Genomic DNA, 112,031 nt, shown 5'->3' with positions numbered 1-112,031 from the left:
AAGCCCGGAGGTTTTCGCCGGCGAGGACGAAGCGATCGGCTCTATCTTCGGCCTGGCGATCGACCGCCGCCACGGTCTTTTGTACGCCGCCGAAGGCCGCGTCCCGCAAACGCCGGTGGTCGAGGGCGCGGAGGTCGGCACGGCGCTGCTGGCGCTGGATCTGGATTCTGGGCGCGTGGTCGCCCGCCACACCATCGACGGTGCGCGGCGCATGGGCGATGTGGTGGTGCGCGACGGGATCGTCTACGCCAGCGACGCCGATATCGGGCGCATCTATCGCCTGGACGGGCCGCGCTCCGGGCTGGAGGTGTGGGCGGAGGATCCCCGCTTCGCCTCGCTTCAGGGGCTCGCGCCCACGCGCGGCTCGGTCTATGTCGCCGATTACGCCCTGGGCGTCTGGCGCATCGATGCCGCGAGCCGCATCGCCCGGCTTCTGGCCGCACCGCCGGGCGCCAGCTTGATCGGTCTGGACGGTCTGGCCACCGACCGAACGGGCCGGATCTTCGTCATTCGAAATTCCGTGGCGCCGGCCGGCCTGTTCGAGCTGGAGCTGGACCGTGACGGGAATCCTTCCGCCCTCACCCCGGTGCTCACCGGCGATGAGCGCCTGGGCGAGCCGGTGACGGTGCGCATCATGGACGGGCGCGCCTTTGTGCTGGCCGATGCGCAATGGGATCTGTTTCCAGACGATGGAAGCGCGCCGAGCGAGGCGCGCAGCGATCCGCAGATCCTGTCGCTTCCCCTGCCCTGATTAAATGTCAGAGCCTGGCTTAGGCGTCTGATCCGCCACGGGGGCGGAAGAAAACCAGCGTCTCGCCCTCGCCGAACGGCGCGGTGATCCGGCCGCCATAGCCCAGCTTCTGCGCCACATTGATCGAGGCGGCGTTGTTCGGGTGGATGAGGCAGCAGCTTTTCTCTGCGTCCAGCGCAGCGTCCGCCCAGCACAGCGCGGCGCGCATGGCCTCGGTGGCGTAGCCCTTGCCGTGAAACTCAGGACTGAACACCCAGCCGGCTTCAGGCAGGCCGGCGATATCGGCGCCGATCTCGCGCTTGAAATCCGCAAGCCCGGCCATGCCGGTCAGGCGCCCGGTCGCGCGCTCCTCCACCGCCCAGTAGCCGTAGCCCAGAAGCGGCCAGCTGCCGGCGAGGCGCAGCAGGCGCGACCAGGAGTCCGAGCGGCTGGACGGCGTGCCGGAAATGTGGCGCACCACCGACGCATCTCCCCAGATCGCGGCGAAGGCGTCAAAGTCAGCCGCCGTGAAGGCGCGCAGGATCAGACGCTTGGTCTTCAGGACCGGGACGGCCTCACTCACCGCTCGCCTGCTGCGGGATGGCGGGGACGAGGACGACATTGAAATCGCCCCATTCATTGTCGATCCTGAGATCGGCCAGGGCGCGGTAATCGGGATCATTCCAGAAGGCGCGCGCGCTCTCCTTGTCCGGCCAGCGGCTCATCACGACGCTTTCAAACGGCGTGCCGCCTTCCAGCGTCTCCACATCGCCGGTCACCGCCACATAGGACCCGCCATGGCGCGCATAGAGCGGGGCGAGCTGGCTGGCGTAGCGGCTCATGAAGGCCTCGCGGTCATACACCGTGCCCATGACGATCATGTAGGCGCCGGTCTGAGGCTGCGCCGCGGCCTGCTCGGCCTGCGCGGCCGTGTCGGCGCGCGCCTGCCCTGCGGAAACGCCGCCGGCCATGATCAGCCCCAGGGCGACGCCGGCGATGCCGGCGCCCACCGCGATGGTGAGCGAGTGAGAGAGGGTCATTCCGCAGTCTCCAGAGTAGCGGCGCGCGTGGGCGCTTTGGCCTGGCGCAGAGTGAACAGCAAAATCAGCGGCGCGATCCATGGCACGATCCGCTCGAACGGATCGCCGGGAATGGCCGCCAGCGAGGCGAGCGACGCAGACAGCCCTTCAAGGGCGCCCGCATCCATCTGGCCGAAGATGTAGAAGACAACCGTGGTCGCAAACCCCAGCACGATTGAGGCCAGGATGGCGGCGCCTTTCGGCTCCACCCCGGCCACGCGCGCCACGATCACCGGCCCGAAGGCCGCGCCCAGCGCCGACCAGGAAAACAGCACCCGGTCAAAGATCGTCGCGGGAAGGCTTAAGGTCAGCACCACTGCGAGCACGCAGATCGCCGCCATGGCGCCGCGAGAGACCAGCACCTCGCGGCCCTTGAACACCTTGACGAGTTTCATGTCGTGGGCGGCCGCCGCGGCGGCGGCGATGAGCAGGGAGTCCACCGTGCTCATGACCGCTGAAAGAATGGCGGCGATGACGATGCCGGCCAGGACCGCCGGCAGAAGCGCGGCGGCGAGCTCGTAGAACAGCGCCTCGCCGTCGGCGATGTCGGGCAGCAGCGCGCGCCCGGCCAGCGCCATGGACGCCATGCCGATATAGACGATGACGCCCCAGCCCATGGCGACGATGAAGCCGCGCCGGCGGCTGCGTTCATCCTTCACCGCCATGAGGCGCGAGAGCAGGTGCGGCTGGCCGTAGGTGCCAAGCCCGATGGAAGCGATCCCTACTGCAAACCCCAGGAACGCAAAGCCCGCCCGGCCGCCGAACGCATCGGTGTAAGCGGGCGCCTGCGTCGCGCTCAGCGTCTCGGCGATGCCCGCGGGTCCGCCCGCGGCGATAACGGCGAGCACAGGCAGGATCACCGCGATGACCGCCATGATCGCGCCCTGCAGCGTGTCGGTGAGCGACACCGCCCAGAACCCGCCCAGAAGCGCGTAGATCAGGATCACCACCGCGCCGATGACCACGCTTTCCCAGCGCGCCAGGGCGAACTGACTTTCAAACGCGATCGCCGCCGCGCCGAACTGGGCGGCGATGTAAAAAACGAAGGTGAACAGCACAAGAAAGCCGGCGAGCGCGCTAATGACGGGAGCAAGGGCGCCGGCCTTCGCGGCCATGAAATCGCTGGGGGTGACATGGCCCTCGCGCGCGGTTTCAGCGCGCAGGCGCGGCCCGAACCAGAGCCAGACCACCACATAGCCAAGCCAGATGCCGGGCACCATCCAGAGCGCCGAAACCCCGACCGCATAGACAAAGCCGGAAAAGCCCAGAAGCACCCAGGCCGAGCTGGTGGACGCCGCATAGGACAGCCCCGCCACCCACGCGCCGAGGCCGCGCCCGCCCAGGAAAAAATCGGATTCGTTCTTGTTCAGGCGCGAGGCCCACACGCCGATGCCGATGAGCACGAGCTTGTAGACGATGAGCGTCGCAAGAACGACGCCCGCAGCCGGTTCGCCGGAGTCCATAACCGGAGTTTTCCCCTCTTAGTCCCCGTCGTCAGCCCATCATATTCAGCCACGAAAACGCCATCGAAGGAAGGGCCGCGCACAAAAGATATATCTTTTCGGTTCCACCTCGTGTGCGCCTTGCTATGGTCAGCGCGCCGGGATGACATTCCGACGATGCCGCATACCCAGGGACACCCCATGACCGACACGCCGAAACTCGAACCCACCATGGTCCGCTCCGACAAGACGGCGCGGGAGATCTTCGAAGAGGTGCGCGCCAATCCCAACCGGGCCCGCTTCGGGTTCGGCGAGAAGCTCGCCATCATCAATGTGGACCCGCAGAAAGCCTATACCCGGCCTGATCTGTTTCCCAAGACCGGCTATGTCACCGATCCTGATCAGCTCCACCATATCAACGAGATTTCCAAAGCCGCGCGCTTAAAGAAGCTGCCCGTCGTGTGGACCCATGTGGCCTATATGGAGAACGCCGCCGACGCCGGAATCTGGGGCACGCGCACCGATACGCCGGATTCCCTGCAGAACATCAAGTACGGGTCGGACCGTCACGCTTTCGACGACCGGGTGGAGATCGACGAGCGCGTGGACGCGGTCTACACCAAGCGCATGCCGTCGGCGTTTTTCGAAACCCCGCTGGCGAGCTTTCTCACCTGGCACAAAGTTGACACGCTGGTGATCACCGGCGGCTCCACATCCGGCTGCATCCGCGCCACGGCGGTGGACAGCCTGTCCCACGGCTACCGCACGATCATTCCCATGGAGTGCGTCGCAGACAAGCATGAGAGCTATCACTTCGCCAACCTCACCGATCTGCAGCTGAAATACGCCGACGTGGTGGAGGTCGCCGAGGTCTATGACTGGCTGGAGCGATATCAGGCAGAGGCGTAAGTTTGTCCTTCGAGGCTTTTCGCTGACGCGAAAAGACTCCTCAGGACGAGGAAGTTAATGAGCTTGATATCATCCTCATCCTGAGGTGCGAGCCGATGGCGAGCCTCGAAGGACCCTCAGGATGACGCGAAGAGGGCGAAATGACCCACCCAAACCTCTACGATTACAACCCGTACCAGGCGCGTCCCAAGATCGAGTGGCCCGGCGGCAAGAAGCTCGCCTTCTGGGTGGCGCCCAATATCGAGTTTTACGAGTTCGATCCGCCGAAGAATCCCAAACGTCCAGGGTGGCCGCGTCCGGCGCCGGACGTGGCGGGGTACTCCCAGCGCGATTACGGCAATCGGGTGGGTCACTGGCGGCTCATGGAGCTGATGGACACATATTCCATCAAGGGATCGGTGAGCCTGAACGTGGCCATGTGCGACCACTGCCCGGAGATCATCGAGGCGTGCAACGCACGCGGCTGGGAGTTCTTCAGCCACGGGATCTACAATACGCGCTTCTCCTACGAGATGGATGAAGCGCAGGAGCGCGCGGTGATCGCGGACTCCATCGAGACGGTGGAGCGCGCCACCGGCCAGCGCATTCGCGGCTATCTGGCCCCGGCCCTGACCCACACGACGCGGACGCTGGACCTCATCGCCGAGCATGATTTCTGGTACACCTGCGACCTGTTCCAGGACGATCAGCCCCAAAGGGTGAAGACCAGATCCGGCAGGCTGTGCTCCATGCCCTACTCGCTGGAGGTCAATGACGTCATCACTTACGGCGCGCTGGCCATGGATCCCTGGCGCTACGCCGACATGCTGAAACGCCAGTTCGACCAGCTTCTCAAGGAGGGCGAGGAGAGCGGCACGGTGATGTGCATTCCGCTGCACGCCTATCTGGTGGCCCAGCCCCATCGCATGCGCGCCTTTGAAGAGGCGTTCAAACATATTGAAGCCCACGGCGACGATGTCTGGTTCACCCGCGCGGTGGACATCGCCGAGCACTGGCGCACGAATTACTGGGACGCGGTGCAGGAGGATCTGGACGACAAGGGCCTCAAGACCGGCGGAACCGCGTTCGACGGGGCGAGCTCATGACCCTTGATCCGAGCTATCTCAATTACCCCAAGCGCCGGTACGGCCAGGACATGGACCGCCATGACTGGCGGCTCGCAACGGACCGCCCGCGCGTGGAGCTGCCGGGCGGCGAGCACGTCGCCGCCATGGCGGTGGTGGTGTGCGAGCATCATCCCATCGACCCGAAGAAAAGCCCGTTCGGCCATCCCCACGGCATGGTTACGCCCTTCCCCGATCTGCGCCATTACACCAGCCGTGATTACGGCAACCGTGTCGGCGTGTTCCGCATCCTCAAGGCGCTCCGCGAGCGGGAGATGACGGCGACGTTTGCGCTCTCGGCGGACCTGCTGGACCTCGCCCCGCCGCTCATCGAGGCGATCCTAAATGACGGCCACGAGATCGCGGCGGCGGGCCTCAACGGCGACGCCATCCACCATTCGGGCTTAAGCGAAGCCGAGGAGCGCGAAAGGATCGAGGCGGTGCGCGAGCGCTTTTCCGCCGCCGGGCTCACGCCAACCGTCTGGCTCTCGCCGGCGCGTCAGGAGAGCTTCAACACGCCCGACCTCCTCACCGCGGCCGGGTTTACGGCCGTACTGGACTGGGAGACCGATCAAGTCCCTGTCTTCATGCGCACGAAGACCGGCCTGCTCGCCGCCCTGCCCGTCCTGAACGAGCTGGATGATTACAAGCTCATGGTGGAGCGAAAGCAGGCTGAAGACCTCTGGGTGAGGCAGCTGATCGAGGCGAAGGATTACCTGAAGTCCGAGCATGAGCGCCACGGCGCGCAGGTGCTGGGCTTCACCCTCACGCCCTTCGTGGCCGGTCAGCCCTTCCGTATCAGGGCGCTGGAGGCGCTGCTGGACGGGCTCGGCGGCGACGCGCAGGTCTGGTGCGCGCGCGCCGGCGAGATCGCAAAGGCGTTCGAGGCGCTGCAGGGGTGACGCAAGGTTCTGGCCGAAGGCGAACCTAGCTGATAGCCGGCCAGATGATGAAGAGGATCACCGCCCCGAAGATACCGAGTCCAAGGATAAGCTTGAACGCGCCGAAACAGCCGCTGAAAAACCGGCTTATATGGGCGCTGAATGTAAGCGAATTATTCAGCTGATATTCGAAGGTGACGTCCTGGATGCCTTCGCCGTCGAAGCGGTCGATGTGAGCACGGTGAAGATAAAACTTGCCGTAGTCCGCCCGGATCGTGACCGCTGATATTTCGCCCGGCCCGATATCCGCGAAGGTCTCGTGGAGATAGCCGATGACGACGTTCTTATGGCTGTTTTTGATCCAGATCTGCGCTCTCACGGTGCTGTCGGTTTTGTTGTGAAGCTCGAAATCGAGCATTTTCTGACGGCGCTTCCCCGAACGGAACGAGCGCCGAGAGTAAAATAGCTTAAGCCCTGTCGCTTCGCGAAATTCCTGGATTTCAACCTTCATGCCGCCCCCCCCGCTTGCGGTTTTCTCGTCTGGCGCCGTCGGGCCTTCACGTTTGCGCTGGCGTCCCCCCTTCGGTCCACCGCTTGAAGTTAACGCATTTCTTACCTTCGAAACAGGTTACGAAACGCTGCTCGCTTTCGGCGCCCGTCTCAGGCGAATGCGCGCCCCGTCCCCCTACGGCTCCACCACCGCCGGCGCGCTTGCAAACGGACGAATTCCGAACTCGGGATAGACGTCTTCGGGGAAGTAGATCACGCCGTTTGCGGCCACCATGGCGATGGTTTTCACCGCCTTGAAGTCGGCCGTCGGGTCGCCGGGGACCAGGAAGAAGTCGGCGTACTTGCCGGCTTCGATGGAGCCCAGCTCGTCGCCGACGCCCAGATAGTCGGCCATGGCCTGACCGCCCCAGGCGAGAATTTCCGCAGGCGTCATGCCGATGGACTGGTAAAGCTCCAGCTCGCGGTGCTGCACCAGGCCGCCGCCCATATCGGTGCCGGGCACCATGGTGATCCCGCGCTCGCGCAGGCGCCGCAGGGTCTCGGTGATCTGTTCAAAGGCGCCGCGATAGGCCGCGTCGTCTTCCGGGCTCTCGATCGCCGCCCAGGCGCTGCGCAGGGAGCGCTGGCTGGAGGCGGGCATGTGGTCGATATAGTCGGCGGCGCCGGGGCTCACGTCGCCGTTGCGCGACAGAAGCAGCGCCTCGTGAATGGCGAAGGTGGGATCGATGGCGATCCCGCGCGCCTCCATCTCGTCCAGAGTCGAGGTCACCGCCTCGCCGTCCAGATCAAGCTCCGGCAGGCGCTTCAGCGCGGTGAGGCGCAGCAGCGTGCGGGTGTCTTCACCCTCTTCCAGCACCCAGCCCAGCATCAGCTGATTGATGTGGGTGAGCTCGTCATAGCCCGCCGCGATCATGGCGTCGGCGTCAGTGAAGGCGGGGATGTGGCCGGAGACGCGCAGGCCCAGACGGTGAGCCTCCTCGATCAGGGCCGGCGCCCAGGCGGGATCGGTGGAGTTGTAGATCTTGATCTGGTGCATGTCGCCGCGCGCCGCGTAGGTTCGCACCGCCTCGACGGCCTCCGCCTCGGTGCTCACCAGGATGCCGTTATTGGAATTGTAAGGGCTGCGCCCTTCGATGAAGCCGGAGCGGAAAACGCGGGGGCCGGCGACGCGGCCCGCCTGAATGTCGGCGACAAGGCCGTCCAGGACCTCGTTGTTATTGCCCATGTCGCGCACGCTGGTGATGCCGGCGGCGATGTTCAGCGCGGCGGACGCCTCGCCCAGATGGGCGTGCATGTCGAACAGGCCGGGGATCAGCGAGCCGCCGGCGCCGTTGATCACGACCTCGCCGTCATTGCTCATGTCCGGCGCGTCCACAGACGCGATGCGCTCGCCTTCGATCAGCACCGAGACCGGCTCGGTGAGCGCCAGGGTCCCGGGATCAAAGACCCGCACATTGGCGATGCGCACCGGCGAGTCATAGCGATGGGCCGTGCGCGCCTGAATGTCAGCAAAGCGCGCCGCGCCGTATTCGGCGGCCTTGGCGCGCAGGACTTCATCATACTGGCCCAGATCTTCGGCGAGCGCGGAGAAGCCGGGGCTCATCACGCCGGCGAAGGCCGTGCCGTCCATGACGAAATAGGTCGGGTTCTGGCTGGTGCCCGACAGAGCATAGCTGGTGAGCGAGACAGCCGCATCGCCTTCGCCCAGGTTCAGGGTCTCCAGCTCGGTCAGGCGCACCTCGCCGCCGGGCAGCGCAGGCAGGACCCCGTCATCGTCGGCCATGAGCGCGCGCGCCGTGATCGCCAGCTGATAGGGCGAGGCGTTCTGCGGCACGTAGAGCGCGGGGCTGTCCCAGGCGGCTTCGCCGGACCCGGTGGAATCTGTCCAGCGCGCCATGACGCCGGTCACTTCAAAGCGCTCGTCCACGGCGTTGCCGAAGGTCTCCGCGCCCTGAACGGTCCAGGCCACAGGATAGCCGGCCTCGTTCAGCGTGATCTGTTCGGCGTAGGTGGGGCCGCGCCCGTTATTGCGGTACTCGTAATCGATGGCGAAGCCGGTCTCCAGCCGGGTCAGCTCCGCGGCGCCGATTTCATTGCCGCCCACGCGCACCACGAAGCGGTCGGCCTCGTGGGCCGGCGCGGCGATGGCCAGACTGTCGCTCCGGGCGTCGCCCGTGGCGGAGGCGTCTCCGCCGGCCGAGGTCTCAGCAGCCGGCGCACACGCCGCGAGGGACGACAGGATGAAAGACGCGGCCAGAAGCCGAACCGGATACGCCATGAAACTCTCCCCTTGAAGTCACGGGCGCATCTTGGATCAGCGCCCTTGATCAGCGGCGTAGCACGGGCGCTAATAAAGCGCGAGCGAGCGTGCAGCCTTTGAGCGGTGTGCAACAAATCTTTCACCGCCGGGAGGTATCTCTGGGACATGACGCACAGACCGGTTCAGCCGACGGACCTGCTGATTGCGCCCGACGATCCGTTCGAGGCGCTTGAGGGCTATGATCCGTCCTGGCCCTACCGTTCGGTCAGCCTCACCGATCCGCGCATCTATGTGGTGCGCCTTCTTCGCACCCAGGCGCGCGACACCGCGGAGAACGCCGCGCTGGGTCTAGGTCAGCGCCTGGCCGACGGTTACTACAAGGGGCTGATCCTGGATTATCGCCAGGCGGAGATCGATCACGGCCCCGACAATTTCGCCGCCATCGCCGACGCGTTCGCCGGCGCCTTTCCCGCCGGTATGCCCATGGTCTATCTGCACGATGGCGCGACGTTCGTCTTCGCGCGGCTGATGGTTCAGCTTCTTCGCGACCGCGGCGTGCGCGCCGCTCGGGCGAGCGCCTTCGCTCCGGCCTGGGAAGCCATCATCAGGACCGCCTGAAGCGGCTTCACTGACCTGCCGCTTCCGCCAGCGCTTAAGGAATTCTTAGCCATGTGCGCCCATCAAATAGGCGATGGTTTGCGAGACGATACAACCTGAAGACCTCACGGTTCAGTGTGCCGATCCGTTCGCCGAGCTTGCGCCGGTGTGCGCCGGCTCGCCCTGGCGCAGCTTCAGCCTGCCCGAGCCGCGCATCTTCTGTTCCAAACTGTTCAGGACGCTTGGCCCGGCCGGAAACGAGGCCGCCGCCCTGCGCCTGGGTCAGTGGCTGACCGAAGGCGATTACGCCGCTCTGGTGATGGATTATCGCGGCGCCGTTATCGCGGGCGATCCCGCCGCCTCGGAAACCCTGGCCGACGCCTCGGCGGCTGCGTTTCCGCGCGGAATTCTGGTGGGGTATCTGGGCGAAGGCGACAGCGCGCCCTTCACCCGGCTGATGACGACGTTGCTGCGCGATCGCGGCGTGAGGGCGGCGCGGGCGAGCGATTTCAAGACGCTTCACGACGCCCTTCTGAAACGGCTCACGCCGCTCAACATCCCGTTCTAACCGCCCGGTTCAGTAACCTGGCGGAATGAACGGCCCGCCGGTGAGAATCTCAAACTGGGCGGCGGCCTTCATCGCCTGATAGTCCTTGCCCGCCTGGGCCATGAACTGCAGCGACACCGGCAAGCCGTTGCGCGCCCGTCCCATGGGCACGGCGGTGGCCGCACAGCCGGCCATGTCGGCGAAAGCTGTCAGATCGGCCTGGCCCGCGGGCGTCTCCTCGCCGAAACTGAAGGCGGATTCCAGGGCGGTGGGCGCCACCACCAGATCGCAGGTGGAGAACCATGCGTCGGCGTCGGTCTCCACGGCGCGAATCTCGGCGTAGGCGGCTTCGGCCTTCTGGGCCGGCTGACCGGCGCCCCAGTCCAGAAGCCGCCGGAACGAGTCGGAGAAGCCCTTGGGATTTTCCCTCAGCATGGCGGCGTGGGCCTGGTGGCCCTCAAGCTCGCTGATCAACAGGCCGCGCCGGCGCGTCAGTCCGTACTGATACGCCTTCACACCCACATCGACGATGTTTGCCCCGGCATTGTCCAAACGCGCCAGTGACGCGTCATAGGCGCTTTGCACATCCGGGTGCGGCTTCAGCGAATCCTCGAAGCGCCAGCGCCCGATGGTGAGGCCGGTCAGCCCCTTTTGCGGACGCTGGGCGACGCCGGACAGCGCCGCCACGAAGGCGGGCAGATCGCGGGCCGAGCGGGTGAGCGGACCCACATGGTCCAGCGTATGGGACAGCGCCACGACCCCGTCGGTGGAGATCAGGCCGCGGCCAGGCTTGTGACCGGCGACGCCGCAATAGGCGGCCGGAATGCGCACGCTGCCCATGGTGTCGGTGCCCAGCGCCATGACGCACAGACCCGCCGCCACCGCGGCGCCGGACCCGCCCGAGCTGCCGCCGGGCGTGATCGCCTCACCGTCCGCGCCCCAGGGATTGAGGGTGCGCCCGAACCAGGGATTGTCGGTGACGGCGCCCAGCGCCCCCTCCTCCATGTTCACCGTGCCGGCGATGATCGCGCCGGCGCGTTTCAAAGCCGCGACGCAGGCCGCGTCCTCGCGGGCGATGCGACGCTCATAGGCCTTGATCCCGGCGTGCCAGGGCAGGCCCGCCACCGCGATATTGGCCTTCACCAGAACAACCGCGCCGTCGATCTCCGACAGGGGCGCGCCGCGCGCCCAGCGATCGGCGCTGTCGGCGGCCTCGGCGCGCGCGGCTTCAAATCGGGTGTCCAGCACCGCGTTCAGGGTGGTGTTGAGGCGTGCGATCCGCCGCGCGTAAGCGTCAAAGACCTCCAGCGGGCTCCATTTTCCAAGCGCGAACGCGGCCGACTGGGCCTGCCAGGTGCGCTGGCTGGCGTTCAGGGGAAGGTCGGCGGCGCTTGCACTCATTTGAACCGTTCATCGATGAGCCGGACCGGCTTCTGGCGGACTTCAGTCTGGGTAAGATCGGCCAGTTCGCCGGGCTTCACCAGCGCCACGCCCACTTCGATGCCAAGGGCCGATTTGAGCTGCGCGGCGAACGCCTCGCGCACCGCCTCGCTCTGCTCATGGCTTTCAGCCAGCACGGTGAAGTCGTCGCGTCCGCTGGCGTCGCGCGCCGCCTTGCAGATGAAATCGCCGGCGAAGGCCGGGTGCGCTTCAAGCAGCGGCCCCATGGCCTGGGGGAAGATATTGATGCCGCGGATCTTCACCATGTTGTCGGAGCGTCCCAGAAAGCCCTCGATGCGCTTGAACTGCAGGCCCAGCGGGCTCTTGTCGGTCTTCACCTTGGTGACGTCATGGGTGTTGAAGCGGATGATCGGATAGACGTCGTCCTTGTAAAGACAGGTGCAGATCATGTCGCCCTGCTCGCCGTCGGCTAGCGGCTTTCCGGTCTCGATATCGGCGACCTCCAGATACTGGGCGTCCTCCTGCACGTAGAGGCCGGAGCGGTCGGGGCCTTCCCCGGCGATGATCCCGGTGTCGCCCACCCCGTACCAGTCATAGCACTCAGCTCCGCCCCAGGCCTTTGACAGGGACTCCCGGTCCTCACGCCCCAGATGGCCGGAGATCATGCGGATCTTGAGGTCCTGCACCGGATCGATGCCCTGCTCCTCGGCCACCCGCGCGAGCTTCTTGATGTAGTCGGCGAAGCCTACGATCACCGTCGCGCCGAAGTCGCGCATCAGCTCCACCTGACGCGCAGAGCGGGTCTCCACGCCGGTGCCGGCGCTCATGAAGATGGCGCTGGTCCAGTGGATCACCGCCTCGCGCACATAGTGGCCGCCATTGATCATGCCGTGGCCGTAAACCGAGTGGACCACGTCGTCGGGTTTGAGCCCCTGGAAGCGGTACAGGCGCGCCAGCATCAGATTCTGGATCTCGCGGCTCTTGGCGCCGAACAGGAGAACCTGCGGCGTGCCGGTGGTGCCCGACGTGGTGTGCATGACCACGTTAGGCTTGCCTTCGGGGTGGGAGTCGCGCCCGTCAAAATCGCCGAAGGGCGGATTGCGAGCGATGGAGTCCATGATGTCCTGCTTATCAAAGCTCGGCAGCTCGCTGATCATATCAAGCCCGGTGATGTCGCCGGGCTCCACCCCCGCCTCACCCCAGAGCTTTTGATAGAAGGGCGTCTTCCAGGCCCGGTCGACGCATTTGAGGAAGAGCCGGTTCTGGCGTGCGAACAGCGCGTCGCGGCTGATCGATGTGGCGAAGTCCACAAAGGCCGGCCCGATGGGGTGATCCTTCTGGACCGCGCTCCAGTCAGCTGCGTCGAAATAGCTGCGATGTCCGTCGTTTGAAGCGCTCAAGTCCCGCCCTCCCCTTGATTGTCGTGCGGCGCCGGTCAGGCGTCAGTTCGCCCGGCTTCGTTTTGATCGGTGTCGTCTTCGTCGGTGAAGGCCATCAGCGCGTCGGCGTCGCCGGCGGCCAGGCGGGCGATCACGCCGGCGTCTTCAAGGCCGGGCGCCAGCCACACCGCCCGGGACAGCGCACGGTCCAGATCCGGGCGGGCCTGGCCGAAGCCGAACGCGAGGCATTCGGCGCGCTTGGCAGCCACGTCTTCGGGCGTCATGGGGTCGGCGGGCGAGCCGTAAAGCGCGTCGATGCGCGCGGTGACGGTCTTGCCGCTGGTGAGCTCGGCCTTGAGAGTCTGCGGTCCAAAGCGGGCGGGATCGGTGACGTCCTCGTCGATCTCGACGCTGATCGACCCGGCCAGGCGCAGGATATCAAGATCCTCCAGCGCCTCCTCGGTGAAGTCGGACAGACCTACCGCGCCGCGCGAGAGCGCCACTGCGCCGATATAGGCAAAGCACAGCCGCGCGTAATTGATCTGCATGTCACCCGTCACCGGCCGGCCCACCAAGCGGTGGATCAGCGGCGGAGCCGTGAGCGTGACACGCTCCACATCGCCGGCCGTCACGCCCTGCTCGCGCAGCTGTTTCATCAGGACGATCCCGCCCTGCGCCGCGCGTCCGGTGGGAAAGGGCTTGTAGCTCACCTCCTCGATGCGGAAGGTCTCGCCCAGCGCGGCGAGCACGGGCTCGATCTCCCAGCGCTCTTCAAACAAGGAGAGATAGCCGTAGGGCCCCTCGAACACGTCATGGGGGCCGGGAATCCCGGCGAAGGCCAGATCATTGGCCACGATCGCCGCGCGCGCCGCGCCGGCGATCTGTACCGGAAGCGCGGGCTTGCCCTCCACATGGGCCTGCATGGTGCCGGCGGCCTGGGACAGCGCATGGCCCAGCGCGTCCAGCGCCTGGGCTTTCGTGGCGCCGCGCAGGCGCGCGACCCCGAGCGTCGCGCCGAACAGGCCCGCCGTCGCCGGGCGGAAAAAGCGGATCGGGCTCTGCACCGCAGCGCCGAGCCCCGCCGCCACATCCACCGCGCCCACCATGGCCGTAAGATAATCCGCGCCGCTGGCGCCGGACGCCTCAGCCTCGGCGGTGAGCGCCGCGCAGATCACCGCCATGGGGTGAACCACGGCCGGCTCATGGACGCAGTCATATTCCTGGCAGTGGATCTGGAAGCCGTTCACATAGGCCGCCGCCGACACCGGCAGGCGCTCGCCCTCACCGCCGGACCCGGCGCTGGCGAACACATGGGCGGCCTGATCCTCCTCGCCCGCCTTGCCCCAGCCCTTGGCCACGTAGAGCAGATGATCAGCCAGCCAGGCCTTGCGCCCGGCGATCCCCACCGCCAGCGTATCCAGCAGGAAATGCTTCATGTCCGCCTGGGCCGAGGCGGAAACATCGCTCCATTGAAGGCCGAGCACGTGCTCGGTGAAGCGCTCGGCGGCGTGGGCTTTTTCGGCCATCAGCGGACTCCCACCCTGACTGCAAGGCTCGCGGCGAACCGGTCCAGGGGCTCATCGTCGGCCAGCGCCAGGGCGCTTTGCACCAGGGCGCGCGCCTGATCCGCGTCCAGCCCGGCATGGGCGGCGAGGCCGCGCGCCTTGGCGGTGAGCTGATCAAGGGTCAGCGGATTTTCCGGATCACCCAGCGCGTCCGGCGCATCAAAGCTGCGCGTCTCGCCAGAGCTAAGGGTGAGCGCGAGCCCGGCGCCATAGCGCGCCGGATAGCGCTCGGCGTAAGGCCGGCCGGCGGCGACATGGACCTTCGCAGCCAGCGCGCGCACATCCTCGCGCTCGAAGATCGCGGGCTCGAAATGGGAGAGCTCCGGCTTGCCCAAGATCAGCGCGGCGGCCACGCAATGCTGCAGCGAGAATTTCGCCTCGATCACGCTTTGCGGCCGCGCCCGGTCGCAGAATTTCAGCGCGTCGTCAAAGGTGGTCAGCGTGATGGACGCTACGGCGTCAGCGCTCACCCCCGCCTGGCGCGCGTCGAGCGCGGCGTCGATGGCGGCGTGGGCGTGGCGGCAGGCGGGCCAGGGTTTGAAGCTGACATCCTCCATGTGCCAGCCAGGCCCGCTGGCGGCCAGCACCGCTTCGGGGTCCGCGCCCGGACAGGTGGCGGCGAAGAAGCCCTGCGGTCCTTCCAGGATTTCAAGAGGTCCGGTCATTCCCGCGCTGGCGAGCATGGCGGCGGACAGCCCGGCGTGGGCGGCGCGGGCGGTGTGCAGCTGCTTGGCCATGGAGGCCGGTTCGTGGCGGGTCTGCCAGAAGCCGGACGCCTGCGTGCCCGCCAACCCCAGCGCATGGGCGGCGGTCTCAGGGTCAAGGCGGAAGGCGCTCGCCGCAGCCGCAGCCGCGCCGAAGGGACCGCATGTGCCGGTATTGTGCCAGAAGGCGTAATGGCCCGGTCCCACCGCACGGCCGAGCGCGATCACCGCCTCATATCCGCGCACCACCGCGCTCAGGAAGGCCTGGGAGGAGAGCTGGACGGTCTGCGCGGCGGCAAGCGCTGCGGGGATGACCGTGGGACCGGGGTGCAGGATCGCCCGCTTATCCACATCATCCATCTCCAGAACATTGCCCATGGCGCCGTTCACCATGGCCGCGGTGAGCGGGCTGGCGCCGCGTTCTGATCCCGCCACCGCGCAGCGCCCCGGCCCTTCGGCCAGTAAGCCCGCGGTCATAGCGCGCCCGGCCGGGCTGTCTGCGCCGGCCAGCGCACACCCCGCCCAGTCAAGCACATGGAGCGCCGCACGCGCCTGCAGGGCCGGCGAAACCGGCCGGGCGAGGCGGGCGGCGAGGGCCTGTGTGATGGAAAGACTTTGTCCGGACATAAGACTCTCGTAGCATGAGGGCGGCGCGGGCGAAAAGCCCGCAAAAACCGTTTGACGAGAATAGGAACGCGCCGCCATGGCGACTGTCCCGGTTTCGCTTTCTCCCGATGCGCTGGTCGCGCGCCTGCGCGCCGCCCTGCCGGAGCGCGCTCGCGTCTATGTCCCGGGCGTGGCCGCGGAGCCCTACGCTCTCGCCAACGCCTTCGCCGCCGCGCCAGGGCTCGCCGACGGGCTGACATTCTTCGGCGTCTGGATTCCCGGCGTGAACCGCACCGACTGGAGCGCGCTGGGCGGGTCTTCGCGGTTTGAGACGCTGTTCCTGGCGCCGGAGCTGCGCGCCGGGTTTGAAGCCGGGCGCGTCGCGTTTCTCCCTCTCACCTACACAAAGGCCTGGCGCTGGCTTGAAACGACCCCGGTGGACGCTGCGATCCTGCAGGTCGGCCCGCCGGATAGCGAAGGCCAATGCTCGCTGTCGCTTGCCAGTGATTTCACGCCTGCAATCTGGGAGCGCGCAAGGCTTCGCGTGGCGCAGATCAATCCAGCGCTCATCGCCATGCCGGGCGCCCCGACGATTCCCGTCTCCGCCTTCGATGCGGTCACCGAGCTCAAGACCACACCGCGCGGCTATGAGTCCGGCGCCCTGCCAGCCGCGTTTGAACGAATCGCCGAAAACATCGCCGCCCTGGTGGAGGACGCCGCCGCGGTGCAATTCGGGCTCGGCAAGGTGCAGCTGGCCGTGCTTCCGGCGCTCAAGCACCACCGCAATCTGACGATCCATTCGGGCATGGTCTCCGATCCGCTGCTGGAGATCCTCGCTGGCGACACGGTGGCGGCGATCCGCACCGGCGCGGTGCTGGGCTCGCCGGCGCTGGCCGCGGCGTTGAAAGACGATCCGCGCCTTATGATGACGCCGGTGAACCGCACCCACGCCCTGTCGGTCCTGTCGGGGCTCGCTAAATTCACCGCCGTCAATTCGGTGATTGAGGTGGATCTGTTTGGCCAGGCCAACGCCGAGTTTCTGGGCGGGCGCCAGATCTCCGGCGGCGGCGGGCTGGTGGATTTCGCCCGCGGTGCGCAGGGCAGCCCCGGCGGCAAGGCGATCTTCGCCCTCGCCTCCACAGCCAGCGGCGGGACGATCTCGCGCATCGTTCCGCGCCTGGCGCCCGACGCCACCACGCTGACGCGCGCCGATGTGGAGATCGTGGTGACCGAGCACGGCGCGGCGGACCTGCGGGGGCTTTCGCTCGACGCGCGCGCGCAAGCTCTGATAGACATTGCTGATCCCGAGCACCGCACCGTGCTGGACCGGGCGTGGGCGGAGATGCGGAGAAGCCTTTGAACGATAGAGCGCCCCAGGGTGAGTCCACCGCGCCGCGCTATATGGCGCTCGCTGAAGCCCTGCGCGCGCGCATTGGCGAAGGCGACCCCGATATCGGCCAGCTCCTGCCCACCGAGCACGCACTGTGCGAGACCTATCATGTCTCCCGCCACACCGTGCGCGAGGCGCTGCGCCTGCTCGCGGAATCCGGGCTGATCGCGCGCCGGCGCGGCGCCGGCACGGTGGTCATCGCGCGCGAAAGCACCCAGCGCTTCGCCCAGCGCCTGGGGGGCGTGGATGATCTGATGCAGTATGCGCGCGATGCGCGCCTCACCCCGACGCGCACCGCCACCGGCGCCATCGAACCAGCCGTGGCGCGCACGCTCGGCGTCAATCCGGGCGGCGAGTTTCTCCATGTTCACGGCCTGCGCGGTGAGCCGGGCAAGCCGTCCATCGCCCTCACTGATGTATGGATCCGCTCCGATCTCGCCCCGCCGGTGGAGACCTATGTGGAGCTGGGCGGTGCGGTCACGGAATGGATCGCCCGCGAGCGCCAGGTGCCCACCGCGCGCATCGAACAATCGATCTCCGCCGGCGCCCTCACCGAGCGCGAGGCCGAGGCGCTGGACGCCAGCGCCGGCGACGCCGCGCTGCGCACCCGCCGGCGCTATTACGACAAGGGCGGGCGCATCATCGCCCTGTCGGATTCAGTTCACCCGGCCGGGCGCTTCACCTACGAAATGGTGCTCCAGCGCGAAGCCGAGGCATAATCCCACGCCTCGAAGACTTCGGCCCCCGGCCCGCCGCCCGGCACGGCTCACGTGGGAGCCTTGCAGCCTTGGCGCGTTCAGTAAATCTTGACCCGAAACAGGCAGGCTTAAGCGAGGTTCTCGCAGCCAGGACAACCCCGTGCCGTTTTCGCCCCGCCTGCTCGTCATCACCGCGTTGAGCGCGTGTCTCGGACTCATCGCCGCATGGGTGGCGTTTCCGTTCCTGGCCGACGATGCTGACCAGCGCCAGTCGCGGCGCATGCTGGCCGACGTGACCGAGCGCGCTGCGGCGCGCCATGAATTGTTCGACGCCCTGATCTCGAAGCACCGCAGCGCGACCGACCGGTTCCGCCGGCGCTTCCAGGCCCTGGAGCAGGCCGAGGCGGACGCCTTGTTCGACGCCTACTTCCCCGAGCATGAAAGCGGCGCCCGCCGCAGCCGGCCGGAGGATTTCGACGGCGTGGTTCGCGAGGACGGTCAGCGCACCTTCGGCATGGGCGCCTTCATCGGCGAGACGTCGCCCGATGCGCGCACCCGCCGGGTCATGGTGGCGGCCTACCAGACCGTTCGCGACACCGGACCGGCGTTTCTGGACCGCTTCAAGACGCTCTATTTCAATGATGGGCGCAATCTGGTGATCTTCGCGCCGGAGCGTGAGGACCGGCTGATGTTCTATCGCGAACTGGCGCCGGCCGATTTTCGCTGGGACCAGCATGAGATGGTGACCATCGTCCTGCCGGAAAACAATCCCATGGGGCGAACGGTCTGCACCGGCCTCACCGATCTCGTGTATACCGAGGACGCCCGGGTGCAGACCATCGGCTGCCATACCCCGGTGCGCCTGAACGGCGCGCATCTGGGTGCGTTCGGCGACACGCTGGACGTCAACTCTATCCTGCGCGACGCAGTCTCGGACACGCCGGAGTCCATGACGGCCATCATGATCACGCGCAGCGGCGACGTGGTCGCCCACCCGGCCCTGTTCAGCGAGACCATCATCACTGACGCCGATGTGCGCCGCATCGCCCAGGAGCGCGGGCTTACTGCAGTGGGCCGCCTGGTGACCGATCAGGGACAGCGCACCGGCGTGATCGACTCACAGGAGCGTGGCTCCCTCATCGCCTATTCAAGGCTGGACGCACCGGGCTGGGTGCTTGTGATGGAGAGCCCTGCGCCGGGGGACAGCCTCTGGACATGGATGAAAGCGCTGGCGATCGGCGCGGTGATCGCCGCCGCCGTCTTCGCGCAATTCGTCATGGTCTGGGGCGGGCGAAGAGCGCGCCGGGCGGATGAACGGCCTGTGTGAGCCGGACAGGCGCCAGCCGGTCCAAAACGGATTTCAGACGAAGAGAAACACCACCGCCAGAACCACCACCCCATCAAGGGCGCGGGCGGCAAGGGGCGCGAGGCGCCGGCTCACGCCCGCTTCTCCAGGCGCGGACCGGTGCGGGCGGGCGCCATGGCGGTTTCATAGGCGCGGCGATAGCGGCCCTGCTCGGCGGCGTCGGCGCGAAGCCCGCGGCGCGGCGCGGGCGCGTCGGTTTGAAGCGAAAGGCCGGAGCGGGCGCAGGCGCGGCCGGCGTCGCCCGAACGGGCCTCGGCGCGGCGGCGCGGCTCGCAGGTGTCGCGGCGCGGACCTGCGGGCACGAGCGCACGGCGGCCCGGATCGCCAGATGCGCCGGCGCCCGCCCCCGGCGACACACGCACCTCGCCGCGCCGTGAACCGGTTCGGCTTGGGGCGGCCAGGGCGGCGCGCGGAGCGTATGGGTCGAAACCGATCATGACCGGTATAACGCAAGTGCCGCGCCAGAGTTTAACCGATCATTTACCCGATTTAACGCGGATTAACCGTAACCAACCGCCCCGATGAGGCCCAATGGAGCCCGGGGCGGGCCGGTTTGCCACACAAGCGGCGGCGAACCGGCCCATTTCGGCACAGCCCGCCCCTTGCTCCCCTCTTCGTCAGAAGGGTGCGCGGCGTCAGCGCTCGCTGGAGAGCTTGTCGAGGCGCGCGCGCATGGCTTCAAGCTCGTCGCGCAATTCCTTCACCTCGGGGTCGCCGCCACCCCCCTGGCCGCGCTTGGCGTCAGAGGCCGGCGCGGCGGCGCCGGGCTGGGGAAAGCCGGGCGTAAACATTTTCATGGCCTGCTGGAACATCGCCATATTGCGCTTGGCGGCTTCCTCCATCATCGCCATGGAGGCGGCCGGATCGGCGATGGCGCCGGTCATCTTCTCGCGCAGCTCCGATTGCTGGCGGGTGAAGCTTTCCATGGTCATGTTCAGATAACCTGGCACCATGGACTGCATGGAGTCCCCGTAGAACCCGATCAGCTGGCGCAGGAACTCCACCGGCAGAAGCGTCTCGCCCTTGCTCTCTTCTTCAAAAATGATCTGGGCGAGCACACCGCGGGTGAGATCGTCGCCGGACTTGGCGTCGAGCACCTGAAATTCCTTGTCCAGCCGCACCAGCTCACGCAGGTGGTCCAGGGTCACATAGCGGCTGGCCGACGTGTCGTAGAGGCGCCGGTTCGCATATTTCTTGATGATGATCGGAGTCTTCTGGCTGTCGGTCATATCTCACATCTCCCCTGGGCCCGTCTGATGCAGGCGATTTTCATGCGTCCTAGACCGTTCCCCGCTCGACACGGCAAGGCGGCGCTTGCGATAGTGTCTTGGTGATGCGGTTCATTGTCAGGTCGCGCCGTCCGGCGCAAGCTTGATGCTGCACATGCGACGCCGACGTCATGCTGCGCAGCATAGACATACTTGGCGTCGGGGGACAGGGAGGAAAAACAATGGCGAGAACAGCGCTCGTAACCGGTGGAACCCGTGGTATCGGAAGGGCGATCGCGATCGCCCTGAAGGGGGCCGGCTACACCGTGGCCGTCAATTACGCAGGCAATGACGCAGCCGCAAAAGCTTTTGAGGACGAGACCGGTATCCGGGCCTTCAAATGGTCGGTGGCCGACTATGACGCCTGCAAGGCCGGAATCGAGGCGGTCACCGCCGAGCTCGGCCCGGTGGACGTGCTGGTCAACAACGCCGGCATCACCCGCGACGCGCCGTTTCACAAGATGACGGTGGAGCAGTGGCGGGAGGTGATCGACTGCAATCTCTCCGGCGTGTTCAACATGACCCACCCGCTGTGGAATTCCATGCGCGACCGCAGCTTCGGCCGGATCGTGAACATCTCCTCCATCAACGGCCAGAAGGGCCAGTTCGCACAGGCCAACTATTCCGCCTCCAAGGCCGGCGATCTGGGCTTCACCAAGGCGCTGGCCCAGGAAGGCGCGCGCAAGAACATCACGGTGAACGCCATCTGCCCCGGCTATATCGCCACCGAGATGGTGATGGCGGTGCCGGAAAACATCCGCGAGAAAATCATCGAGACCATCCCGGCCGGCCGCCTCGGGACCGCAGAGGAAATCGCGCGCTGCGTGGTCTTCCTGGCGTCCGACGAGGCCGGCTTCATCACCGGCGCCACCCTGACGGCCAATGGCGGTCAATACATGGCGTGACTCGTGGGGCCGGACGGGCCGGGGTGTGAGCGGTCTGACGCTCCGGACCTGACATCCCGGGCCTTGCGGCGCTTACGCAGGCGCGACGGCGCCTTCGCCGCGATTAGTGAAGTCGCGTTCATGTCGGCGCCGAAATTGAGGCGGGATGGCGCCGTATAATCGCCGTGATGCGGAATGATTTTACCGGTCATGTTCAGGGGAATCACAGCTCTGTTCGTGCTGGCGGCCGGGGTCTGGGCGCTGTTGAGCACGGACGGGTTCACGCAACCAAATCCGTTCCAGCAGATGCTGGGTCGCGACTCGCAATCCGAGGCGCCGCAATCGGTATGGTTTGACCGCGCCGACGGGCGCGGCCGCTTCATCCTGGACCGCACCAGCCAGCCGAACCTTTTGTGGACCGAAGGCTCCATGGAGGTTCACGCCGCCTATCGCGGCCGGGCCTCCGGCGGCGGCGACGTGTGGCGCACCGATACCGACCGCATCATCCTGCGCACCTCCAATCTGGGCGGCTGGACCTATTTCCCGGCGGACCGGCCTGACGGCGTGATTGTCGATCCGGTGGGCGCGGCGCGCACGCTGGTCGCTGCGCCGGCAGGGCCGGACGATCTGCAGGACGCGGCGCGCGACATGGTGGACACGCTGGCGCGCCTGTCGCGCAGCGAGGTGAGCGCTGAACTCACCAGCCTCACCCCGGACCAGAACCCCTATATCATCGACGCCATGGTGATGATCGGCTACGGCGCCGAGGCGGCCTCGCGCCGCAATCTGCGCAATCTGGAGATTGTTCGCGTCGGCGTCGGCGAGGCGCCCCGCGCCAGCTTCGACGGGCGCACGCTGGACGTCTCGGTGGCGCCTCGCATGGGCTATGCCGGGCGGCCGAGTTCAGAGGCCATCCGGCTGACCCTAGAGCGCGGAGCGCGTTAGCTGACGCTTGAGCGCCGCGCACGCGAGGCGAACGCCCCGAACTGATCCGCCCGCCCGCCGGCTAGACCGGATCAAAGCCGCCCGCCGGCCGGCGCGCCACGCGGAACACTCCCCTTAAAACGTCCTCGGTCAGCGCCTCGCCCGCAGGTGCGTCAGTGACAATACGCCCCTCGTCCATCACCACGATGCGGTCGGCGAATCGTTCGGCCAGCGCCAGATCATGCAGCGCCGCCATCACCGCCGCGCCGCGATCCGCCTCGCCCTTCAGCACCATCATGGCGTCCAGCTGATGGCGCGGATCCAGCGCGGCCCCCGGCTCGTCGGCGAGCAGAAGCGGCGCCTGCGCGGCCAGCGCCCGCGCCAGATGCAGACGTGACTGCTCGCCGCCCGACAATGTATCGATGGGGCGATCTTTAAGGTGCGCCGCGTCGGCGCGCGCCAGCGCCCGGTCCACCGCATCACGATCAGCAACGCTGAGCCGGTCATAGGCCCGCCCCCCGAACGCAAAGCGCCCCAGCGCCGCCAGATCGGCGCCGGTGATCGACCAGGCCGCCTGGCGCTCCTGGGGCAGATAGGCGGACAAGCGCGCGCGCCGGGCCGAGGATAAATCTCTAAGCGCCTCGCCCGACAGCCGCACTGACCCGGCCGCGGGAACAAGGCCGAGCACGGCCTTTAGAAGGCTCGATTTTCCCGCCCCGTTGGGCCCCACCAGCGCCACATGCTCGCCCGGCTCCACTGTCAGGCTTACGCCGGACACGACCACGCGGCCCGAAAGGGTGATGTGCAGGTTATTGATCGACAGCGCGCTCATCGGCCCAGCCTCGCACTGGTGGCGGCGATCCAGACGAAGGCCGGCGCGCCGATCAGGGCCGCCGCGACGCCCAGGCGCAGCTCCTGATCCAGCGGGGCCAGGCGCAGCAGCAGATCGGCGGCCGCCAGAATCAATCCGGCGAGCAAAGCGCTGGGCAGGATCAGGCGCGCCGGGTCGTGGCGCACGAAAGGGCGCATCAGATGGGGCGCGACAATGCCCACAAAGCCGATGACGCCGGCCACCGCCACCGCCGCGCCGGTCATCAGCGCCGCGCCCGCCACCACCAGCACCCGCAGGCGCGGTACGTCCAGGCCCAGGCTCGCCGCCGTATCCTCGCCCAGAGTCAGCGCGCGAAGGCCCGGCGCCGCGAAGGCGCAGCACATCGCGCCGGCGATCCAGAACGGAGCGGCGAAGCCGAGATCGGCGAATGAGCGATTGGCCACAGATCCCAGCATCCAGGTCACCATGTCCGACAGGGCGAACGGGTTGGGCGACAGATTGATGGCCAGCGCCGTGAGCGCCCCGGCGAAGCTTGAAAGGCCCACACCGGCGAGGATCAGCTGCACCGCGGTGACCCGCCCCGCGCCGATGATCGCGAGCGCCGCCGTGGCCAGCAGCGCAAACGCGATCGCCAGCGCCGGAACCGCGATGGCGCTCACGGCGGCGAAGCCGAAATAAATCGCGATCACCGCGCCCAGAGACGCGCTGGCCGACACGCCCAGCACGCCGGGATCAGCCAGTGGATTGCGCAGCAAGCCCTGCAGCAAAGCGCCGGACGCGCCCAGCGCCGCGCCGGTGAACAGGGCGGCCAAAGCGCGCGGAATTCTTATCTCCCAGACGATGGCGGAAAAGGCCGGATCGCCGCGCAAGGTGAGCCCGCCAAGGGTTTCCCCGGCGCTTAATGGCGCGCTCCCAAAAAGCGCCGAGCCCAGCAGCACAAGAAGGCATGCGGCGGCGAGCCCGGCGTTGAGGCGCGCGCTCACAGCCGCGCCCTCATTGGCCGGCGCCTCCAGCCTGAACCAGATGCGCCTGAAGGGTCTCGGCGTGGTGCGCATTGGCCTGCCGGCGCGCGGCCAGCGCCGCATCGGCCATGAACCAGGCGCCGCAGGCGGTCAGCGCCCCGTCCAGCGCCACTTGCGAGGTGCGGCCGGCCAGGCGCTGGAACACCGGATGGTCAGAGACCGCCCAGCTGTCTTTGGGGGCCGAGCCGTCATCAAAGAAGGCGGTGACCACCAACTCAGGGCGTTCCAGCGCCAATTGCTCCAGCGGCAAGGCCCGCCAGCCCACCGCACCGCCCTGCGCGGCGGCGTTGGCCAGATTGGCGGCGCTCAGGATTTCGTGGACCATGGTCCCCGCCCCGCTGGTGACGCCCGACGGTGTGAGATAGAGCGCGTTCAGCCGCGGTCCGCGCGCGGCCGCCTCCAGCTTGGCGTCCATTTCGGCGATCAGCGCCTCGCCGCGCGCCGGATGGCCCAACGCCTGGGCGGTGCGGCGGATGGTGGCTCGGATCGCGTCGAAATCATCGGCATAGCCCAGATCGAAGACCGGCACGCCGAGGCGGGCGTAGAACGCCTGCGCCCTCGCCCCGCCGCCATAGCTGCGCAGCACAAGGTCCGGGTCCAGCGCCAGGACGTCCTCGGCGGCGTCGCGCACCTGACGATATCCGGCGGCGCGATCACGCAGCGCTGAATGGGCGTCGTCGGCCTGTACCGACACGGCGAGGATCTGCTGAGGATCGGCCAGGGCGAGCACGTACTGATCGGCGCAATAATCCAGCGACACCACGCGCGGCGCCGGCGCCCCGGCGGGCTGGGCCGAAGCTGCGCCCGCCAGGGTCAGGCCCAGAAGGCCGCTTATGATCAGGGGTTTGATCACGGCGTGAAGCGCACCCCGATGGTGACCGCGCGCGGCGCGCCGGCGAAGGCGGCGGGCTGCTCATAGGTCTCGTCAAACAGGTTGCGCGCCGTCAGGAACAGCTTTGCGCGGGTCCCAAGATCGAGAACGCCGGAGACGTCCACCGTCTGATAGGCGTCGGCGGTCCCGCGCGAGGACACGAAGAACCCGTCATCGTCGTAGGTCACGTCCACACGCTCGCCCACATGGCGGCCGGTGAGCGTGAGCGCGGCGATCTCGATCGGGCGCCAGGTGGCGCTCAAAGAAGCTGCGTGCTCTGGCCGGCGCAGGAGACGCTGGCCAGTGTCGGCGTTCAGCGCGTCGGTATAGGTGTAGGACCCTGACACCGTGACCGTGTCGGCCGGCGACCAGGCGGCGTAGGCCTCCCAGCCGGAGAGCTCCGCCGCGCCGATATTACGGTTGGTCCCGGTGAAGGTGGTGAAGTCGAAAACGTTTTCGATCAGGTTTTCGATCTCGCCGTCATAGTAGGCGGCGCCAAAGCTCAGCGCGTCCTCACGCCCGGAGAGGGCCAGCGCGGTGTCGAACCCCACCTCGAAGGTTTCCCCTGTTTCCGGCGACAGGTCCGGATTGGGCGTGACGAAGGCCGAGCTTGCAAAGCGTTCAGACAGTGTCGGCGCCTTGAAACTGGTCCCGAAACTGGCGCGCAGGCGCGTGTTCAGGGGCGCAATCGCGTAAACCGCGCCGATATTGGCCGTGGTCTCGTCGTCAAATCCCTCATGGGCGTCATGGCGCGCCGAGACGGTGAGACTGAACGCAGCCGTTAGATCGGCCTGCGCCGCGGCATAGGCCGAGGCGACGGTCTCGGATACGGCGAGAGGCGCGTTGAAGGCGGTGTCGGTCTCAACGCGCTCCTCGCGCCAGTCCGCTCCGAAGCTGAACACCACGCCTTTAAACAGGTCGGCGCGATAGCTGTTGGAGAGCATCACGAAATCGCGCTCGGCCTCATAGGTGTCGGTGAGAGCGCGATTGTTGAAGCTTTCCAGATCATAGGTTAGCCGCCCGGCGCGCAGGCGGCTTTCCCCGGCGCCGGCGAGCCATCCGGCGGTGAGACCGGCGGCCACAAGCGCCTGATCGTCATGGCTTTCAAGATCGCGGTCATCGGCGCGCTGAGACCCTCCGGGACCGCCGGAGAAGGTGTCGAACTCCACCTCGGCCTCGCGCAGGCGGGCGAGCAAATCCACCGAAATCGTCTGCGTCAGGTCCAGCGAGCCGTTGGCGGACAGGGTGACAAAGCGCGCCCCGTCGGGATCGCCGGTGGCGGTGGAGATGCGCGCCGGCGTCACGTCAAAGCCGTCCGTTTCGTAGATTTCCGCGCTTACCGCGCCGCGCATGCGCGCAGCCCCGGCGCCCACGCCGGCCAGGACGCGCGTGGTGTTGAACTGCCCGAAAGAAGCCGCCGCAAAAGGTTCAAACCCCTGATCCGGCCCGGTGCGCGGCAGGATGTTGATCACGCCGCCCACCGCGTCCGATCCGTAGAGCGAGGAGAGCGGTCCACGCACCACTTCGATGCGGCTGGCGTCGCCCAGAAGCTCGGACCCGAAATTGAACACGCCGGTGGCGGTGGAGGGATCGTTCAGGCGAATGCCGTCATAGAGCGCAAGCGTGTGCTTGGCGTTGGCGCCGCGAATGAAGACGCTGGTGAGTGATCCGGCCGGTCCCGACTGGACCACCTCGACGCCGGGCGCAGCCGCAAGGGCGTCGGCGAGGGTAGCCAGGCCCTGAAGCTCGATATCGTCGCGGCCGATGACCGTGACGCTGGCGGGCGAGGTTTCAGCCGGCGTCGCAGTGCGCAGGCCGGTGACGAGCACCGTCTCGTCGTTTCGGCTCCGGGCCTCGGTTTGCGCGTGAGACGGAGCGGCGAGCCCGGCCAGGCTCATCGCCAGGACCGGCAGAAATTGAATACGAGTCATCATTGGATCGGGTCTTTTCCGTCCAGCCCGGCGCGGAAGCGGCGCAAGGCGTTCAAGCGAGACAGTGCGCTTCGCCGGCCACGGGGCCGGCGATTCTTCACGCGCCATGACTGTCGCTTCAAACGGAAAAGTTCCGCGTCCGGCCGGCGTGCTCCCGCACCGCGAACGAGCGACCGCAACGGCAGGTCTCCTGGCTTGCAGATCAATGCGTTCGCGCCGCCTTCCCGGATCTCTCCAGTGGCGTAGTGGCGCTAACGCTCCCTGCTCACAGTAGCGGGCACTGCCCCGGACTTGGAAAGGTGACCCTTTCCTCACCGGTGTTCCCTCTTCACTTCCTCGCGGAAGAACCGTTGCGTGAATTTGCATAATCCGAGCGGCCTGCTGGGTCAAGCGCGCGCGGCCTAAGCATTTTTGTTTAAAGGCGTCGCAGCGCCTACTCGACGAGCCTGGCCCGCAACTGATCCACCAGCAGGCCCTGATAAAAATCGCCCGCCCGGGTCTCGGCCTCGTCCAGAAAACCGAGCATTTCAGCGGTGTCCACCGCCGGAACGGCGCCGCAGCCGTCAAACGCGCCCATGAGGGCGTAATGGGGAAAGCCCACAAGGCCGGCGTATCGCCCGGCATGGGCCGAGCGCCGGATCAGCTCGCCGCCATAGCACGGGTCAGCGCCGCGCCCGTCCCAGTTCTCCACCCGGATATAGCCCACCACGAACAGCGACTGGGGATAGCCCGCGCGCAGCGCCGCATCGCGATAGGACTGGCCCTCCTCATGAAGGCCGGAATAGCCGTAGGCGCGCGCCAGCTGATAATTCAGACGCGGATTGCCCGGATCAGCCGCGACCGCCTCGGTGCAGGCGAGTATCGCCGCTGGCAGGTCGGCGTCGGCCTGGCTGACGCCCTCGCCCACGCGCTCAGGATCGCTGGGATGGGCGATGAGCGCATCGCACTGCGTGGGCGTGCGATCAAAATCGCCGCGTGCATAAGTCTCTATGGCGTCAAGGGAAACGGTCTGCACCAGCAGGACGGCGGCGAGAATCATGGCGGGCTCCCGGTATGATTTGTCCGGACAGATTAGCGCAGGCGTGGTCTGGCCGCCAGATCGCGCTCGAGCGATCTCGAAAGCGCTCCGGGACGCGCTTCAGGATTCGCTCCAGATGCGCAGGCTCCGCCATCTCACCGCTTTTTTCATTTGAAGGCGCCGACCGGGGCGCCCATTTTGCCGGTGTGACGGCTCTGAACCCCTCTTCGCCCCCCCTGCCGTATTGGCGCGCTCTTGCGAACGACCGCGCCCTTCCGGGCCGGGCGGGCGCCTACGCCGCCGCCGCCGCGCTTCACGCCGGCGTTCTGGCGCTCTTGCTCATGGCGCCGCCGGTGGTTCTGGATCCGGTGCGCGGGGCGGTGAATGCGGTGGAGGTGCGCCTTTACACGGTGGCCGGCGGCGAGGATGCGCAAAGCGATGCGCCGCTCTTTGAACCGCCCATCGCTGACGCACCGCAGGACGGCCAGGGCGATCTGGGCGCTCCGCCCGCGCCGGTGGTGATCGCGCCGGACATCGCAGAGGACACCGCCGCGCAGGCGCCGACCGAGGCCGACGAGCCCTCCGAGCCCGAGATCGCCGATACCGAGACTGAGCCGGCGCAAACACCAGGCGAACCCACCCTGGCCGCCGATGCCGGCGCGCGGGCGCCGGCCGGAACGCCGGGCGTGGCTGTCGAAACGGGAGCCGGTCAGGCCACCGAAGCGGCGGCGGCCCCGGCGCCTGGAGAGCCGCTGGCCACCACCCAGCTTGCGCCGGGCGAGCGGCGCGCACGCAGAGCCGGCCCGCCCACCTTCGCCGAGATTCTCGCCCGCGCCGAGACCCGGCTCGATCCGGCCGATTTTCAGGTGGCCCGGCTTCTGGGCGGCGTCAGGGGCGCGACGCAGGAAAGCTTCTGCCTGTCCTCGGCGTCGGGAAATCGCGACGCCATGGACTGCCCCGACGAGCCCAACGCCGCCAGCGCCGAGCTCGCCCGCTACGGCCTCATGGGGCTGGGCGAAGAGGCGCCGGACTTCATGGAGGACATGAGCCGGGTGGAGTTTCAGCTGCGTACGCTGGGCGCCGACGACAACACCGTGACGCGAATCCTCACCGGCCTGCGCGAGGCGCGCCGCGAGGCCATCAACACCCCGCCGCTCTCTCGCCAGCTGAACCGTGACGCCAGCGAGCGCGAGATCGACAATCTGGGCAATCCGCGCATGGGAATACCCATGCCGGACAATCCGGGCGGGTGAAGGCGCTCGCTCACGGGGCGCAAGCTTCAAGCAGGGCCGAGCGGGCGGGGCGCCGCCGCCCCGCCCGGCCAGGCGAACCACGCCTCTGATTTCAGACGCAGAGTTTCGGGGCGGCTAGTCCCGGGGCGGCTGCGGCGTTTCGGGCTCGCGGGGCGGCGCAGGCGCGCGCGGCGCGCCGGAAAGACGCGCTTCATCCTCCGCCAGCAGGCGATCAAGCTGCGACCCCGTGGCCTCCTCACCGTCGACCCAGGCACGCACCTCGCCGTCACGGCGCTCAATGCGGACCTCGCGATGAACGCCGTGCGACGCGGCGCCGGACCGCTCCCGCACTTCGGCCAGGCGTGCGCGCAGCTCTTCAAGCTCAACGGCCAGATCGGCGCGGGCCTCCTCCAGCTCCTCGCGTTCTTGATCCGTGAGCGTTCGGCGATCGCCATCCTCATAGGCCCAGCCGCGCTCCAGCGACCGGTCGAGCCCGGCCAGCCCGACGCGTATGCCGGCAAGGCCGGCTTCCAGCCCGAAGAGCTCCATGCCGCGGCCATGGGCTTGAGCGCGGCGGGCCATGCGCTCGGCGTCGCGCGCCGTACGCTCGTGTTCGCGCCCATGACTGTCGACGTCAGTGTCTAAATCAAAGTCAAAGTCGAAGCTCGCGCCGTCGCGCAACGCGACCACGAGGGCGTCATTGGCGAAGCCGGAGGCCAGCGCGGCCATGGCTTCGGCGAAGGCTTCGCGCTTGCCGTCGCTCCACAGATCTCCGTCCTCAAGCTCCAACTCGACATGGACGCGGTCGTCTCGCCCACCGGCCAGCGCCTGCTCGATCGCCGCAGCCGCATCGCCGCTGCGGCCCAGCTCGATGCGCTCGCCATTGACGATCAGAACCCGCGCGCCGTCATCGCCGGCTTCGGCGAGCTCGCGCGCCTCGACCGAGGCGCAGGCGATCAAAAGCGGCGCCAGGGCCGCAGCAGCTAGCAGATGTTTCATGGTGACGTCCTCCCGTTTGAACCGCGACCATGGAGCGACGAGGATTACCCCGTCACGACCGGCAGCTTAATTCGCCGTCATGGTTCGGTAAGGCCCGCCCCCGCCCGCTTGCCCTCTTCCGGCGGCGCGGCTAGCACTAGGATCGGGATTTGAACCGGCGCGGACATGGCGGCGAGCGAGGGATGACGGGGATGGACAGCTTAAACCGGCGCGCGCTTCTGGGCGCAGGCGCGGCGAGCCTCGCCACGTGGGCCGCAGGCGCGACCGGCGTGAACGCCGCCGCACTCACAATAGCCGGGGACACCTCCCTGACCCGGCCCCGCATTGAAGATCTGGTGGGGCCGCTCCTGATCCTTGGATTTCTCGGTGACGAGCCGGGCGCCGGCTCGGCGCCCGCGCTCACCGAGGCGCTGGGCGCGGGCCAGGTCGGCGGCGCACTTCTTCTGCGCCACAACGCGCGCACCAGGGCCGGCGCCGAAGGCCTGGCCGCCGAGATGCGCGCGGCGAACCCGAACGCCTTCCTGGCGATTGACCAGGAGGGCGGCTTTGTCCAGCGCCTGACCGAAGCCATGGGCTATTACAAGATCCCCACCGCCGCCGCGCTGGCTGAAGCCGGCCCCGAAGCCGCCGCCCAGAGCTTTGCGCGCGCCGCGTCCGAGTTGCGCGCGGCCGGCTTCAATCTGAACCTCGCGCCCATCGCCGACCTGCATCAGGAAGGCAACGCCGTGATCGGGCGCTGGCGGCGCGCGTTCGGCGATGATCCGGCTGTGGTGGCGCAGTATTGCGGCCTCTTCGTCGACGCCATGGAAGCCGAAGGCATCGCCTGCTCGATCAAGCACTTTCCCGGCCATGGCCGGTCGCAGGGCGACAGCCATGACGGCTTTGTGGACCTGACCCAGACCTGGAGTTTTGAGGAGGTGGAGCCCTTCGCCCGGCTCATCGACACAGACCACGCCCACCTGATCATGGGCGGACATCTGATCAATGAACGCCTGGACCCGTCCGGCGCGCCGGTCACGCTGTCAAAGCCGGTGCTCACCGGGCTGTTGCGCCAGGCCATGGGTTATCGCGGCGCGGTGATCACCGATGATCTGGACATGGGCGCCATCCGCGACCACTACACCCGTGAGGAGGCCTTCATCCAGGCCCTGCAGGCGGGCAACGACCTTATCCTGATCTCCAACTCGGCCAACGCCGATCCCGATCTGCCCCGGCGCTGCGTCGACTGGGCGGGCGCGGCGGTGGAGCGCGGCGATCTCACGCTCTCGCGCCTGATCGAGGCGAATACGCGCGTTGATGCGCTGAAAGCGCATATCGGGCTTTAGGACTGCGCTGAAACCTGTGTCCGGCAGCATCGGTCAGACGTGGAACTTCGCCGCCCGCTCGGCGCGGATCTTCATCTTTTCCGCAATCATCTCCCGCGCCAGCTCTTCAAACCGGGCCGCGTCGGGCGACGATTTACGAAAATACAAAAAGACCGGGTGAAGCGCGGCCGGATGGGCCAGGCGGCGAACCTTGAAGTCCGGATCACGGACCGCCTCGCCCAGCGCGTAAAGGCTGGGCAGGACGGCGACTCCGGCGCCGCTCACCGCCATCTGGCGCACCGCGTCCAGGCTGGCGCCGCGATACTCTTCGCTGAGATGCGCGCCCACCTCGCCGGCCAGCGTCTCCACGATGCGGGTGAGATGAAATTCAGGCCCCAGCGTCAAAAGCGTGCGCCCGGCAAGCGCGTCCAGCGAGGCCGGCGCGTCATCGGCCATGAGCGGATCGCCCGGTGCGCTGCAGATCCACAGCGTCTCCTCAAACAAGGGCCGCACCTCAAGCCCGGCGGCGTCGCCGCACGAGGCCACCACCAGATCAAGCTCGCCCGCAGCGAGGCGGCGCAACAGCTCAAGCGAGGCGCCCTCCAGCAATCCCAGGGTCAGATCAGGGCGCTCCGCCTGCAGGCGCTCGCGCACGCGGGGCATGAAATAGGCGCCGATGGACGGCAGGACGCCGGCCCGGATGCGCCGCGCCGGCGCCCTGGCCAGCCCCCGCGCGGCCTCGCGGAAGGCACGCCCGGCCTCCAGCGCATGCCGCGCCTTGTCCAGAAGCGCCGCGCCGTCTTCAGTCAGGCGAACCTTGCGCGAGGTGCGCTCGAAAAGGGTCAGCCCCAGCTCCGCCTCCAGCGCGGCGATCTGCTTTGAAAGGCTCGGCTGGGTCACCGCCAGCGCGTCGGCGGCCGGCCCGAAGGCCTGGCGCTCGGCGACCGCGACGAAATATTCCAGCTGGCGAAGCGTGGGGCGCATGGGAGCGGCTTTCTGTGGATCAATGCCTTCAGGTAATCGATCGAGGGCATGATTTCCATTAGAACATCATCGGTCCGGCGCCTACTTGGCTAAATGTGCGAAGCGACGCACGGATTGTCAGAGGACCACCCCATGAAAACTCTCATGTTCTCCACCGCGCTGGCCGGCGCCGCCCTCATGGCGTCCGCCGCCCAGGCCCAGACCGCCATCACCGAAGCCGACATCGCCGCCGCCCAGCAGGCCTGGGGCGAAGGCATCGTCGCCATCGGCGCCGCCTACACCGCCGGCGAGGACTATACCGCCGCCGCTGCCGACCATATCGAGCGCTTCTACGCCTATGGCGCGCATCCGGTGCTGTTCAAGCCGACGCTGGCCGCCGAAGACCAGTTCCGCGGCTCATTCGAAGAGGCCCTATCCTATTTCGTGGGCGGCTCAATCGAAGAAGACGGCGGCTTCGCCATCGCGCCCTACACCAATGTGCGCTGGGAAAACGAAGCGGTCTTCATCGATTCCGACAGCGCCATGGCCATGGGCAACTACTTCTTCACCACCACTGAAGGTGACGAGGTGAAAGTGGAATACAGCTTCGGCTACGCGCCCGACGAAAACGGCGATCTGAAGATCGTCCTGCACCACTCCTCGCTGCCGTTCAGCGCGGACTAGCGACGGTTCCTGCGCCGGGCGCGGCGGCTCCCCTCCCGCACCGCCCGGCGCCGGATTTTTTTGCACTGGTTTCAGCCATCATACGAGCGTTCATGAAGACCTGTTTCAGCGCATTTTTCGCCGCTCTCTCATGCTCCCTTGTCGCTTCCGGCGCCGCCTTGGCGCAGACCACCGGCACCGTATTCGGACCCGAAGTCGATCCTGACGCGCGCGAGCTGGAGTATCGCGTCGCAGCCGGGTTCGCCGAAACCGGCGAGGACGCGTCCTTCAGCCACCGGATACACTATCAGCAGGCGATCAATGATGTTTTGCGCTGGCGCGCTCTCGCAGCCTGGGCCGATCCGGCCGGCGGCGCTTTCGAGCTCGACCATGTTCAGGCCGAGCTGCTCTGGCAAATCGTGGGCCGCACGCCGGGCGGTTATTCCAGCGGCCTGCGCTTTGACGCGCGCCTGGCCGAAGGCGACGATACACCCCACGAGATCGGTGTGAACTGGACCAATCAGTGGGTCTTTGACGGCGGATGGCGAGCCCGTGCGCTTGTGCTGCTTGACCGCGATGTTGGCCCCGGCGCCAATGATGACTGGATCGTTGAGACGCGCGCCAGCCTCTACCGCTCCCTTGACGGCGGGCTCAGCGTCGGCGTTGAAAGCTTCAACGAATTTGGCGGGCTCGAGGCCGGGTTCGGCGGCTTCAATAATCAATCCCACCAGATCGGCCCAGCCCTCAGCGGCGATCTGGCCGCCGGGGTGGAATGGTCCGCCGGCGTCCTGTTCGGCCTCTCCGAGAGCGCTGACGATCACGATCTCATGCTCCGGCTGACCCGGCCGCTTTAGGCCGGGCCGGGTTCGTCGTAGAAACAAAGCGCCCGCCGCCATTGCGCGGCGGGCGCCGCTTCGGCTCAAGAAATTAAAACCATCATTTTTAAATATATGAAAAAATTAGCCTTAACCCTCATCCTCGCCTCCGAGGCCTGCGGGACCGCCTTTGCACAGACCACAAGCAGCGTGTCCGGGCCCGACATCTCCGCCGGCGCTAGGGAGGTGGAATACCGCGTAGCCGCGGCCTTTGGCGAAACGGTGGACGACGCCGCCTTCGCCCACCGGCTTCACGTCCAACACGCCGTGAACGATCAGCTCCGGTGGCGGCTGCGGGCCGCCTGGCGGGATCCCGAGGGCGGCGATCTTGATCTTGATCATCTGCAGGCCGAGCTGCACTGGCAGCTGGTCGAGCGCACGCCCGGCGGCTTTTCCAGCGGCCTGCGCTTCACCGCGCGGTCGGCCCTGCGCGACGGGCGCGCCGACGAGATCGGCGCCAACTGGATCCATCAATGGGCCCTTGAGGACGGCTGGCGCGTGCGCGCCCTTGTGGCGCTGGACCGCGAGATCGGCCCGGGCGCCAGGGATGACTGGATCGTGGAGACGCGCGCCAGCCTCTACCGCTCACTGGAGGGCGGGCTGAGCCTGAGCGTTGAAAGCTTCAACGATTTCGGCGGGCTCGAGGCCGGGTTCGGCGGCTTCAATGATCAATCCCACCAGATCGGCCCGGTGCTCAGCGGCGATCTCGCCGGCGGAGTGGACTGGTCGGCCGGAATCCTGTTCGGCCTGTCCGACGGCGCCGACGACCAGGACCTCATGCTGCGCCTCTCCCGGCCGCTCTAAGAAGCGGCGCCGGGCGGGGACGGCGCCTGCAAAAAGGCATGTCCGGACACGATTATTCTTCCTCCGGACACGAAACCTGTCACGCTCTGCGCGATCAGGGGCCATTAAGTCTGAACCATGCAAAACAATACACCCAAACGGCGCGAGCCAAAGAAGACCGTCTCCATAGAAGTGCGCGTCAGTGAGCAGGAAAAGCACGCCTTCATGGAGGCGTGCCGCACTGCGAACCGGTCGGCGAGCACGGTCTTGCGTCGTCTGATGAGGCTATTTGTTGCGCATCAACACCTCAGACACAGGACCCTTAAAATGATGACACGCTTTTTCTTTCACCCGGTTCGCGCCGGCGTCGCCTCCTTCGCCATGGTCGCGGCTCTTTCCATGAGCCTGTTTTTCAGCCCCACCGCTTCTGCAGATATGCGCTTCGCCTTTCAGGTACTCGTTGATGACGGCGTGGGTCAGATCGTCTCCACGGGCGAAGCGGACTTCGCATCCGGCGGATCAGTTGGTGATACTCTGGGCGACAGGGTTCGCTTCCGGCTCGCCGCTGCGCCTTGCCTGAACAGCGCTTCTTCCGTCTGCGCCGAAGACGATCGCCAGCTGGTGCTCAGCCTCTGGGATTATATTGACGGGGAGCTGGTGACCGCGACGGACCAGGGCATTGATGTCTCAAACTCCGGCGAGACCCGGTATGAAACTCGAATGGGCGATGGGCGGACGCTCGTTGTGCTTCTTGCACCCAGGGCGCGGGGCTGATCAGCTTTTTCGAGCACGAAACGAAAAAAGGGCGGCTCTTTCGAGCCGCCCTTTCCCGTAAGCGCTTGAGAGGCTGAGCCTAGAAGCCCATGCCGCCCATGTCGGGGCCTTGCTGGCCGCCGCCATTGTCTTTCTTGGGACGCTCGGCCACGGCGGCTTCCGTCGTGATCATCAGGGAGGCCACGGAGGCGGCGTCCTGAAGCGCGATGCGGGCCACTTTGGCCGGGTCGATGACGCCGGCTTTCACCAGGTCTTCGTAGACTTCGGTCTGAGCGTTGTAGCCGAAATTGGCGTCTTTGCTCTCATTGACCTTGCCGACCACGATGGAGCCTTCGACCCCGGCGTTCTCGGCGATCTGACGGATCGGGGCCTGGAGGGCGCGCGCCACGATGGCGATGCCCTGATCCTGATCGTCGTTCTCGCCGGTGAGGCCTTCAAGCGCCTTGGCGGCTTTGAGAAGCGCGACACCACCACCCGGGACGATGCCTTCTTCGACAGCGGCGCGCGTGGCGTTCAGGGCGTCGTCGACGCGGTCTTTGCGCTCTTTCACTTCGATTTCCGAAGCGCCGCCGACCTTGATCACCGCAACACCGCCGGCGAGCTTCGCCAGACGTTCCTGCAGCTTCTCCTTGTCGTAGTCCGAAGAAGTGTCCTCGATCTGGCGACGGAGCTGGCTGACGCGGCCTTCGATGGCGGTCTTTTCACCGGCGCCGTCGACGATCGTGGTGTCGTCCTTGGTGATGTTCACCTTCTTGGCGGTGCCCAGCATGTCCAGGGTGACGTTCTCGAGCTTGATGCCGATGTCTTCGCTGACAACGGTGCCGCCGGTGAGGACTGCGATGTCCTCAAGCATCGCCTTGCGGCGATCGCCGAAGCCGGGAGCTTTCACCGCAGCGATCTTCAGGCCGCCGCGCAGCTTGTTGACCACCAGGGTCGCCAGCGCTTCGCCTTCAACATCTTCGGCGATGATGAGCAGCGGGCGATTGGACTGAACCACCGCTTCGAGGACCGGCAGCATGGCCTGCAGCGAGGAGAGCTTCTTCTCGAACAGCAGGATGTACGGGTCTTCAAGATCGGCGACCATCTTGTCGGCGTCGGTCACGAAGTAAGGCGACAGGTAGCCGCGGTCGAACTGCATGCCTTCGACGACTTCCAGCTCGGTTTCGAGGGATTTGGCTTCCTCGACCGTGATGACGCCTTCATTGCCGACTTTCTCCATGGCGCGGGCGATCATCTCGCCAATGTCTTTTTCGCCGTTGGCGGAGATGGTGCCGACCTGGGCGATCTCTTCAGAACCCTTGATGGGGGTGGAGATCGACTTGATGTTCTCGACGACTTTCTTCACGGCCAGATCGATGCCGCGCTTCAGGTCCATCGGGTTCATGCCGGCCGCGACCGACTTCATGCCCTCACGGATGATGGACTGGGCGAGCACGGTGGCGGTGGTGGTGCCGTCGCCGGCTTCGTCATTGGTGCGCGAAGCGACTTCGCGGACCATCTGGGCGCCCATGTTCTCGAACTTGTCCTCAAGCTCGATTTCCTTGGCGACCGACACGCCGTCCTTGGTGGTGCGCGGCGCGCCGAACGAGCGCTCGATCACCACGTTGCGGCCTTTGGGGCCGAGGGTCACCTTCACGGCGTCGGCGAGGATATCCACGCCCCGGAGCATCTTCTCGCGCGCAGAAGCGCCGAACTTCACGTCTTTGGCAGCCATCGTTCGTCTCTCTATTCAAACTTTGAGTATGGGGGAGTAAGCGGGTGTCCGGCGCGATTTACGCGGCCTTGGACGCCGCCTTGCCGTCAAGAATGCCGAGGATGTCGGATTCTTTCATGATGAGGAGATCCTCACCATCAACGGTGACCTCGGTGCCCGACCACTTGCCGAACAGCACCCGGTCGCCGGCTTTCACGTCCAGCGGACGCACGGTGCCGTCTTCCTTGATGGCGCCGCCGCCGATGGCGACGATCTCGCCTTCCTGGGGCTTTTCCTTGGCGGTGTCGGGGATGATGATCCCGCCCTTGGTCTTGGCTTCTTCCTCGACGCGCTTCACCAGCACGCGATCATGGAGAGGACGAAAATTCATTGCGGTAGCTCCGTGTCTGAGCAAATTTGCTCGTTCAGGATTTCATCAGGTTTAGCCAGCCGGGCCGGGAGCTTTGGCACTCACCGGACCCGACTGCTAACGGAGCTGCAGGTAAGACCGTCGCGGTGACGCGTCAAGTGGGCGCACAGGGTATCGAGACGAAATATTTTCATCGCCGGTTCATCGCGGCGCCGGTTGATCGCCCCACACCCGCCATACTTACGCCACGCCTGCAGACGCTAGAATGAAAGCGGAGCGAAAACGGTTTGCTTGCGTTATTGCGCTTCAGCGTGCGTTCATATGAATGTCGCTCTTATAAAATACATCCGGAGCGTCCGGACAGGCTCCGGCGACGACCCGGACCCGCCGCTCTTGCTCTCTAGGAGGCTTTGCTCATGTTCATCCGTTCCATCACCGCCGGCGCGCTGGCCCTCGGCCTGGCTGCCGCCTGCACCACCACCGACCAGTACGGAAACGTCAGCCAGAACCGCACCGGCACCGGCGTTCTCGCCGGCGCGGCGGCGGGCGCGCTGCTCGGCACGCTGGCCGGCGGCGACGACCGCCGCAACGCGCTCATCGGCGCGGGCATCGGCGCCCTGGGCGGCGCTGCGGCCGGCAATTACATGGATCGCCAGGAAACCGCGTTCCGCGAGCGCCTGCGTAACTCCGGCGTTTCCGTGCGCCGCGTCGGCGACGACTTGATCCTCACCATGCCGGGCGACGTGACATTCGCCACCGATTCCGCTCAGGTCTCCCCGCGTTTCGGCCCGGTGCTGGACGATGTGGCCGACGTGCTTCAGACCTATCCGGCGACCTATGTGAACGTCATCGGCCACGCCGACTCGGTGGGCGCCGCCGACTACAACCAGCGCCTGTCGGAACGCCGCGCCAGCGCGGTGGCCTCCGACCTGATCAGCCGCGGCGTCATTCAGGACCGCTTCTACGTCGCGGGCATGGGCGAGACCCAGCCGGTGGCCGACAACTCCACCGATGCGGGCCGCGCTGCGAACCGCCGGGTGGAGATCCGCATCGCCCCGCACACCAGCTAAGCGCACCGCTTAACACGGACCAGAATGCGGCGCGCCCTCACAAGGGGCGCGCCGTTTTCTTGTATACCCTTCGTCAACCTGTCTTAACGCAGGCTATCATAAGGCTCATGGCGTCGTGATTCGACGCTTCTGGGGGAGGGTTGATGCCGAAGGCCGGCGACATACTGGTGGTGCTCACTTACGCCATGGTGGCCGTGGTCGCAGCCTTGGGATTCGACCGGCTGGATCTGATGAACACCCAGATGGCCTGGCTCATGGGGGCGCTGGTTTTCCTCATCGCAGGCCAGGTGCACGCCGCCGCGGCGCGGTCCCAGGAAAAATCCATGTTCCAGGACGAGCTCCACCAGCTCAAGGCCGCCAATCTGTCCATGCTTGAAGAGCTTGAAGCCGCCCAGGCGCGCCTGGACGCCATGGTTCCGGGGGTCCCGGGTGTTTCTGGGTCTCCGGCCTCTCGCGCGAGCGGCGCCCCCGGCACGAGCCCGGCGCCGGGCGAGGCCGGCGCACACGAACCGGCGCGCAGCGATGAACGGCTGGTGGCCGAGCTTCTGGCCCGGCTGGAACAGGCCGGCGCCACAGCGCCCCACCCCCATTTCGCCGCCGGGACCGGAGCACACGGCGCCGTCCGTGTGGACGCGGCGGTCGTGCGCGAGGCGCTCGACGCCAACCGGGTGGATCTCTACCTGCAGCCGGTGGTCGGCCTGCCCCAGCGGCGCACCTATTTCTATGAAGGATATACCCGCATCCGCGACGCCGACGGGCGTGTTCTGGCGCCGGCCGAGTTTCTGGCCGCCGCCGAGGAAGCTAATCTCATCACCGACGTGGACAATCTTCTGCTGCTGCGCTGCGTCCAGATCGTGCGCCGCCTCACCAAGCAGGACCGGCGTATCGGCGTATTTTGCAATGTCTCCATCAACAGCCTGGCCGATGACGAGTTCTTCCCCGCCTTTCTGGATTTCCTTCGCCGCAATTCAGATCTCGCCGGCGCGCTGATCTTTGAAATGCCGCGCGCCGCGTTTGAAGCGCGTTCGGCCACGGCGGCGCGCAACATGGCGCGCCTGGCTGATTTCGGCTTCCGCTTCTCCATCGATCAGGTCAGCGATTTCAATCTGGACCTGGCCGAGCTGCAGCGCGCCGGCGTGCGCTTCGTCAAAGCCTCCGGCCAGCGCCTGATCGAAGCCGCGCGCGGCCAGGAGCCCATCGCCGGGCGTCAGCCCGGCGCCCTTGCGCCGGAGGACATCGCCGGCCTGTTCGCCCGCTACGGCGTGGATCTGGTGGCCGAAAAGATCGAGACCGAAGCCATGGTGGTGGAAGTCCTCGATCTCGACATCGCCTACGCTCAAGGCCATCTCTTCGGCGCCCCGCGCCCGGTGCGCGACGACGTCCTCGACGCAGCCGACAAGGAAGTGCGGCGAGCGGGGTAGCGAGCAAGGCAACTCGTTCAGCATGGCAGAAGCTTGATGGATCGGGACGACCAAGGCTTTCGACGCTGGTTCGTTCCCGCACTCGCCGTCGGCATTGTGTTAGGGGCTATCCTGCACATTTTCGGACCACCCTGGCTTAACAAGCCAGTCATCTGGTTGGCGGCTATAATTATCGCATTGCTGGCATGGGTTGCTCGCGCTATAGCCCGCCATCTCCGAAGAAGCTAGAGAGAGCGACGACGCCCGAGTCCGCTGCTCGACGTTGACCCGCCCCGCCCGGCCCTCTACCTCGCATCCCATGACAACGCTCTCCTCCCTCGCCGCCGATTATGACGCCCTCCTGTGCGATGTCTGGGGGGTGATCCGCGACGGGCGCGACCTCGTGCCCGAGGCGCTGGACGCCCTGGTGAAGTTCCGCGCTGGGGGCGGCACGGTGGTGCTGCTCTCCAACTCGCCGCGCCGCGCCGCGTCGCTGAAGACCTTCCTTGGCGAAATGGGCGCCCGGCCGGGCGCCTTCGACGATGCGGTCACATCGGGAGACGCCACCCACGCCGTGCTCAGCGCCCGTGCGCCGGGGCCCGCCTATAAGCTGGGGCCGGCCTGGGACGATCCGCTCTATGAGGGCACTGGGCTGGAATTCGCCGAGCTGAAGGACGCCGCCTTCATCTCCTGCACCGGGCTGGTGGATTACGAAACCGAGACGCCGGACCAGTACGCGGATCTTTTGCGCGAGGCGCAGCTGCGCCGTCTGCCTTTGGTGTGCGCCAATCCCGACATCGTGGTGCAGGTGGGCGACCGCCTGCTCTATTGCGCCGGCGCGCTGGCGCAGATGTATGAGCAGATGGGCGGCGAGGTGATCCTGGCCGGCAAACCCCACCCGCCCATCTATGACCTGGCCTATACAAAGGTCGAGGCGATCCGCGGCGCGCCGGTGGACAAATCGCGCGTGCTCGCCGTCGGCGACGGGCCGGGCACCGACATCGCCGGCGCCCAGAGAGAGGGCCTGGACGCCCTCTTCATCGCCGGCGGGATCATCGCGGACCGGTTTGAAGCCGGCTTCTCCGCGGACAAGGCGCACGACATCCTCGCCGAGGACCAGCTTTCAGCGCGCTATTGCGCGCCGAAGCTGATCTGGTAGCGAGCAAGACTCTGCTTAGCGCAGTCGAACCCAAAGGGTTCGCAAGGACGACCGTCCGCCGGCACCCCGGACCGGGTCCGAGGGAGGAGCGAAAGCTCGGACGAGCTTGAGCATCAAGAAATAACGGTGCGCCTATCCACGGGACATCGTCCAACTTATTCCACCCCGACTGAACGCCTGCATAATGGGCGCGTCGATCTTCGAACGGCGCGGGCGGTCCGGACGCTCCGCGCTGGTTCGGGGAGGCGGCGCGCGGGCGGTCCGAACGGACCCGCCAGCCACGCCTGCCTGGCCTGGCCTAAGCCACGCCTTGTCCGACCGGACCGCCCGCGCCTCGCCTCTCGCGCGTCACCCCTCTCCGCCGCGCATCGCGTGGGCGGCGCTTCGCCATGCCTATCCGTCAATTTCCCAGCTTGCGTTCACGCTCACCGCGATGGAAAGCTCGCCCGGCGCGACCGGGGTTGAGGAATCCATGCTCTCCATGCGCGCCATGGCCATGGGCATGGGCCGCCCGCCGCCGCTCTCGGAGAAACTCACCAGGCGCACGACCGTGAACCCGGCCGCCTCGGCGTAGAGATCGCGCAGGCTCATGAGTTCGGTCACCGCTTCGCGGCGCGCCTCGGTGCGGGCGCGTTCAGCCTCACTGGAAAGAAACTCCACCCCGTCGAGCGAATTGGCGCCCGCCTCGAACACCGCATCGATCGCCGCGCCCACCGTGTTGATGTCGCGCAGCGTGGCGCTCACCTGGTTGGAGGCCTCATAGCCGGTGATGCGCGGCTCCTGATATTCGCCGCCGCTGCGGCTCGGGGCGTTGGCGTAGACCGGATTGACGTTCAGCCGCGCGGTCTGCAGATCGCTTTCCGCGACGCCGGCCCGGCGCAGGGCGGTGAACACCGCCTGCATCTTGGAGGCGTTGTCACGCACCGCCTCTGCTGCGGTGTCGGCGCGGCTGACGACGCCGGCGGTGATGCGCGCCTGGTCCGGCGACACGCTCACAGAGCCGGTGGCCGAAAGCGACAAGGTCGCCTCGCTTGGCTGTGTTGCGCTCTGGGCGCTCGCGGCCGGCGAAAACGCCAGGGGAACGGCCGCGGCCCCGGTCAGGAGCATCAGGGCGGCCAGGGCCGGGCGAATCGCGAGACCGGACAGGCGGCCGGACATTGTCGCTGACATCGTCGTGGACGTTCCGGTGGACGGGGCGGCGAAACGGGTCGGGGTCATGGGGGCGTCTCCTTCAGGTGAGCCGTTGATCGTAAGCCTATAGCAACCCGGTCACGTGGCGAAACCAAGCCCGCTTCGCGCCGCTTTCGCGGATGACGTCGATTTAACCAGGCCAGCCAGCCGCAAGACACGCTTTGCGCGCACGGCGCGGCACGTTAATAACGCATCTGCGCGCCTTTAGTGCGGGCCTGTAGCTCAATTGGTTAGAGCCGGCGGCTCATAACCGCTTGGTTGGGGGTTCGAGTCCCTCCGGGCCCACCATTTCCTCAATGCGCCGCTCAACTGGATCGTCAGCGCCAAGGCCGGACCTCTCATCGTCGGCGCCCATGGCCGAAATCCCTGAAGCAAAATAAGCTCTCAAGGGCGCAGGTTTAAGGGAAGCGGGCCAGAGGGTGCGGCCCGGATGCTCGTACACACCCTCCGACTTTCGAGCTTGACCGCTTTTTAGCCACTGCGGACAGTTGGAGGCCGCCGGCGCCCGGCTTTTGAAAGCCGGGCCGAGAGACATGCGCTTGCGACGGCGCGTTCTCAATGAATTCAGCACTTTTTTATGCAGCATGGGAGCAGGATTGACCCTCACATCCAGATACGCGGACGCGCTCGTCTTCGCCGCAACGGCTCATCGTGAGCAGACGCGCAAAGGCACGGCGATTCCCTACCTGTCTCACCTGATGTCGGTGAGCGCGCTCGTGCTGGAATACGGGGGCGACGAGGACCAGGCCATCGCCGGACTGCTTCACGACGCCATCGAGGATCAAGGCGGCGCCGCCATGGAGGCGCAGATCCGCGAGCGCTTCGGCGACCGGGTGGCGCAGATCGTGCGCGCCTGCACAGACAGCGATGCCGAGCCCAAACCTCCCTGGCGCGCGCGCAAGGAGGCCTATCTCGCCACGCTGCGGGACAAGAGCGATGACGCGCTTCTGGTCTCCCAATGCGACAAGCTTCACAACGCCACCGCCATTTTGAACGACGCCCGCATCATTGGACCGGCCATCTGGGACCGCTTCACCGGCAAGCGCGACGGGACGATCTGGTATTATCAAAGCCTCGCCGCGATTTTCGCCGAGCGTCGACCAGGGCCGCTGGCGGAGCGCTTCGCGCGCACCGTCAGTGAAATGGAGACGCTGGCCTGAGGCACGGATGGCCGGCGTGGCTGGATGTCGGCAGACAGGATCCGGCCACCAGAAGTCGCGTATAAGGCCGCCTCCGGGTCGCTTGGCGTCCAACTCCGGTAAGCGCTTGCAGGCCTCTAACGCGAGAAATCCCCGGCAGGGTCTTAACAGGTGCAGGCTAAATGACTGATGCATCTTCTAACGGCTCGACCCTCGCCCCCGCCCCGTCGCTGCGCGAGGCGGCGGCGGTGTGGTTTCGCATCGGCTGCCTCGGCTTTGGCGGGCCGGCGGGGCAGATCGCCCTGATGCACCGCGTGCTGGTGGAGGAGAAAGCCTGGATCGACGAGGACGGCTTTCTGGCTGGGCTGAATTTCTGCATGCTGTTGCCCGGCCCCGAAGCGCAGCAACTGGCGATCTATGTGGGCTGGCGCGTAAACGGAATTTTCGGCGCGCTGATCGCAGGCCTGCTCTTTGTCCTGCCCGGCGCAATCGTGATTTTCGCGCTCAGCGCGCTCTATATCCGGTTCAGTGATGTGGGCGTGGTGGCCGGCGCCCTGCACGGCGTGCAGGCGGTGGTCATCGCCGTGGTGGTGGAGGCGCTGGTGCGCATCGCCCGGCGCGCGCTGAAATCGGCGGCGGCCTACGCCCTGGCGGCGGCGTCGTTTTCGGCGATCTTTATGTTCGCCGTGCCGTTTCCCGTCATCATCGCAGGCGCGGCGCTGGCGGGCTTCGCGGCGTCGCGCGCGCGCCTCGACGGGTTTTCGGCCTCTCAGGCGCTCGCCCCGCCCCACGCCGCGCCGCCGCTCTCGATCCGGAGCGGACTGACCGCCAGCCTTGCCTGCCTGACGCTCTGGCTGGCGCCGGTGGCTCTGCTCATCGCTTTTCTGGGCCCGGAGCATGTCTTTGCGCGCCAGGCGGTGTTTTTCTCCCAGATGGCGGTGGTCACTTTCGGCGGCGCCTACGCCGTGCTCGCCTTTGTGGCGCAGCAGGCGGTGGAGGGGTTTGGCTGGCTTACTCCGGCGCAGATGGTGGACGGTCTGGGCCTGGCGGAGACGACGCCCGGACCGCTGGTGCTGGTGCTTCAATTCGTGGGGTTTATCGCCGCCGCGAACGCCGAGACCGGCCTTCCGCTTCTCCTGGCCGGCCTGATCGGCTCGGTGATCGTTCTGTGGACGACCTTTCTGCCCTGCTTCGCCTGGATCTTCGCCGGCGGCCCCTTCATCGACACGATCCAGCGCATCGCGCCTTTGCGCGCGGCGCTCTCGGCGGTGACGGCGAGCGTTGTGGGCGTGGTGCTCAATCTCTCCCTCTGGTTCGCGGTCCATGTCCTGTTCGGCCAGGTCGGCGAGTTCGAGGCGGGACCCATACGGGTGCTGGCGCCGGACCCGGCCTCGCTCGATCTCGCCGCCCTCGCCCTCTGCGCCACAGCGCTGATCGCCTTGCTCCGGTTCAAGATCAGCCTGCTCATCGTGCTTGTATCAGGGGCGCTGGCCGGCGCCCTCATCTCGCTCCTTTAAGTGGCTTTTCGTGTCTGTGATTGTCATTCCGATCTTCTGGCCGCTGGAGCCGGTGTCCTAGACCACCGCGCGCGGGATTTCTTGACAGGGCCAACCCCCGGGCGCACAGACCGCTGTGATGCAGCGGGTCATCCCGCATGCAGCGCCCCGCCGGCGCGCCGGCCCGAAATCGGGCCTGTACCCCGGCCCCGTACAATGAAACCGCAGATGGGTTCCGCCCGATTTTCCGCCCTGCCTGACACCCGGTCGACCGGCCAGCTCTCCGGCTCCTACGCCTCTGGCGACAGGGCCGCCGACCGCCGCGCCGAGTTCGCCGAAACCCTCGCCGCGCTAAGCGATTTTTCCGCCGCCGCCGAAACCCTCACTTCGGCCCTTGAGCTCGCTCCGGGCTGGGCCGCCGGCTGGTATCGGCTGGGTGAACTGCACCAGAGCGCCGGGTCGCTCAAAAACGCCGCAAAAGCGTGGCGGCGCGCCATGGCGCTGGATCCCGCCGACCGCTTCGGATCACGCGCCCGGCTGGAGCTTCTCACCGGCGAACGGCTGGCGGACGCCCTGCCGCCGGCCTTCGTCGAGGCGCTGTTTGATCAATACGCCCCGCGTTTTGACACCGCTCTGGTGGGCGGGCTCGCCTATCGCGGGCCGCAAATTCTCATGCGCGCCCTGGACGAGGCGGGCCTTCGCACCGTCGCCCGCGCGCTGGATCTTGGATGCGGCACCGGCCTGATGGGCGCGGTCATGCGCCCGCGCTGCGGCGTGCTTGAGGGCGTCGACCTGTCATCCGGCATGCTGGAGATCGCCCGGCGCCGCCAGCTTTACGACCATCTGTTCAAGGCCGATATCAGCGCATTGCCGCTGGACGAGTCCGGCTATGACCTGATCGTGGCGGCGGACGTGTTCGCTTATGTTGGCGCCCTTGAAGGCGTGATCGCCTGGTGCGCCGGCTCGCTCACGCCCGGCGGCCGCCTCGCCTTCACCGTGGAGGCGGCGGACGGCGCCGGCCTGGTGCTGCGCGAAAGCCGACGCTACGCCCATGGCCGCGCCTATCTGGAAGCCCTGATGGCTCAGGCCGGCTTCGAGGCCGTGCGTATCGAGGCGTGCGTGGTGCGCAAGGATCGCGGCGCCGACATTGAAAGCTTCTCTGTCACCGCCGCGCGCGCCGAAATCCGCCGGGCGCTGGAAGGCGACGGCGAGACCGAAGCGATGGCCTAGGCGATGTCCTGATCGGCCTCGCGGGAGCGTGTCGCGCTTCTTGAGTCGCCAGGCATTCAAATATGAGCAAAATGGCCATGGGCGCTTGCAGCGCCGTGCGTCCGGCAGGCGGGCGCATCAAACAATGGGGGCGGCCCATGGCTTCAAATTCATTCTCACGGCGCGGATTTCTGGGCGCAGCCGCCCTGGCGGGCGCGGCGGTGGGCGCACGCGCCTCGGCCGACCCGGTGGTGACGCCGTCCCAGACCGAAGGGCCGTTCTATCCAACCATGGATCAGGCCGATAAGGACGCCGACCTGACCCGGATCGAGGGCCGCGACGGCGTTGCATCCGGCGAAGTTGTCGAGGTCACCGGCCAGGTGATGGACGAAGCGGGCGCGCCTCTCGCCAACGCCGTGGTGGATGTGTGGCAGGCCAACGCCGCCGGCCGCTACGCCCATGAGGCCGACACCAATCCCGCGCCGCTGGATCCTGATTTTCAGGGCTGGGCGATTCTCACCACAGACGCGCTAGGCGGCTACCGGCTACGCACCATCAAGCCCGGCGCCTATCCGGTCATGGACGGCTGGTCGCGCCCGCCCCATATCCACTTCAAGGTGGCGCTGCGCGGCTATCGCGAAGTCACGACGCAGATGTATTTCGACGGCGAGCCGCTGAACGATGTGGACAGGGTTCTCAACAACCACCCCGAGGCTGAGCGGGCCGCACTCATCGCCGGGCGCGATCCTTCGTCCGGCGCTTACCGGTTCGACGTGGTGCTTCAGGCGGTCTAGGCGAGCCGCTTGAGAATCGCCTCGACAACCTCGCCGCGCGCCACCGTTTCTTGAGCGGGCTGGTCTTCGCGCCAGGTCTTGTTGTCGGTGATGCCGGCGGCGAGCTGTGCGCCCAGTTTCAGATCCTTGATCTGGGCCTGGCCCTGCTCGCGCTCGTCTGACCCGATGATCACGGCGAACTCGGCGCCGCGCCGGTCGGCGTATTTCAGCTGCTTGCCCATATTGCCGCCGCCCACGAAGGCTTCAGCGCGAAGGCCCCGCCCGTCGGGCAGCCTGGCGGCGCGCAGCTCGGCGGCGAGCGCGAAATACGCCGCCATCTGGTCTTTTTCCGCCGCTATCACCACCACCAGCGGATCGCCCTTGGCCGAATCCAGCCGGTTCAGCGCCGAGAGCGCCGCGGCGAAGCGCGAGACGCCGAAGCTGAACCCCGTGGCCGGCACGGCCTGACCGGTGAAGCGGGCCACCAAATCGTCATAGCGCCCGCCGCCACCGACAGACCCGAAGCGCACGGGCGTGCCGTCCTCATAGGTGGCGCTCGCCAGCAATTCCGCCTCGAACACCGGGCCTGTGTAATAGCCGAGGCCGCGCACGATGGACGGATCAAACGCCGCGCGCGTTTCATCCACGCCCAACGCCGCGAGCACGGCGTCGATCTCTTCCAGCGCCGCAACGCCTTGGGCGCCCACGCCCGACCCCACCACCGCGGTCAGCGCCTGGAGCACATCACCGCGGGTGTCCCCGGCGGCGTCCAGAAAGCCCAGCACGCGCTTGCGGCCGCCTGCGTCCAGCCCGGCGCCTTGCGTAAAGTCGCCGCTCTCATCCTTGCGGCCCTCGCCCAGCAATTGCTCGACGCCTTCAAGGCCCAGCCGGTCCAGCTTGTCGATGGCGCGCAGGACCCGCATCCGGCTTTCCGCCGCGGCGGACCCCAGGCTCTCCAGCACGCCGTCCAGCAGGCGGCGATCATTGACCCGGATGACGTATTCGCCCTGGGCGAGACCCGCCGCGCCCATGACTTCGCTCGCGAGCGCGATCATCTCCGCGTCGGCCGCCGGGCCCGGCGCGCCGACGCTGTCGGCGTCGCACTGGACAAACTGGCGGAAGCGGCCCGGCCCCGGCTTTTCATTGCGCCAGACTTCGCCGAACTGATAGCGGCGGAAGGGCTTGGCCAGATCCTGGAAATTCTCCGCCGAGAACCGGGCCAGCGGCGCGGTGAGGTCATAGCGCAGCGCCATCCACTGCTCGTCATCATCCTGCATGGCGAAGACGCCCTCATTGGGACGCTCCTCGTCGGGCAGGAATTTTCCCAGCGCGTCGGCGTATTCGAACGCCGGCGTCTCCAGCGGTTCAAAGCCCCAGCGCTCATACACCCCGCTGGCGGCGCTCACCAAGGCGCGCTCGGCGCGCAGCACGTGGGCGGAGCGGTCTTCGAAACCGCGCGGACGCCGGGCTTTGGGCTTGAACGCCTTGGTCTTGGCCATGGGAGGTGCTCGTTTCGTCAGTAAACGCCTTGGAAGGGCTCAGCCCTTAGCCTTGGCGGGCGAAACGATCAAGCGGCGCACGCCTTGCATGGCGCTGAGCGCTACAGCCCTTAGGAGTCCCGCCATGATCCGCACCGCCCTTTGCGTCCTGATGCTGGCCTGCGCGTTCACCGCGCCGAGCCTTGCCGACGCCGCCCGGGTGGAGGCGCTGAGCGCCCGCATCGCGCCGGAGGCCGAACTCCGCGCCGATCTGTACAAAAGCGCCCCCGCCGCCCCTGCCGACGCGCCCGCGCCGGGCGATGCGCTGCTGGCCGACCTGACAGACTTTGCGCTGGCCGCCCGCGCCCTGTCGCAGGAGATCGAGGAAAGCGGCGGCCCGCAGGATCTGCGCTGCATCTTTCGCGGCATGAGCGGGGATGTCACCGATCGCATCACGGCGCTGGACGCCGCACAGACCCGCGCCGACCTGTCACGCGCCTACACCGAAATCGCCCGGCTCGCCGGGCAGGCCCAGCGCATCGCCAGCGATCCGGAGCTGGCGGGTGAAACGGCGGCGCCCTGCGGCGCGGACTAACTATTCCGCCGCCACGTCGCGGGTCTTGACCAGTTTCTGGACTTTCTTCACCGCCCGCTCGCGCTTCAGGCGCGAGAGATAGTCGATGAAGACCACGCCTTCGAGATGGTCCATCTCGTGCTGGATGCACACGGCGAACAGGCCCTCGGCGATCTCTTCGCGCTTCTCGCCGTCATAATCGAGATACTCGATCTTCACCCGTTCAGGCCGTTCGACCTCGTCGAAAATCTCCGGCACCGAAAGGCAGCCTTCCGAATAGGGTTTGAGATCTTCGGTCAGCGGGGTGATCACCGGATTGATGAAATACACCGGGTCGTTTCGCTCATCAGACAGATCCATGACGATGACGCGCTTGTCCACGCCCACCTGGATCGCGGCGAGGCCGATGCCGTCGGCCGCGTACATGGTCTCCACCATGTCGTCCATGAGCGCGCGCAACTCATCGTCCACACCCGCTACGGGCTTGGAGACCAGCTTCAGGCGCGGGTCGGGAACGGTGAGGATGTCGCGTACGGCCATGTCTACAAATTAATCGCACCCGGCCCGGTGTTCAAGATTGCCGGACAGGCCGGCGCCCGAGCGACGCCCGGCCCTCGACAACCACCCCCTGCACGCGCCATCCTCTGACCCAGCGAACGGCGTTCACGAACCGGCCCCGGAGAGCCGGCGCGCCGTCAGGGAGGAGACCATGGACGCAGCGGCGCTCGACGCGGCGCGCATCGACCTTGCGCCGGGCGGATCGATCATCCTGCCCATCATTCTCGCCATGATCATGTTCTCTGTGGCCCTGAATCTGCGCCCGGGCGATTTCGCGTTTCTCAAAGCCCAGCCGGCGCGGTTCGCCGGCGCGGCGGCGGCGCAGATGCTGGCGCTGCCGCTCATGACCCTGGGGCTGATCCACCTGATCAATCCGATACCCTCGATCGCGCTGGGGATGATCGTGGTGGCGTGCTGTCCCGGCGGCAATGTCTCGAACTTCTTCACCCATCTGGCCAGGGGCGACACAGCGTTGTCGGTGGCGCTCACCGGCACGTCCAGCCTCGCCGCGGCGCTGGTCACGCCGGTATCCATCCTGTTCTGGACCAGTCTGTACGCACCCACCGCCGCCATCGTGGACGACATCGCGCTGAGCCCGGTTCCCTTCGTGGTCCAGACAACGGTGATCATGGCGATCCCCCTGATCCTGGGCATGATCGCCGCCCTGCGCTTTCCCGTCACAGCGGCGCGCGTGCGGCCGATCCTCATGGGCGCGGCCCTGATCGGCATTCTCGCCATGGTTCTGGGCGGGATCGCCTCCAACCTGGCGCTGCTCACGGCGACGGCGGGCGTCGTGCTGGGAATCGTGGTGATCCACAACGCGGCGGCCTTCATCACCGGCGCGGCCGCGGGGCGGCTACTGGGCTTTAGCGGCCCGCGCCGGCGCGCGCTCACCTTCGAGGTGGGCCTGCAGAACACCGGGCTGGGCCTGGTGATCCTGCTGGGCCAGTTTGAGGGCCTGGGCGGCGCGGCGGCCATCGTCGGCCTGTGGTCGATCTGGCACCTGTTCGCGGGGCTGGGCCTGGCCGGCGCGTTCCGCCTTTACGATGCGCGCACCGCCGCCGCGCGCGCCAGGCTCGCCGAGTAAGTTATCCGCCGAAGACGCCATCCAAGGAGCCACGCCATGGACTATGACCTGAAAATCACCAACGGACTGATCTTTGACGGATCCGGCGGCGCGCCCTTTTGCGGCGATGTGGGGATCAGGGACGGCGTCATCATTGCGGTGGGCGACGCCCCCGGCGCGGCGGAAAAGACCATCGACGCGCAAGGCCTGATCGTGACGCCGGGCTTTCTGGACGCGCACACCCATTATGACGGCCAGGCGAGCTGGGACGACCGGCTGGAGCCGTCCATCCGCCACGGCGTGACCACCGCGGTCATGGGCAATTGCGGCGTCGGCTTCGCGCCGGTGCGCGAGAGCGACCATGAGCGCCTGATCAAGCTCATGGAGGGGGTGGAGGACATTCCCGGCACCGCCCTTGCCGAAGGCCTGAAATGGGACTGGGAGAGCTTTCCAGACTATCTCGACGCGCTGGAGCGCACGCCGCGCACCCTGGATATCGCCGCCATGGTGGGCCATGACCCGTTGCGCGTTTTCGTGATGGACGAGCGGGCGAGCTTCGACGCCCAGGCCAGCGATGAGGAGATCGCGAGGATGCGCGATCTGGTGGGCGAGGCGCTGGACGCCGGCGCCATCGGGTTTTCCACCGGCCGCAGCGATCTGCACCGCACCGCCGACGGCGAATGGACACCGGCCAGCGAAGCCACGGCGAAGGAGCTCGCCGGCATCGCCGCGGCCTTCAAGGGCCGGACTCACGGCGTCATCCAGGCGGTCTCCGATTTCGATCTGGAGCGCGACGCGGAGAAGTTTCCCGCAGAATGGGCGGTCATCGAGCAATATGTGAAGGCGGCCGGCGGGCGGCCCTTCTCCATCTCGGTGATGCAGCGCGATTTCGCGCCGGACCAGTGGAAGAAGATCCTGCAGGGTCTGGAAAAGCTCGACGCCGAGGGCTTCACCGTGCGCGCCCAGGTCGCCCCGCGCGCCATCGGCGTGTTTCTGGGGCTGCAGTGCACCTTCCACCCCTTCATGGGCTATCCCGCCTACAAGGAGATCGCCCATCTGCCGCTGGATGAGCGGGTGACGGTGATGGAATCAGAGAGCTTCAAGCGCAAACTCCTCGCCCAGCGCTCCGACAAACTGGCCGGCCCCGGCAGCTCCATCCCTCCAATCGCCGACCTGCTCATCGAGAACATGGACTTCGTCGCCGAGAAGCTGTTCACCCTGTCGCAAGAGCCCGACTACGAGCAGCCGCCGGAAGCCTCCATCGCCGCCAAAGCGCGAGCCAACGGCGTCTCGGTGTGGGAGCAGCTCTACGACACGGTGGTGGCCCGCGACGGGCGAGAGCTGATCTATCTGCCGATCTATAATTACACCGAGCTCAGCTACGATAATGTCAAAGCCATGATGGACCATCCCCTGGCCATGATGGGCCTGTCCGACGGCGGCGCCCATGTGGGCACGGTCTGCGATGCGAGCTTTCCCACTTATCTGATAAGCCACTGGACCCGCGACCGCGCGCGCGGCGAGACGATCCCGCTGGAACGCGCCGTTCAGATGCTCACCGCCGACATCGCTGATTATCTCGGGCTTTCCGATCGCGGCCGGATCAAGCCGGGGCTGAAGGCCGATCTCAACATCATCGACTACGACCACCTCAAGCTCGCCCCGCCCCGCCTGGTGCAGGACCTGCCCGCCGGCGGCCAACGCCTGTTGCAGGACGCCAAGGGCTATCGCGCGACGATTGTCGCCGGCGAGGTTGTGGTGGAACATGATCAGCTTACCGAGGCCCGGCCCGGACGGCTGGTGCGGTCGGGGCGGCAGATGGCGATGGCGGCGGAGTGAGGGGTTCTGGGCTTTAGGGCTTAAGCGCCGCCACCCCCTCCGTCCACTTCGCGGACACCTCCCCCATCAAGGGGGAGGACAAGCTCTGTGATCTTTGTCCCTCCCCTGGATGGGGAGGGTGGGCCGGACCGTTAGGTCCGGGTCGGGTGGGGTGCGGTGGCGATGGCGGCGGAGTGATCCCTCCCCTGTCATCCCGGCCGGAGCTGCGACGCAGCGCAGAGCCGGGACCCCAAGCATCCGGGATCTCAGAGTTTTCGTGGCGCCGCATGGGGTCCCGGATAGCGCTTCGCGCTTCCGGGATGACATTTCGGGCGCTTAGAAAAACCCCTTCATCTGCCTTGCCGCCTGGCGGATGCGTTGTTCGTTCTCCACCATCGCAAGGCGCACATGGCCGTCGCCGCGTTCGCCGAAGCCGAGGCCCGGCGCCACTGCGACGCCGGTTTTTTCCAGCAGCAGCTTTGAGAACTCCACCGAGCCCAGCTCGCGGTGGCTTTCCGGGATCGGCGCCCAGGCGAACATGGTTGCGGGCGGGACCGGCACGGGAAATCCGATGCGGCCGAAGCTCTCCACCATGACGTCGCGGCGCGCCTTGTAGATCCGGCGGGCGTAGTCGACATGGTCCTGGGGACCGTCCAGCGCCGCCACGGCCGCGATCTGGATCGGTGTGAACGCGCCGTAATCGAGATAGGATTTCACACGCTTCAGGGCGTCCACCAGCCGCCGGCTCCCTGCGGCGAAGCCGATGCGCCAGCCGGGCATGGAATAGGTCTTGGACATGGAGGTGAACTCCACCGCCACGTCGCGCGCGCCTTCCACCTCGAGGATGGACGGCGGCGGGGTCCCGTCGAAATAGATCTCCGAATAGGCGAGGTCGGAGATCAGTACGAGGTCATGGGCTTTGGCGAGCTTCACGGCTTCGCGGTAGAAATCGAGATCCACCACCTGGGCTGTGGGGTTGGACGGAAAGTTCAGCACCAGGGCGCCGGGCGAGGGAATCGAGCGACGGCAGGCATGGGCCGCCTCGCGCAGAAAATCCTCGGGGTCTTTGAAACCCACCGGACGCACGGCCGCGCCGGCGATCAGGAAGCCGAACATGTGGATGGGATAGCTGGGATCGGGCGCCAGGATGACGTCGCCGGGCGCGGTGATCGCCTGGGCCAGATTGGCGAGCCCCTCCTTGGAGCCCAGCGTGACGCAGACCTCCTTGTCGGGATCGAGCTCCACATTGAAGCGCCGCGCATAATAGCGCGACAGCGCCGCGCGCAGCGATTTCACGCCCTGGCTGGCCGAATAGCGGTGGGCGCGCGGATCGGCGGCGACCTCCACCAGCTTGTCGATGATGTGTTTCGCCGGCGGCAGGTCGGGATTGCCCATGCCGAAATCGATGACGTCTCGGCCTTCCTTGCGATAGGCGAGCTTTAACCGGTTCACCTCGGCGAACACGTAAGGGGGAAGCCGGCGTTCGCGGTAGAAGGCGGGTTCAGGCTGGGCGGTCATGGGGCGTTCCTGCTGAGTGGGGCCACAGCTATGGGAAACCCGCGATAAGGCGTCAATGGGGCGCCCAAGCGGACCGGCGCAGCATGGGGCGCAGCAATCGCCTCAGAGCGCGTCCTTCAGCTCCTGCTTCAGATCGCCGGAGTCACGCTTGACTATCTTTTTCGCTTTCTTCAGCGCCTTTGACTCCAGCGCCTTGCGCCGGGCCTTCAGGGCGTCGATCGCCTCATCCACATGGAGGCCCTGACGATCCTCCAGCCGATTGATCAGGCGCGTGAGGTCATGGTGATCGCCCAGAAGATCGGCGGCCTTCTTGGCCTTCTTGCGTTTCTTCTTTACGCCGTCCGGCCACACGCCTTTCAGCGCGGTGGTGTGATAGCGCCAATCCTTCACCCGTTTTCTGAGCTCGTGAAGCGTCTCGCCGCCAGGCGCGTCTTCGGCGGTCTTGAAGCGCTTCTTCGCCCGCTTGTAGGTGCGCGCCAGACCCTTGGCGATGGCCTCAGCCGGGTCCTTTGAAAGGTCGGCCTTCTGCACCTCGCCCGCCATCTCGTCGAGCATGGCGCGGGCCTGACCGGCGGCGCGGGTGCGGTCGATGCGCTGGCCGTCCTCGCGGGCGCGCTCGCCCTCCTTGCGGATGACCGCGGCGATCTCGGGGCTTTCGCAATGGATCGCGGCGGCCCGCGCGATCTGCTCCAGGCTGTCGGCGTCGCGGGCCTCCTCCAACTCGTTCGCCGCGCGCCGGCCGGCGGCGTTGATGCGCTTTGAGGCTCTCTTGTCGCCCTTGCGGATCAGCCGCGCATTGGAGCGCGCCTTCTTGATCGCCTTGCGCGCCTCATGGACAGCATACAGCGGATCGCGCTCAATGCGCTCAAGCGCGGCGCGCGCCTGATCGATCTCCGCAAGGATCACGTCAGGCATTTGGGAAAAGCTTTTGTGGGCGGGCAGGCGCTCGGTCATGGGACGGAAACGCACGGGAGCGGCCGCCGGTTCTCTTACGTTACCTGGCGGCGCGCCTAAAGCGCCGGATCGAGCCCGCCGGCGATGGACGCGTTGACCCGGAACCAGCCGGCGATAGCGTAGCGGTCGGCGTGGGCCACGCGCACTTCGTGGGGGATGTCTTCAGACAGCATCAGCACCACGCCGCCGCCCTCCGGCGCGATCTCGGCGGCGGGTGGGACTGAGTCCAGGGCTTTCAGGTCAGGGCGTCCGTCCGGCCCGTCCGGCGCTCTGTCCCAGAGCGCCAGCTTGCCGCCGTCCGGCTCCGCCCAGCTGCGATTGAGATAGGTCACCATGGACACCACCCGCGAGCGCCCAGCCCGCGGACCCAGTCCCGCCGCCTCCCCGGCGCCGCGCGCCAGTCGGAAGGCGTCCAGATGGCGGGCGTAGAACCCGCCGGGCGGATAGACCGCAAAGTGAGCCTCGTATTCGAACAGGCCCAGATAGAAAGCTTCGTTCAGCGCCCGTCGCAGGATTTCGGCGCCGGCGAGATAGCGCTTCTGCGCCGGGCTTGATCCGTCCAGCCAGGCGATGCGGGTCTTTCGAACCTTGAGGCGCGTCGTCTCTTCGGCGCGCCGCCCGATCCGCCCGTCATGGGTCTCTCCTGCGGCGTCCAGAAATTCGGCCTCGGCGCGCAAATCCGCCACCAGTTCAGGGTCCAGCGCATCGGGCGCATGGGCCCAGCCGCGCTGGGCCAGACCCTCGATGAGGCTATGGGTGAGGTTGGAACCGAACGGCGGCGCACGCAGCGGCGTCACGGCGTTCATGGGGCGAAATCCTTCGCAGGGAGAGAGCCGCGTGCACTTGGAGCCGGGCGCAGCGTTTGGCAAGCGCAATCGCGCGGCGCCCTCAAGATTGCCCATCGCCGCGCGCGCGCCTAGGTTCGCTCCATCGCTGACACCCCCGCCCGGAGCTAAGTCCCCATGGCCGTGAAACGACCCGTCGATTCCTCCAGTCACGTCTATCTGGTGGACGGGTCAGGCTATATCTTCAGGGCCTATCACGCCCTGCCGCCGCTGACGCGCTCCGACGGGACGCCGGTGGGCGCGGTTCAGGGCTTCTGCAACATGCTTTGGAAGCTTCTGGAAGACCTCAAGGGCGAGGACGAGCCCACCCATCTGGCGGTGATCTTCGACCATTCCTCCAAGACCTTCCGCAACGAGATCTATGATCAGTACAAGGCCCACCGGCCCGAGCCGCCCGAAGATCTGGTGCCGCAATTTGCGCTGATCCGCGAGGCGACCCTCGCCTTTGATCTGCCCAGCATCGAGCAGGAGGGCGTGGAGGCCGACGATCTGATCGCCACCTACGCCCGCCAGGCGGCGGAAAAGGGCGCGCGCGTCTCCATCGGCTCTTCGGACAAGGATCTGATGCAGCTGGTCACCGACCGCGTGACGATGCTGGACCCCATGAAGGTGAAGCGCATCGGCCCCGATGAGGTGGTGGAGAAGTTCGGCGTGAAGCCGGACCGCGTCATCGACGTGCAGGCGCTGGCCGGCGACAGCGTCGACAACGTGCCCGGCGTGCCCGGCATCGGGATCAAGACCGCCGCCCAGCTGATCAATGAGTACGGCGATCTGGAGAGCCTTCTAGCGCGCGCCGGCGAGATCAAGCAGCCCAAGCGCCGCGAAAAACTGATCGAGCACGCCGAGGACGCCCGCGTCTCCAAGGTGCTCGTCACCCTCAAGACCGATTGCGAGGGCATGGCGGCGCTGGACGAGTTCGGCACGGCGGAACCCGATCCGGAAAAGCTGCTGGGCTTTCTCAAATCCATGGAGTTCCGCACCCTCACGCGCCGCGTGGAGGAAGGCCTGGGCGAAGGCCCCGCCGACAGCACCGGCGACGCCACCGCCGAGATCGACCGGTCAAAATATGAGTGCGTCACCACGCTGGAGCAGCTCGACGCCTGGATCGGTAAGGCGCGGCGCGCCCGCGTGATCGCGGTGGACCTGGAGACCGACGCCCTGTCGGCAAGCTCGGCACGCCTGTGCGGGGTGTCGATGGCCACCGCGCCGGGCGAGGCCTGCTACATCCCCACCGGCCATGTGGGCGGCGATCTGGCGTCTGGAACCGCGAAGCCGGAGCAGCTGGACGAGGCCGAGGCGCTGGGCCGCCTCAAGGGTCTGCTGGAAGATCCGGCGATCTTGAAAGTGGGTCAGAACTTCAAATACGACATCGCCGTGTTCCGGCGCTACGGCATTGATCCGACCCCCTATGACGACACCATGCTGCTCTCCTATGTGCAGGAGGCGGGCCTGCACAATCACGGCATGGACGAGCTCGCGAGGCTCCATCTTGACCATGAGTGCATCCCCTTCAAGCAGGTCTGCGGCACGGGCAAGAAGCAGATCAGCTTTGCTGAAGTCGATCTAACACGCGCCACCGAATACGCGGCCGAAGACGCGGACGTGACTTTGCGCCTTTGGGAGATCCTGAAGCGACCGCTGGCCCAGCGCGGCCTCTCAACCGTCTATGAGACTCTGGAGCGGCCCATGCCGGGCGTGCTGGCGAAGATGGAGCTGGCGGGCGTTAAAGTGGACACCGCCCAGCTCTCGCGCCTGTCTTCGGATTTTGCGCAGAAAATGGCCGAGAGCGAAGAGGCCGCCCACACGGCTGCGGGCCGGGCCTTCAATCTGGGCAGCCCCAAGCAGATCGGCGAGATCCTGTTTGAAGAGATGGCCCTGCCCGGCGGCAAGAAAACCAAAGGCGGGGCCTGGTCCACCGACGCCGCGGTTCTGGAAGAGCTGGCGGCGGCGGGCCACGCGCTGCCCACCGCGCTGCTCACCTGGCGCCAGTTTTCCAAGCTGAAGAGCACCTATTCAGACGCGCTGAAAGCCGCGATCAGCCCCGACACGGGCCGGGTCCACACCAGCTTCTCGCTGGCGGCCACGACCACCGGGCGGCTTTCAAGCTCTGAGCCGAACCTTCAGAACATCCCCATCCGCACCGAAGAAGGGCGCAAGATCCGCGAGGCGTTCACCGCCGAGCCCGGCCATGTCATCGTCGCGGCGGACTATTCCCAGATCGAATTGCGCCTGCTCGCCCATATCGCCGATGTGGAGGCGCTGAAATCAGCCTTCCGCGAGGGCCAGGACATTCACGCGCTCACCGCCTCGGAAATGTTCGGCGTGCCGCTGGAGGACATGGACCCGATGACGCGGCGGAACGCCAAAGCGATCAATTTCGGGATCATCTACGGCATTTCCGCCTTTGGCCTGGCCAATAATCTCGGCATCGGACGCGACGAGGCCAAGGCCTATATTGACAGCTATTTCAAGAAATTCCCCGGCATCGCGGCCTATATGGACGCCATGAAGGCCGAGGCGAAGGACAAGGGTTTCGTGGAGACGATCTTCGGCCGGCGCATCCACCTGCCCGGCATCCGCGACAAGAACCCGTCCGTGCGCCAGTTCGCTGAGCGCCAGGCCATCAACGCCCCGATCCAGGGCGCCGCCGCCGACATCATCCGCCGCGCCATGATCCGCATGGAGGACGCGCTGGACGGCGCCGGCCTCGAAGCGCGCATGCTGCTGCAGGTCCATGACGAGCTGGTCTTTGAAGCGCCCAGGGACGAGGCAGAGCGCCTGATCGAGGTGGTGCGCAAGGTGATGGTGGACGCGCCCCTGCCCGCCGCCGACCTCACCGTTCCGCTGGTGGTGGACGCCAAGGCCGCCGACACCTGGGGCCAGGCGCATTAGGATCGCGCAGGGCCTCGGGCGACGCGCCCGGATAGGCATGCATGCAAGCGATTTCGATAGCTTGAAGCATCGCCATCGACCCCGTCTATGGCTGAGATCGCAATTCCTTGTGTGACTCCGGCGGCGTATTCGGCGATCCTTGCCTCGTTAAAGACGCCTCGGCGACGCCCCCGGACGCCGAGCTTCAAGGAGGTCTTCCCATGGACGATCAAGCCCAATGCCCGTTTGCGCACACGCCGATAAGCCAGGGCCGCAGCAATCGCGACTGGTGGCCCAACGCGCTCGACCTGTCGATCCTGACCCATGGCGGCGTCAGCCCCAGCCCCATGGCGCCCGGCTTCAATTACGCCGAGGCGTTCAAATCGCTGGACTATGAGGGCGTAAAGCGCGACCTGCACGCGCTGATGACGGACTCCAAGCCCTGGTGGCCGGCGGACTATGGCCATTACGGCCCGTTTTTCATCCGCATGGCCTGGCACGCGGCCGGCACCTACCGGGTCAGCGACGGGCGCGGCGGCTCCAGCTCGGGCGCCCAGCGCTTCGCGCCGCTCAATTCCTGGCCCGACAACGCCAATCTGGACAAGGCGCGCCGACTGCTCTGGCCGATCAAGCAGAAATACGGAAACGCCCTGTCCTGGGCCGATCTTCTGGTGCTCACCGGCAATGTGGCGCTGGAGTCCATGGGCTTCAAGACGTTTGGATTCGCTGGCGGCCGCGAGGACATTTTCGAGCCTGAGAACGACGTCTACTGGGGCACCGAGGCCGAATGGCTTGGTGATCAGGACCGGTATTCGGGCGACCGCTATCTCGAGCAGCCCCTGGCCGCGAGCCATATGGGCCTGATTTATGTGAACCCCGAAGGCCCGCGCGGCCAGCCGGACCCGGAGGGCGCGGCCCACGATATCCGCGTCACCTTCAGCCGCATGGCGATGAATGACGAGGAGACCGTGGCGCTGATCGCCGGCGGTCACACCTTCGGCAAATGCCATGGCGCGGCGAACGCCGCTATGGGCCCCGAACCCGAAGGCGCCGACATCGCGGCCCAGGGTTTCGGCTGGACCAATTCCAACGGCGCCGGCCATGGCGGCGACACCATGACCAGCGGGCTGGAAGGCGCCTGGACCCCGGACCCGATCCAGTGGGACATGGGCTATTTCAAGCAGCTGTTTAACTACGAGTACGAGCTGACCAAGAGCCCGGCGGGCCACTGGCAGTGGGCGCCCAAGGACCTGAAGGCCGAGGACCACGCCCCGGACGCCCATGCCGACGCGCGCGTCCCCACCATGATGCTCACCACCGACCTCTCCATGAAGGTGGACGCCGAGTACGAGAAGGTCTCGCGCAAGTTCTTTGAAGACCCGGATGCGTTCGCCGACGCGTTCGCCCGCGCCTGGTTCAAGCTGACCCACCGCGACATGGGGCCCAAGAGCCGCTATCTCGGCCCGGAAGTCCCTGAAGAGGACCTGATCTGGCAGGATCCGGTTCCGGCGGTGGATCACGCGCTTGTGGGCGACGCCGATGTGAAGGCGCTGAAAGCTGCGGTGCTGGACGCCGGCGTCGATCCGGCCGATCTGATCTTCACCGCCTGGGCCTCTGCGTCCACCTATCGCGATTCCGACAAGCGCGGCGGCGCCAACGGCGCCCGCATTCGCCTGGCTCCCCAGAAAGACTGGGCGGCCAACGAGCCGGCCCGCATCGCCAAGGTGATCGACGCGCTGGAACGGGTGAAATCCGCCTTCGACACGCAGGCCCAGGGCGACAAGAAGATCTCCCTCGCCGATCTGATCGTGCTGGCCGGCGACGCCGCGGTGGAACAGGCCACCAGGGCCGCCGGGGAAGAGATCGACATTCCCTTCACGCCGGGGCGCACCGACGCCACCGACGAGATGACCGACGTCGACGCCTTTGAACCGCTGGAGCCTGGCGCGGACGGCTTCCGCAACTATGTGGACGCCGAGCACACCGTGCCGACCGAAGAGCTTCTTGTGGACCGGGCGCGGCTTCTCACCCTGTCGATCCCTGAGACCAGCGTTCTGGTGGCGGGCCTGCGCGTTCTGGGCGCCAATCATGGCGGCAAGAGCGACGGCGTGCTGACCACCACTCCGGGCGTGCTGACCAATGATTTCTTCATCAATCTTCTGGACATGGAGACCGCCTGGAAGGCCGTCTCGCCCGAAGAGAAGGAGTTCATCGGGACCGACCGCGAGAGCGGCGAAGAACGCTGGCGCGCCAGCCGCGTGGATCTGGTGTTCGGCTCGAACTCCCAGCTGCGCGCGGTGGCCGAGGCCTACGCCCAAGGCGATGCGAAAAAGGCCTTCATCCACGACTTCGCCCGCGCCTGGCGCAAGGTGATGATGCTGGACCGGTTCGATACGCCCGAGGCGCGGCTGTAGCGCTCTGCGCTTTCGCGCGTGACTGAATGCTGCCCCGGGGCCCCAAACCCCGGGGTTTTGCGTTGTCGATGCACCAGGTGGGCTGCGCTGAGCGGAATTCGGGTTGATTAATCCCTTTTTTTTCAGCAAGGCTGGTTCTGTTCACAGGGTGCGCTAGTATCCTTGATACCGAAATGGGAGGAATACGCCTTATGAGAACGACCAGTATCCTTGCAGCGCTGCTGGCATCGACGGCGCTGGCCGCTTGCGGCGGCGGCGAAGATCAGAGCGCGGACACCGCTGACACCACCGCCGCAGGCGAAACCGAGACCATGGCGACGGAAACCTCCGGCGAGGCCATGGGCGGCGACACCGGCATGGAGGCTGAAGCCCCCGCCGCCGAGGCGGCCCCGGCCGAGGAAGCGCCTGCAGAAGAAGCGCCTGCTGAAGAGGCGCCCGCTGAAGAAGCCTCTGCTGAAGAGCCCGCCTCTGAAGGCGGCGACATGGCGTCCACCGATGACGGCCCGCTTATCATCGCCGGCCTCACCGGCGATCCCGAAGCCGGCCGCCGCGTTTTTGCGCGCTGCCGCTCCTGCCACGTGCTTGAAGAGGGCGTGAATCGGGTTGGTCCGTCGCTCTACGGCATTTTCGGCCGTACAGCCGGTTCCGTGGACGGGTTCCGTTATTCGGAAGCCAACGCCACCTCCGGCGTGACGTGGACCGCGGAGACCATGTTTGAGTATCTGGAGAACCCGCGCGAATACATTCCGGGCACCATCATGGCGTTCCCGGGCCTGCGCGACGAGCAGGACCGCGCCGACGTCATCGCCTATATGAAGGCGAACGGCGGCCTGGGCGACCAAGGCTAGGCTGGATCGTCGCGCGCCGCGCGTCTTCGCCGGCGCGCGACATCCAGAATATGACATGCGAAAGCGGCGGCCAGTACGGCCGCCGTTATCGTATACGGGGCGCCGACAAGCGCGGCCCGCACCGCCAGCATCAGCATGACCCCCGGGGCAAGCAGGGCGGCGACGTCCACCATGGTCATGGCGCCGCGAAGGCGCGGTAAGGCCGCCAGCACGCCGGCCTCCACCACGACCAGAAGCAGGATCAGGTCGATGATCCGGCCCGAGGCGAACAACGCCTCTATCATGACAGGTTCATCGCGGCGACAGGCCCACCAGGTGGGCGAGATCCTTGAAGAAGATCTTCGCGTGGGCGGCGTGATCGGTCTTCACCAGCTCCTTCTCCATATAGCCCTGCCAGGTGAGGCGCTGGACGTCCTGATCGGCGCAGATCTTCACGAAGCGCTCGCGGCGCTTGTCGTTGCGGTACCAGAAATGCTGCATGATCCCGAGCACGAAGAAGGTCTGTCCGTGCGCCTTCATGAAGCGCTTGCGCACCGCGGCCAGGGCCCTGGCCTGACCGGTCGCCAGAAACTCCAGCGCGCCTTCACCGGCCATCTGACCGGACGTCATGGCGTAGAAGATGCCCTCGCCCGAAGACGGGGCCACCGCGCCGGCGGCGTCGCCGGCCAGCACCACGTCGCGGCCATTGTCCCAGCGCGGCGCAGGCTTGTAGGGCAGCGGCGCGCCTTCACGGCGTACGACTTCGCAACCAGCAAGGCCGGAGGATTCGCGCAGCGACTTCACCGCGCTGCGAAGGGAGAAGCCCTTCACCTGGCTGCCCGTGCCGATGCTGGCGAGCTCGCCATGGGGAAACACCCAGCCGTAAAAGTCCGGCGAAATGCGGCCGTCATAAATCACGTCGCAGCGGTCGGCGTGGTAGTGGCCGACGCTCCCGCCCTGGGGCGCGCGAACGATCTCATGATAGGCGAAGACGCTCTTGACCTTCTCGGCTCCCTTCACCGTCTGCTTGGCCAGCTTCGACCGCGCGCCATCGGCGCCGACAATGACGCGCGCGCGTACGCGGATCGTTTCGTCAGGCGCATCGTGAGGGCTGAACACGATGATCGCGGTACCGTCATCATCGCGCTCGACACATTCAAAGGAGCCGTCGCGCCGCTCGGCGCCGGCGGCTGCGGCGCGCTCACGCAGAAACTCGTCGAAGAACTCCCGGTCCACCATCCCCACATACCCGTCGCCGATGGGCATATCCACTTCAAGGCCTGAGGGCGCAAGGATACGCGCCCCGCGGGTGCGGGCCACGATCTGGGCCTCGGGGATCTTGAACTCGCGGATCAGCTTGGGCGGCACAGCGCCGCCGCAGGGCTTGATGCGCCCCGGCTTGTCGATCAGCAAAACTGAAGCACCGCCCTCGCACAGGGTTTGCGCGGCGACGGCCCCGGCGGGGCCGCCCCCGACGACGACAGCGTCATAGGTCTTGAGTGCATGCGTCATGAGGCGCCTCCCGCCAGGCTGGGTATGGACTGGGTTTGAGTTTCGGTTTCCTCCACGCCGAGCGCCAGACGCGCGGCCACGAGGAACAGGGCGGCTTCGATTGCGAAGACGAGCCCGAAGGCCACGGTCGCGTCGGCGAAGAGCGCGCGCGCCGCATCGATGGCGGCGGCGCCGAGAAAGCCTCCGACCCCAAAGGCGATCGCCTGGGCCGCGCCCCAAAGGCCGATCCGCACGCCTTCGCGGCCCGGACCGTCCGCGCCGGCCAGACCCATCATCGCGCCGATGGCGGCGACGGCGAAGGCGCCGTTGGAAAGGCCCAGAAGAAAGACGGACAATCCTAGCGGCCAGCCGGGACCCACAAGGCTGGCGGCCGCCAGGCCCAGCAACGCCAGGGACGAGGCGACGCAGCCGCCGATGACCCAGGCCTGGCGCCGGCCGAAACGGCTTCCGCTCAGCCGGGCGCCCAGCACCGCCACGCCGATCATGCCCAGAAGGACACCCGCGTTCTGTACTCCGGCGAGCTGTGTCGACTGGCCCGGCGTCAGGTTGAACACGAGGCCGCTGAACGGCTCCAGGATCATGTCCTGGCTGCTATAGGCGAGCATGGAAACGAAGACGAAGATGGTGAACCGGCGCGCCTTGGGCTCGCCCCACACCTCTTTCATCGCCTGCTTGAAATTGGTTTTCGGCGCCGCCGGGCCGGCCTCGGCGCGCCTGGCGCGCCTCGCCTGCCCGCTGCGCTCCACGCCCAGGACCGCGACGACGCACAGCGCAAAAGCGATGGCGCTCACCGCGGCGGTGACGGCCACGAAGCGGGTCAGCGTGAACGGATCAAGCTGGCCGCCGGCGACCCCGGCGGTCACGGCGAAGCCGAAAATCATCATGATCCACGTGATCGACGCCGCCGGGGCGCGCCGTTCGGGCGCGACATCGGTTGCCAGGAGCGCCAGGAGCGAAGTTCCCGCCGCGCCGACGCCGCCGCCGATCATGACAAAGGCGAAAACGGCCAGCGCGATCCCCGCGATCGGCGATGTGGCGGTCCATGCAGTGGCCACCGCAGCGAGGACGCCGCCCATCGCCAGAACCGCCATGCCGGCGATGATCCAGGGCGTACGCGCCCCGCCCATGTCGGAGCCATGGCCCCAGCGCGGGCGGGTGAGCTGCACCGCATAGTGCAGACCCACAAGCGCGCCCGGCAACATGGCCGGAAGCGCCAGCTCCACCACCATCACCCGGTTCAGGGTGGAGGTGGTGAGAACCACGATGGAGCCCAGCGCCGCCTGAACGAGGCCCAGCCTGACGATCTCGATCCAGCTTAAATAGCCGCGATCGGCGCTGCTGGTGCTTTGGGTGCGGGCGCCCGTCATGGCGGCTTCCTCAGCTCAGATTGGACACGGCGAAGGCGCTCACCAGCATGCCGAGTACGTAAAGGGTGACGCCGGTGGCGTTGAACCAGGGCGCAAGCGCCTTGGGGTCGCGCAACAGGCGGGACATCAGGATGATCTGGGCCACAAGCGCCAGGGCCACGAGACCGGCATGGATCGGCCGGCCCCAGATGAGCAGCAGCCAGACCACATAAAACTGCGGCGCCGCCATCACGACGCAAGCGATCCTCGCCGCCTTGCGCGGGCCGAGCACCGCCGGCAGCGATCTAAGCCCCATCTTCTGGTCGCCTTCGATCGCCTTGAAATCGTTAAGGACCATGATCCCGTAGGCCCCCAGGCTATAGAGAACGGCCATGGTGATGGTCGCGCCCGACGGCAGCGCCTGCGTCATCACCGCGGCGCCGGTGAACCAGGCTAGGCCCTCATAGGAGACGCCCACCGAAAGCGGACCCCAGACGCCGCTGCGCTTTAAGCGCACCGGCGGCGCGCTATAGGCCCAGGACAAGGCAACGCCCAGCGCCGCGGCCGCAAAAACCCAGATGCCGAGAAACGCCGCCCAGACCAGGCCGGCGATGGACCAGAAGATGGCGATCCAAAGCCCCCACCTGCCCGGGATGCGCCCGGAGGGAATCGGCCGGTTCGGCTCATTGATGGCGTCCACATGGCGATCAAACCAGTCATTGACCGTCTGACTGCCGGCGCACAAAAGCGGACCGGCCAGCACCACGCCGGCCAGCAGAAGGCCGAGCGTATCCAGACCGAATTGTCCGCTGGAGACCACCCCGCACCCGAAGGCCCACATGGGCGGAAACCAGGTGACAGGCTTGGACAGCTCCACCACCGCGAGAAGCGAGGTACGCAGAGGCGCGCGGGGCGGAGAGAGCGAGTGGTCCATACGGTGTAAGGTATGGCGAACACATAAAAGCGTCAACTAAACTTGACGCTTTTTCAGGGCCGATTTCGCGAGACGGTTCAGGGCCGCCGCGGGGCCTCAGTGTTCGGATTTGGGCTGCAGCTCGCCGATCTTGTGGCGGTGCATTTTCGCGTAAAGGCTCTGGCGGCTCAGGCCGAGGATTTCGGCGGCCGAAGCGCGATTGTCATTGGTCAATTCCAGCGCCGCTTCGATGCAGCTGCGCTCGATCATGTCGGTGCTCTCGCGCACGATGTCCTTGAGCGCGACGCGGCCGACGAGATCTGACAGCTGGTCCACGCTGCCGGGCATCGGCGCCCCTTCAGCCCCACGCCCGGCCACAAGGCGCCGGCCCACCGGCCGAACCGAAAAGCCGAACACGCCGCCGGTGGGCCCCGGCGCGGCTACGGCGGAAACCTCCACCGGCTCGCGCAGATCGTGGCGGCTGCGCAGCAGGGTGGCGAAATTGCGGATCACGCCGTGCTCGCGCAGATTGGCCATGAGCACGTTGAGCTCGGTTTCGGTGCGGCCCAGATAATGCTCGATGGGCGCACCCATCGCCGCATCAGCGTCGCTGAGCTGGGCCAGCTCTACAAAGGCCTCGTTGACGGAGAGAATCTTGCCGTCCTCGCCGGTGAGCACCAGCCCGTCCGGAAGAATGGCTGCCAGCCGGGACAGGGAGGCGTCGGAGTCCGCCGCCGCCTTGGGGTCTTTGGCCGACAGCCGCACCAGATAGTAGACTTCGCGGCCCTGGCGATAGACCGAGGCGAGCATCAGGCAGGGCTTCTTGGCGCCCTCGGGCGTCAGCTCGATCTGCTCGGTGCGGCCGGTCTTGCGGGCCACGGCAAGCGTTTCGCGCACTGATTCCGCGCAGCCCGCCCCGAAAGCGCCGTCCAGCGACCGGCCTTCAAGGCGTTGCGAGGAGCGGCCCAGCAGCCGGGCCGCCGCCGGATTGACGTCGGTGATCCGAAATGAATTACCGTCGATGATGACGACGCCTTCGGAGGCGAGCTGGAACAGGAGCCGGAACCGCGTCTCGGCCTCACGCACGCGGGCATAGTCGCGCTCCATGGAGCGCTGCGCCTCGATCAGGCGCTGCTGCATGCTCGACGCCGCCCGCAGATCGCGGCCCACCGCCAGAATCCAGCCGCCGCGTCCGGCGGGCAGGGTGAAGTAGGAGATTGGCAGATCCGACCCGTCGGGCCGGCGCTGATTGACATGACGCCAGCGGCGGGGCCCGGTGGCGCTGGGCTGACCCAGCAGGGCAATAACCTTCTCGCGCGAATCGGAGTTTACGAGATCAATCCATTTCTGACCGATCCAGGAATCCACCGAATCGGCCTCGGAAAACTCTTCACCCGAATAAGCGGCGTCACGCACGACGCCGCGCTGGTCCACGAGCAAGGCGAGATCGGCTGCGTTGGCGGCGAGGTCCGCCGCCGCTTCGTCCACGAACGCCGAGCGAACGACCTCGCGGGATCTAAACCGCGCGTTCGGGCCTACTGGGGCCTTGGTATCCATGGAGTCGCCTTGTGATTAAAGATTCAATCGATCATTCAACGCGCGAGAGCCTATGAACCAAACGCTGCGCAGTGACAACCGCACGCACCCCGTCCGTAGCGGTTGCATCCGCACCCACACGCTTGGCCAGGCCAAGGTCTTCATTAAACGCGTTCCCGCCCACCAGGACGAACACGTCGCGATTAAGAGAGCGCGCGCGAACAAGCTTGATCGCGGAGCGCAAGGTACGCAGATTCAGGTCCGAACTCACAGACAGGCCGACCACGTCGTAGTGGTCTTCACTCACTGCGCGCGCGATGTGCGCGACCTCGGGCGTGGACTCGCAGCGGACGCGCCACCCGGCCCGGGTGAAAAATTCACCGACCATCACGACTCCGAACACGTGTTGCTCGCCCGGCGCCGGCGCCAGGAGCACCCGCGGAGACACCCCGCCGGCGCCCATGCCGGTGGGACAGTCTGCGTTCACACGCTCCAGAACCCGGTGCATCTTCATCAGGCCGATCGTGACGTCGGCGAAATCGCATCCGTCCTCGTCCCACAGCTTGCCAAGGCGGCGAGCCGCCGGAGCCATGAGCTTGAGCAGAATGTCTTCGTGAGAGGCGCCCGCGTCCATCAGGGTGTCGATCTCCGCGACCAGGTCATCGGGATCGGCCGTGATCGTGCGGCGCGCGAAACCGTCCACCTGGTCCGCGTCGAATTTGAGCGAACGCAAGGCTTCTGAGCCGTCGGCCTTCATCATCTCAGACGCGCCGCGATTAACCAGCATGAGCCGCGGAATGATTTCCGCCTCGATCAGCTTGTCCAGGACCTCCTTGGGCGGACCGGCGGGCTCAAGCTCATACGGCTTGCCGGCCTGACCCCAGTTTTTCCAGTCCAGTGACAGCTGCGTCGCGCGGGCGAGGCCCGCGAGCCCGAACCGATTCAAGGCTGTGTCGGCCATAACAAGTGTCCTCCCATCCCCGCGTGAATGATCGGACGATCGAGCCGCCCCTCTCCACGCTTTGTGTACCGGCGCCGGTTGACCGGCGGCGGCGGTGACGGACCGACCCTGAGCCAGGGCGCCAGGTCGGACCGCCCCTTCATTGACACTCATCGTGGCAGCTTCTTTTTCCGAAGACCAGAAATTTTGAACCTGAGCGCATTCTATAAAGCGATCTCAATCTGTCAATTTTTTCGGACGTCCAAAAATATTGACACTTTGGAAATTCCTGCCGTACGCTGTCCTCCATAGACATGCGCAAGGGAGGCCGCGCCATGCGGGCCGCAACACAAAGCCACGATCGCCGAATCTCTCATGAGCCGGGTCAGACCCTGCAGGGATGGATCGACATGATCGCCCCCTGCCCCTGGACCGCTCACGCAGGCTGCGCGAGTCGGCATCACCACCGCATCGAGCGCAAGACCCGCGCTCCGCTCTACACGCCTGAGCAAAGAGTGCGCCGCGACGCGACCCCCTGGACGCTGGTCCAGGGCCTTCTCGCGCCGCTTCAGTTTCTGGTGTTCGCCATCAGCCTGTTTCTGGTGTTGCGCTATCTCAGCACCGGCGAGGGCTATCTTCTGGCCACCCTCTCGGTGATCGCCAAGACGGTGCTGCTCTACACGATCATGGTGACCGGCGCGATCTGGGAGAAGGTGGTCTTCGGCCGCTATCTCTTCGCGCCCTCCTTCTTCTGGGAGGACGTCTTCTCCATGCTCGTCCTGGCCCTGCACACCGCATATCTGGCTGCGGTCTTCTTCGGGCTGGGCACATCCACCGATCAGATGTTGCTCGCCCTGGCGGCCTACGCCACCTACGTCGTCAACGCAGGTCAATTCATCTGGAAACTGAGGATGGCGCGTCTGGAGGGAGCCCCTTCGTGACCTCCACGCCTGCTACTGTAACGTCTGAAGGCGGCTGCGCCCCGGAGATCCTGCGTGAGCGCGGCCAGCGCGAAGTGTTCTGCGGATTGACCGGCATTGTCTGGCTGCACCGCAAGATCCAGGACGCCTTTTTCCTCATCGTCGGCTCGCGCACCTGCGCGCACCTGATGCAGTCGGCGGCCGGCGTGATGATCTTCGCCGAGCCCCGATTCGCCACCGCGATCATTGAGGAGCGCGATCTGGCCGGCATGGCCGACGCCAATGAAGAGCTCGACCGGGTCGCCGCCCAGGTCCTGGCGCGGCGCCCGGACATCAAGATGCTGTTTCTGGTGGGGTCCTGCCCCAGCGAAGTGATCAAGCTTGACCTGTCGCGCGCCGCCGCGCGGCTCGACGCCGCCACCGACGGCGTGCGCGTGCTCAGCTATAGCGGCAGCGGCATTGAAACCACCTTCACCGAAGGCGAAGACACCTGCCTTGAAGCCCTCGTCGCCGAGCTGCCCCGCGCGCCGGCCGAAGAGGCTTCGCTGCTGGTGGTGGGCGCCCTGGCCGATGTGGTGGAGGACCAGTTCGTCCGCCTGTTCGACGCTCTGGGGGTCGGCCCTGTCCGCTTCCTGCCCGCGCGCACCTCCGGCGATCTTCCCGCGGTGGGTCCCGGCACGCGCTATCTTCTGGCCCAGCCTTTCCTGGCCCGCACCGGCGCGGCCCTTGAAGGGCGCGGCGCACGGCGGATCGCGGCGCCGTTTCCCCTGGGCGCCAACGGCACCGAAGCCTGGCTTCGCGCCGCAGCGGACGTCTGGAGCGTCAGCGAAGACCGATTCGAAACCGTCATCGCCGCGCCGCGCGCTCGCGCCCGCAAGGCGCTGACCCGTCACCGCGAAGCCCTTTCGGGCCGCAGCGTCTTTTTCTTCCCCGATTCCCAGCTCGAAATTCCGCTGGCGCGCTTCCTCCACGAAGAGCTCGGCGCCCGGCTGATCGAGGTGGGCACGCCCTATCTGCACCGCACGCATCTTGACTGCGAGCTGCCGCGCCTGCCGGCTGATGTCCAGCTGAGCGAAGGCCAGAACGTGGACCGTCAGCTTGATCGCTGCCGCGCCGCGCGCCCCGACCTCACCGTGTGCGGGCTCGGCCTGGCCAACCCGCTGGAGGCCGAGGGCCTCTCCACCAAGTGGGCCATCGAGCTGGTCTTCACACCGATTCAAGGCTTCGAGCAGGCCGGCGATCTGGCCGAGCTGTTCACCCGCCCCTTGAAGCGCCGCGATCTTTTGAGGGTTGGATGAAACTCACAGTCTGGACATATGAAGGCCCGCCCCATGTGGGCGCCATGCGTGTCGCCACCGCCATGGAGGATCTGCACTACGTCCTCCACGCGCCCCAGGGCGACACGTATGCGGACCTGTTGTTCACCATGATCGAGCGGCGCGACCATCGCCCGCCGGTGACCTACACCACCTTCCAGGCCCGCGATCTGGGAACCGACACCGCCGAGCTGTTCAAGGTCGCCGCCCAGGAGGCCTATGACCGCTACAAGCCCACGGCCATGCTCGTGGGCGCGTCCTGCACGGCCGAGCTGATCCAGGACGATCCCGGCGGACTCGCCACCACGCTGGGCCTGCCCATTCCGGTCCTGCCGCTGGAGCTGCCGTCCTATCAGAAGAAAGAAAACTGGGGCGCGTCGGAAACCTTCTACCGCTTGGTGCGCGGCCTGTGCGGCGCCAGCGCCCCGGCGCCCGGCGAGGCCAAGGCCGAGCGTGCGCCCGGACGTCCGCGCTGCAATGTTCTGGGCGCCGCGGCGCTGGGCTTTCGCCATCGTGACGATGTCAAGGAAATCACCAGCCTTCTCAACCGCATGGGCGTCGACGTTTCGGTTTGCGCGCCCTTGGGCGCCACTCCGGCCGATGTCTCGCGGCTGGGCGAGGCGGACTTCAACGTCGTCCTCTATCCCGAGATCGCCGGCGAAGCCGCCCGCTGGCTGGAGAAAGCCTTCGGCCAGCCTTACACCAAGACCATCCCCATCGGCGTCGGCGCCACGCGCGACTTCGTCGCTGAAGTGGCCGAGATCGCCGGCGTGGATCCGGCCGCCGGCCTGGACGAGCGCGATCTGCGCCTGCCCTGGTGGTCGCGCTCGGTGGATTCCAACTATCTCACCGGCAAGCGTGTCTTCATCTTCGGCGACGCCACCCACGCCATCGCGGCGGCCCGCGTCGCGGTCGAGGAAATGGGTTTCGAGCTGGTGGGCCTGGGCGCGTATAATCGCGAATACGCCCGCGGCGTGCGCGAGGCCGCAGCAAAATACGGCGTCGAGCCGCTGATCACCGACGACTATCTGGAAGTTGAAGCCGCCATCGAGGCCGCCCGCCCCGAGCTGGTGCTCGGCACCCAGATGGAGCGCCACATCTCCAAGCGCCTCAGCGTGTCCTGCGCGGTGATCTCCGCGCCGGTTCATGTGGAGGACTTCCCCGCGCGCTACGCCCCCCAGATGGGGTTCGAGGGCGCCAATGTCATCTTCGACACCTGGGTTCACCCCCTCGTCATGGGACTGGAAGAGCACCTGCTCGGCATGTTCCGCGAAGACTTTGAATTCAGTGACGAAGCCGGACCGTCCCATCTTGGGTCCCACGCTCAGCACACTACGCCCGAGCCCGCTCAGGCCCCGCAGACCGACGCCGTCGACGGCGCGCCGGTATGGGGCGAGGACGCGCTCGCCGAGCTGAAGAAGATCCCCTTCTTCGTGCGCGGCAAGGCTCGCCGGAACACCGAGAAGCATGCCGCAGAGCAGGGTGTGACGGAGATCAGCGTGGACACGCTCTACGACGCAAAGGCTCACTATGCGCGATAATATCGATATGCCCGAGTACCGGGTCGTCATCGTCACGCTGGACAACCATGCGGCCGGCCCCTGCCTGCGCGTGCTCGACCGGCTGACCGCTGACTTTCCCGGTCTGCATGTCAGCGTGCATGCCGCCGCCGAGTGGTCAGAGAACCCGGCCGCGCTGGACGCGGCCCGCGCAGCCGTGCTCACCGGCGACATCATCGTGGCCAATCTGCTGTTCCTTGAAGAGCACGTTCAGGCGATCCTGCCGGTCATGCGCGAGCGGCGCGACCATTGCGACGCCATGCTCGGCGTGGTCGCCGACACCCAGCTGGTGAATCTCACCCGCATCGGCGATCTGGACATGTCCAAGCCGAGCTCGGGCGCCATGGCGATGCTGAAGAAGCTCAAGCCGAAGACAAAGCGGTCCTCCTCGGCCGAAGCCTCCATGAAAATTCTGCGCCGGCTGCCGCAGATCCTGAAATTCCTGCCCGGCAAGTTCCAGGACCTGCGCGCCTACTTCCTGACCATGCAGTACTGGCTCGCCGGCTCGGACGACAATGTCGAACAGATGATCCGCTTCCTGGTCGGCCGCTACGCGCCCGATCGTGAGTGGAACAAGGTGCAGGCCAAGGCGCCGGTGGATTATCCAGCCGTGGGTCTCTACCACCCCGATCTGCCGGGTCATCACATCACCACCGACCTGGCCGAGCTTCCGGGGCCGAAAAACCCGGTGGCCACGGTGGGCCTCGTGATGCTGCGCAGCTATGTGCTGGCGTCCGACACCGCCCATTTCGACGCCGTGATCCGGGCGTTTGAGGCGCGCGGCCTGCGGGTGGTCCCGACCTTTGCGGGCGGGCTCGACGCGCGCCCGGCCATGGACCGCTATTTCAAGGACGCCAACGGCGCCTCCATCGACGCGCTGGTGTCGCTGACCGGCTTCAGCCTCGTGGGCGGCCCGGCCTACACCGACAGCACCGCCGCGGTCGAAGCCCTCACCGGCCTGGACGTGCCCTATATCGCAGCGCACTCCATCGAATTTCAGACCCTGGGCCAGTGGGGCGACAGCGCCGGCGGCCTGGGTCCGGTGGAGACCACCATTCTCATCGCTCTGCCCGAGCTGGACGGGGCCACCAACCCCACCGTGTTCGGCGGCCGCCACGGCGCGGAACCCTGCACCGGCTGCCATCGCGGCTGCACCAGCGAGGCCGGCTCCAAGGCCATGGCGCCGTGCACCGAGCGCATTGAAGTGCTGGCCGAGAAGACCGCCCGGCTGGCCAAGCTGCGCCGCATGGAGAACGCCGAAAAGAAAGTCGGCGTGGTCCTGTTCGGCTTTCCGCCCAACGCCGGCGCCATCGGCACCGCAGCCTATCTCAGCGTCTTTGAGAGCCTGTTCAACACCCTCAAGCGCATGGCCGCCGAAGGCTATGACGTGGAGGTTCCCAAAACCGTCGACGCCCTGCGCGACGCGGTGCTCAAGGGCAATTCCGCGCAGTACGGGCAGGAAGCCAATGTCGCCGACAAGGTCAGCGCCGACACAATCGTCCGCAACACGCCCCCGCTCAAAGCCATCGAGGCGGTGTGGGGTCCGGCGCCGGGCAAGCAGCTCTCTGACGGGCGCAACGTTTTCATTCTCGGGGCCCATTTCGGCAATGTCTTCGTCGGCGTTCAGCCTACTTTCGGCTATGAAGGCGATCCCATGCGGCTCCTGTTCGAGCGCGGATTCGCCCCCACCCACGCCTTCACCCAGTTCTATCTCTGGCTCAAGAACACCTACCAGGCCGACGTGGTGCTGCACTTCGGCATGCACGGCGCGCTGGAGTTCATGCCGGGCAAGCAGGCCGGGCTTGGCGCGCGCGACTGGCCCGACCGGCTCATCGGCGAAATGCCGAACGTCTATCTCTACGCCTCCAACAACCCCTCCGAAGCGAGCCTGGCCAAGCGCCGCGCCAACGCAGTGACCGTCACCCACGTGACCCCGCCGCTGGCCGCGTCCGGCCTCTACAAGGGCTTGTCCGAACTGAAAGACAGCGTCACCCGCTGGCGCGCCATGGGCGCCGACGACAGTCACCGCGCCGAGCTCGCCGAGCTGATCGTCGAGCAGGCTGAAGCCGTGGACATGGACGGCTCGAAGCCCGAGGCCCTGTGGCTGATGCTGCTGGAGACCGAGGACGCCCTGATCACGGACGGGCTCCACGTGCTGGGCCGCGCGCCCGACGAGGCCGAAATCGCCGAGCACCTGTCGGTGATGGCGGAAACCAATCCGAAAATCCTGGCCCAAGTGGCTGAACACCTGCGCGGCGACGCCGAGCTGACCGGGCTGATGCGCGCTCTTTCCGGCCGCTTCATCGCGCCGGCGCCGGGCGGCGATCTGATCCGCTCGCCCGAAGTCCTGCCCGCGGGCCGCAATATCCACGCCTTTGATCCGTTCCGCATGCCGACCCCGTTCGCCATGGCTGACGGCGCCAAGCAGGCCCAGCTCCTCCTGGACACCCACCCCACCCTGCCGCGCTCGGTGGCGCTGGTGCTCTGGGGCTCCGACAACATCAAGTCCGACGGCGGACCCATCGCCCAGGCCCTGGCCCTCATGGGCGCAAAACCGCGCTTTGACGATTATGGCCGCCTGTGCGGCGCCGATCTGATTTCGCTGGAAGAACTGGGCCGTCCGCGCGTGGACGTGGTGATGACCCTGTCGGGCATTTTCCGCGACCTGCTGCCGCTCCAGACCCACCTTCTGGCCGAGGCCGCGTTCAAGGCCGCCACCGCCGACGAGCCGGTGGAGATGAATTTCGTGCGCGCCCACAGCCTGGCCTATGCCGAAAAAATGGGCTGCGACATTGAAGACGCCAGCCTGCGGGTCTTCTCCAACGCTGAAGGCGCTTACGGCGCCAACGTCAACGCCCTGGTGGACAGCGGCGCCTGGGAGAATGAGGACGAGCTGGCGGACGCCTATCAGAACCGCAAGTCCTTCGCCTATGGCCGCAACGGCAAGAGCCGCTCCAGCAAGGAACTCCTCAACGAGACCCTCAAAGATGTCGAGGTCGCCTATCAGAACCTTGAATCGGTCGAACTCGGCGTCACCACGGTGGACCATTATTTCGATACGCTGGGCGGGATCAGCCGCGCGGTGAAGCGCGCGCGCGGAACCGAAGCGGCCGTCTATATCGGCGACCAGACCCGCGGCTCGGCCAAAGTGCGCACCCTCAAAGAACAAGTCGCCCTGGAAACCCGCTCGCGGAGCCTGAACCCGAAATGGTTTGAAGGCATGCTCAAGCACGGCCATGAAGGCGTTCGCCAGATCGAGGCGCAAGTGACCAACACGCTAGGCTGGTCGGCCACCACCGGCCAGGTCGAGCCCTGGGTCTATCAGCGCCTGTCGGAGACCTACGTCCTCGACGAGAAGATGCGCAACCGGCTCGCCGAGCTGAACCCGCAAGCCTCCGCACGCCTGTCGGAGCGCCTGCTGGAAGCCCATGAGCGCAACTACTGGCAACCCGACCCCGAGACGCTGGAGGCGCTGAAGCGCGCCGGCGAAGCCATCGAAGACCGCCTGGAGGGGGTTCTCCCCGCCGCCGCAGCGACCGCGTAGTGACACGCAAAAGGACTGACTCATGACCATGCTCGACCTCAAACGTCCGCCCCCCCGCCGCGCCGATGGAGAGGGTAGCGTCCAGGTTCAGCTGGACCCGTCGCTTCAAATAAGCTCCGCTCAGGTGTTCGCCGTGTACGGCAAGGGCGGCATCGGCAAGTCGACCACATCGTCCAATCTGTCGGCCGCCTTCTCCCATCTCGGGAAGAAGGTTCTCCAGATCGGCTGCGACCCCAAGCACGACTCCACCTTCACCCTCACCAAGCGCCTGGCGCCCACGGTGATCGACGTTCTGGAAAGCGTCGATTTCCACTCCGAGGAGCTGCGCCCCGAGGACTACATGTTCGAAGGCTATAACGGCGTCATGTGCGTGGAGGCCGGCGGCCCGCCGGCCGGCACCGGCTGCGGCGGCTATGTCGTCGGCCAGACGGTGAAGCTCCTCAAAGAGCACCACCTTCTGGACGACGCCGACGTGGTGATTTTCGACGTGCTGGGCGACGTGGTGTGCGGCGGCTTCGCCTCGCCGCTGCAGCACGCCCATCGCGGCCTGATCGTCGCGGCCAACGATTTTGACTCCATCTTCGCCATGAACCGCATCATCTCGGCGATTTCGGCCAAGTCGAAGAATTACGAAGTGCGCCTGGGCGGGGTCATCGCCAACCGTTCGAAAGCCACGGACGAGATCGACCGGTTTTCCGAAAAGACCGGCCTGCGCCGCCTGGCCCACTTCCCGGACCTTGACGCCATCCGCCGGTCGCGCCTGAAAAAGTGCACCCTGTTCGAGATGGACAGCGAGGATCCCGAGATCGCAGCGGTCCAGGCTGAGTACATGCGTCTGGCCGCCTCGCTTCTGGACGGCATTGAGCCTTGCCTGGCGACGGCGATGAAAGATCGTGAAATCTTTGACTTCCTGGGGTTCGATTGATGACCGGCGTCACGTATCAGGAGCGCCGCGACGCGCTCGAGACCTACTTTGACCGCACCGCGGTGGAGGCCTGGGCCAAGCTCACCTCTGAAGCGCCGGTCAGCGGCGTGCGCGCCAAGGTACGCGACGGCCGCAATTCCATTCGCGACGCCTTCCTGTCCTGGCTTCCGGCCGACATGACCGGCGAAACCGTGCTGGACGCCGGGTGCGGCGCCGGCCAGCTCGCCTTCGCCATGGCCCATCGCGGCGCCCATGTGGAGGCGGTGGACCTGTCGCCGACCCTCTTGGAGCTGGCGGCCGCGCGCGCGCCGGCCGATTTACCTGGTTCGGTGTCGTTTCGGGCCGGAGATATGCTTGACGCGTCGGCCGGGCAGGTCGACCGTGTGGTGGCGATGGACTCCGTCATTCACTACAACGCCCGCGACATGGTCTCGGTGGTCGCGGGGCTCGCATCGCGCGCCCGCCACTCGGTCATGTTCACCTTCGCGCCCGCCACACCGGCGACGCTCATGATCTGGGGCGGCGGCAAGCTGTTTCCCAAATCCGACCGCTCGCCCGCCATCGTTCCGGTGACCGAAGGCGGCATCCGCAAGCGCATCGCCGCCTGCCCGGAGCTTTCCGGCTGGCGCGTGGGCCGCACCCTGCGGGTCAACAAGTTCTTCTACATTTCACAGGCCATGGAGCTGGTTCGGGCATGAGCGACAACCGCTCCCTCAACGCACGCCGCTGGGCGCAGCTGGGCATGGCCCTGCTGCCGTTCGCCGACGTGGCGACGAAGGAGCTTCCGCTCAGCAGGCTTTTGCGCCTGTCCCTGTTCCAGGTCTCTGTGGGCATGGCTGCGGTCCTGCTCACAGGCACGCTGAACCGTGTGATGATCGCAGAGCTGGGCCTTCCGGCCGGGCTGGTGGCGCTCATGGTGGCGCTGCCGCTGCTGTTCGCGCCGCTGCGCGCGCTGATCGGCTACAAGTCCGACACCCATGTCTCGGCGCTGGGCTGGCGGCGGGTGCCCTATATCTGGTTCGGCTCGCTGATGCAGTTCGGCGGGCTGGCGATCATGCCGTTCGCGCTGGTCATCATGTCCGGCGACACCAACGGTCCGGCCTTCGTGGGCCCGCTGGCTTCGGCCATCGCCTTCCTTCTGGTGGGCGCAGGCATGCACACCACCCAGACCGCCGGCCTGGCGCTCGCCACGGATCTGGCCAGCGAAGACAACCGCCCCCGCGTCGTGGCGCTTTTGTATGTCATGCTGCTGGTGGGCATGCTGATCAGCGCCATCGTCATCGGTCTGGCGCTGGCCGACTTCACCTCGATGAAGCTGATCCAGCTGGTCCAGGGCGCGGCCGTGCTGACCATCATCCTCAATATCGCGGCGCTGTGGCGCCAGGAGGCGCGCGCGCCGCACCTCACCCGCGCCGACGCCGACCGCCCCGACTTTGCAGAAGCCTGGCGCGCCTTCATGGCGGGCGGGCGCCCCGGACGCCTTCTCGTCGCCACGGGTCTTGGCGCGGCCGCCTTCGCGATGCAGGACGTGCTTCTTGAGCCCTATGGCGGCGAAGTGCTGGGTCTTTCGGTCGCCGGCACCACGGTGCTCACCGCCCTGTGGGCCGCCGGCGCCCTCATCGGTTTCGCCTTTGCGGCTCGCGCCCTCTCTCAGGGCGGCGACCCCCATCGCCTGGCCGCCTACGGCATGGTGATCGGCGTGTTCGCCTTCGCCGCCGTGATTTTTTCCGATCCGCTCGGATCGCCTCTTTTCTTCCGCTTCGGCGCCATGCTGATCGGGCTGGGCGGCGGGCTGTTCTCGGTGGGCACGCTCACCGCCGCCATGGAACTGGGCGAGGCCAACGGATCCGGCATCGCCCTGGGCGCCTGGGGGGCGGTGCAGGCCACCGCCGCCGGGATCGGCGTCGCGGTGGGCGGCACGCTGCGCGACATCGTCGCCACACTGTCGGACGCCGGCGCGCTCGGCCCGGCGTTCCAAGGGCCGGCGGTCGGATACTCTGTCGTATATCATATTGAAATTGCGCTTTTATTCGCTGCAATCGCAGCAATTGGACCCCTCGCCCGCCATGCCGGCGGCCGGTCCGGGCGCACATCGGGAAAATTCGGCCTCGCCGAATTTCCCGGCTAAAGGCTGAAAAGGAGGCCTTGTCATGGAAGGTGGTCAGATCGTCGGTTCGTTGGACTTCGCAACGCTTTTGTTCATAGCGTTCGTCGGGTTCTTCATCGCGCTGGTTTTTTATCTACGCCGTGAGGATCGCCGTGAAGGCTATCCTCTTGAGACCGATACAGGCGGCCAGCTCGAGGAGCCGGGCGCACTCTGGTATCCGACCCAGAAACGTATGGATCTGGGCGATGGCGAAGTGGCCCTGAAGCCCGACGGGCGCCGGGACCCGGCCAATGACAAGATGAAGCGGCTGGCCGTGTGGCCGGGCGCGCCGTCCGAGCCGGTGGGCGATCCCATGACGGCCGGTGTGGGCCCGGGCGCCTACACCATGCGCCAGGACAAGCCGGACCTGACCCATGAGGGCGTGCCGAAAATCGTGCCCATGCGCCTTCTGGACGGCTTCGACGTGGCCAAGGGCGACGCCGATCCGCGCGGCATGGAAGTGCTGGGCGATGACGGCAAGCCGGCCGGCGTGATCAGCGAGATCTGGGTGGACCGCGCCGAGGCGCTGGTGCGCTATTACGAGATCGAGTTGACCGACGGCGCCCGCAAGGTGCTGCTGCCCTACGCCTTCACCAACATCAAGGGCAAGACGCGCAAGGCGCACGTCAACTCCATCCTCTCCACCCATTTCGCCGGCGTGCCCGCACACGCGTCGCCTGATCAGGTCACCCGCCTCGAGGAAGACCGGATCAGCGCCTATTACGCGGGCGGCATGCTCTACGCCACGCCCGACAGAGCGGAGCCCTGGATCTGATGTGTGATCTTGAAAAAATGAAGCCTGAATCCATCCCCGGCCTGCCCGAGGACCTTCCCCCCGGCGAACGCATCCTCTGGCGCGGCGCGCCGGACTGGAAATCGCTGGCCATGCATGTCTTTCACGTGCGCGCCGTGTCGATCTATTTCGTCGGCCTCGCCGTGTGGAAGGGCGCCGTCGCGGCGCCGGACGGTGCGCTGGAACTCGCCACCAGCGTCGGCATGGTCGCCGGCCTGGGCCTGACTGCGCTGGGTCTCTTGTGCCTCTTCTCCTGGCTGATCGCGCGCTCGACCATCTACACCGTGACCGATGCGCGTGTGGTGATCCGGGCCGGCGTGGCCCTGCCGAAATCGATCAACATCCCCTTCAATGTGATCGGCTCGGCGTCCCTGCGCACCCGCAAGGGCGGCGACGGCGACATCCCGCTCCAGCTCACCGGCCAGAATCAGGCGGGCTATCTGCCCCTGTGGCCCCATGTGCGCCCCTGGAGTGTGATGCGCGCCCAGCCGATGCTGCGCGGCGTGCCTGACGCGGCCCAGGCGGCTGAAGTCCTCGCCGGCGCGCTGGCGGAGAAAGCCGGCCAGCCCAAGACCCGCATCGCAGCCCAAGACGTCGACGCCCCGCGCGGCGAGGCCATGCCCGGCCGCGCCGCGATGGCCCACGGCTAGAGAACAGGAACCAAGACCATGAGCGTGAGCACGCAGGAAATCATCCACCAACGCGCTGTGAAGGGCGCCATCGCCCTTCTCGCCGTCACAGTGCTCCTAACAGCCGCCGTGCAGCTCACCGGGGGCCCGGATCGCTATGAGCCCCAGGGCGAGACCGTCGCCAGCGCCCAGCTCTTCTTCACCGACGAGCCCGACGGCTTCGTCGCGGTGTTCGACGCCGAGACCGGCGTGCGCCTGGCTGAGTATGGCGAGAACGAAGGCGTTTTCGTACGCTCGGTGATGCGCGGCGTCGCGCGCCAGCGCCGCATGCGCGGTCTTGGACCGGAAGAGCCCGTGGAGTTGTCGCGCCTGAGCGACGGACAGCTCTGGCTCGTGGACCAGGCCACCGGCATCGACATTTTTCTGGGCGCGTTCGGCCCGGACAATTCAAGCGCGTTCGGCGAGATCCTTGATCTTGAAGAGGGCCTGATCGGCGCCCAGGCCCAGGCGGCGGGCGCATGAGCCGCACCGGCCCCAGACGCTTCGACGTGCCCTGCACGATCGAGATCGAACACACCAATGAACACCTGCACGCCCATGTCTCGCTTGAGGGAGAGGTCCCGATCTATCCCGGCGACAAGGTGCGCGTGCACGGCTCGGCCATTCATGTGGAATTCGGGGAGTCGGCCTCCTATAGCCGCATCGCCACGGTGATGCGCGCGGGATGGCTTTCGCGCCAGTGGACGAAGTTCCTGGCCAGCCTCGAAATCACGGAACTCTACGAAGTCAGCTTTTCAGCTGGGAGGAAGCTATGAACGCTCACGTCAAGGAAACCGCCGCGGCGAAGGCGTTTCGCGAGCCCAACGAATCCACGAAGATGGCTCAAGAAACCACGATGCTGAGCCCGCGCTTCTACACCACCAATTTCGCCGAAATGGACGCGCTGAACGTGGAGCCGGTGCGCGCCGAATGGGACCAGCTCATCGCGGATCTGGAATCCGATCCCAACAAGGGTCACTTCAAGCGCACAGAAGCGTTCGACGACGCGCTGATGAGCCTGCCTGAAGAGCTGCGCAAGGAGTTCGTGGACTTTCTGGTGAGCTCGCTGACGGCGGAGTTTTCCGGCTGCGTCCTCTATGGCGAGATCGTCAAGAACACCAAGAACCCCGACACCCGCAAGCTGTTCAAATACATGGCGCGCGACGAATCCCGGCACGCCGGCTTCATCAACACCTGCCTGAAAGACTACGGCATCGGTGTCGATCTGGGCTTCCTGACCAAGACCAAGAAATACACCTTCTTCAAGCCCAAGTTCATCTTCTACGCGACCTATCTGTCGGAAAAGATCGGCTATGCGCGCTACATCTCCATCTACCGCCATCTCGAGCGCCATCCCGACAAGCGGTTCCACCCGATTTTTTCCTGGTTCAAGGAATGGTGTAATGACGAGTTCAAGCACGGCGAGGCTTTTGCGCTGATCATGCGCGCCAATCCCGAGCTTCTGCGCGGCACGAACACGCTGTGGATCAAGTTCTTCCTGGTGGCCATCTACTCCACCATGTATGTGCGCGATCACGCCCGGCCGCACTTCCACAAGGCCCTGGGCCTCGATCCCACCGAGTATGATTATCAGGTGTTCCAGATCACCAGCGAAATCACCAAGCAGGTGTTCCCGATCCTTCTGGACACCGACAATCCCAAGTTCCGCGCCCGGCTTGAAACCATGCGCAAGGTCATGGACCGCATGTGGGCCGCCAAGGAAGAAGGCGGGATCATGGGCGCTCTCAAACGCAGCGTCTGCGGCGTTCAAGCCGCCGGCGTCTTTGCGAGCCTCTATTTCATGCCCACCCTGCGTAACGAGGCTCCGGCCGACGTGCGCCTGCAGCCGGCCTGGTAAGCGCCGGGCCATGGACCTGATCGCACCCATCCTCGCCATGCTGGTGCTCTGGTGGAGCTCCACCGGCGCCATCCTGATGCTGGGCGAACGCAGCCAGCGGGCGCGTTATGTGGCCATGGCGGTCGTGAGCGTGTTCGCCGTCATCGCCTTCGCGGGCGTGTGGCTGCTGCGCGATGTGACGACGCCCATGGGCGCCTATGCCGGTGCGATCGCGGCCCTGACCTTGTGGGGCTGGCACGAGATGAGCTTCCTGTTCGGCTTCATCACCGGCCCCAACTCCAGGCCCTGCCCGGCCGGCCTGACCGGCTGGCCGCGCTTTCGCGCCGCAGCGGCCACGCTCATGCACCATGAGCTGGCCCTGGCGGCGACGGTGCTTGTGCTGGGCGCTATGAGCCTTGGCGCCCAGAACGCCGTGGCCCTGCAGCTCTTCTCGCTGCTTTTCGCCCTGCGCCTGAGCTCAAAGTTCAATCTCTTCGTCGGCACGCAGCATTTTACTGACGAATTCCTGCCGGCGCGCCTGGCGCACTTGCGCAGCTATTTCAGCCCGCGCCCGGCCGGGTTGTTCTTTGTGGTCACCACCACAGCGATCACGACGCTTGCAGCCTTTTTATTCTGGGGCGCGGCCACGGCCGACACGCCCTTCGCCGCTTCGGCGTTCGCCCTACTGGGGGCGCTGGCCGCCCTGGGCGCGCTCGAACATCTGTTTCTCGCCCTGCCGCTTCCTGACGCGGCGCTGTGGCGTTGGCTTTTGCCGGCTCGGGATCCGCGCCGCACACCGGACCTCTAGGGGAGGGTTGTCCCATGAATTTCGAAGCGTTTTTCGAAGATCAACTGTCCAGCCTCAAGCAAGAAGGCAATTACAGGGTCTTTGCAGAACTGGAACGGCGCAAAGGCGCGTTTCCCGCCGCCAAGCGCTATGACGGCGAGACCGAAACCGACGTCACGGTCTGGTGCTCCAACGATTATCTGGGCATGGGCCAGCACTCGGTGGTGCTGGATGCGATGCACGAAGCGCTCGACCGCTGCGGCGCGGGCGCGGGCGGCACCCGCAACATCTCCGGCACCAATCACTATCACGTGCTGCTTGAACGCGAGCTCGCCGATCTCCACGCCAAGGAGTCAGCGCTGCTGTTCACTTCAGGCTATGTCTCCAACTGGGCGGCGCTCGGCACGCTTGCGGCCCGGATCCCCGGCTGCATCGTCATGTCGGACGCGCTGAACCACGCCTCGATGATCGAGGGCATCCGCCATTCGCGCGCCGAGAAGCACCTCTTCGCCCATAATGATCCCGAAGATCTCGACCGGCGCCTGCGCGCGCTCGATCCAGACGCGCCCAAGCTGGTGGCCTTTGAATCGGTCTACTCCATGGACGGCGACATCGCCCCCATCGCCGAGATTTGCGAAGTGGCCGAGCGCCACAACGCCATGACCTATCTTGATGAAGTCCACGGCGTCGGCCTGTACGGGCCGCGCGGCGGCGGCGTCGCCGAGCGCGAAGGCCTGATGGACCGCATCACCGTGATCGAAGGCACGCTGGGCAAGGCCTATGGCGTGCTCGGCGGATATATCGCCGCCTCCACGGCGCTGTGCGATTTCATCCGGTCGTTCTCCTCGGGCTTCATCTTCACCACCGCCCTGCCCCCGGCCGTCGCCGCCGGCGCCCTGGCGGCGGTGCGCCATCTCAAAGCCTCCGAGATGGAGCGCCAGCGCCAGCGCCGCAATGTGCGCGTCGTACGCGCGCGCCTGGCCGAGATGGGCATTCCGACGCTTGAAAATCCGAGCCATATCGTTCCGGTGATGGTGGGCGATCCCATGAAGTGCAAGCGCATCAGCGACTGGCTCATGGACACGCACGGCATATATGTGCAGCCCATCAACTATCCCACGGTGCCCAAAGGGACCGAGCGGCTGCGCATCACGCCCTCGCCGGTTCACACCGACGGGGATATCGATCGCCTGGTGTTCGCTCTGTCGGAAATCTGGTCGCAATGCGCCCTAAACCGCCAATTCGCCGTCGCTTGAACGCGCGAGCCGACGACCGCGTCATTCCGGCCATAGGCCCTGACGGCGGACGCTTTCCCGTGGACAAGCTCGAGGCGCACCGCCGCGGGCTTCTTCATGACGCGGTTTCGGTCTTCATTTTTGACGGCGAGGACATGCTGCTGCAGCGCCGCGCGGCGGCGAAGTATCACTGTCCCGGCCAGTGGGCGAACGCCTGCTGCACCCACCCCGACTGGGGTGAGGACGCGCCGGCCGGCGCGCGCCGCCGTTTGCGCGAAGAACTCGGCCTTGATCTGGACCTCACCGAATTTGGCGAGACCACCTATCGCGCCGATGTGGGCGGAGGGCTGATCGAGCATGAGCGCGTGCGCATGTTCCGCGCCCGTGTGGATCGCAGCGAGCTAAAGTTTGATCTCAATCCTGACGAGGTGTGCGAGGTGCGCTGGGTGAACCGCGAGGCGCTCGCCGGCGAAGCCGGGGCGGCTCCGGAGCGCTTCACGCCCTGGCTGCGCATCTATCTCGATCGCTGGGACGCCCTGGCTCTGGCCGGCTGAGCGCTCTGCGCCCACCCCGCTTCATGACCATCAGACAGACGACGCCCGGATGCGTGCGCCGCGCCCTCGCCGACGCTAAGCCCAGGTGATCGCTCGTCGCTGGACAGGTCCACAGAACCAAAGCGCGACCTAAGCGTCCCGGGCGAACCAGCGGGCCGCGGGCCGCGGGCGATGAGCGTCTTCCGCCGGGAGCCGCCGCCCCTCAATCAGACACAAAAAAATCCGGGCGGCGCAAAGAGCGGCCGCCCGGAGTGTTTTGAATCGCCGGGTGTAAGCCCGGTGATCGGCGGCGCCCTTAGAGCGGCCGCGCGATCCCGTTTTCACTGGCCCAGAGGTACCAGTTGTCCACCACGGTGCCGGTGATCAGGATCCCGATCCCGCCGGTGAAGGTGGTGAGCACGGCGAACCACCAGGCCCAGCGGTGGATGGATTCCATGGTGGCGTTGAAGCCCATGGTCCAGCGCCAGAACAGGCCGGCCCGCTCGGTTGCGGTGCCCCGGTCGGTGATCTGTTCGATCTCCCGGTCGCCGCCGAAACGGCCCACAGACAGGATCGTCGCCCCGTGCATGGCGAACAGAAGCGCCGAGCCGTAGAGGAATGCGATCGAGAGCATGTGGAACGGGTTGTAGAAAAGATTCCCGTAGAGCAGCGAGAAGTTATTGGTCCAGTCCAGGTGCGGGAAGATGCCGAACGGCACCGCCTCGGCCCAGCTGCCCATCATCATCGGACGGATGAAGCCCAGCACCAGATAGAGCCAGATGGCCGATGCGAAGGCCCAGGCCACGTGCGTGCCCATGCCGAGCTGGATGGCCCGACGATAGGTGCGCACCCACCACAGGATGATGGAGGCGGTCAGGAAGAAGCCCGCCCAGATCCACCAGCCACCTTCATCAAGGGGGACGAAGGGACTGAAGCCGTATTCCGGCGCCGGCGGATCCAGCGAGAGCCAGAAGAACTCACGCAGGAACGCGATCGGGTTCCAGTCCACCTGGGCCAGCATGTTGAAGCCGATGATCTCGATGGCGATGAAGCCGAAGAAGATTGCGAGCACACCGGTGAAGCCCAGATAGATCGGCCCGATCTGGGCGTTGCCGATCTTGCCCAGCAGGTAGTTGAAGCCGCCCTTGAAGGTGCGCGGCTCGACGCTGGACGGGACGTCTACGCCCATCTCGACGGGTCCGCGGACCTGAACCTGAGTGAAGATGTTCTGATAAGTTGTCATGATCTTTTCTCCGCTCAGCTCCAGATCGGCAGCTCACGCCACCAATTCCACCAGTCCGGCCAGGACCGGATCCAGGGGCCTGAGATGATGATGCAGACCGCACTCCAGAAACCGGCCGACAGGGCGAGGAAGAGGCCCAGGCGGTGGATCCCGAGCGGGCCGATCGAATAGCCCATGACGTCACGGAAGAAGGTGTCTTCGTGGTCAGGCGTCTTCACCGTATTGCCCTTGCCGGGATTGGTGGCCGACAGGACCAGAGCCCCGTGCAGCGCCAGCGCGAAACAGGTGATGAAGAAGAAGCTCACCGCGATCATGTGGGCCGGGTTGTAGTGGAAGTTCACGTAGGCGTAGCCCACGTTCGAAACCCAATCGAGGTGACTCATGATGCCGTAGGGGAAGCCTTCGCCCCAGGCGCCCAGCAGCATCGGCCGGAACACGTTCAGCGTCACAAAGGCGAAGATCGCGACCCCGAAGGCGACGGGGACGTGATAGCCGATGCCCAGCTTGCGGCAGATTTCCACCTCACGCAGGGCCCAGGAAACAAAGGCGCCGACCGCACAGATCGTGATGATCTGCCAGAGGCCGCCTTCGCGCATGGGCGCAAGAGCGAGGCCGTATTCAAGAGCAGGCGGCTGAATATCGATCAGCCACGGGTTCCACGTATCGCCGAGCGAAGCGGCGAAAAAGATGAGCGCGGTCCCCAGGATGGAAAAGAAGAGCGTCGTCACACCGAAGAACCCGACGAAGAACGGACCAATCCAGAAATCAAAGAGATCTCCGCCGATCAGCGTTCCGCCGCGGACCCGATATTTGCGCTCGTAACTCAATAATGCCATTGCACTATCTCCGTTATCGGTCGCCCGGGCGGCGCCGGGCGCAATGCGCCCGGCCCCGCTGTACGGCCGTCAGGATTGACCGAATCGCACTTCGGCGTCCGGTTCGCCGCCCGTAAAAGACGGCGGTTCAAGCCAATCGGTTGATTAAACCTCGACCGACTGAGACATGATGGAGGCGCTAGCGCCACCGCCTGCCGCACCGTCGATCCAGTTGTACCTGTCAGAAGAGAGCAGGACGAAATGGATCAGGATCGCGAGAGTGAACAGAAACGCAAAGAGCGCGATAAGCACCCGACGCGGATCGAATAGTAGCCAGACTTTCCACATGATGTTGTCCTCCTATCCGATCCAGGGACGCCACAGCCACACCAGGATGTGGGCGACGACTGCGATGGCCGTGAAGCCGATGAAACTCGAGACGAAGATCTTGTGGAACTCCTTCGCCTCGTTGTCCGTAAGTCCGGACATTGAGTCTCTCATTTCAGTCATGAGACTTTACTCCATTGAGCGCTGCGACGACGCCGCAGCGGGTGAAGCCGGGGCGGCGAGCCGTCCCGGCGGCTTCCCGGTCCGGCGAAGCCGGATCGGAAAGGGGGGTGGAAATGGCGGCCGCGCTCACGCGTCCTGCCCTTCCAGAAGAGAGGCCTTCGCGCCCGAGACATGGGCGGCGTTGACCCGGCGCGCGCCGGCGGCGCGCGCACGCGCCTCGGCGGCGTCACGCAGGTTTTTCGCGGTCGAGATGCGGGTGAGCACCGGCGCCTTGTCCACCATGGCGTCCAGAGTCTCGCGCGCGGTGTCGTCCCAGGCCAGCTCGCGCTCGAGGCGAGCCGGCGTCGCCGGCGCACTGTCCATTTCGGTGCCCAGCGGCAGGATGTGGAAGAGCGCGTCGAACAGGGCGTTGCACGTCTCCTGCACGATATAGGTGGCGCCCGAATAACCCATGAACGGGGTTCCGGTGTGACGCCGGATCACCGCGCCGGGGAAGGAGGCGGGAATGTACATCCCCCGCGCGCCGGCCTCGGCCATGTACATGCGCTCATTAAAGCTGCCGAACAGGATGAAGGGCGGCGTGTCGCGAATCGCCTTGCGCACCGCCGCATTGTCGGTCTTGGCGCCGGGAATGCGCGAGACGGAGAAGGTGCACGGCAGGCCCATCTCCTCGGCGAGGAAATTCTTTAGCCCGCGGGCGTAGGTCTCGTTCGCCACTACGCCGAAGCTGGCGGTGCCGAAGAAATCCTGGGTCACCGACCGCCACAGGTCCCAGAGCGGCTTGATAGTGGTGTGGCGCTCGCGATCGATGAACGGCTCGGCGTCGAGGCCGGTGAGCTCGCCCAGCTTGCGCAGGAATTTGGTGGTGGAATGCAGCCCGATCGGCGCCTGCAGATAGGGCATGTCCAGCGCTTCACAGAGCAGCCGGCCATACTCGCGGTACATGCAGATATTCACGTCGGCGTCCACAAGGCGGGGCATGTTGGCCAGGTGCGCGCCCAGCGGGCAGACCATGTTCACCTCGGCGCCCATGCCTTCCACCAGACGGCGGATCTCGGCCAGATCGGAGGGCATGTTGAACATGCCGTAGGCCGGGCCGATGATGTTCACCCGCGGCTTGTCGCCGTCCTTGCGGGGCCGGGCCTTGGGCCGCTTGCCGTGCTTGGCGCCGTACTCGCTCCACAGCCACAGCAATGCGCGATCCGCGCTCTGCCACTGATCCTCGTCGATCGTGCGCGGCAGGAAGCGGTGAATGTTCAGGCCTTCGGGCGTCACGCCGCCGCCGATCATCTCGGCGATGGAGCCGGTGACCACCACGGCGGGCAGATCGGATTCCAGCGCCGCATGGGCGCGCTTCATGGCGTTTTCGGTGCCCGAGCCCATCTCATCTTCACCAAGCCCGGTGACGACGATGGGAAGTTCGTGGGGCGGCAGGGCGTCGGTGTAGTGGAGCACCGAAGTCACCGGCAGGTTTTCACACCCCACCGGACCGTCGATGATCACCTGCAAACCCTTGATCGCGGTGAAGACATACACCGCGCCCCAGTATCCACCGGCTCTGTCGTGATCGAGCACTAGCATCCTGTCGGCGCCTCAATTGCTTTTTCGCGCGCCTGCTCAGCGGTCATGTGCTTGCGGCGCTCTTTCATGCGGAAGGTGCGCACGTCTTCGGGCGTGTTTTCCCAGACCCCGGCCGTATGGCCGGCGCCGACGCCTTCAAAGAAGTCGCGCATGGTGTCGAAGCGGTGCTTGGAGCCCATCGCGGCGTTGACCACGTCGGCGAGCGAGCCCGCGCCGGCGGCGCCCATGAGCGGGCGCGCGGAGATCAGATTGGTGAAGTAGAGGCCGGGCGTTCCAGCCTCCTTGACCTTCTGGACCACCGGGGTCGTGCCGATGGCGAGATCAGGCTTGTACTCTTCAACCGCAGCAAGATCCTGCTCCAGCGAAGCGCGGAAGCGCACCTGGACGCCCTTGGCCTCCAGCCATTCAAGGTCGTCGGCCGACCACGGCGTCTTGGGACAAGCGGTGCCCACATAGCGCACATCGGCGCCGCTCTCGATCAAGAGTCGCGCCACGATCAGCTCGGAGCCTTCATAGCCCGAAAGCGTGATGCGGCCCTTGATGGGTTTTGCGGCCAGCGCAGCTTCGATAGCGGGCAGGACGGCCTGCTTGGCGGCGTCGATCTTGTCGCGGGAAACGTTCGCCGCCGCACCGATCGCTTCAAGCCAGGCGGCGGTGCCGTCGCGGCCCACGGGCGCCGATCCGACGACCGCGCGGCCGGCGGCTTTAAACTCACGCACCGACGCGGTGTAGAAGGGGTGGATCGCGCCCACGACCTGGCTGTCCAGCGCGGCGTAAAGCTCGCGCCATTCACGGGTGGGGACCACCGGTCCGGCGGCCAGACCCATGGGATCCAGCAGGCGCCCGATGACGACCGGATCAACCGGGAACATCTCACCCAGAAGCGCCACGGCGGGGCGCTCGTCCCGCGCCCGGTCGGGCGCCTGCACCGGGCCGAGCTCGGCTTCGGTGCGGGCGTAGTTGAGCATGGCGCCGGCCAGAACGTCCTTGGCCTCGGCGTGGGTCGGCACGCCGAATCCCGGCACGTCGATGCCGATGATGCGCACGCCGTTGATTTCCTTGGGCAGCAGCCGAAGCGGCACGCCCGACGCGGTGGGCACGCAAAGATTGGTGATCACCACGGCGTCGTAATTGTCCGGATCGGCGATGTCATAGACCGCATCGCGGATGTCTTCGAACAGCTTGCCGGTGACCAGTGTCTCCGAATTGAACGGGACATACCCGACCGTGCGGCGCGCGCCATAGAAGTGCGAGGTGAAGGTGAGGCCGTAGACGCAGCAGGCCGAGCCGGAGAGGATCGTCGCGGTGCGCCGCATGCGCAGGCCCACGCGCAGCGAGCCGAAGGCCGGGCACATGGATTGCGGCTGGTCGTGCGGCCCTTTGGGATAGTCTTTCTCGAATTTCTCGAGCAGTTCCGAATTGCCCGCAGCTTCGGCCTGGGCGCGCATCTTCTCCGCACCGGAATGGCAGCCCGCACCCTCGTCCGGCGCAGGCTGGGCCTGAATCTCGGCGGCCGTCGCTTCAATGCCCGCGTCTTGGGCGGGAGCCTCGACCGGCGCCGCTTTCGGCGCGGCCTCCAGGCTCGCATCGCCGCCGGGGCGGGTCTTCAGGAGTGTGATTGTCCGCTTGGCCATGCGTCGCCCCTCAAACTTCGTCGTAGATGACTTCGAGGGAGGGCTTTTCCACATGGTTCACGCCGGCCATGTCGGCCGCGGTGGCGGGCGTCATGGTGAAGCCTTCGCCCTCCTGGGACTCGAACAGAGCCAGAAGCCCGTCCTGATCCAGCGGGGTCGGTTGAACCGGAAGCGACTCGGCGACATTGATGCCGAGCTCTTCGAACAGCGGCGCCCAGGGCGAGCCCGGCTTGCCGATGATCTCGTAATTGGCGCTCTTCTTGCGGATGTCGTCGTCGGCGGGGATCGCGGCCAGAACCGGAATGCCGACCTGTTCGGCGAAGGCCGCGGCCTCGCCGGTGCCGTCATCTTTGTTGATGACCATGCCGGCCACGCCGACATTGCCGCCCAGCTTGCGGAAATACTCCACCGCCGAGCAGACATTGTTGGCCACGTAGAGCGATTGCAGGTCGTTGGACCCGACCACGATCACCTTCTGGCACATGTCGCGGGCGATCGGCAGGCCGAAACCGCCGCACACCACGTCGCCCAGGAAGTCCAGCAGGACATAGTCGAAATCCCACTCGTGAAAACCCAGGCTCTCCAGCAGCTCGAAGCCGTGAATGATCCCGCGTCCGCCGCAGCCGCGGCCGACCTCGGGCCCGCCCAGCTCCATCGCGTAGACGCCGTCACGCTTGAAGCAGACATCGCCGATCGCAACAGATTCGCCGGCGGCCTTCTTCTTGGAAGACGTGTCGATGATGGTGGGACAGGCGCGCCCGCCGAACAGGAGCGAGGTGGTGTCGCTCTTGGGGTCGCAGCCGATCAACAGCACTTTCTTGCCCAGCTGGGCCATCATGTAGCTGAGATTGGACAGGGTGAAGGATTTGCCGATCCCGCCCTTGCCGTAAATCGCGATGACCTGGGTCTCTTTCTTCACCGGGCCGGTGTGCACAGGATCGGGCTCGATCGAGGCTTCGTGGCGCAACGCATCCGCGTTGGAATTCCCCGAACCGTTCTCGCGCTTGAAATCGCCGTCCATCATTGGATGCTCCAGTCCAGAATCATTTTCAGGCAGCCCGCGTCGGAAAACGCGGTGTGGTAAGCCTCGCCTGCATCGGCGGGCGCGCTTTGGTGTGTGATCAATCCGTCCAGCGAAACTGCGCCGCCGCGGATCATGTCTCCGACACCGGCCAGATCGGCCGGGTTGAATTCCGCCGCGATACGAAAGCGGCTTTCCTTCATGAAGGCGGGGACGAAATTGAAGCTGAGGCGCTCGGCGTAGAAGCCGGCGAGGACGATCTCGCCGCCCTTGCTCAGGCGGCCCACCAGCGAATCCAGCAGCGAGGAATCGCCGCTGACGTCGTAGATCGCCTTGTAGTCGCGGCGGGCGTCGTCTTCGGGCCGCACCACCTCATAGCCTTGCGCGCCGTCCATGCGGTCGGGATTGATCTCCCAGACCGTGGGGACCGGCCCGCCCGCGGCGACGGCGATGCGCGCCAGCAAGCGGCCGAGGGCGCCGTGACCCACGATGAGGTCCGGCGCGGCATAGCCCGGCGCCATGGCGTGATAGGCGGTGGCGGCCAGCGCCATCAAAACGCCCTGGGCGCCGAGATTTTCGTCAACGGGAATGACCCGGGCGCCGGCCAGCGTGACCCGCGAGGCCGACCCGCCGAACAGGCCGCGCACTTCGCCGTAGCAGCTGGCGCCGGGCACGAAGACCCAGTCGCCTTCAGACCGGCCTGAAGCGGAGCCCGCCTGCACCACCCGGCCGATGGATTCATAGCCGGGCACAAGCGGATAACCCATGCCGGGGAAAACCGGCATCGTACCCGACCAGAGAAGCCGCTCGGTGCCGGTGCTGACACCGGACCACGCGATCTCGACCACCACGTCCTTGTCCCCCGCGGCGTCGATCGCCAGCCGGTTCAGCGCGATGCGCCGGGGCTCTTCAAGTACGACGGCCAGCGCGTCCAATGTCATCTCCCGAGGCGTTAGAGCCGATTAACAATACGTCACATGTCAGTCTACATTGACACATTGAGTAGTCAATTCTGATTTACGGATTCATCCGGAAAAGCGGTTAAAATGTTTGCGATCAATGGCATGCGAGATTTGTGAAGCCTGGCCCCGGTGAAGCCCGCCTCGCTCAACATGGCTTTTAGGCGCTCTGCGCTGCGCGGGCGGCCACGGCCCATGGCCATCAGATAGAATCCAAAATACGCCTCCCCCATGGGCTCCGCGCCGCGTGCGCCGGCCATGGGCTCGGCCACCAGCAAGGTCCCGCCCGGCGCGATCGATTCGCGGCAGGCGCGCAGCAGGCCCATGACCTCCTCGTCGCCATGGTCGTGAAGGATTCGCACCAGGGTGATGAGATCGGCGCCGCCCGGAAGGGAATCGGTGACGAAGCTGCCGCCATGGACCACCGCGCGCTTGGACAGGCCGGCCTCGGCCAGACGCAGCCTGGCGCGTTCGGCCACCGGCGGCAGGTCAAACAGCGACAGCTCAAGGCGTGGCGCCCGCCGGGCGACTTCAGTGAGGAAAGCGCCTTCGCCGCCGCCCACATCGAGGACACGGGCGTGGCGGCGAAGATCGCAGGCGGCGAAAATTTCATCGGCCACCATGGGAAGGGTCGCGGCCATGAGCGCGGAATAGGCGTCGGGTCGCCCCGAATCGACCGCCTCGCGGCCATAGCCCCAGAATCCTGCAAGCGCGCCGTCGGTTTCCCCGCGTAGCAGCGCCAGCGGATCGGCGAGGTCTTTGTAGAGGAGCCGGTGATGTTCGGTCATGGCGGCCAGGCCCGCATCGCCCACCATGGCCGCGCCCAGCCCGCCCAGGGCGTAGCGCTCTCCTGAGCGCGCCTCCAGAAGGTTCAGCGAAGCCGCCGCCCGCGCCAGGCGTTCGGCGCCGGCCCGCGGCAGGCCGGACTGGGCGGCGATCTCATCGAGGCTTTTCGGCCCGGTTTTGAGAAATTCAAACAGGGAGATCTCGACGCAGGCCAGCAAAGTCTGGGAATAGACAAAGCCCGCCATGAGATCGAACAGGGCGCGCGCCTCGCCGCGCGCCTTTGCGCGGGTGAGGGGAAACCCCTTGGCGAAACGGCGAAAGCCGGGATCTGCGACGACCCGGTTTCTCAAATCTCCAAGAGCGGCCCCCAAGCCCATGCGGTCAGTCTCAGGCTGCGTGGACGGCGAGATTTTTCGGCACCAGGCGCTTGGCCTGGGCGCTGACAAGGGCGCGCAGCATGTCCGCGCCGTCGCAATCGGGCACCGACGCAGCGGCTTCGGCCACCAGGTCCTTCAGCCTGGCCACCGCGCCTTGCGTCCCGAGAGACAGGGCGCAGCTCGGCCGGCCCAGCGCCGCGTCACGGCCCACCGGCTTTCCAGCCTCGGCGCCGCCGGCGGCGTCCAGCAGGTCGTCGGCGACCTGATAGGCCTCGCCGATCTTTTCGCCCAGCACAGTCCAGGGCCGCGGATCCGATCCTGCGGCCACGGCCCCGGCCATTGTGGCGCCCACAAACAGCGCGCCCGTCTTGGCGCGGTGATAGGTGGCGACGTCCACGGTGGGCTCGCTTTCCCAGGCCTGACCGGCCGCGATTCCATTGGGCGCGCCCACGGCGCGTGCGATCAGCGTGGTCAGCGCCGGCAGACGCGTCGGCGTCGCCGCCCCGGCCCGCGCCAGCGTTTCAAACGCCAGAACGATCAGCGCGTCGCCGGCGAGAATCGCCAGCGGCTCGCCAAAGGCGGCGTGCACGGAGGCCTTGCCCCGGCGCTGCTCGGCGGCGTCGAAGGCGGGCAGATCATCATGGACCAGAGAGGCGCAATGGATCAGCTCGATGGCGGCGGCCGCCGCGCTTGAAAGCGCCGGATCTGGATCGCCGCAGGCGCCCGCTACCGCAAGGCAAAGCTGGGGGCGGACCCGCGCCCCGCCGGAAAACACGGCGTGCTCCAGCGCGGCGGCGAATTTCGGCGGACAGCCCTGTGCGGCGGCCCGTGCGACGGCGGCGCGCAGCTCAGCCTCGATGCGTGCTCCAGCCTCCATGGCGCCCTCCTCGACGGTTGCCGGTGTCCAGTTTTCCTGTCACTTTTATTGTCATGAAGATTGGACACTCTTTTCAGGCCTGTCAATGACGCGCGCGTCCGGATCGGCCGATACAGACGACCGCGTCATCGTCGTGGGCGCGGGCATGGGCGGGCTTTCCGCCGCCATTGATCTGGCCGCCCGCGGTGTCCCCGTCACCCTGATCGAGCGCGCCGGCGCGCCCGGCGGCAAGATGCGCACGCTGGACGTGGAGGGCGCGGCCGTGGACGCCGGGCCCACCGTGCTCACCCTGCGCCGGGCGTTCGAGCAGCTCTTCGCCGACGCCGGCGCCAGCCTTGACGATCATGTCGCCCTGACCCGCGCCGACCGGCTGGCCCGCCACGCCTGGGACGGGCAGAGCCGCTTTGACCTTCACGCCGATCCCGCCCGCTCGGTCGACGAGGTCGGGCGGTTTTCCGGCGCGGCCCAGGCGCGCGGCTTTGAGCGGTTTGTCCGGGACGGACGGCGTCTCTACGCCGCGCTGGAGGACAGCTTTCTTCTGGATTCCCGCCCCGCCATGCCGGAGCTGGTGGCGCGCATCCTGCGCCGAAATCCGGCCGGGCTGTTCGCGCTTCGGCCGTTCTCATCGCTCTGGGACGCGCTGGGCGATTATTTTCCCGACCCGCGCCTGCGCCAGCTGTTCGGGCGCTACGCCACCTATTGCGGATCTTCGCCGTTTGAAGCGCCGGCCACCTTGATGATGATCGCCGATCTGGAGCAGCAGGGCGTCTGGTTTGTGGACGGCGGCATGACGCGTCTGGCCGACGCCATGGCCAACCTCGCCGCATTGCTGGGCGTGGAAATCCGTTATGGCGAGACGGTGGCGCAAATCATCGTGGACGGTGGCCGCGCCGCCGGTGTGCGCCTTGAAACCGGCGAGACCCTGCGCGCCCGCGCGGTGCTCGCCAACGCCGATCCCGACGCTTTGAGAGCAGGCATGCTGGGTGAGGCCGCGGCCGGCGCCCCGCCGCCCGCCGCCGGGCCGCGCGCGCTTTCGGCGCTCGTCTGGACCGCCACGGGGCGCGCCTCCGGCTTTGATCTTGATCGCCACAATGTCTTTTTCTCGCGCGACTACCGCGCCGAGTTTCAGGCCCTCTTTGGTGAGGGGCGGATGGCCGATGACCCGACGATCTATATCTGCGCCCAGGATCGCGGCGCCGGGCCGCCCCCGCCGGGACCGGAACGCTTTCTGATTCTTCTCAACGCCCCGCCCGACGGCGACGCCCGCCCCTACCCGCCCCAGGAGACCGAGACATGGCTCGCACGAACGATCGATCGGTTGAAGGCTTGCGGGCTGACCCTGTCGCTGGATGCGGTGCGCGCCACCGCCCCGGACGGGTTCGCGGCGCGCTTTCCAGGGTCCGGCGGCGCGCTGTACGGGCGCGCCCTGCATGGCTGGCGAGCCGCGTTTCAAAGACCGGGCGCGCGCACAAGGCTGCCGGGTCTGTATCTGGCGGGCGGCGCGGCCCATCCGGGGCCGGGCGTCCCAACCTCGATGCTGTCGGGCCGCACGGCGGCGCGCTCGATCTTGGCCGATTTGGCTTCGACGCCGCGGTTTCGCCCGGCGGGTATCGGTGGGTCTACGCCGACGCCATCAGCGACGACGGACGCTTCAGCCTCGTCCTGATCGCGCTGATCGGCAGCGTGTTCTCGCCTTATTACGCCTGGGCGGGACGCAAGACCCCGCTGGATCATTGCGCGCTCAATGTCTGCCTTTACGGGCCCGGCGTGACGCGCTGGGCCATGACCGAGCGGCGCGCCGGCGCGGTGGCGGCCTCTGCAAACATGCTGGAACTCGGTCCCAGCCGTGTCCGCTTTGAAGACGGCGCGCTGATCTACGATATCGAGGAACATGGCGCGCCCCTGCCCCGCCCGGTGCGCGGACGCGTGGTGATCCGCCCCGAGGCCGAGCAGAGCGAAACCTTCACCCTGGATGAAGACGGCCGCCATGTCTGGCGCCCGGTCTGGCCGCGCGCGCGGGTGGAGGCGCACTTCAAGAGCCCCGATCTGAAATTTCGCGGCGACGGCTATGTGGACATGAACGCGGGGAGCGAACCGCTGGAGCGCGCCTTCCGCTCCTGGAACTGGGCGCGGGCGCCATTGGAGGACGGGGCGGCGATTGTCTACGATTCGATCTGGCCGGACGGGCGCGAGCACTCGCTGGCGCTGCGCATCAACGCAGCCGGTAAGGCTCAACGGTTCGATGGACCGCCGGTGCGCCCCCTGCCGAATGTAGGGTGGGGCGTCGCGCGGGAGACCCGCTCCGACGGCGATGCGCGCGTTGTGAAGACGCTGGAGGACACGCCCTTCTATTCACGCTCTCTGGTGGAGACCGAGCTGTTGGGCGGGCGCCGCCTGTTCATGCACGAAAGCCTCGACCTGAAGCGCTTCTCCTCCGGCTGGGTGAAGTGCCTCCTGCCGTTTCGAATGCCCAGAGCTTTCTAGACAGGCTTTCTAGACGGGCTTTCCAGACGCGCACCCTACTCGTCGGCTTCAGCGTCGCGGCGCTTTTCGCGCTTTTCATCGCGGTTGAGCTTGACCAGCTCCCACACCGCGAAGGCCAGAACCCCGCCGAAAATCAGCAACATCTCGATGCCGAACAGAAGATCGCTCATGCCGTCCTCGCGCGCCTGCGGACGATGTCGCCGTTAAGCACGCCGGCGAAACTCGCCCACGCAAGATAGGGCGCCAGCAGCCAGGCGGCGAGCACGTCAACCTGAGCGAAGGCGTAGATTGTGGCCGCTATGGAGATCCACAGAGCGCTGACCTCGGCCAGCGCAAGGCCAGGGCGTTTCAGTCCGAAGAACACCGCCGACCAGCCGGCGTTGAGCACCAGTTGCACCCCCCAGATCGCCACCGCCGGGCCGACACCGGCGACATCCCAGACCCGCCATGCGGAATAGGCGATCAGAACGTATAAAAGCCCCCAGGCGATGGGAAACACAAAGTCCGGCGGCGTCCAGCTTGGCTTGTCCAGATCCTTGTACCACTGGCCCGGACGGAACATCGCCCCCGTCAGGGAGGCGAGAAACACCAGGCCGATGAAGGGCAGGAGCGTCCAGAGCGGCGCGTCGGTCATGGGGGCCTCGTGTTCGGTGGCGTCACCTCGCCTGATCCATATAGGTCGGCGCGGGCGCCGGACGACGCCGCTCCACCATAGCGCTCAAGCGTCAGCGTGGCGAGGGAGGCCGTGCCCGGCCCGCGATCAGGAGAATGCGTCAGAAGACGGCCTGTTCAGCCGAGCTCGCCCTTGTCTTTATCCGGCGTTGCGCTGTCAGACGTTTCGTCCGTCTTGTCCCGATTGAGCAGAATCAGTTCGCGCACGCCCCAGCCGATCACCACTGCGGCGAGCAGCACCTCAAAGACGAGCGGGAGATACGCCCGCATCAGCCACGCCCGCTTCGCGACAGACTCGCCCCGCCTGTACGCTCGCGCATCTCAAGATCATGGAGGATGTCGATCATGCGGCCCCAGTGCTCGTCCACCCGCCAGAAGGCCGGCTCGCGCGGCGTTTCGGGGACGGGCGGCGCGGCGTGCACCAGAAAGCGGGTCTCCATGAGCGCCGGCTCGCCGGACACCCCGCCCCTCACCACGGCGTCCACCAGACCCGCCGCCGCGAGCGACAGCTTGCGCGAAGTGGAGGTGGTGGCGCGCGCGTTCACGGTGTCGCAGCCGGCGCGCCGGGCCTCCCGGCCGATCTCGCGATAGATGCGCGCGGCGGCGTGAATCGCCGGACGGCAGCTCAAAGGCAGAAGCGCCACGCCGGCGAGCGAGCGCTCATAAAGCCGGTCGGCCTCGTTGAGCAGGCGGTTCACCACCGCCCCCAGCTCCGGCGAGAATTTCGGGTCAGCCAGGAAGGCCTCCGGGTCGAGGCGCGCCTCGCGCATCCAGGTGCGCGGCAGATAGAGCCGGCCGTTTCGCGCATCCTCGCCCACATCGCGGGCGATATTGGTCAGCTGCATGGCGACGCCCAGATCGCTGGCGCGCGCCAGCGCTTCGGGCGAGCGCGCGCCCATGACAAGCGCCATCATCGCCCCGACCGATCCCGCCACCCGCGCGGCGTAGGCGCGCAGCTGGGAGATCGTGTCATAGCGAAGCCCGTGGGCGTCCCAGGCGAACCCGTCGATCAGCGCGGCGGGCAGCGTTTTGGGAATCGCGCGCGCCTCGATCAGGTCGGCGAAGGCGCGGTCCACCGGATCGGGACCGGGACGCCCCGCGTAAATATCGTCAAGGCGCGCGGCGAGATCGGCGCAGGCCGCGCCCGGAGATCCGCCGCGATCCACCGCATCATCGGCGCGCCGGCAAAAGCCGTAAAGTGCGTAGGCCTCGCGGCGCACGGTGGGCGGCAGGAGAAGCGAGGCCGCGAAAAAGCTCTTGGACCCGGTGCGAATTTCCCGGCGGCAAGCGTCGAGATCTGTGGGGCTGGCGTAGGTTTCAGACATGTTTCCTCGCATCAGGTACGACGCTGTCGAGCACGCGCGCGGAGGACAACACCCCGGGCACGCCGGCGCCGGGATGGGTTCCCGCGCCTACTAGGTAGAGATTCTTGACGTCTTCACTTCGGTTATGGGCGCGGAACCAGGCGCTCTGGGTGAGCACCGGCTCCAGCCCGAAAGCTGCGCCGCGCGTGGAGTTCAGGCGGCCTTCAAAATCAAGCGGCGTCATTACGCGCGACACCTCCACCGCGTCCTTCAGGCCGGGCATAAGCGTCTCTTCCAGGCGTTTTTCGATCGCCTGACGATAGGGCTCGGCCATGGCCTCCCAGTCTGTCCCGCTGTCCAGATTGGGTACCGGAGAAAGCACATAGAATGCGTCGCACCCGTCCGGCGCCAGCGAGGTGTCGGTGGCGGTGGGGCGGTGAAGATAAAGGCTGAAATCCTCGGCCAGTCGCTTGTGCTTGAAGATGTCGTCCAACAGGCCCTTGTAGCGCGGCCCCAGAACGATGGTGTGGTGATCCACGTCGTCATAGCGCCGGCGCGTGCCGAAATACCAGACGAACAGGCTCATGGAATAGCGCGCGCTTTCCACCTTGGCGTCGGTCCAGCGCTTGCGCCTGGTCTTGGACAGAAGGCGCTTGTAGGTGTGGCCGGTCTCGGCGTTGGAGACCACGATATCGGCCTTGATGCATTCGCCGCCGGCAAGGCGAACCCCCGTGGCGGCTCCGTCCTCGACCGTGATCTCCTCCACCTCGACATTGCAGCGCACCTGCCCGCCCTGGCCCTCGATAAGGCGGGCGAGGCCGGTCACCAGCTCGCCGGTGCCGCCCATGACGAAATGCACGCCCCACTGGCGTTCCAGATAGGAGATCAGGCAGTAGATCGAGCTGGCCGAGAACGGATTTCCGCCGATGAGAAGCGGGTGGAAGCTGAGCGCGATGCGCACCTTCTCGTTCTTCACATATTGCGACACCAGCGAATAAACCGAGCGGTGGCCGGAGAAGCGCAACAGGTCCGGCGCGATGCGCGCCATGTCGGTGAGTTTGTGGAACGGCACATGGCCGAGCTTTTCAAATCCGATCTCGAAGATCTGCTTGCTCTTCAGCAAGAAGCGTTCATAGCCGGCCACGTCCTCGGGTGAGAATTTGGCCACTTCGGCGCGCATGGCCTCGGCGTCGCGCGAACAATGGAAGACCGTGCCGTCGTCAAACCGGATGCCGTAGAACGGATCGATCTCTTCAAGCTTGATGTCATCCTCGATCCGGCGGCCGGCGAGCGTCCAGAGCTCCTCCAGCAGGAACGGCGCGGTGATGATGGTGGGTCCAGCGTCGAAGACATATCCGCCTTCGCGAAACACATAGGCCCGACCGCCCGGCGCATCGAGCTTTTCAAGGACTGTGACACGGTAGCCCCGCGCGCCCAGGCGCACGGCGGCGGCCAGGCCGCCGAACCCGGCGCCGATGACCACGGCGTGGGGGCGCTCGCCATCGTTCCGCTCATGGTCCCGGTCGAAGGATGCGTCATCTCTGGCCATGACCTAGCCCTCCGATTTTTCGATGGAACGGCGCACGCGGCTCAAGCCCACAGCAAGGCCGATCGCGACGATGGGGATGGACACCGCCATGGTCAGCGCCGGATCCAGCGGCAGGCCCATAACCTCGGTGCCCTTGGCCAGATAGCCGATGAGGCCGACGACATAATAGGTGATCGCCGCAATGGAGAGCCCTTCCACCGTCTGCTGCAGGCGCAGCTGAAGCTTGGCCCGGCTCGCCATGGCCTCCAGCAATTCGCGGCTCTGGCGCTCCTGGGTCAGGGCGACGCGGGTGGACAGAAGCTGGGTCGCGCGCGCCAGGTGCTCGGACATGGACTCAAGGCGTTTGGAGACCGCCTCCACGGTGTTCATGGCCGGCGCCAGGCGGCGCTCGGTGAACTCGGTGAAGGTCTGCAGACCCTCCACCCGCTCCTCGCGCAGTTCACGGATGCGCGCCTGGACGATGCCGTAATAGGCCGCCGACGCGCTGAAGCGGTAATACTGCTCGGAATGGCGCCGCTCGATATCGGCCTCCAGCCGGGTCATCCGGTCCAGAAGCGCGCTCTCGTCGGCGTGCACTTCGTCGGCCATTTCGCGCGTGACCGCCGCCAGATCCTGCTCGCGCTCGGTCAGAAGCCGGCCCAGATCACGCGCCACCGGCAGGCCCAGAAGCGCCATCATCCGGTAGGTGTCCATCTCAAGAAGGCTGCGCATGGCGCGGCCGGCCTGCAGAGGCGACATGTTCCGGTTGCGAATAAGGAAGCGGTTGAAGCCGTCGGCATAGCTGCGGAAATTCGTCAGCGCCACGCCGCCGCCGGCGATCCTCGAGCCCACAAGCTCGGCGCCGCCGAACAGGCGCTTGGCGGTTTCGTCCACCGCCGGGCCCTGCTCGGGCGCGGTCACCATCAAGGCGTGAGCGGCGAAGATCACCTCGCCAGGAAGGCCCGAAAGCCAGTCGGCGGGCACCTCGGAAATGGGCGGATTATCAAACGGCGCGCCGTCATCGACGCTCTGGCGAATAAACGTGTAGCGCGCAAATTCGGTATGGCGCTCCCAGATCACCCGCACCGGACCCAGCGGCGCCGAGTAGTGGGTCGCGCCCTCCGCCGGCGCCGCGACGTTGAACCGCGCGGCGAGATCAACCACGGCGGCGAGATCCGCCCCACGCCGTTCCGGGCCGGTATAAAGCACCAGGTAAGACGCGCTGAGGGGCGCGGCCAGCGGCTGCGGCGGGCGCGCGTGCACCTCCTCGCTGAGGCTGGCGCGGTGGGGATGGTCGGCGGGCAGCCGCAGCGCAGGCATCAAAAACCTCCAGCGAGCCGTGGCTCGGCTTTAGTGTCGGCGACCAGAGCGCCGGCGTCGTAGACGGCGCTGCGGATCAAATCCGAAACAGCGGCGGGATCTTCCTCGTGGGCCAAATGTCCGAGCCCGGCGAGCCGGATGGAAGTATGTGCTCGGATGGAGCGCGCAGCCGCCTCCACCCCGTCGGGCGGGGTGGCCCGGTCGCGCGCGCCCGTGACCAGCGTGACCGGAGCATCCAGCCGGCCAAGATCATCCAGCAGAGGCCGCAGCCGCCAGTTCGCCATGAGGCGCAGCGCGCCCGCCACATGGGCGGGGCGTTTTAGAAGGCGGGTGTAAAGCTCCACCCCCTCCTCATCGAGATGAGAGCCGGTCCTGGCGATCAGGCGCGCCACGCGGCGCGGGCTGGCGCGCATGGAAAACAGGCGCGGCGCCAGCGGATTGAGCAAAGCGAGCTTCACCGCCTTGGAAGCGATCCCGTCCGCCGCGCCGCCATACGGCTGCAGCGCCGGGCACAGCCCGATCAGAGCTTTGGGCGCCATGTGACCATCCAGCGCCATACGCAGGATCACCGCAGCCCCGGCCGAATGGCCCACGGCGGCGGCCGGTTCGATGTCCAGCTGGCGCAGCAATGCGCCGAGCGCCTGAGCGACTGCAGGAAGCGTCGGGGTCTCCATGGCGCCGGTGAAGCCGTGACCTGGAAGATCGACCATGACGATCTCGAAATCGTCTGCAAGCGGCGAGGCGACGTGCCTGAAAGAGTGCGTCGAGGCGCCGGTGCCATGAATCAGAAGCAGCGCCGGGCCGGCGCCCAGGCGCTGGACGTGCCAGCTCACCCCGCCGGCCGAAACCTGCTGGCTGGCCGCGCGGTGGGGCCAGTCGGCGGGGATGCGCGCGGCCGTCATGCGGCGGCCTTGCGGGCGATATCCACCAGCGCGCCGGTGTTGGCGGCCGGCAGGCGCACATAGCGCGCGGCCATGTCCCTGGCGACGCTCTGCGCCGCTTCGGCGCCGCGCTTGGAAACGTCCACCACGATGGAGGCGTGGCCGGCGCCGCGCAGGCGGCGGGCCGCGTCGCGCGCTTCGGCCATGGCCACCTCGCGGCCTCCGACGCCCTCAAGCGTCACATTGGCCGCGCCGTCTGTCAGGAAGATCAGCGAGACGCTGCGACCCTGGCGTCCGGCCGAATGGGCCAGCGCCTCGGCGGCTGCGATGGCGGCCGCCAGCGGTGTGCCGCCGCCGCCGGGAAGGCCGGCGAGGCTGCGCTTGGCGCGGGTCAGCGAGCGGGTGGGCGGCAGCAGGGTTTCCGCCCCGCGTCCGCGAAAGGCGATCAGCGCGACCTGATCGCGGCGCACATAGGATTCCGCCAGCATCAGCTCCACCGCACCCTTGGCCTCGGCCAGCCGGCTCAACGCCAGGGAGCCGGAGGCGTCCACGATGAAGATCGTCACCGTCTCGGCTTTCTGCTTGAACCGCTTCACGCGGAAATCCTCACGGCGCACTTCCAGCGCCGGTCCGCCTGTCAGACGTTTCAGGCCGCGCCGGCGAACCTTGCCCCACGGCGCCGCGGCGCGAAGGGTCGCAAGCACGTCCAGCCGCTTGCCGCCACCCGGATCGCCGCGCCTGGACCCGGCGGGCCGCCCGCGCGTGGCTTCCTTGCGGACGGCTCCCGCGCGGCCCGCGCCGCCGGCGTTCGAGGCGCCCTGCCCGGCTTCCAGACGCGCCAGAAGACCGGCAGGGATCGCGGCCCTGGCGGCCTCGGTGGTGATTTCGGTCAGCTCGTCGGGCGTTTCAGCGTCGTCGGCGTCCGGATCGGTGTCGTCGTCGGCCTCCGGCTCGGCGCTTTCGGGCGTCTCGTCCTGGGGCTCTTCGGGCTCTTCAGGCTCTGGCGGCGTGTCCGGTTCGGCCTCTTGTTCTTCTTCCAGCTCTTCCTGGGGGGGCATGCGCGTTGCGCGCGGCCCCAGCACAAGGCGCGCGGCGAGCGCCGCCTCGGCGTCGCTGACCTCATCAAGGCCTTCAAGGGCGGCTGCGGCGCGCGCGACGCGCAGCGCCAGCAGCGGCGGGCGCAGCGAGTCCACGCCCAGCACCGCGGCGGTCTGGGTCAGGGCGCGCTCGGCGCCGTTATTCAGGATATGGGTCAGGCGCACCCGCGCCATGGCCACGTCTTCGCGCGTCACGCCCTCGCCGGCGGTCTCAATATCCCGAAGGCTGACGCCGGACAGATCAATGTGAAAGGCGAGGCGCTCGCGAAGCGCGGCCGGAGCGCCTTCATCGGCGTCCGCCGCTTCATCCAGGGCGATGATGACCGGCGACGGCTCGCCGTCCAGCGCCGCAGCCAGACGCGCCGCGAGGCCGGCGTCTGCGCGCTCGGCCATGGCCAGAACGCCGACGCCGTTTCTGATCTCGTCCAGAAGGCCGGCGCGCCGCACGGCGCGTCCTGTCTTCAGCGTGGCGGCCAGATCGATGCCGCCCAGAAGCGCCTCGTCATTCACCGCCGCAGGGATGCGCCGCCAGACCGCGTCTTCGTCGGCCAGCGATTTGTAATACTCCAGCCATGCGTCGCGCGCCGGCCCGGCCCGCGCGGTGAGCACCACGCCGCGCAGCCCCGGATCGACGGCGAGCAGCGCCGCGGCCAGGCGCGCCTGCGCCCAGCTTTCCCCGGTCTCAGCGCCGGTATCAGCGCCTGTATCGGAGCCCGTATCGGCGCCCATATCGGCGACAGTGCCGGCGTCCCCGCTCACCCCGCGAACGCTTCTTCAAGGCCGCGCTCGATGCGAGCCGAAGAGCCGGCTTCATCCAGCGGATCGCGCCGCAGCCTGTGGCGCAGAACCGACGGGGCGACGGCGCGCAGATGTTTGATCTCGATCTCGTCGGTGGTGTCCAGCGCAGCCATGGCGCGCGCGGCGCGGATCAGGGTCAGCTCACCGCGGAGGCCGTCTGCGCCCAGCGCGAGGCAGATCTCGGAGGCTTTGCGCAGAACCGGCTCGGGTGCGTCCAGCCCGGCCACGCGTTTCTTGGCTGCGGCGATCGATCCGCGAATCTCTTCGCCGGCCTCCGCCCATTTTTCACAGAAGGCCTGCGGATCGCGCTCAAAGGAATCGCGCCGGCGCACCACTTCGATGCGCTGATCGATCTCGCGGGGCGTCGCCACCTCCACCGACAGGCCGAAGCGATCCAGCAATTGCGGACGCAGCTCGCCCTCCTCGGGATTGCCGCTGCCCACCAGAACAAAGCGCGCCGGGTGGCGCACGCTCAGCCCGTCGCGCTCCACGACATTCTCGCCGGTGGCCGCCACGTCCAGCAGCAGGTCCACGATATGATCTTCGAGAAGATTGACCTCGTCGATATAAAGAAAGCCGCGATTGGCCCGCGCCAGAAGGCCCGGCTCGAACGCTTTCTCGCCGCGGCGCAGCGCCTTTTCAATGTCCAGCGCGCCGACAACCCGGTCCTCTGTCACGCCCAGCGGCAGATCCACCACCGGGGTGGGCTTGGTGACCTGCGCACCGCGGGCTTTCTCGTCGCCATTGATGGCCGGCTCGCCCGGCGCGGTGTTGTAGGGGCAGGTCTCAAACGTCTCGATCGGGGGCAGCAGCCCGGCGAGCGCGCGCACCGCGGTGGATTTGGCCGTGCCACGGTCGCCGAAAATCAGAACGCCGCCCACGCGCGGTTCCACGCATGCGATCAGAAGCGCTTGTTTCATCTCCTCCTGCCCGACGATCGCGGGGAAGGGAAAAGCTAGGGTCATGAATGCGCCTCGATAGGATCAACATGGTGAGTGTCTAACAAATTGGACAGTTGCACAAATTTTTTTGTTTGACACTTTCTTCGAGGACTTCTCCTGCATAGACCCGTCACCAAAGCCTGACACACCAGGCAGGCAAGGCCTGTCAGGGGGTTTCAACCCCGGTCCGGTCGGTGGTCTCGCGATCCCCTGCACCTGTGTCGGAGTCGCCGGTCTCACCCGATTGAGGCGCCAGCCCGTAAGGCGCGACCAGCTTCCAGACATGATCTGGAATCATGGATTTCATCCGGCGCGGCTCCTGGCGGCGCAGGTGAAGCACGGTTTCCGACGCCTTCATCTCCACCCGTGCGCGGGCGAACTCCAGGCCGCGCGGCCCGATCTTCGGCATCAGCCAGGCCACCAGCGGACGCACCCAGCCCGGCATGCCGCGCAGCGGCAGTCCGCCCGCGGCGCGCTCGGTATTGGTGATGAAACCGGTCACCGCGGTCTTGCGCTTGCCCTTGTCGCCGGGGGCGGACAGATGGACCTCGTCCTCGATGAGGGAGATCAGCTCCTCGCCGGTTTCGTTGCGCACCAGCAGCCATTGCTCCCCCTCGCCGGCCATATAGCCCACGGTGATGTCGGCCAGGACATTGGTGTAATCCACGCAGGTGCGGCAGGTGAGCGGGAAGAAGTCCGGCGGCAGCTTGGAGATGGGAAGCTTGAGAAACGGGATCGTCTTCGTGGCGCCGCTCTCAAAGCGAAGTTCCACATGATAGTCGGCGCGAAATTCCAGATAGGTGATCGTCTCGGGCCGATCGGAGAGCAGGGCGAGAAACTCGTGGAAGCGCTCGGTGGTGGTGTTGTCCGAGCACGGCGTGCCGATGACGTAGAGCTTGTCGAGCCCGAGCTCGTCCTCCAGCGCCCGCAGCGCATAGACCTGACAGGGAATGCCGATGACCGCGACGCGCTTGTATCCGCGCTCGCGCACCGGCTCCAGCAGCGCCAGGAGCGGCGCATAGCCCATGCGCATGCCGCGCACGAATTTCATGCCCTCCGCGCGCGTCACCAGAACCGGCACCGGCTTCCAGCGGTCTTCGGGATCAGGCGCCACGGTGAGCACCACGTCCACCGCGCCGCGCTCCAGCAGCACTTCGGCCAGGCGCGTGGCGATTCCGGTCCACTGGGCGCCCTCGCGCGGCGCAGAGAGTGCGGCTTTGACCATGCGCCGGAACGGACCGAAATGAAGCTCGTCCGTTCGATTCGGATCACGCGTGCGCCCGTGCACCTTCTCTTCCAGCCGCTCGTAATCCGGCTTGATGAACTGGCAGGCCCGGCCGCAGGCCTTGGGATCCTCCATCCGTGACACGCCGCAATCAGTGCACAGATGGCGCGCCACCGCCTCGCGCACCGGCGGCGCGTCCACGGCGTCGCCACCGCAAGCGATTCTGTTTTCGCCAGTCTGAGTTGGGCTGTCAGTCATGGTCGGCCTCCCCGGAAATCGGGGGCGAGCCTCGCGTAAACATACCGCCCCGTCCAGCCTTCCAGCGCGGCGGGATCACGCCCGACCCGGCAAGAAAAAAGCCGGACCCGAAGGGCCCGGCTTTTCAAAGCGGCGGCGGCGCAGATCTTACGCGCTTTCCTTGTCCGCGGCGGCGCGGTCCTTGTTCCAGTAGGACACCGATTTCACCTTCGAGCGGTCGCACCGATCGGCGTATTTCTTGGCGATCTCGGTGACTTCCTCCATCAGGCCTTCGGCCAGCGTGATGGGTTTGAGGCCCATGGAGAGGAAGGTGTCGTTCTCCACGTGGAGGTCGTTCTCGTCGGCCTCGTTGCGCGGATTGGGCAGGAAGGCGGTCTCCACCCCGGTCATGTCCGCGATCATCTTGGCCAGTTCGCGGACCCGGTGGGTCTCGGTCATCTGGTTCATGATGCGCACGCGCTCCCCGGTCTGGGGCGGATTCTCCACCGCCAGCTGGATGCAGCGCACCGTGTCCTGGATGTGGATGAAGGCGCGGGTCTGACCGCCCGTGCCGTGCACGGTGAGCGGGAAGTTCACGGCGCCCTGCATCAGGAAGCGGTTCAGAACGGTGCCGTAATCCCCGTCATAGTCGAACCGGTTGATCAGGCGCTCGTCCTTCTTGGTCTCTTCAGTCTGGGTGCCCCAGACGATGCCCTGGTGAAGGTCGGTGATCTTCACCTTGTCGTTCTTGTTGTAGAAGTGGAAGAACAGCTGATCCTGGGTCTTGGTCATGTGATAGATCGAGCCGGGATTGGCCGGGTAAAGGATCTCCTGATCCTTCAGGCCCTCGGACGTCTCGATCTTCACTTTCAGATAGCCTTCGGGGATCTTCATTCCCGCCGTGCCGTAGCCGTAAACGCCCATCGTGCCCAGGTGCACCAGATGGATGTCCAGCCCGGTGTCCACGATGGCGGCGAGCACGTCATTGGTGGCGTTCAGATTATTGTCCACCGTATAGCGCTTGTGACGCGCGCTTTTCATGGAATAGGGCGCGGCGCGCTGCTCGGCGAAGTGGACGATGGAATCCGGCTTTTCCAACAGGATCAGATCGACGAGTTCCTGATAGTCCTTGCCGACATTGAGATCGACGAACTTGATGTCCTTGCCCGACACTTCCTTCCAGGCGCGAAGGCGCTCGCCGATGGGACGGATCGGGGTCAGGCTCTCGACTTCAAGCTCGATATCGATCTTGCGGCGGGACAGATTGTCGACCACCACGACCTCATGGCCGCGGGCTGACAGATGAAGGGCCGACGGCCAACCGCAGAAACCGTCTCCGCCGAGCACGAGTACTTTCATCTGGGACTCCGGTGATTTATGGACGTGCTTTCACGTAATTGTGAGAGGTTCTGGCAGGCTGCGCGCGGCGATGCAAGGCCCGCGCGCCGCCGCCGTGCGCGCGTATGGACCTTTGGCGCGCGCTCGTCTAAACCCCGCGCGAGTTTCAAAGCGCGCCGTTCGCCGCCCGGCGGGCGCGGCGCACCAACGCAAATCAGGAGCGCATCATGGCCCTTCGTGTGGCGATCAACGGGTTTGGCCGGATCGGCCGTCTGGCTCTGCGTGCAGTGCTTGAGCACAAGCGCTGGGACGAAGTCGAGATCGTGGCCATCAATAACAGCGGCTCGGCCGAGGCGATCGCGCACCTGTTCGCCTATGACAGCGTCCATGGCCGCTTCGCCAGCGAAGTGAAGACCGGCGACGACTGGATCGATCCGGGCTTCGGCAAGATCATCAAGGTCAATGAACGCGACCCCGCCAAGCTGCCCTGGGCGGATATGGGGATCGACCTGGTGATGGAATGCACCGGCGCCTTTAATGACAAGGCCAAGGCGTCCGCCCATTTGGACGCCGGCGCCAAGCGCGTCCTGTGCTCGGCTCCGGCCAAGAACGCCGACAGGACCATCGTCTACGGCGTCAATCACGACCAGCTCACGGCGGCCGATCTGGTGGTCTCCAACGCCAGCTGCACCACCAACGGCCTGGCGCCGGTGGCCAAGGTGCTCAACGACGCGGTCGGCATCGAGCGCGGCCACATGACCACGATCCACTCCTATACCGGCGACCAGCCGACGCTGGACCGCAATCACAAGGATCTTCACCGGGCGCGCGCCGCGGCGCTGTCCATGGTGCCCACCACCACCGGCGCGGCCAAGGCGGTGGGCGAGGTTCTGCCCGAGCTTAAAGGCAAGCTCGACGGCGCCGCCGTGCGCGTGCCCACGCCCAACGTTTCGGTGATCGACCTTGTGTTCACCCCGGGCAAGGCCACCAGCATCGAAGAGATCAACGCCGCCGTCCGCGCCGCCGCCGACGGTCCCATGAAGGGCATCCTCGGCTATGACACCGCGCCGCTGGTGAGCGTGGATTACAACCACGACCCGCGCTCCTCCATCGTCGCGCTGGACAAGACCAATGTCATCGATGAGCGCCTGGTGCGGGTGATGACGTGGTATGATAATGAATGGGGCTTCGCCTGCCGCATGGTGGACACCGCCAAGGCGATGGGCCGCTTCCTTTAGCGACGCGGCCCGCCCGCGCGGCCCAGGCCAGATTTCAAGGAAAACCTCATGATCCGACGCCTTCAGGACGCTGACATCGCCGGCAAGCGCGTACTGGTGCGGGTGGACTTCAACGTCCCCATGGCGAACGGCCAGATCACCGACGACACGCGGCTCAAAGCCGCCCTGCCCACGATCGCACTGTTGCGCCGCGAGGGCGCGAAGGTGATCCTGGCGGCGCATTTCGGCCGGCCCCGTGGGCGGCGCGACATGACCCTGAGCCTGGCGCCGGTGGCGACACCGCTGTCCGAGCTGATCGATCACGAGGTGAAGTTCGTCTCCGACTGCGTCGGGCCCGACGCCGAGGCGGCCAGCGCCAGCCTGGGCGAGGGCGATGTTCTGCTGCTGGAGAACACCCGCTTCCACGGCGGCGAGGAAGCCAACGATCCCGGCTTCTCGGCCGAGATGGCCAAACTCGCCGATGTCTATGTGAACGACGCCTTCTCCGCCGCGCACCGCGCCCATGCCTCCACCGAAGGGGTGGCGCGAATCCTGCCGGCCTATGCCGGGCTGTCGCTCCAGCGTGAGCTGGACTATGTCACCGCGGCGCTGGAAAACCCCACCCGCCCGCTTCTGGCGGTGGTGGGCGGGGCGAAGGTCTCCACCAAGCTCGATCTTTTGAAGAATCTGGTGGCCAAGGTCGACCGGCTCTTCGTAGGCGGGGCCATGGCCAACACCTTCCTGGCCGCCAAGGGCCATGACATGGGCGCCAGCCTTTATGAGCGTGACCTTCTGGGCACCGCGCGCGAGATCCTCGAGGCCGCCAACGCCGCCGGCTCGGCGATCCTTCTGCCGGTGGACGGGGTGGTGACCACCGAGTTCAAGGCCCACGCAGACCGCCGCGTGGCCGATGTGGACGCCCTCAAGGCGAACGAGATGATGCTCGATTGCGGGCCGGAGACGGTGGACGCCCTGGCCGACGCCATCGAGGGTGCGCGCACGCTGGTCTGGAACGGTCCGCTGGGCGCGTTTGAAACCCCGCCCTTTGACACCGCAACGGTGGAGGCCGCCCGTTTCGCCGCCCGGCGCTGCGTCAATCACGGGCTTGTGGCCGTTGCCGGCGGCGGCGATACGGTGGCCGCGCTCAACCAGGCCGGGGTCGCCGACGATTTCACCTTCGTCTCCACCGCCGGCGGGGCGTTTCTGGAATGGCTGGAGGGTAAATCCCTGCCCGGCATCGACGCGCTGAAAGACTGAACCGCTTGACCCGCGCAGCGCGCGGGGCGAGTAACGCGCCCGCGGGCGCCCGCACCACACCACTCTTCTTGGGGGAAGCACATGGATCTCGATCAGCTTAACGACGTCGCCCTGCGCATGGTCGCTCCGGGCAAGGGCATTCTGGCCGCCGATGAAAGCACCGGCACGATCAAGAGGCGCTTTGACACGATCGGGCTTGAGAACACCGAGGACAATCGCCGCAGCTGGCGCGAGATGCTGTTCCGCACCGAGCCGGCCATGCGCGCGCACGTCTCCGGCGTCATCCTGTTTGATGAAACCATTCGCCAGAACGCCGCCGACGGCACGCCGCTGGTGAAGCTGATCGAAGACGCCGGCTCCATCCCCGGCATCAAGGTGGACGCGGGCGCGAAAGACCTGGCCGGTTCGCCCGGCGAGACCGTGACCGAGGGCCTCGATGGTCTGCGCGACCGGCTGAACGCCTATTACAAGCTCGGCGCTCGGTTCGCCAAATGGCGCGGCGTGATCGATATCGGCCGAAACGGCGATGAGAGCATCCCGTCCCAGTATTGCGTGAACACCAATGTGCACGCCCTGGCCCGCTACGCGGCCCTGTGCCAGGAAGCCAATATCGTTCCCATCGTGGAGCCCGAAGTCCTCATGGACGGCGACCACTCCATCGAGCGCTGCTACGAGGTGACCGAATACACGCTGCGCCGCCTCTATGAGGAGCTGTTTGCGCAAGGCGTGATTCTCGAAGGCACGGTGCTGAAGCCGAACATGGTCGTCGCCGGCGCCAAATCAAAAGACCAGCCGAGCCGCGACGAGGTCGCCGAAATGACCGTGCAATGCCTGATGAACACGGTCCCCGCCGCCGTTCCCGGCATCGCCTTCCTGTCCGGCGGCCAGTCGGATGTGGACGCCACCGCGCACCTGAACATCATGAATGAGGGCTTTGATCTGCCCTGGCCCCTGACCTTCTCCTATGGCCGCGCCCTGCAGGCCGCGCCGATGGCCGCCTGGAACGGCTCGAACACCGAAGCCGGCCAGAAAGCCTTCAACCACCGCGCAAAGATGAACGGCCTCGCCTCGCTGGGCGAGTGGGACGAAACCATGGAGAGCGAGGGCTAAACCTCTGTAAAAGCTTCGCTAGAATGCAAGACCCCGGCTCGAACGAGCCGGGGTTTTTCTTATCCCCGCTCCAGCGCCTTGAGCCGTTCCACGGCCGCCATCTTGTCGATGGCGGCGCGCACATAGGTGTCGAGGGCTGAGCCTTCGGTGTAGTCGGCCGGGCAGGCAAGATGGACCCGGTCCTGAGCGGTTAGGCTTGCGGCCGTCGCCGCGCCCTTTTGGTCGTCCGGCGCGTGCACCGCAATAGAGAGCCCGCCATTGGCCTTGACCGTGCGCATGCACGGAACGTCGGTTTCGCCATCGCCGATGAAGATCATGTTGCGGAACGGCACTGGCCGGTCGTCTTCGGGGACGAACGCATTCACCGCCCGATCAT

Annotated in this window: 104 protein-coding genes, 1 tRNA gene and 1 riboswitch (2 of these 106 cut by a window edge); of the genes, 51 read left to right on the top strand and 54 right to left on the bottom strand. The window is 66.7% G+C overall.

The annotated features are described in order from the left end of the window. Nucleotides 1–751 carry the 3' portion of an SMP-30/gluconolactonase/LRE family protein gene (locus tag ACWCOP_RS03170; protein WP_478249783.1) on the top strand. 515 nt of this gene lie to the left of the window's left edge, so 751 of the gene's 1,266 nt are visible here — the last part of the coding sequence; its start codon lies off the left edge, out of view; its stop codon occupies nucleotides 749–751. Between the two features lie 19 nt (nucleotides 752–770). Here the strand turns inward: ACWCOP_RS03170 and ACWCOP_RS03165 are convergent, their stop codons facing one another. From ACWCOP_RS03165 to ACWCOP_RS03155, 3 genes are read right to left on the bottom strand one after another with little or no spacing between them, the layout of a single operon-like run. After that, nucleotides 771–1,313, bottom strand: coding sequence for a GNAT family N-acetyltransferase (locus ACWCOP_RS03165; protein ID WP_478249782.1), 543 nt, complete (start codon nucleotides 1,311–1,313; stop codon nucleotides 771–773). Further along, nucleotides 1,306–1,770, bottom strand: coding sequence for a DUF1330 domain-containing protein (locus tag ACWCOP_RS03160; RefSeq protein ID WP_478249781.1), 465 nt, complete (start codon nucleotides 1,768–1,770; stop codon nucleotides 1,306–1,308). Before ACWCOP_RS03160 ends, ACWCOP_RS03165 begins: the two co-directional genes overlap by 8 nt. After that, nucleotides 1,767–3,272, bottom strand: coding sequence for a sodium/proline symporter (locus ACWCOP_RS03155; RefSeq protein ID WP_478249780.1), 1,506 nt, complete (start codon nucleotides 3,270–3,272; stop codon nucleotides 1,767–1,769). Before ACWCOP_RS03155 ends, ACWCOP_RS03160 begins: the two co-directional genes overlap by 4 nt. Before the next feature lie 210 nt (nucleotides 3,273–3,482). Here ACWCOP_RS03155 and ACWCOP_RS03150 point away from each other — a divergent pair, with 210 nt between their 5' ends. From ACWCOP_RS03150 to ACWCOP_RS03140, 3 genes are all read left to right on the top strand, one after another. Further along, a complete protein-coding gene (locus ACWCOP_RS03150) occupies nucleotides 3,483–4,160 on the top strand; it encodes an isochorismatase family protein (protein WP_478250641.1) in 678 nt (225 codons plus the stop codon). A 140-nt stretch (nucleotides 4,161–4,300) separates the two neighbouring features. Continuing rightward, on the top strand, nucleotides 4,301–5,245 hold the full coding sequence (locus tag ACWCOP_RS03145; RefSeq protein WP_478249779.1) for a polysaccharide deacetylase family protein: 945 nt from the start codon (nucleotides 4,301–4,303) through the stop codon (nucleotides 5,243–5,245). Then, on the top strand, nucleotides 5,242–6,165 hold the full coding sequence (locus ACWCOP_RS03140) for a polysaccharide deacetylase family protein (RefSeq protein ID WP_478249778.1): 924 nt from the start codon (nucleotides 5,242–5,244) through the stop codon (nucleotides 6,163–6,165). Before ACWCOP_RS03145 ends, ACWCOP_RS03140 begins: the two co-directional genes overlap by 4 nt. 25 nt (nucleotides 6,166–6,190) lie before the next feature. On the opposite strand, the gene ACWCOP_RS03135 is transcribed toward ACWCOP_RS03140, so the two are convergent. Then, on the bottom strand, nucleotides 6,191–6,655 hold the full coding sequence (locus ACWCOP_RS03135; protein WP_478249777.1) for a hypothetical protein: 465 nt from the start codon (nucleotides 6,653–6,655) through the stop codon (nucleotides 6,191–6,193). Between the two features lie 174 nt (nucleotides 6,656–6,829). Then, nucleotides 6,830–8,932, bottom strand: coding sequence for an amidohydrolase family protein (locus ACWCOP_RS03130; protein WP_478249776.1), 2,103 nt, complete (start codon nucleotides 8,930–8,932; stop codon nucleotides 6,830–6,832). Nucleotides 8,933–9,079: 147 nt separating this feature from the next. On the opposite strand from ACWCOP_RS03130, the gene ACWCOP_RS03125 reads away from it, so the two are divergent. After that, nucleotides 9,080–9,532, top strand: a complete 453-nt coding sequence (locus ACWCOP_RS03125) for a hypothetical protein (RefSeq protein WP_478249775.1) — start codon at nucleotides 9,080–9,082, stop codon at nucleotides 9,530–9,532. A 73-nt stretch (nucleotides 9,533–9,605) separates the two neighbouring features. Beyond that, nucleotides 9,606–10,079, top strand: coding sequence for a hypothetical protein (locus tag ACWCOP_RS03120; RefSeq protein ID WP_478249774.1), 474 nt, complete (start codon nucleotides 9,606–9,608; stop codon nucleotides 10,077–10,079). A 9-nt stretch (nucleotides 10,080–10,088) separates the two neighbouring features. Here the strand turns inward: ACWCOP_RS03120 and ACWCOP_RS03115 are convergent, their stop codons facing one another. Genes ACWCOP_RS03115 through ACWCOP_RS03100 form a run of 4 tightly spaced genes read right to left on the bottom strand, consistent with a single transcriptional unit; the run spans nucleotide 10,089 to nucleotide 15,734 of the window. Beyond that, nucleotides 10,089–11,459: an amidase gene (locus tag ACWCOP_RS03115; RefSeq protein ID WP_478249773.1), complete on the bottom strand. Its 1,371-nt coding sequence runs from the start codon at nucleotides 11,457–11,459 to the stop codon at nucleotides 10,089–10,091. Beyond that, on the bottom strand, nucleotides 11,456–12,859 hold the full coding sequence (locus tag ACWCOP_RS03110; protein ID WP_478249772.1) for a phenylacetate--CoA ligase family protein: 1,404 nt from the start codon (nucleotides 12,857–12,859) through the stop codon (nucleotides 11,456–11,458). Before ACWCOP_RS03110 ends, ACWCOP_RS03115 begins: the two co-directional genes overlap by 4 nt. Nucleotides 12,860–12,894: 35 nt before the next feature. Further along, the gene (locus ACWCOP_RS03105) at nucleotides 12,895–14,364 is read right to left on the bottom strand and encodes an MmgE/PrpD family protein (protein ID WP_478249771.1); all 1,470 of its coding nucleotides are present in this window, start codon (nucleotides 14,362–14,364) and stop codon (nucleotides 12,895–12,897) included. Then, nucleotides 14,364–15,734: an MmgE/PrpD family protein gene (locus ACWCOP_RS03100; protein ID WP_478249770.1), complete on the bottom strand. Its 1,371-nt coding sequence runs from the start codon at nucleotides 15,732–15,734 to the stop codon at nucleotides 14,364–14,366. The genes ACWCOP_RS03105 and ACWCOP_RS03100 overlap by 1 nt, the downstream gene beginning before the upstream one ends. A gap of 76 nt (nucleotides 15,735–15,810) precedes the next feature. Between ACWCOP_RS03100 and ACWCOP_RS03095 the strand changes: the two genes are divergently transcribed. From ACWCOP_RS03095 to ACWCOP_RS03085, 3 genes are all read left to right on the top strand, one after another. Then, entirely contained in the window at nucleotides 15,811–17,073 is a 1,263-nt protein-coding gene (locus ACWCOP_RS03095) for an acetyl-CoA hydrolase/transferase family protein (protein ID WP_478249769.1), read from the top strand. Further along, the gene (locus ACWCOP_RS03090) at nucleotides 17,070–17,822 is read left to right on the top strand and encodes a GntR family transcriptional regulator (RefSeq protein ID WP_478249768.1); all 753 of its coding nucleotides are present in this window, start codon (nucleotides 17,070–17,072) and stop codon (nucleotides 17,820–17,822) included. The genes ACWCOP_RS03095 and ACWCOP_RS03090 overlap by 4 nt, the downstream gene beginning before the upstream one ends. Nucleotides 17,823–17,961: 139 nt before the next feature. Then, nucleotides 17,962–19,128 (top strand): hypothetical protein, encoded by a 1,167-nt coding sequence (locus tag ACWCOP_RS03085; protein WP_478249767.1) that lies wholly within the window; start codon nucleotides 17,962–17,964, stop codon nucleotides 19,126–19,128. Nucleotides 19,129–19,238: 110 nt separating this feature from the next. Here ACWCOP_RS03085 and ACWCOP_RS03080 read toward each other — a convergent pair whose 3' ends face one another. Together ACWCOP_RS03080 and phaR are read right to left on the bottom strand one after the other, a co-directional pair. Next, nucleotides 19,239–19,604 (bottom strand): hypothetical protein, encoded by a 366-nt coding sequence (locus tag ACWCOP_RS03080; RefSeq protein ID WP_478249766.1) that lies wholly within the window; start codon nucleotides 19,602–19,604, stop codon nucleotides 19,239–19,241. A 198-nt stretch (nucleotides 19,605–19,802) separates the two neighbouring features. Next, nucleotides 19,803–20,396, bottom strand: a complete 594-nt coding sequence (gene phaR / locus ACWCOP_RS03075; RefSeq protein ID WP_478249765.1) for a polyhydroxyalkanoate synthesis repressor PhaR — start codon at nucleotides 20,394–20,396, stop codon at nucleotides 19,803–19,805. Nucleotides 20,397–20,617: 221 nt separating this feature from the next. Between phaR and phbB the strand changes: the two genes are divergently transcribed. Next, a complete protein-coding gene (gene phbB, locus ACWCOP_RS03070) occupies nucleotides 20,618–21,340 on the top strand; it encodes an acetoacetyl-CoA reductase (RefSeq protein WP_478249764.1) in 723 nt (240 codons plus the stop codon). A gap of 189 nt (nucleotides 21,341–21,529) precedes the next feature. After that, nucleotides 21,530–22,264, top strand: coding sequence for a DUF4908 domain-containing protein (locus ACWCOP_RS03065; RefSeq protein WP_478249763.1), 735 nt, complete (start codon nucleotides 21,530–21,532; stop codon nucleotides 22,262–22,264). Between the two features lie 61 nt (nucleotides 22,265–22,325). Here ACWCOP_RS03065 and ACWCOP_RS03060 read toward each other — a convergent pair whose 3' ends face one another. From ACWCOP_RS03060 to ACWCOP_RS03040, 5 genes are all read right to left on the bottom strand, one after another. Next, entirely contained in the window at nucleotides 22,326–23,075 is a 750-nt protein-coding gene (locus ACWCOP_RS03060) for an ABC transporter ATP-binding protein (protein ID WP_478249762.1), read from the bottom strand. Then, nucleotides 23,072–24,058, bottom strand: coding sequence for a FecCD family ABC transporter permease (locus ACWCOP_RS03055; RefSeq protein ID WP_478249761.1), 987 nt, complete (start codon nucleotides 24,056–24,058; stop codon nucleotides 23,072–23,074). Before ACWCOP_RS03055 ends, ACWCOP_RS03060 begins: the two co-directional genes overlap by 4 nt. A gap of 10 nt (nucleotides 24,059–24,068) precedes the next feature. Further along, on the bottom strand, nucleotides 24,069–24,950 hold the full coding sequence (locus tag ACWCOP_RS03050) for an ABC transporter substrate-binding protein (protein WP_478249760.1): 882 nt from the start codon (nucleotides 24,948–24,950) through the stop codon (nucleotides 24,069–24,071). Continuing rightward, nucleotides 24,947–26,902 (bottom strand): TonB-dependent receptor domain-containing protein, encoded by a 1,956-nt coding sequence (locus tag ACWCOP_RS03045; protein ID WP_478249759.1) that lies wholly within the window; start codon nucleotides 26,900–26,902, stop codon nucleotides 24,947–24,949. Before ACWCOP_RS03045 ends, ACWCOP_RS03050 begins: the two co-directional genes overlap by 4 nt. A 160-nt stretch (nucleotides 26,903–27,062) precedes the next feature. After that, nucleotides 27,063–27,266: riboswitch (cobalamin riboswitch) on the bottom strand. Nucleotides 27,267–27,332: 66 nt separating this feature from the next. Further along, nucleotides 27,333–27,938 (bottom strand): hypothetical protein, encoded by a 606-nt coding sequence (locus ACWCOP_RS03040; protein WP_478249758.1) that lies wholly within the window; start codon nucleotides 27,936–27,938, stop codon nucleotides 27,333–27,335. 185 nt (nucleotides 27,939–28,123) lie between these two features. Here ACWCOP_RS03040 and ACWCOP_RS03035 point away from each other — a divergent pair, with 185 nt between their 5' ends. After that, entirely contained in the window at nucleotides 28,124–29,170 is a 1,047-nt protein-coding gene (locus ACWCOP_RS03035) for a hypothetical protein (protein ID WP_478249757.1), read from the top strand. A 114-nt stretch (nucleotides 29,171–29,284) separates the two neighbouring features. On the opposite strand, the gene ACWCOP_RS03030 is transcribed toward ACWCOP_RS03035, so the two are convergent. Next, a complete protein-coding gene (locus ACWCOP_RS03030; protein WP_478249756.1) occupies nucleotides 29,285–30,148 on the bottom strand; it encodes a hypothetical protein in 864 nt (287 codons plus the stop codon). Nucleotides 30,149–30,339: 191 nt separating this feature from the next. Here ACWCOP_RS03030 and ACWCOP_RS03025 point away from each other — a divergent pair, with 191 nt between their 5' ends. Continuing rightward, nucleotides 30,340–31,473, top strand: coding sequence for a glycoside hydrolase family 3 N-terminal domain-containing protein (locus tag ACWCOP_RS03025; RefSeq protein WP_478249755.1), 1,134 nt, complete (start codon nucleotides 30,340–30,342; stop codon nucleotides 31,471–31,473). 33 nt (nucleotides 31,474–31,506) lie between these two features. On the opposite strand, the gene ACWCOP_RS03020 is transcribed toward ACWCOP_RS03025, so the two are convergent. After that, entirely contained in the window at nucleotides 31,507–32,436 is a 930-nt protein-coding gene (locus ACWCOP_RS03020) for a LysR substrate-binding domain-containing protein (RefSeq protein ID WP_478249754.1), read from the bottom strand. Between the two features lie 132 nt (nucleotides 32,437–32,568). Between ACWCOP_RS03020 and ACWCOP_RS03015 the strand changes: the two genes are divergently transcribed. The 4 genes from ACWCOP_RS03015 to ACWCOP_RS03000 all read left to right on the top strand — a co-directional run bounded on the left by ACWCOP_RS03015 (nucleotide 32,569) and on the right by ACWCOP_RS03000 (nucleotide 35,510). Beyond that, on the top strand, nucleotides 32,569–33,099 hold the full coding sequence (locus ACWCOP_RS03015; RefSeq protein ID WP_478249753.1) for a phosphoribosyl-AMP cyclohydrolase: 531 nt from the start codon (nucleotides 32,569–32,571) through the stop codon (nucleotides 33,097–33,099). A 158-nt stretch (nucleotides 33,100–33,257) separates the two neighbouring features. After that, complete coding sequence (locus ACWCOP_RS03010) at nucleotides 33,258–33,932, top strand: hypothetical protein (protein ID WP_478249752.1); 675 nt, start codon at nucleotides 33,258–33,260, stop codon at nucleotides 33,930–33,932. 171 nt (nucleotides 33,933–34,103) lie between these two features. Then, a complete protein-coding gene (locus ACWCOP_RS03005; RefSeq protein ID WP_478249751.1) occupies nucleotides 34,104–34,757 on the top strand; it encodes a hypothetical protein in 654 nt (217 codons plus the stop codon). Between the two features lie 117 nt (nucleotides 34,758–34,874). Further along, entirely contained in the window at nucleotides 34,875–35,510 is a 636-nt protein-coding gene (locus ACWCOP_RS03000) for a hypothetical protein (RefSeq protein WP_478249750.1), read from the top strand. A gap of 79 nt (nucleotides 35,511–35,589) precedes the next feature. Here the strand turns inward: ACWCOP_RS03000 and groL are convergent, their stop codons facing one another. Both groL and groES read right to left on the bottom strand, forming a co-directional pair. Beyond that, the gene (gene groL, locus ACWCOP_RS02995; RefSeq protein WP_478249749.1) at nucleotides 35,590–37,224 is read right to left on the bottom strand and encodes a chaperonin GroEL; all 1,635 of its coding nucleotides are present in this window, start codon (nucleotides 37,222–37,224) and stop codon (nucleotides 35,590–35,592) included. Nucleotides 37,225–37,282: 58 nt separating this feature from the next. Further along, a complete protein-coding gene (groES, locus tag ACWCOP_RS02990; protein ID WP_478249748.1) occupies nucleotides 37,283–37,594 on the bottom strand; it encodes a co-chaperone GroES in 312 nt (103 codons plus the stop codon). Nucleotides 37,595–37,989: 395 nt separating this feature from the next. Between groES and ACWCOP_RS02985 the strand changes: the two genes are divergently transcribed. The 3 genes from ACWCOP_RS02985 to ACWCOP_RS02975 all read left to right on the top strand — a co-directional run bounded on the left by ACWCOP_RS02985 (nucleotide 37,990) and on the right by ACWCOP_RS02975 (nucleotide 41,202). Then, complete coding sequence (locus tag ACWCOP_RS02985) at nucleotides 37,990–38,643, top strand: YiaD family glycine zipper/OmpA-like lipoprotein (protein ID WP_478249747.1); 654 nt, start codon at nucleotides 37,990–37,992, stop codon at nucleotides 38,641–38,643. Nucleotides 38,644–38,786: 143 nt separating this feature from the next. Next, entirely contained in the window at nucleotides 38,787–40,064 is a 1,278-nt protein-coding gene (locus ACWCOP_RS02980; RefSeq protein ID WP_478249746.1) for an EAL domain-containing protein, read from the top strand. Nucleotides 40,065–40,362: 298 nt separating this feature from the next. Beyond that, the gene (locus ACWCOP_RS02975) at nucleotides 40,363–41,202 is read left to right on the top strand and encodes a TIGR01459 family HAD-type hydrolase (protein WP_478249745.1); all 840 of its coding nucleotides are present in this window, start codon (nucleotides 40,363–40,365) and stop codon (nucleotides 41,200–41,202) included. Nucleotides 41,203–41,595: 393 nt separating this feature from the next. Here the strand turns inward: ACWCOP_RS02975 and ACWCOP_RS02970 are convergent, their stop codons facing one another. Next, on the bottom strand, nucleotides 41,596–42,420 hold the full coding sequence (locus ACWCOP_RS02970; RefSeq protein ID WP_478249744.1) for an SIMPL domain-containing protein: 825 nt from the start codon (nucleotides 42,418–42,420) through the stop codon (nucleotides 41,596–41,598). A gap of 184 nt (nucleotides 42,421–42,604) precedes the next feature. Between ACWCOP_RS02970 and ACWCOP_RS02965 the strand changes: the two genes are divergently transcribed. From ACWCOP_RS02965 to pcaG, 5 genes are all read left to right on the top strand, one after another. Then, nucleotides 42,605–42,681 (top strand) — tRNA-Ile (locus ACWCOP_RS02965). 308 nt (nucleotides 42,682–42,989) lie between these two features. Continuing rightward, nucleotides 42,990–43,553 (top strand): HD domain-containing protein, encoded by a 564-nt coding sequence (locus tag ACWCOP_RS02960; RefSeq protein WP_478249743.1) that lies wholly within the window; start codon nucleotides 42,990–42,992, stop codon nucleotides 43,551–43,553. Between the two features lie 161 nt (nucleotides 43,554–43,714). Further along, on the top strand, nucleotides 43,715–45,049 hold the full coding sequence (chrA, locus tag ACWCOP_RS02955) for a chromate efflux transporter (RefSeq protein ID WP_478249742.1): 1,335 nt from the start codon (nucleotides 43,715–43,717) through the stop codon (nucleotides 45,047–45,049). A 207-nt stretch (nucleotides 45,050–45,256) separates the two neighbouring features. After that, nucleotides 45,257–46,258, top strand: coding sequence for a class I SAM-dependent DNA methyltransferase (locus ACWCOP_RS02950; protein WP_478249741.1), 1,002 nt, complete (start codon nucleotides 45,257–45,259; stop codon nucleotides 46,256–46,258). Between the two features lie 137 nt (nucleotides 46,259–46,395). Continuing rightward, nucleotides 46,396–47,031, top strand: coding sequence for a protocatechuate 3,4-dioxygenase subunit alpha (gene pcaG, locus ACWCOP_RS02945; RefSeq protein ID WP_478249740.1), 636 nt, complete (start codon nucleotides 46,396–46,398; stop codon nucleotides 47,029–47,031). Here the strand turns inward: pcaG and hisS are convergent. Beyond that, complete coding sequence (gene hisS / locus ACWCOP_RS02940) at nucleotides 47,028–48,509, bottom strand: histidine--tRNA ligase (protein ID WP_478249739.1); 1,482 nt, start codon at nucleotides 48,507–48,509, stop codon at nucleotides 47,028–47,030. The genes pcaG and hisS overlap by 4 nt on opposite strands. A gap of 124 nt (nucleotides 48,510–48,633) precedes the next feature. Here hisS and ACWCOP_RS02935 point away from each other — a divergent pair, with 124 nt between their 5' ends. After that, nucleotides 48,634–49,083 (top strand): hypothetical protein, encoded by a 450-nt coding sequence (locus ACWCOP_RS02935; RefSeq protein ID WP_478249738.1) that lies wholly within the window; start codon nucleotides 48,634–48,636, stop codon nucleotides 49,081–49,083. Here the strand turns inward: ACWCOP_RS02935 and def are convergent, their stop codons facing one another. Next, nucleotides 49,084–49,602, bottom strand: coding sequence for a peptide deformylase (gene def / locus ACWCOP_RS02930; protein ID WP_478249737.1), 519 nt, complete (start codon nucleotides 49,600–49,602; stop codon nucleotides 49,084–49,086). It lies immediately after the preceding gene. Between the two features lie 169 nt (nucleotides 49,603–49,771). Between def and ACWCOP_RS02925 the strand changes: the two genes are divergently transcribed. Next, nucleotides 49,772–50,707 carry a bile acid:sodium symporter family protein gene (locus ACWCOP_RS02925; RefSeq protein WP_478249736.1) on the top strand — a complete coding sequence of 312 codons (936 nt, stop codon included), beginning with the start codon at nucleotides 49,772–49,774 and terminating at the stop codon, nucleotides 50,705–50,707. Nucleotides 50,708–50,743: 36 nt separating this feature from the next. Continuing rightward, entirely contained in the window at nucleotides 50,744–52,525 is a 1,782-nt protein-coding gene (locus ACWCOP_RS02920; protein WP_478249735.1) for an N-acyl-D-amino-acid deacylase family protein, read from the top strand. Between the two features lie 315 nt (nucleotides 52,526–52,840). Here the strand turns inward: ACWCOP_RS02920 and ACWCOP_RS02915 are convergent, their stop codons facing one another. From ACWCOP_RS02915 to ACWCOP_RS02905, 3 genes are all read right to left on the bottom strand, one after another. Next, nucleotides 52,841–54,022: an LL-diaminopimelate aminotransferase gene (locus tag ACWCOP_RS02915; protein WP_478249734.1), complete on the bottom strand. Its 1,182-nt coding sequence runs from the start codon at nucleotides 54,020–54,022 to the stop codon at nucleotides 52,841–52,843. A 102-nt stretch (nucleotides 54,023–54,124) separates the two neighbouring features. Beyond that, complete coding sequence (locus ACWCOP_RS02910; RefSeq protein ID WP_478249733.1) at nucleotides 54,125–54,937, bottom strand: CHAD domain-containing protein; 813 nt, start codon at nucleotides 54,935–54,937, stop codon at nucleotides 54,125–54,127. A 95-nt stretch (nucleotides 54,938–55,032) separates the two neighbouring features. Then, nucleotides 55,033–55,782 (bottom strand): 2OG-Fe(II) oxygenase, encoded by a 750-nt coding sequence (locus ACWCOP_RS02905; RefSeq protein ID WP_478249732.1) that lies wholly within the window; start codon nucleotides 55,780–55,782, stop codon nucleotides 55,033–55,035. Nucleotides 55,783–55,938: 156 nt separating this feature from the next. On the opposite strand from ACWCOP_RS02905, the gene polA reads away from it, so the two are divergent. The 3 genes from polA (at nucleotide 55,939) to ACWCOP_RS02890 (ending at nucleotide 61,954) form a co-directional block, all read left to right on the top strand. After that, the gene (polA, locus tag ACWCOP_RS02900; protein ID WP_478249731.1) at nucleotides 55,939–58,713 is read left to right on the top strand and encodes a DNA polymerase I; all 2,775 of its coding nucleotides are present in this window, start codon (nucleotides 55,939–55,941) and stop codon (nucleotides 58,711–58,713) included. Nucleotides 58,714–58,913: 200 nt separating this feature from the next. After that, nucleotides 58,914–61,106, top strand: coding sequence for a catalase/peroxidase HPI (gene katG, locus ACWCOP_RS02895; protein WP_478249730.1), 2,193 nt, complete (start codon nucleotides 58,914–58,916; stop codon nucleotides 61,104–61,106). A 191-nt stretch (nucleotides 61,107–61,297) separates the two neighbouring features. Next, the gene (locus ACWCOP_RS02890) at nucleotides 61,298–61,954 is read left to right on the top strand and encodes a c-type cytochrome (protein WP_478249729.1); all 657 of its coding nucleotides are present in this window, start codon (nucleotides 61,298–61,300) and stop codon (nucleotides 61,952–61,954) included. Here the strand turns inward: ACWCOP_RS02890 and ACWCOP_RS02885 are convergent. From ACWCOP_RS02885 to ACWCOP_RS02860, 6 genes are all read right to left on the bottom strand, one after another. Beyond that, nucleotides 61,951–62,238, bottom strand: coding sequence for a hypothetical protein (locus tag ACWCOP_RS02885; protein WP_478249728.1), 288 nt, complete (start codon nucleotides 62,236–62,238; stop codon nucleotides 61,951–61,953). The genes ACWCOP_RS02890 and ACWCOP_RS02885 overlap by 4 nt on opposite strands. 7 nt (nucleotides 62,239–62,245) lie before the next feature. Continuing rightward, nucleotides 62,246–63,445 carry a geranylgeranyl diphosphate reductase gene (locus ACWCOP_RS02880; protein ID WP_478249727.1) on the bottom strand — a complete coding sequence of 400 codons (1,200 nt, stop codon included), beginning with the start codon at nucleotides 63,443–63,445 and terminating at the stop codon, nucleotides 62,246–62,248. Continuing rightward, the gene (locus ACWCOP_RS02875; RefSeq protein ID WP_478249726.1) at nucleotides 63,442–64,812 is read right to left on the bottom strand and encodes a BCD family MFS transporter; all 1,371 of its coding nucleotides are present in this window, start codon (nucleotides 64,810–64,812) and stop codon (nucleotides 63,442–63,444) included. The genes ACWCOP_RS02880 and ACWCOP_RS02875 overlap by 4 nt, the downstream gene beginning before the upstream one ends. Nucleotides 64,813–64,822: 10 nt before the next feature. Then, the gene (gene chlG / locus ACWCOP_RS02870; RefSeq protein WP_478249725.1) at nucleotides 64,823–65,725 is read right to left on the bottom strand and encodes a chlorophyll synthase ChlG; all 903 of its coding nucleotides are present in this window, start codon (nucleotides 65,723–65,725) and stop codon (nucleotides 64,823–64,825) included. 96 nt (nucleotides 65,726–65,821) lie between these two features. After that, nucleotides 65,822–67,261 carry a transcriptional regulator PpsR gene (ppsR, locus tag ACWCOP_RS02865; RefSeq protein WP_478249724.1) on the bottom strand — a complete coding sequence of 480 codons (1,440 nt, stop codon included), beginning with the start codon at nucleotides 67,259–67,261 and terminating at the stop codon, nucleotides 65,822–65,824. Nucleotides 67,262–67,292: 31 nt separating this feature from the next. After that, complete coding sequence (locus ACWCOP_RS02860; protein WP_478249723.1) at nucleotides 67,293–68,201, bottom strand: cobalamin B12-binding domain-containing protein; 909 nt, start codon at nucleotides 68,199–68,201, stop codon at nucleotides 67,293–67,295. 314 nt (nucleotides 68,202–68,515) lie between these two features. Between ACWCOP_RS02860 and bchF the strand changes: the two genes are divergently transcribed. From bchF to idi, 15 genes are read left to right on the top strand one after another with little or no spacing between them, the layout of a single operon-like run. Continuing rightward, nucleotides 68,516–69,121 carry a 2-vinyl bacteriochlorophyllide hydratase gene (gene bchF, locus ACWCOP_RS02855; RefSeq protein ID WP_478249722.1) on the top strand — a complete coding sequence of 202 codons (606 nt, stop codon included), beginning with the start codon at nucleotides 68,516–68,518 and terminating at the stop codon, nucleotides 69,119–69,121. Further along, entirely contained in the window at nucleotides 69,118–70,398 is a 1,281-nt protein-coding gene (locus ACWCOP_RS02850) for a ferredoxin:protochlorophyllide reductase (ATP-dependent) subunit N (protein ID WP_478249721.1), read from the top strand. Before bchF ends, ACWCOP_RS02850 begins: the two co-directional genes overlap by 4 nt. After that, on the top strand, nucleotides 70,395–71,957 hold the full coding sequence (gene bchB, locus ACWCOP_RS02845; protein WP_478249720.1) for a ferredoxin:protochlorophyllide reductase (ATP-dependent) subunit B: 1,563 nt from the start codon (nucleotides 70,395–70,397) through the stop codon (nucleotides 71,955–71,957). Before ACWCOP_RS02850 ends, bchB begins: the two co-directional genes overlap by 4 nt. After that, entirely contained in the window at nucleotides 71,947–75,519 is a 3,573-nt protein-coding gene (locus ACWCOP_RS02840; protein ID WP_478249719.1) for a magnesium chelatase subunit H, read from the top strand. The genes bchB and ACWCOP_RS02840 overlap by 11 nt, the downstream gene beginning before the upstream one ends. A gap of 28 nt (nucleotides 75,520–75,547) precedes the next feature. After that, complete coding sequence (gene bchL, locus ACWCOP_RS02835) at nucleotides 75,548–76,444, top strand: ferredoxin:protochlorophyllide reductase (ATP-dependent) iron-sulfur ATP-binding protein (RefSeq protein WP_478250640.1); 897 nt, start codon at nucleotides 75,548–75,550, stop codon at nucleotides 76,442–76,444. Next, a complete protein-coding gene (gene bchM / locus ACWCOP_RS02830; protein WP_478249718.1) occupies nucleotides 76,444–77,142 on the top strand; it encodes a magnesium protoporphyrin IX methyltransferase in 699 nt (232 codons plus the stop codon). The genes bchL and bchM overlap by 1 nt, the downstream gene beginning before the upstream one ends. Continuing rightward, a complete protein-coding gene (locus ACWCOP_RS02825; RefSeq protein ID WP_478249717.1) occupies nucleotides 77,139–78,572 on the top strand; it encodes a BCD family MFS transporter in 1,434 nt (477 codons plus the stop codon). Before bchM ends, ACWCOP_RS02825 begins: the two co-directional genes overlap by 4 nt. A gap of 22 nt (nucleotides 78,573–78,594) precedes the next feature. After that, nucleotides 78,595–79,365: a photosynthetic reaction center subunit H gene (gene puhA / locus ACWCOP_RS02820; protein ID WP_478249716.1), complete on the top strand. Its 771-nt coding sequence runs from the start codon at nucleotides 78,595–78,597 to the stop codon at nucleotides 79,363–79,365. Further along, nucleotides 79,365–80,033 (top strand): photosynthetic complex putative assembly protein PuhB, encoded by a 669-nt coding sequence (gene puhB, locus ACWCOP_RS02815; protein ID WP_478249715.1) that lies wholly within the window; start codon nucleotides 79,365–79,367, stop codon nucleotides 80,031–80,033. The genes puhA and puhB overlap by 1 nt, the downstream gene beginning before the upstream one ends. Before the next feature lie 18 nt (nucleotides 80,034–80,051). After that, on the top strand, nucleotides 80,052–80,534 hold the full coding sequence (gene puhC, locus ACWCOP_RS02810; protein WP_478249714.1) for a photosynthetic complex assembly protein PuhC: 483 nt from the start codon (nucleotides 80,052–80,054) through the stop codon (nucleotides 80,532–80,534). Next, entirely contained in the window at nucleotides 80,531–80,827 is a 297-nt protein-coding gene (locus tag ACWCOP_RS02805; protein WP_478249713.1) for a hypothetical protein, read from the top strand. Before puhC ends, ACWCOP_RS02805 begins: the two co-directional genes overlap by 4 nt. Continuing rightward, nucleotides 80,824–81,909, top strand: coding sequence for a magnesium-protoporphyrin IX monomethyl ester (oxidative) cyclase (gene acsF / locus ACWCOP_RS02800; protein WP_478249712.1), 1,086 nt, complete (start codon nucleotides 80,824–80,826; stop codon nucleotides 81,907–81,909). Before ACWCOP_RS02805 ends, acsF begins: the two co-directional genes overlap by 4 nt. A 10-nt stretch (nucleotides 81,910–81,919) precedes the next feature. Continuing rightward, a complete protein-coding gene (puhE, locus tag ACWCOP_RS02795) occupies nucleotides 81,920–82,696 on the top strand; it encodes a putative photosynthetic complex assembly protein PuhE (protein WP_478249711.1) in 777 nt (258 codons plus the stop codon). 14 nt (nucleotides 82,697–82,710) lie between these two features. Further along, on the top strand, nucleotides 82,711–83,931 hold the full coding sequence (hemA, locus tag ACWCOP_RS02790; protein WP_478249710.1) for a 5-aminolevulinate synthase: 1,221 nt from the start codon (nucleotides 82,711–82,713) through the stop codon (nucleotides 83,929–83,931). Next, nucleotides 83,928–84,464 carry an isopentenyl-diphosphate Delta-isomerase gene (gene idi, locus ACWCOP_RS02785; protein WP_478249709.1) on the top strand — a complete coding sequence of 179 codons (537 nt, stop codon included), beginning with the start codon at nucleotides 83,928–83,930 and terminating at the stop codon, nucleotides 84,462–84,464. Before hemA ends, idi begins: the two co-directional genes overlap by 4 nt. Before the next feature lie 295 nt (nucleotides 84,465–84,759). On the opposite strand, the gene pufM is transcribed toward idi, so the two are convergent. The 10 genes from pufM to ACWCOP_RS02735 all read right to left on the bottom strand — a co-directional run bounded on the left by pufM (nucleotide 84,760) and on the right by ACWCOP_RS02735 (nucleotide 94,246). Beyond that, nucleotides 84,760–85,686 (bottom strand): photosynthetic reaction center subunit M, encoded by a 927-nt coding sequence (gene pufM / locus ACWCOP_RS02780; RefSeq protein WP_478249708.1) that lies wholly within the window; start codon nucleotides 85,684–85,686, stop codon nucleotides 84,760–84,762. Between the two features lie 14 nt (nucleotides 85,687–85,700). Next, complete coding sequence (pufL, locus tag ACWCOP_RS02775) at nucleotides 85,701–86,522, bottom strand: photosynthetic reaction center subunit L (RefSeq protein WP_478249707.1); 822 nt, start codon at nucleotides 86,520–86,522, stop codon at nucleotides 85,701–85,703. Nucleotides 86,523–86,666: 144 nt separating this feature from the next. Further along, the gene (gene pufA, locus ACWCOP_RS02770) at nucleotides 86,667–86,849 is read right to left on the bottom strand and encodes a light-harvesting antenna LH1, alpha subunit (protein WP_478249706.1); all 183 of its coding nucleotides are present in this window, start codon (nucleotides 86,847–86,849) and stop codon (nucleotides 86,667–86,669) included. A gap of 12 nt (nucleotides 86,850–86,861) precedes the next feature. Beyond that, nucleotides 86,862–87,011, bottom strand: a complete 150-nt coding sequence (gene pufB / locus ACWCOP_RS02765; RefSeq protein WP_478249705.1) for a light-harvesting antenna LH1, beta subunit — start codon at nucleotides 87,009–87,011, stop codon at nucleotides 86,862–86,864. 126 nt (nucleotides 87,012–87,137) lie between these two features. Further along, on the bottom strand, nucleotides 87,138–88,592 hold the full coding sequence (bchZ, locus tag ACWCOP_RS02760) for a chlorophyllide a reductase subunit Z (RefSeq protein WP_478249704.1): 1,455 nt from the start codon (nucleotides 88,590–88,592) through the stop codon (nucleotides 87,138–87,140). After that, a complete protein-coding gene (gene bchY / locus ACWCOP_RS02755) occupies nucleotides 88,586–90,226 on the bottom strand; it encodes a chlorophyllide a reductase subunit Y (protein ID WP_478249703.1) in 1,641 nt (546 codons plus the stop codon). Before bchY ends, bchZ begins: the two co-directional genes overlap by 7 nt. 10 nt (nucleotides 90,227–90,236) lie before the next feature. Next, the gene (locus tag ACWCOP_RS02750; RefSeq protein WP_478249702.1) at nucleotides 90,237–91,250 is read right to left on the bottom strand and encodes a chlorophyllide a reductase iron protein subunit X; all 1,014 of its coding nucleotides are present in this window, start codon (nucleotides 91,248–91,250) and stop codon (nucleotides 90,237–90,239) included. Beyond that, a complete protein-coding gene (gene bchC, locus ACWCOP_RS02745; protein ID WP_478249701.1) occupies nucleotides 91,247–92,182 on the bottom strand; it encodes a chlorophyll synthesis pathway protein BchC in 936 nt (311 codons plus the stop codon). The genes ACWCOP_RS02750 and bchC overlap by 4 nt, the downstream gene beginning before the upstream one ends. Before the next feature lie 71 nt (nucleotides 92,183–92,253). Beyond that, a complete protein-coding gene (locus ACWCOP_RS02740) occupies nucleotides 92,254–93,369 on the bottom strand; it encodes a methyltransferase (protein ID WP_478249700.1) in 1,116 nt (371 codons plus the stop codon). 10 nt (nucleotides 93,370–93,379) lie between these two features. After that, nucleotides 93,380–94,246, bottom strand: a complete 867-nt coding sequence (locus ACWCOP_RS02735; protein WP_478249699.1) for a polyprenyl synthetase family protein — start codon at nucleotides 94,244–94,246, stop codon at nucleotides 93,380–93,382. 85 nt (nucleotides 94,247–94,331) lie between these two features. Here ACWCOP_RS02735 and crtD point away from each other — a divergent pair, with 85 nt between their 5' ends. Together crtD and ACWCOP_RS02725 are read left to right on the top strand one after the other, a co-directional pair. Then, the gene (crtD, locus tag ACWCOP_RS02730; protein WP_478249698.1) at nucleotides 94,332–95,912 is read left to right on the top strand and encodes a 1-hydroxycarotenoid 3,4-desaturase CrtD; all 1,581 of its coding nucleotides are present in this window, start codon (nucleotides 94,332–94,334) and stop codon (nucleotides 95,910–95,912) included. Between the two features lie 17 nt (nucleotides 95,913–95,929). Beyond that, nucleotides 95,930–96,730, top strand: a complete 801-nt coding sequence (locus ACWCOP_RS02725) for a hydratase (protein WP_478249697.1) — start codon at nucleotides 95,930–95,932, stop codon at nucleotides 96,728–96,730. Nucleotides 96,731–96,765: 35 nt separating this feature from the next. On the opposite strand, the gene ACWCOP_RS02720 is transcribed toward ACWCOP_RS02725, so the two are convergent. The 11 genes from ACWCOP_RS02720 to ACWCOP_RS02670 form a co-directional block, all read right to left on the bottom strand. Further along, complete coding sequence (locus ACWCOP_RS02720) at nucleotides 96,766–96,900, bottom strand: hypothetical protein (RefSeq protein ID WP_478249696.1); 135 nt, start codon at nucleotides 96,898–96,900, stop codon at nucleotides 96,766–96,768. Beyond that, nucleotides 96,897–97,364: a TspO/MBR family protein gene (locus ACWCOP_RS02715; RefSeq protein ID WP_478249695.1), complete on the bottom strand. Its 468-nt coding sequence runs from the start codon at nucleotides 97,362–97,364 to the stop codon at nucleotides 96,897–96,899. The genes ACWCOP_RS02720 and ACWCOP_RS02715 overlap by 4 nt, the downstream gene beginning before the upstream one ends. A gap of 155 nt (nucleotides 97,365–97,519) precedes the next feature. After that, nucleotides 97,520–97,672 carry a hypothetical protein gene (locus tag ACWCOP_RS02710; RefSeq protein WP_478249694.1) on the bottom strand — a complete coding sequence of 51 codons (153 nt, stop codon included), beginning with the start codon at nucleotides 97,670–97,672 and terminating at the stop codon, nucleotides 97,520–97,522. Beyond that, complete coding sequence (locus tag ACWCOP_RS02705) at nucleotides 97,672–98,727, bottom strand: phytoene/squalene synthase family protein (protein WP_478249693.1); 1,056 nt, start codon at nucleotides 98,725–98,727, stop codon at nucleotides 97,672–97,674. The genes ACWCOP_RS02710 and ACWCOP_RS02705 overlap by 1 nt, the downstream gene beginning before the upstream one ends. Beyond that, nucleotides 98,720–100,255: a phytoene desaturase gene (locus ACWCOP_RS02700; protein WP_478249692.1), complete on the bottom strand. Its 1,536-nt coding sequence runs from the start codon at nucleotides 100,253–100,255 to the stop codon at nucleotides 98,720–98,722. The genes ACWCOP_RS02705 and ACWCOP_RS02700 overlap by 8 nt, the downstream gene beginning before the upstream one ends. 3 nt (nucleotides 100,256–100,258) lie before the next feature. Further along, complete coding sequence (locus tag ACWCOP_RS02695) at nucleotides 100,259–101,554, bottom strand: DUF3422 family protein (RefSeq protein WP_478249691.1); 1,296 nt, start codon at nucleotides 101,552–101,554, stop codon at nucleotides 100,259–100,261. Further along, nucleotides 101,554–102,456, bottom strand: a complete 903-nt coding sequence (gene bchO, locus ACWCOP_RS02690; RefSeq protein ID WP_478249690.1) for an alpha/beta fold hydrolase BchO — start codon at nucleotides 102,454–102,456, stop codon at nucleotides 101,554–101,556. The genes ACWCOP_RS02695 and bchO overlap by 1 nt, the downstream gene beginning before the upstream one ends. After that, the gene (locus tag ACWCOP_RS02685; RefSeq protein WP_478249689.1) at nucleotides 102,453–104,291 is read right to left on the bottom strand and encodes a magnesium chelatase subunit D; all 1,839 of its coding nucleotides are present in this window, start codon (nucleotides 104,289–104,291) and stop codon (nucleotides 102,453–102,455) included. Before ACWCOP_RS02685 ends, bchO begins: the two co-directional genes overlap by 4 nt. After that, the gene (gene bchI, locus ACWCOP_RS02680; RefSeq protein ID WP_478249688.1) at nucleotides 104,288–105,295 is read right to left on the bottom strand and encodes a magnesium chelatase ATPase subunit I; all 1,008 of its coding nucleotides are present in this window, start codon (nucleotides 105,293–105,295) and stop codon (nucleotides 104,288–104,290) included. The genes ACWCOP_RS02685 and bchI overlap by 4 nt, the downstream gene beginning before the upstream one ends. Before the next feature lie 142 nt (nucleotides 105,296–105,437). Then, a complete protein-coding gene (locus ACWCOP_RS02675) occupies nucleotides 105,438–106,754 on the bottom strand; it encodes a Coenzyme F420 hydrogenase/dehydrogenase, beta subunit C-terminal domain (protein ID WP_478249687.1) in 1,317 nt (438 codons plus the stop codon). 147 nt (nucleotides 106,755–106,901) lie between these two features. Beyond that, on the bottom strand, nucleotides 106,902–108,092 hold the full coding sequence (locus ACWCOP_RS02670; protein WP_478249686.1) for an NAD-dependent epimerase/dehydratase family protein: 1,191 nt from the start codon (nucleotides 108,090–108,092) through the stop codon (nucleotides 106,902–106,904). A gap of 206 nt (nucleotides 108,093–108,298) precedes the next feature. Between ACWCOP_RS02670 and gap the strand changes: the two genes are divergently transcribed. The 3 genes from gap (at nucleotide 108,299) to ACWCOP_RS02655 (ending at nucleotide 111,655) form a co-directional block, all read left to right on the top strand. After that, the gene (gene gap / locus ACWCOP_RS02665) at nucleotides 108,299–109,309 is read left to right on the top strand and encodes a type I glyceraldehyde-3-phosphate dehydrogenase (RefSeq protein WP_478249685.1); all 1,011 of its coding nucleotides are present in this window, start codon (nucleotides 108,299–108,301) and stop codon (nucleotides 109,307–109,309) included. A gap of 48 nt (nucleotides 109,310–109,357) precedes the next feature. Next, on the top strand, nucleotides 109,358–110,545 hold the full coding sequence (locus ACWCOP_RS02660) for a phosphoglycerate kinase (protein ID WP_478249684.1): 1,188 nt from the start codon (nucleotides 109,358–109,360) through the stop codon (nucleotides 110,543–110,545). A gap of 81 nt (nucleotides 110,546–110,626) precedes the next feature. Further along, the gene (locus tag ACWCOP_RS02655; RefSeq protein ID WP_478249683.1) at nucleotides 110,627–111,655 is read left to right on the top strand and encodes a class I fructose-bisphosphate aldolase; all 1,029 of its coding nucleotides are present in this window, start codon (nucleotides 110,627–110,629) and stop codon (nucleotides 111,653–111,655) included. A 59-nt stretch (nucleotides 111,656–111,714) separates the two neighbouring features. Here ACWCOP_RS02655 and ACWCOP_RS02650 read toward each other — a convergent pair whose 3' ends face one another. After that, nucleotides 111,715–112,031: the end of an HAD family hydrolase gene (locus ACWCOP_RS02650; RefSeq protein WP_478249682.1), read on the bottom strand. Its footprint extends 526 nt past the window's final position; 317 of the gene's 843 nt are visible here — the last part of the coding sequence; the start codon falls outside the window, past its right edge — the gene reads right to left on this strand; the stop codon is at nucleotides 111,715–111,717.

This window comes from Apolloniradiicaulis salifontis (genome assembly GCF_053756655.1).
The sequence above is the reverse complement of the archived record's forward strand: the minus strand, read 5'-3'. Positions and strand labels throughout refer to the sequence as shown.

Excerpts from the sequence above, each read along its gene's own strand:
- ACWCOP_RS03160 (WP_478249781.1), bottom strand. The coding sequence starts at position 1,770 with ATGACCCTCTCTCACTCGCTCACCATCGCGGTGGGCGCCGGCATCGCC.
- ACWCOP_RS03155 (WP_478249780.1), bottom strand. The coding sequence starts at position 3,272 with ATGGACTCCGGCGAACCGGCTGCGGGCGTCGTTCTTGCGACGCTCATC.
- ACWCOP_RS03150 (WP_478250641.1), top strand. The coding sequence starts at position 3,483 with ATGGTCCGCTCCGACAAGACGGCGCGGGAGATCTTCGAAGAGGTGCGC.
- ACWCOP_RS03145 (WP_478249779.1), top strand. The coding sequence starts at position 4,301 with ATGACCCACCCAAACCTCTACGATTACAACCCGTACCAGGCGCGTCCC.
- ACWCOP_RS03140 (WP_478249778.1), top strand. The coding sequence starts at position 5,242 with ATGACCCTTGATCCGAGCTATCTCAATTACCCCAAGCGCCGGTACGGC.
- ACWCOP_RS03135 (WP_478249777.1), bottom strand. The coding sequence starts at position 6,655 with ATGAAGGTTGAAATCCAGGAATTTCGCGAAGCGACAGGGCTTAAGCTA.
- ACWCOP_RS03130 (WP_478249776.1), bottom strand. The coding sequence starts at position 8,932 with ATGGCGTATCCGGTTCGGCTTCTGGCCGCGTCTTTCATCCTGTCGTCC.
- ACWCOP_RS03125 (WP_478249775.1), top strand. The coding sequence starts at position 9,080 with ATGACGCACAGACCGGTTCAGCCGACGGACCTGCTGATTGCGCCCGAC.
- ACWCOP_RS03120 (WP_478249774.1), top strand. The coding sequence starts at position 9,606 with ATGGTTTGCGAGACGATACAACCTGAAGACCTCACGGTTCAGTGTGCC.
- ACWCOP_RS03115 (WP_478249773.1), bottom strand. The coding sequence starts at position 11,459 with ATGAGTGCAAGCGCCGCCGACCTTCCCCTGAACGCCAGCCAGCGCACC.
- ACWCOP_RS03105 (WP_478249771.1), bottom strand. The coding sequence starts at position 14,364 with ATGGCCGAAAAAGCCCACGCCGCCGAGCGCTTCACCGAGCACGTGCTC.
- ACWCOP_RS03100 (WP_478249770.1), bottom strand. The coding sequence starts at position 15,734 with ATGTCCGGACAAAGTCTTTCCATCACACAGGCCCTCGCCGCCCGCCTC.
- ACWCOP_RS03095 (WP_478249769.1), top strand. The coding sequence starts at position 15,811 with ATGGCGACTGTCCCGGTTTCGCTTTCTCCCGATGCGCTGGTCGCGCGC.
- ACWCOP_RS03080 (WP_478249766.1), bottom strand. The coding sequence starts at position 19,604 with ATGATCGGTTTCGACCCATACGCTCCGCGCGCCGCCCTGGCCGCCCCA.
- phaR (WP_478249765.1), bottom strand. The coding sequence starts at position 20,396 with ATGACCGACAGCCAGAAGACTCCGATCATCATCAAGAAATATGCGAAC.
- phbB (WP_478249764.1), top strand. The coding sequence starts at position 20,618 with ATGGCGAGAACAGCGCTCGTAACCGGTGGAACCCGTGGTATCGGAAGG.
- ACWCOP_RS03065 (WP_478249763.1), top strand. The coding sequence starts at position 21,530 with ATGTTCAGGGGAATCACAGCTCTGTTCGTGCTGGCGGCCGGGGTCTGG.
- ACWCOP_RS03060 (WP_478249762.1), bottom strand. The coding sequence starts at position 23,075 with ATGAGCGCGCTGTCGATCAATAACCTGCACATCACCCTTTCGGGCCGC.
- ACWCOP_RS03045 (WP_478249759.1), bottom strand. The coding sequence starts at position 26,902 with ATGATGACTCGTATTCAATTTCTGCCGGTCCTGGCGATGAGCCTGGCC.
- ACWCOP_RS03040 (WP_478249758.1), bottom strand. The coding sequence starts at position 27,938 with ATGATTCTCGCCGCCGTCCTGCTGGTGCAGACCGTTTCCCTTGACGCC.
- ACWCOP_RS03030 (WP_478249756.1), bottom strand. The coding sequence starts at position 30,148 with ATGAAACATCTGCTAGCTGCTGCGGCCCTGGCGCCGCTTTTGATCGCC.
- ACWCOP_RS03025 (WP_478249755.1), top strand. The coding sequence starts at position 30,340 with ATGGACAGCTTAAACCGGCGCGCGCTTCTGGGCGCAGGCGCGGCGAGC.
- ACWCOP_RS03020 (WP_478249754.1), bottom strand. The coding sequence starts at position 32,436 with ATGCGCCCCACGCTTCGCCAGCTGGAATATTTCGTCGCGGTCGCCGAG.
- ACWCOP_RS03015 (WP_478249753.1), top strand. The coding sequence starts at position 32,569 with ATGAAAACTCTCATGTTCTCCACCGCGCTGGCCGGCGCCGCCCTCATG.
- ACWCOP_RS03000 (WP_478249750.1), top strand. The coding sequence starts at position 34,875 with ATGCAAAACAATACACCCAAACGGCGCGAGCCAAAGAAGACCGTCTCC.
- groL (WP_478249749.1), bottom strand. The coding sequence starts at position 37,224 with ATGGCTGCCAAAGACGTGAAGTTCGGCGCTTCTGCGCGCGAGAAGATG.
- groES (WP_478249748.1), bottom strand. The coding sequence starts at position 37,594 with ATGAATTTTCGTCCTCTCCATGATCGCGTGCTGGTGAAGCGCGTCGAG.
- ACWCOP_RS02985 (WP_478249747.1), top strand. The coding sequence starts at position 37,990 with ATGTTCATCCGTTCCATCACCGCCGGCGCGCTGGCCCTCGGCCTGGCT.
- ACWCOP_RS02980 (WP_478249746.1), top strand. The coding sequence starts at position 38,787 with ATGCCGAAGGCCGGCGACATACTGGTGGTGCTCACTTACGCCATGGTG.
- ACWCOP_RS02975 (WP_478249745.1), top strand. The coding sequence starts at position 40,363 with ATGACAACGCTCTCCTCCCTCGCCGCCGATTATGACGCCCTCCTGTGC.
- ACWCOP_RS02970 (WP_478249744.1), bottom strand. The coding sequence starts at position 42,420 with ATGACCCCGACCCGTTTCGCCGCCCCGTCCACCGGAACGTCCACGACG.
- chrA (WP_478249742.1), top strand. The coding sequence starts at position 43,715 with ATGACTGATGCATCTTCTAACGGCTCGACCCTCGCCCCCGCCCCGTCG.
- ACWCOP_RS02950 (WP_478249741.1), top strand. The coding sequence starts at position 45,257 with ATGGGTTCCGCCCGATTTTCCGCCCTGCCTGACACCCGGTCGACCGGC.
- pcaG (WP_478249740.1), top strand. The coding sequence starts at position 46,396 with ATGGCTTCAAATTCATTCTCACGGCGCGGATTTCTGGGCGCAGCCGCC.
- hisS (WP_478249739.1), bottom strand. The coding sequence starts at position 48,509 with ATGGCCAAGACCAAGGCGTTCAAGCCCAAAGCCCGGCGTCCGCGCGGT.
- ACWCOP_RS02935 (WP_478249738.1), top strand. The coding sequence starts at position 48,634 with ATGATCCGCACCGCCCTTTGCGTCCTGATGCTGGCCTGCGCGTTCACC.
- def (WP_478249737.1), bottom strand. The coding sequence starts at position 49,602 with ATGGCCGTACGCGACATCCTCACCGTTCCCGACCCGCGCCTGAAGCTG.
- ACWCOP_RS02925 (WP_478249736.1), top strand. The coding sequence starts at position 49,772 with ATGGACGCAGCGGCGCTCGACGCGGCGCGCATCGACCTTGCGCCGGGC.
- ACWCOP_RS02920 (WP_478249735.1), top strand. The coding sequence starts at position 50,744 with ATGGACTATGACCTGAAAATCACCAACGGACTGATCTTTGACGGATCC.
- ACWCOP_RS02915 (WP_478249734.1), bottom strand. The coding sequence starts at position 54,022 with ATGACCGCCCAGCCTGAACCCGCCTTCTACCGCGAACGCCGGCTTCCC.
- ACWCOP_RS02910 (WP_478249733.1), bottom strand. The coding sequence starts at position 54,937 with ATGCCTGACGTGATCCTTGCGGAGATCGATCAGGCGCGCGCCGCGCTT.
- ACWCOP_RS02905 (WP_478249732.1), bottom strand. The coding sequence starts at position 55,782 with ATGAACGCCGTGACGCCGCTGCGTGCGCCGCCGTTCGGTTCCAACCTC.
- polA (WP_478249731.1), top strand. The coding sequence starts at position 55,939 with ATGGCCGTGAAACGACCCGTCGATTCCTCCAGTCACGTCTATCTGGTG.
- katG (WP_478249730.1), top strand. The coding sequence starts at position 58,914 with ATGGACGATCAAGCCCAATGCCCGTTTGCGCACACGCCGATAAGCCAG.
- ACWCOP_RS02890 (WP_478249729.1), top strand. The coding sequence starts at position 61,298 with ATGAGAACGACCAGTATCCTTGCAGCGCTGCTGGCATCGACGGCGCTG.
- ACWCOP_RS02885 (WP_478249728.1), bottom strand. The coding sequence starts at position 62,238 with ATGATAGAGGCGTTGTTCGCCTCGGGCCGGATCATCGACCTGATCCTG.
- ACWCOP_RS02880 (WP_478249727.1), bottom strand. The coding sequence starts at position 63,445 with ATGACGCATGCACTCAAGACCTATGACGCTGTCGTCGTCGGGGGCGGC.
- ACWCOP_RS02875 (WP_478249726.1), bottom strand. The coding sequence starts at position 64,812 with ATGACGGGCGCCCGCACCCAAAGCACCAGCAGCGCCGATCGCGGCTAT.
- chlG (WP_478249725.1), bottom strand. The coding sequence starts at position 65,725 with ATGGACCACTCGCTCTCTCCGCCCCGCGCGCCTCTGCGTACCTCGCTT.
- ppsR (WP_478249724.1), bottom strand. The coding sequence starts at position 67,261 with ATGGATACCAAGGCCCCAGTAGGCCCGAACGCGCGGTTTAGATCCCGC.
- ACWCOP_RS02860 (WP_478249723.1), bottom strand. The coding sequence starts at position 68,201 with ATGGCCGACACAGCCTTGAATCGGTTCGGGCTCGCGGGCCTCGCCCGC.
- bchF (WP_478249722.1), top strand. The coding sequence starts at position 68,516 with ATGCGGGCCGCAACACAAAGCCACGATCGCCGAATCTCTCATGAGCCG.
- bchB (WP_478249720.1), top strand. The coding sequence starts at position 70,395 with ATGAAACTCACAGTCTGGACATATGAAGGCCCGCCCCATGTGGGCGCC.
- ACWCOP_RS02840 (WP_478249719.1), top strand. The coding sequence starts at position 71,947 with ATGCGCGATAATATCGATATGCCCGAGTACCGGGTCGTCATCGTCACG.
- bchL (WP_478250640.1), top strand. The coding sequence starts at position 75,548 with ATGCTCGACCTCAAACGTCCGCCCCCCCGCCGCGCCGATGGAGAGGGT.
- bchM (WP_478249718.1), top strand. The coding sequence starts at position 76,444 with ATGACCGGCGTCACGTATCAGGAGCGCCGCGACGCGCTCGAGACCTAC.
- ACWCOP_RS02825 (WP_478249717.1), top strand. The coding sequence starts at position 77,139 with ATGAGCGACAACCGCTCCCTCAACGCACGCCGCTGGGCGCAGCTGGGC.
- puhA (WP_478249716.1), top strand. The coding sequence starts at position 78,595 with ATGGAAGGTGGTCAGATCGTCGGTTCGTTGGACTTCGCAACGCTTTTG.
- puhB (WP_478249715.1), top strand. The coding sequence starts at position 79,365 with ATGTGTGATCTTGAAAAAATGAAGCCTGAATCCATCCCCGGCCTGCCC.
- puhC (WP_478249714.1), top strand. The coding sequence starts at position 80,052 with ATGAGCGTGAGCACGCAGGAAATCATCCACCAACGCGCTGTGAAGGGC.
- ACWCOP_RS02805 (WP_478249713.1), top strand. The coding sequence starts at position 80,531 with ATGAGCCGCACCGGCCCCAGACGCTTCGACGTGCCCTGCACGATCGAG.
- acsF (WP_478249712.1), top strand. The coding sequence starts at position 80,824 with ATGAACGCTCACGTCAAGGAAACCGCCGCGGCGAAGGCGTTTCGCGAG.
- puhE (WP_478249711.1), top strand. The coding sequence starts at position 81,920 with ATGGACCTGATCGCACCCATCCTCGCCATGCTGGTGCTCTGGTGGAGC.
- hemA (WP_478249710.1), top strand. The coding sequence starts at position 82,711 with ATGAATTTCGAAGCGTTTTTCGAAGATCAACTGTCCAGCCTCAAGCAA.
- pufM (WP_478249708.1), bottom strand. The coding sequence starts at position 85,686 with ATGACAACTTATCAGAACATCTTCACTCAGGTTCAGGTCCGCGGACCC.
- pufL (WP_478249707.1), bottom strand. The coding sequence starts at position 86,522 with ATGGCATTATTGAGTTACGAGCGCAAATATCGGGTCCGCGGCGGAACG.
- pufA (WP_478249706.1), bottom strand. The coding sequence starts at position 86,849 with ATGTGGAAAGTCTGGCTACTATTCGATCCGCGTCGGGTGCTTATCGCG.
- pufB (WP_478249705.1), bottom strand. The coding sequence starts at position 87,011 with ATGACTGAAATGAGAGACTCAATGTCCGGACTTACGGACAACGAGGCG.
- bchZ (WP_478249704.1), bottom strand. The coding sequence starts at position 88,592 with ATGCTAGTGCTCGATCACGACAGAGCCGGTGGATACTGGGGCGCGGTG.
- bchY (WP_478249703.1), bottom strand. The coding sequence starts at position 90,226 with ATGGCCAAGCGGACAATCACACTCCTGAAGACCCGCCCCGGCGGCGAT.
- ACWCOP_RS02750 (WP_478249702.1), bottom strand. The coding sequence starts at position 91,250 with ATGATGGACGGCGATTTCAAGCGCGAGAACGGTTCGGGGAATTCCAAC.
- ACWCOP_RS02740 (WP_478249700.1), bottom strand. The coding sequence starts at position 93,369 with ATGGGCTTGGGGGCCGCTCTTGGAGATTTGAGAAACCGGGTCGTCGCA.
- ACWCOP_RS02735 (WP_478249699.1), bottom strand. The coding sequence starts at position 94,246 with ATGGAGGCTGGAGCACGCATCGAGGCTGAGCTGCGCGCCGCCGTCGCA.
- crtD (WP_478249698.1), top strand. The coding sequence starts at position 94,332 with ATGACGCGCGCGTCCGGATCGGCCGATACAGACGACCGCGTCATCGTC.
- ACWCOP_RS02720 (WP_478249696.1), bottom strand. The coding sequence starts at position 96,900 with ATGAGCGATCTTCTGTTCGGCATCGAGATGTTGCTGATTTTCGGCGGG.
- ACWCOP_RS02715 (WP_478249695.1), bottom strand. The coding sequence starts at position 97,364 with ATGACCGACGCGCCGCTCTGGACGCTCCTGCCCTTCATCGGCCTGGTG.
- ACWCOP_RS02710 (WP_478249694.1), bottom strand. The coding sequence starts at position 97,672 with ATGCGGGCGTATCTCCCGCTCGTCTTTGAGGTGCTGCTCGCCGCAGTG.
- ACWCOP_RS02705 (WP_478249693.1), bottom strand. The coding sequence starts at position 98,727 with ATGTCTGAAACCTACGCCAGCCCCACAGATCTCGACGCTTGCCGCCGG.
- ACWCOP_RS02700 (WP_478249692.1), bottom strand. The coding sequence starts at position 100,255 with ATGGCCAGAGATGACGCATCCTTCGACCGGGACCATGAGCGGAACGAT.
- ACWCOP_RS02695 (WP_478249691.1), bottom strand. The coding sequence starts at position 101,554 with ATGCCTGCGCTGCGGCTGCCCGCCGACCATCCCCACCGCGCCAGCCTC.
- bchO (WP_478249690.1), bottom strand. The coding sequence starts at position 102,456 with ATGACGGCCGCGCGCATCCCCGCCGACTGGCCCCACCGCGCGGCCAGC.
- bchI (WP_478249688.1), bottom strand. The coding sequence starts at position 105,295 with ATGACCCTAGCTTTTCCCTTCCCCGCGATCGTCGGGCAGGAGGAGATG.
- ACWCOP_RS02675 (WP_478249687.1), bottom strand. The coding sequence starts at position 106,754 with ATGACTGACAGCCCAACTCAGACTGGCGAAAACAGAATCGCTTGCGGT.
- ACWCOP_RS02670 (WP_478249686.1), bottom strand. The coding sequence starts at position 108,092 with ATGAAAGTACTCGTGCTCGGCGGAGACGGTTTCTGCGGTTGGCCGTCG.
- gap (WP_478249685.1), top strand. The coding sequence starts at position 108,299 with ATGGCCCTTCGTGTGGCGATCAACGGGTTTGGCCGGATCGGCCGTCTG.
- ACWCOP_RS02660 (WP_478249684.1), top strand. The coding sequence starts at position 109,358 with ATGATCCGACGCCTTCAGGACGCTGACATCGCCGGCAAGCGCGTACTG.
- ACWCOP_RS02655 (WP_478249683.1), top strand. The coding sequence starts at position 110,627 with ATGGATCTCGATCAGCTTAACGACGTCGCCCTGCGCATGGTCGCTCCG.